This window comes from Dactylosporangium sp. NPDC049525, assembly GCF_040676755.1.
In the GTDB taxonomy this organism is placed as follows: Bacteria; Actinomycetota; Actinomycetes; order Mycobacteriales; family Micromonosporaceae; genus Dactylosporangium.
Genome location: NZ_JBFAPO010000002.1, coordinates 170,109 through 282,025, shown reverse-complemented (window position 1 = coordinate 282,025; position 111,917 = coordinate 170,109). Strand labels below are relative to the sequence as shown.

At 72.0% G+C, this 111,917-nt stretch carries 113 protein-coding genes and 3 pseudogenes (2 of these 116 cut by a window edge); 57 read left to right on the top strand and 59 right to left on the bottom strand.

Features of this window, described 5'->3' with window-relative positions:
- Positions 1-281 carry the end of a hypothetical protein gene (locus AB0K00_RS05625; RefSeq protein ID WP_363515821.1) on the top strand. It extends 796 nt beyond the left edge of the window, so only the last 281 of its 1,077 coding nucleotides appear in the window; its start codon lies off the left edge, out of view; its stop codon occupies positions 279-281.
- Between the two features lie 111 nt (positions 282-392).
- Entirely contained in the window at positions 393-1,955 is a 1,563-nt protein-coding gene (locus AB0K00_RS05620) for a DHA2 family efflux MFS transporter permease subunit (RefSeq protein ID WP_363515818.1), read from the top strand.
- 63 nt (positions 1,956-2,018) lie between these two features.
- Here the strand turns inward: AB0K00_RS05620 and AB0K00_RS05615 are convergent, their stop codons facing one another.
- On the bottom strand, positions 2,019-2,846 hold the full coding sequence (locus AB0K00_RS05615; protein WP_363515815.1) for an alpha/beta fold hydrolase: 828 nt from the start codon (positions 2,844-2,846) through the stop codon (positions 2,019-2,021).
- A gap of 127 nt (positions 2,847-2,973) precedes the next feature.
- Between AB0K00_RS05615 and AB0K00_RS05610 the strand changes: the two genes are divergently transcribed.
- Positions 2,974-3,504, top strand: coding sequence for a GNAT family protein (locus AB0K00_RS05610; RefSeq protein ID WP_363515812.1), 531 nt, complete (start codon positions 2,974-2,976; stop codon positions 3,502-3,504).
- 42 nt (positions 3,505-3,546) lie between these two features.
- Here AB0K00_RS05610 and AB0K00_RS05605 read toward each other — a convergent pair whose 3' ends face one another.
- The 4 genes from AB0K00_RS05605 to AB0K00_RS05590 form a co-directional block, all read right to left on the bottom strand.
- Positions 3,547-3,987 (bottom strand): VOC family protein, encoded by a 441-nt coding sequence (locus tag AB0K00_RS05605; RefSeq protein WP_363515809.1) that lies wholly within the window; start codon positions 3,985-3,987, stop codon positions 3,547-3,549.
- 93 nt (positions 3,988-4,080) lie between these two features.
- Positions 4,081-5,088: a TrmH family RNA methyltransferase gene (locus tag AB0K00_RS05600; RefSeq protein WP_363515806.1), complete on the bottom strand. Its 1,008-nt coding sequence runs from the start codon at positions 5,086-5,088 to the stop codon at positions 4,081-4,083.
- Positions 5,082-5,642, bottom strand: coding sequence for a hypothetical protein (locus AB0K00_RS05595; protein ID WP_363515803.1), 561 nt, complete (start codon positions 5,640-5,642; stop codon positions 5,082-5,084). The genes AB0K00_RS05600 and AB0K00_RS05595 overlap by 7 nt, the downstream gene beginning before the upstream one ends.
- Before the next feature lie 69 nt (positions 5,643-5,711).
- Positions 5,712-6,770, bottom strand: coding sequence for an LUD domain-containing protein (locus tag AB0K00_RS05590; RefSeq protein ID WP_363515800.1), 1,059 nt, complete (start codon positions 6,768-6,770; stop codon positions 5,712-5,714).
- A gap of 131 nt (positions 6,771-6,901) precedes the next feature.
- Between AB0K00_RS05590 and sigJ the strand changes: the two genes are divergently transcribed.
- Entirely contained in the window at positions 6,902-7,804 is a 903-nt protein-coding gene (sigJ, locus tag AB0K00_RS05585; RefSeq protein WP_363515797.1) for an RNA polymerase sigma factor SigJ, read from the top strand.
- Here the strand turns inward: sigJ and AB0K00_RS05580 are convergent.
- Positions 7,685-8,983, bottom strand: a complete 1,299-nt coding sequence (locus AB0K00_RS05580) for a benzoate/H(+) symporter BenE family transporter (RefSeq protein ID WP_363515794.1) — start codon at positions 8,981-8,983, stop codon at positions 7,685-7,687. The two genes, sigJ and AB0K00_RS05580, sit on opposite strands and share 120 nt — an antisense overlap.
- 50 nt (positions 8,984-9,033) lie before the next feature.
- Here AB0K00_RS05580 and AB0K00_RS05575 point away from each other — a divergent pair, with 50 nt between their 5' ends.
- Positions 9,034-9,558 carry an XRE family transcriptional regulator gene (locus AB0K00_RS05575; protein WP_363515791.1) on the top strand — a complete coding sequence of 175 codons (525 nt, stop codon included), beginning with the start codon at positions 9,034-9,036 and terminating at the stop codon, positions 9,556-9,558.
- Positions 9,559-9,562: 4 nt separating this feature from the next.
- On the opposite strand, the gene AB0K00_RS05570 is transcribed toward AB0K00_RS05575, so the two are convergent.
- Positions 9,563-9,757 carry a hypothetical protein gene (locus AB0K00_RS05570; protein ID WP_363515789.1) on the bottom strand — a complete coding sequence of 65 codons (195 nt, stop codon included), beginning with the start codon at positions 9,755-9,757 and terminating at the stop codon, positions 9,563-9,565.
- Between the two features lie 58 nt (positions 9,758-9,815).
- On the opposite strand from AB0K00_RS05570, the gene AB0K00_RS05565 reads away from it, so the two are divergent.
- On the top strand, positions 9,816-10,313 hold the full coding sequence (locus AB0K00_RS05565; RefSeq protein WP_363515786.1) for a GNAT family N-acetyltransferase: 498 nt from the start codon (positions 9,816-9,818) through the stop codon (positions 10,311-10,313).
- Here AB0K00_RS05565 and AB0K00_RS05560 read toward each other — a convergent pair.
- Entirely contained in the window at positions 10,288-11,661 is a 1,374-nt protein-coding gene (locus tag AB0K00_RS05560; protein ID WP_363515783.1) for a cytochrome P450, read from the bottom strand. The two genes, AB0K00_RS05565 and AB0K00_RS05560, sit on opposite strands and share 26 nt — an antisense overlap.
- Positions 11,662-11,822: 161 nt before the next feature.
- Positions 11,823-12,452, bottom strand: coding sequence for a maleylpyruvate isomerase family mycothiol-dependent enzyme (locus tag AB0K00_RS05555; RefSeq protein ID WP_363515780.1), 630 nt, complete (start codon positions 12,450-12,452; stop codon positions 11,823-11,825).
- A gap of 144 nt (positions 12,453-12,596) precedes the next feature.
- Between AB0K00_RS05555 and AB0K00_RS05550 the strand changes: the two genes are divergently transcribed.
- Genes AB0K00_RS05550 through AB0K00_RS05540 form a run of 3 tightly spaced genes read left to right on the top strand, consistent with a single transcriptional unit; the run spans position 12,597 to position 15,099 of the window.
- A complete protein-coding gene (locus tag AB0K00_RS05550; protein WP_363515777.1) occupies positions 12,597-12,920 on the top strand; it encodes a hypothetical protein in 324 nt (107 codons plus the stop codon).
- A 46-nt stretch (positions 12,921-12,966) separates the two neighbouring features.
- Positions 12,967-13,329: a DUF1304 domain-containing protein gene (locus AB0K00_RS05545; protein ID WP_363515774.1), complete on the top strand. Its 363-nt coding sequence runs from the start codon at positions 12,967-12,969 to the stop codon at positions 13,327-13,329.
- 39 nt (positions 13,330-13,368) lie between these two features.
- Entirely contained in the window at positions 13,369-15,099 is a 1,731-nt protein-coding gene (locus AB0K00_RS05540; protein WP_363515771.1) for an ABC transporter substrate-binding protein, read from the top strand.
- On the opposite strand, the gene AB0K00_RS05535 is transcribed toward AB0K00_RS05540, so the two are convergent.
- The 5 genes from AB0K00_RS05535 to AB0K00_RS05515 all read right to left on the bottom strand — a co-directional run bounded on the left by AB0K00_RS05535 (position 15,077) and on the right by AB0K00_RS05515 (position 19,688).
- Entirely contained in the window at positions 15,077-15,685 is a 609-nt protein-coding gene (locus AB0K00_RS05535) for a GNAT family N-acetyltransferase (protein WP_363515768.1), read from the bottom strand. The genes AB0K00_RS05540 and AB0K00_RS05535 overlap by 23 nt on opposite strands.
- On the bottom strand, positions 15,682-17,220 hold the full coding sequence (locus AB0K00_RS05530; protein ID WP_363515765.1) for an APC family permease: 1,539 nt from the start codon (positions 17,218-17,220) through the stop codon (positions 15,682-15,684). The genes AB0K00_RS05535 and AB0K00_RS05530 overlap by 4 nt, the downstream gene beginning before the upstream one ends.
- Positions 17,221-17,251: 31 nt before the next feature.
- The gene (locus AB0K00_RS05525) at positions 17,252-17,884 is read right to left on the bottom strand and encodes a GPP34 family phosphoprotein (RefSeq protein ID WP_363515762.1); all 633 of its coding nucleotides are present in this window, start codon (positions 17,882-17,884) and stop codon (positions 17,252-17,254) included.
- Positions 17,885-18,249: 365 nt separating this feature from the next.
- Positions 18,250-19,467: a phosphoglycerate dehydrogenase gene (serA, locus tag AB0K00_RS05520; protein WP_363515759.1), complete on the bottom strand. Its 1,218-nt coding sequence runs from the start codon at positions 19,465-19,467 to the stop codon at positions 18,250-18,252.
- A gap of 29 nt (positions 19,468-19,496) precedes the next feature.
- Entirely contained in the window at positions 19,497-19,688 is a 192-nt protein-coding gene (locus AB0K00_RS05515; protein ID WP_354783821.1) for a hypothetical protein, read from the bottom strand.
- A 56-nt stretch (positions 19,689-19,744) separates the two neighbouring features.
- On the opposite strand from AB0K00_RS05515, the gene AB0K00_RS05510 reads away from it, so the two are divergent.
- The 8 genes from AB0K00_RS05510 (at position 19,745) to AB0K00_RS05475 (ending at position 27,783) form a co-directional block, all read left to right on the top strand.
- On the top strand, positions 19,745-20,341 hold the full coding sequence (locus tag AB0K00_RS05510) for a hypothetical protein (protein WP_363516443.1): 597 nt from the start codon (positions 19,745-19,747) through the stop codon (positions 20,339-20,341).
- Positions 20,342-20,390: 49 nt separating this feature from the next.
- The gene (locus AB0K00_RS05505) at positions 20,391-20,924 is read left to right on the top strand and encodes a snapalysin family zinc-dependent metalloprotease (RefSeq protein ID WP_363515756.1); all 534 of its coding nucleotides are present in this window, start codon (positions 20,391-20,393) and stop codon (positions 20,922-20,924) included.
- Between the two features lie 75 nt (positions 20,925-20,999).
- The gene (locus AB0K00_RS05500) at positions 21,000-21,674 is read left to right on the top strand and encodes a GNAT family N-acetyltransferase (protein ID WP_363515753.1); all 675 of its coding nucleotides are present in this window, start codon (positions 21,000-21,002) and stop codon (positions 21,672-21,674) included.
- 103 nt (positions 21,675-21,777) lie between these two features.
- Complete coding sequence (locus tag AB0K00_RS05495) at positions 21,778-23,007, top strand: HDOD domain-containing protein (RefSeq protein ID WP_363515750.1); 1,230 nt, start codon at positions 21,778-21,780, stop codon at positions 23,005-23,007.
- 88 nt (positions 23,008-23,095) lie between these two features.
- Complete coding sequence (locus AB0K00_RS05490) at positions 23,096-23,650, top strand: GNAT family N-acetyltransferase (protein ID WP_363515747.1); 555 nt, start codon at positions 23,096-23,098, stop codon at positions 23,648-23,650.
- 6 nt (positions 23,651-23,656) lie between these two features.
- Positions 23,657-24,877 carry an HDOD domain-containing protein gene (locus AB0K00_RS05485; RefSeq protein ID WP_363515744.1) on the top strand — a complete coding sequence of 407 codons (1,221 nt, stop codon included), beginning with the start codon at positions 23,657-23,659 and terminating at the stop codon, positions 24,875-24,877.
- 250 nt (positions 24,878-25,127) lie between these two features.
- Positions 25,128-26,315: an SLC13 family permease gene (locus AB0K00_RS05480; RefSeq protein ID WP_363515741.1), complete on the top strand. Its 1,188-nt coding sequence runs from the start codon at positions 25,128-25,130 to the stop codon at positions 26,313-26,315.
- Positions 26,316-26,337: 22 nt separating this feature from the next.
- Positions 26,338-27,783 carry a diguanylate cyclase gene (locus tag AB0K00_RS05475; RefSeq protein WP_363515738.1) on the top strand — a complete coding sequence of 482 codons (1,446 nt, stop codon included), beginning with the start codon at positions 26,338-26,340 and terminating at the stop codon, positions 27,781-27,783.
- Here AB0K00_RS05475 and AB0K00_RS05470 read toward each other — a convergent pair.
- Positions 27,747-28,019 (bottom strand): hypothetical protein, encoded by a 273-nt coding sequence (locus AB0K00_RS05470; RefSeq protein ID WP_363515735.1) that lies wholly within the window; start codon positions 28,017-28,019, stop codon positions 27,747-27,749. The genes AB0K00_RS05475 and AB0K00_RS05470 overlap by 37 nt on opposite strands.
- Before the next feature lie 112 nt (positions 28,020-28,131).
- On the opposite strand from AB0K00_RS05470, the pseudogene AB0K00_RS05465 reads away from it, so the two are divergent.
- Positions 28,132-28,998 (top strand): annotated as a pseudogene (locus tag AB0K00_RS05465) (phosphatase PAP2 family protein); the annotation flags it as partial.
- A 262-nt stretch (positions 28,999-29,260) separates the two neighbouring features.
- Positions 29,261-29,710, top strand: a complete 450-nt coding sequence (locus AB0K00_RS05460; protein ID WP_363515732.1) for an SMI1/KNR4 family protein — start codon at positions 29,261-29,263, stop codon at positions 29,708-29,710.
- Between the two features lie 198 nt (positions 29,711-29,908).
- Here AB0K00_RS05460 and AB0K00_RS05455 read toward each other — a convergent pair whose 3' ends face one another.
- Positions 29,909-30,763, bottom strand: a complete 855-nt coding sequence (locus AB0K00_RS05455; protein ID WP_363515729.1) for a patatin-like phospholipase family protein — start codon at positions 30,761-30,763, stop codon at positions 29,909-29,911.
- Positions 30,764-30,785: 22 nt separating this feature from the next.
- Here AB0K00_RS05455 and AB0K00_RS05450 point away from each other — a divergent pair, with 22 nt between their 5' ends.
- A complete protein-coding gene (locus AB0K00_RS05450; RefSeq protein WP_363515726.1) occupies positions 30,786-31,697 on the top strand; it encodes a ribonuclease Z in 912 nt (303 codons plus the stop codon).
- A gap of 21 nt (positions 31,698-31,718) precedes the next feature.
- Here AB0K00_RS05450 and AB0K00_RS05445 read toward each other — a convergent pair whose 3' ends face one another.
- Both AB0K00_RS05445 and AB0K00_RS05440 read right to left on the bottom strand, forming a co-directional pair.
- The gene (locus AB0K00_RS05445; RefSeq protein ID WP_363516440.1) at positions 31,719-32,012 is read right to left on the bottom strand and encodes a DUF4193 domain-containing protein; all 294 of its coding nucleotides are present in this window, start codon (positions 32,010-32,012) and stop codon (positions 31,719-31,721) included.
- A 147-nt stretch (positions 32,013-32,159) separates the two neighbouring features.
- Positions 32,160-33,077, bottom strand: coding sequence for an FAD-dependent oxidoreductase (locus AB0K00_RS05440; RefSeq protein ID WP_363516437.1), 918 nt, complete (start codon positions 33,075-33,077; stop codon positions 32,160-32,162).
- Between the two features lie 23 nt (positions 33,078-33,100).
- On the opposite strand from AB0K00_RS05440, the gene AB0K00_RS05435 reads away from it, so the two are divergent.
- Both AB0K00_RS05435 and AB0K00_RS05430 read left to right on the top strand, forming a co-directional pair.
- Positions 33,101-35,521, top strand: coding sequence for an FAD-dependent oxidoreductase (locus AB0K00_RS05435; RefSeq protein ID WP_363515723.1), 2,421 nt, complete (start codon positions 33,101-33,103; stop codon positions 35,519-35,521).
- 98 nt (positions 35,522-35,619) lie between these two features.
- Complete coding sequence (locus AB0K00_RS05430; protein ID WP_363515720.1) at positions 35,620-36,333, top strand: VCBS repeat-containing protein; 714 nt, start codon at positions 35,620-35,622, stop codon at positions 36,331-36,333.
- 58 nt (positions 36,334-36,391) lie between these two features.
- Here AB0K00_RS05430 and AB0K00_RS05425 read toward each other — a convergent pair whose 3' ends face one another.
- Entirely contained in the window at positions 36,392-38,155 is a 1,764-nt protein-coding gene (locus AB0K00_RS05425) for a VanW family protein (RefSeq protein ID WP_363515717.1), read from the bottom strand.
- A gap of 185 nt (positions 38,156-38,340) precedes the next feature.
- Here AB0K00_RS05425 and AB0K00_RS05420 point away from each other — a divergent pair, with 185 nt between their 5' ends.
- Positions 38,341-39,144, top strand: a complete 804-nt coding sequence (locus tag AB0K00_RS05420; RefSeq protein ID WP_363515714.1) for an ATP-grasp domain-containing protein — start codon at positions 38,341-38,343, stop codon at positions 39,142-39,144.
- The gene (locus AB0K00_RS05415; RefSeq protein WP_363515711.1) at positions 39,141-40,388 is read left to right on the top strand and encodes an MFS transporter; all 1,248 of its coding nucleotides are present in this window, start codon (positions 39,141-39,143) and stop codon (positions 40,386-40,388) included. Before AB0K00_RS05420 ends, AB0K00_RS05415 begins: the two co-directional genes overlap by 4 nt.
- Before the next feature lie 3 nt (positions 40,389-40,391).
- Here AB0K00_RS05415 and AB0K00_RS05410 read toward each other — a convergent pair whose 3' ends face one another.
- Complete coding sequence (locus tag AB0K00_RS05410) at positions 40,392-41,615, bottom strand: MFS transporter (RefSeq protein WP_363515708.1); 1,224 nt, start codon at positions 41,613-41,615, stop codon at positions 40,392-40,394.
- 86 nt (positions 41,616-41,701) lie between these two features.
- Here AB0K00_RS05410 and AB0K00_RS05405 point away from each other — a divergent pair, with 86 nt between their 5' ends.
- A complete protein-coding gene (locus AB0K00_RS05405) occupies positions 41,702-42,640 on the top strand; it encodes a helix-turn-helix domain-containing protein (RefSeq protein ID WP_363515705.1) in 939 nt (312 codons plus the stop codon).
- A 4-nt stretch (positions 42,641-42,644) separates the two neighbouring features.
- Here the strand turns inward: AB0K00_RS05405 and AB0K00_RS05400 are convergent, their stop codons facing one another.
- The 10 genes from AB0K00_RS05400 to AB0K00_RS05355 all read right to left on the bottom strand — a co-directional run bounded on the left by AB0K00_RS05400 (position 42,645) and on the right by AB0K00_RS05355 (position 53,116).
- Positions 42,645-43,328, bottom strand: coding sequence for a nucleotidyltransferase domain-containing protein (locus tag AB0K00_RS05400; protein WP_363515702.1), 684 nt, complete (start codon positions 43,326-43,328; stop codon positions 42,645-42,647).
- Positions 43,329-43,359: 31 nt separating this feature from the next.
- A complete protein-coding gene (locus AB0K00_RS05395; protein WP_363515699.1) occupies positions 43,360-43,899 on the bottom strand; it encodes an adenine phosphoribosyltransferase in 540 nt (179 codons plus the stop codon).
- A gap of 233 nt (positions 43,900-44,132) precedes the next feature.
- Positions 44,133-44,804: a TMEM175 family protein gene (locus AB0K00_RS05390; protein ID WP_363515696.1), complete on the bottom strand. Its 672-nt coding sequence runs from the start codon at positions 44,802-44,804 to the stop codon at positions 44,133-44,135.
- 11 nt (positions 44,805-44,815) lie between these two features.
- The gene (locus AB0K00_RS05385) at positions 44,816-47,020 is read right to left on the bottom strand and encodes a germacradienol/geosmin synthase (RefSeq protein ID WP_363515694.1); all 2,205 of its coding nucleotides are present in this window, start codon (positions 47,018-47,020) and stop codon (positions 44,816-44,818) included.
- Positions 47,021-47,070: 50 nt separating this feature from the next.
- The gene (locus tag AB0K00_RS05380) at positions 47,071-48,009 is read right to left on the bottom strand and encodes a 4-hydroxy-3-methylbut-2-enyl diphosphate reductase (protein ID WP_363515691.1); all 939 of its coding nucleotides are present in this window, start codon (positions 48,007-48,009) and stop codon (positions 47,071-47,073) included.
- 2 nt (positions 48,010-48,011) lie between these two features.
- Positions 48,012-49,061 carry a family 2 encapsulin nanocompartment cargo protein polyprenyl transferase gene (locus tag AB0K00_RS05375; RefSeq protein WP_363515688.1) on the bottom strand — a complete coding sequence of 350 codons (1,050 nt, stop codon included), beginning with the start codon at positions 49,059-49,061 and terminating at the stop codon, positions 48,012-48,014.
- Positions 49,062-49,065: 4 nt separating this feature from the next.
- Positions 49,066-50,442, bottom strand: coding sequence for a family 2B encapsulin nanocompartment shell protein (locus AB0K00_RS05370; protein ID WP_363515685.1), 1,377 nt, complete (start codon positions 50,440-50,442; stop codon positions 49,066-49,068).
- Positions 50,432-51,871, bottom strand: coding sequence for a family 2B encapsulin nanocompartment shell protein (locus tag AB0K00_RS05365; protein WP_363515682.1), 1,440 nt, complete (start codon positions 51,869-51,871; stop codon positions 50,432-50,434). The genes AB0K00_RS05370 and AB0K00_RS05365 overlap by 11 nt, the downstream gene beginning before the upstream one ends.
- A 236-nt stretch (positions 51,872-52,107) precedes the next feature.
- On the bottom strand, positions 52,108-52,491 hold the full coding sequence (locus tag AB0K00_RS05360; protein ID WP_363515679.1) for a VOC family protein: 384 nt from the start codon (positions 52,489-52,491) through the stop codon (positions 52,108-52,110).
- Between the two features lie 7 nt (positions 52,492-52,498).
- Complete coding sequence (locus AB0K00_RS05355; RefSeq protein ID WP_363515676.1) at positions 52,499-53,116, bottom strand: L-threonylcarbamoyladenylate synthase; 618 nt, start codon at positions 53,114-53,116, stop codon at positions 52,499-52,501.
- Positions 53,117-53,211: 95 nt separating this feature from the next.
- On the opposite strand from AB0K00_RS05355, the gene AB0K00_RS05350 reads away from it, so the two are divergent.
- Positions 53,212-53,697, top strand: coding sequence for a GNAT family N-acetyltransferase (locus tag AB0K00_RS05350; RefSeq protein WP_363515673.1), 486 nt, complete (start codon positions 53,212-53,214; stop codon positions 53,695-53,697).
- Positions 53,698-53,797: 100 nt separating this feature from the next.
- On the top strand, positions 53,798-54,160 hold the full coding sequence (locus tag AB0K00_RS05345) for a nuclear transport factor 2 family protein (protein WP_363515670.1): 363 nt from the start codon (positions 53,798-53,800) through the stop codon (positions 54,158-54,160).
- Positions 54,161-54,178: 18 nt separating this feature from the next.
- Here AB0K00_RS05345 and AB0K00_RS05340 read toward each other — a convergent pair whose 3' ends face one another.
- A complete protein-coding gene (locus tag AB0K00_RS05340; RefSeq protein ID WP_363515667.1) occupies positions 54,179-54,820 on the bottom strand; it encodes a hypothetical protein in 642 nt (213 codons plus the stop codon).
- Positions 54,821-55,003: 183 nt separating this feature from the next.
- On the opposite strand from AB0K00_RS05340, the gene AB0K00_RS05335 reads away from it, so the two are divergent.
- Together AB0K00_RS05335 and AB0K00_RS05330 are read left to right on the top strand one after the other, a co-directional pair.
- Positions 55,004-56,308: a DUF2252 domain-containing protein gene (locus AB0K00_RS05335; RefSeq protein ID WP_363515664.1), complete on the top strand. Its 1,305-nt coding sequence runs from the start codon at positions 55,004-55,006 to the stop codon at positions 56,306-56,308.
- Between the two features lie 9 nt (positions 56,309-56,317).
- Positions 56,318-56,917 (top strand): MBL fold metallo-hydrolase, encoded by a 600-nt coding sequence (locus AB0K00_RS05330; RefSeq protein ID WP_363515661.1) that lies wholly within the window; start codon positions 56,318-56,320, stop codon positions 56,915-56,917.
- Between the two features lie 13 nt (positions 56,918-56,930).
- Here AB0K00_RS05330 and AB0K00_RS05325 read toward each other — a convergent pair whose 3' ends face one another.
- The gene (locus AB0K00_RS05325; RefSeq protein ID WP_363515658.1) at positions 56,931-57,452 is read right to left on the bottom strand and encodes a phosphoribosyltransferase family protein; all 522 of its coding nucleotides are present in this window, start codon (positions 57,450-57,452) and stop codon (positions 56,931-56,933) included.
- Between the two features lie 62 nt (positions 57,453-57,514).
- Here AB0K00_RS05325 and AB0K00_RS05320 point away from each other — a divergent pair, with 62 nt between their 5' ends.
- Positions 57,515-57,907, top strand: a complete 393-nt coding sequence (locus AB0K00_RS05320) for a PLD nuclease N-terminal domain-containing protein (RefSeq protein WP_363515655.1) — start codon at positions 57,515-57,517, stop codon at positions 57,905-57,907.
- On the opposite strand, the gene AB0K00_RS05315 is transcribed toward AB0K00_RS05320, so the two are convergent.
- A complete protein-coding gene (locus tag AB0K00_RS05315; protein ID WP_363515652.1) occupies positions 57,908-58,828 on the bottom strand; it encodes an aminoglycoside phosphotransferase family protein in 921 nt (306 codons plus the stop codon). It lies immediately after the preceding gene.
- Between the two features lie 101 nt (positions 58,829-58,929).
- Here AB0K00_RS05315 and AB0K00_RS05310 point away from each other — a divergent pair, with 101 nt between their 5' ends.
- The 12 genes from AB0K00_RS05310 (at position 58,930) to AB0K00_RS05255 (ending at position 67,655) form a co-directional block, all read left to right on the top strand.
- A complete protein-coding gene (locus tag AB0K00_RS05310) occupies positions 58,930-59,541 on the top strand; it encodes a CDP-alcohol phosphatidyltransferase family protein (protein ID WP_363515649.1) in 612 nt (203 codons plus the stop codon).
- Positions 59,538-60,401: a DUF881 domain-containing protein gene (locus AB0K00_RS05305; protein WP_363515647.1), complete on the top strand. Its 864-nt coding sequence runs from the start codon at positions 59,538-59,540 to the stop codon at positions 60,399-60,401. Before AB0K00_RS05310 ends, AB0K00_RS05305 begins: the two co-directional genes overlap by 4 nt.
- A complete protein-coding gene (locus AB0K00_RS05300) occupies positions 60,398-60,730 on the top strand; it encodes a small basic family protein (protein ID WP_363515644.1) in 333 nt (110 codons plus the stop codon). Before AB0K00_RS05305 ends, AB0K00_RS05300 begins: the two co-directional genes overlap by 4 nt.
- Positions 60,727-62,016, top strand: a complete 1,290-nt coding sequence (locus AB0K00_RS05295) for a DUF881 domain-containing protein (protein WP_363515641.1) — start codon at positions 60,727-60,729, stop codon at positions 62,014-62,016. Before AB0K00_RS05300 ends, AB0K00_RS05295 begins: the two co-directional genes overlap by 4 nt.
- Positions 62,017-62,044: 28 nt before the next feature.
- Complete coding sequence (gene gcvH, locus AB0K00_RS05290; RefSeq protein WP_363515638.1) at positions 62,045-62,428, top strand: glycine cleavage system protein GcvH; 384 nt, start codon at positions 62,045-62,047, stop codon at positions 62,426-62,428.
- Between the two features lie 238 nt (positions 62,429-62,666).
- Entirely contained in the window at positions 62,667-63,107 is a 441-nt protein-coding gene (locus AB0K00_RS05285; protein WP_033358822.1) for an FHA domain-containing protein, read from the top strand.
- Positions 63,108-63,255: 148 nt separating this feature from the next.
- Complete coding sequence (locus tag AB0K00_RS05280; protein ID WP_363515635.1) at positions 63,256-63,906, top strand: MerR family transcriptional regulator; 651 nt, start codon at positions 63,256-63,258, stop codon at positions 63,904-63,906.
- 136 nt (positions 63,907-64,042) lie between these two features.
- Positions 64,043-64,507 carry a bifunctional nuclease family protein gene (locus AB0K00_RS05275; protein ID WP_363515632.1) on the top strand — a complete coding sequence of 155 codons (465 nt, stop codon included), beginning with the start codon at positions 64,043-64,045 and terminating at the stop codon, positions 64,505-64,507.
- A gap of 159 nt (positions 64,508-64,666) precedes the next feature.
- Positions 64,667-65,257 carry a MerR family transcriptional regulator gene (locus AB0K00_RS05270; protein ID WP_363515629.1) on the top strand — a complete coding sequence of 197 codons (591 nt, stop codon included), beginning with the start codon at positions 64,667-64,669 and terminating at the stop codon, positions 65,255-65,257.
- 182 nt (positions 65,258-65,439) lie between these two features.
- Positions 65,440-66,399, top strand: a complete 960-nt coding sequence (locus tag AB0K00_RS05265; RefSeq protein WP_363515626.1) for a GlxA family transcriptional regulator — start codon at positions 65,440-65,442, stop codon at positions 66,397-66,399.
- A complete protein-coding gene (locus AB0K00_RS05260) occupies positions 66,390-67,028 on the top strand; it encodes a DJ-1/PfpI family protein (protein ID WP_363515623.1) in 639 nt (212 codons plus the stop codon). Before AB0K00_RS05265 ends, AB0K00_RS05260 begins: the two co-directional genes overlap by 10 nt.
- Before the next feature lie 9 nt (positions 67,029-67,037).
- A complete protein-coding gene (locus tag AB0K00_RS05255; protein ID WP_363515620.1) occupies positions 67,038-67,655 on the top strand; it encodes a DUF2461 domain-containing protein in 618 nt (205 codons plus the stop codon).
- Positions 67,656-67,667: 12 nt separating this feature from the next.
- Here the strand turns inward: AB0K00_RS05255 and AB0K00_RS05250 are convergent, their stop codons facing one another.
- Together AB0K00_RS05250 and AB0K00_RS05245 are read right to left on the bottom strand one after the other, a co-directional pair.
- Positions 67,668-69,140: a glycosyltransferase family 4 protein gene (locus AB0K00_RS05250; RefSeq protein WP_363515617.1), complete on the bottom strand. Its 1,473-nt coding sequence runs from the start codon at positions 69,138-69,140 to the stop codon at positions 67,668-67,670.
- 37 nt (positions 69,141-69,177) lie between these two features.
- Positions 69,178-71,193, bottom strand: a complete 2,016-nt coding sequence (locus tag AB0K00_RS05245) for an amylo-alpha-1,6-glucosidase (protein ID WP_363515614.1) — start codon at positions 71,191-71,193, stop codon at positions 69,178-69,180.
- Between the two features lie 260 nt (positions 71,194-71,453).
- Between AB0K00_RS05245 and glgX the strand changes: the two genes are divergently transcribed.
- From glgX to treZ, 3 genes are read left to right on the top strand one after another with little or no spacing between them, the layout of a single operon-like run.
- Positions 71,454-73,559 (top strand): glycogen debranching protein GlgX, encoded by a 2,106-nt coding sequence (gene glgX / locus AB0K00_RS05240; protein ID WP_363515612.1) that lies wholly within the window; start codon positions 71,454-71,456, stop codon positions 73,557-73,559.
- A gap of 5 nt (positions 73,560-73,564) precedes the next feature.
- Positions 73,565-75,802 carry a malto-oligosyltrehalose synthase gene (treY, locus tag AB0K00_RS05235; RefSeq protein WP_363515611.1) on the top strand — a complete coding sequence of 746 codons (2,238 nt, stop codon included), beginning with the start codon at positions 73,565-73,567 and terminating at the stop codon, positions 75,800-75,802.
- 3 nt (positions 75,803-75,805) lie between these two features.
- Entirely contained in the window at positions 75,806-77,509 is a 1,704-nt protein-coding gene (treZ, locus tag AB0K00_RS05230; protein WP_363515608.1) for a malto-oligosyltrehalose trehalohydrolase, read from the top strand.
- A 3-nt stretch (positions 77,510-77,512) separates the two neighbouring features.
- On the opposite strand, the gene AB0K00_RS05225 is transcribed toward treZ, so the two are convergent.
- From AB0K00_RS05225 to AB0K00_RS05205, 5 genes and pseudogenes are all read right to left on the bottom strand, one after another.
- The gene (locus AB0K00_RS05225; protein ID WP_363515605.1) at positions 77,513-77,860 is read right to left on the bottom strand and encodes a hypothetical protein; all 348 of its coding nucleotides are present in this window, start codon (positions 77,858-77,860) and stop codon (positions 77,513-77,515) included.
- Between the two features lie 15 nt (positions 77,861-77,875).
- Positions 77,876-78,598: pseudogene (locus AB0K00_RS05220) on the bottom strand (DUF4184 family protein).
- A 593-nt stretch (positions 78,599-79,191) separates the two neighbouring features.
- Positions 79,192-79,581: a VOC family protein gene (locus AB0K00_RS05215; protein ID WP_363516434.1), complete on the bottom strand. Its 390-nt coding sequence runs from the start codon at positions 79,579-79,581 to the stop codon at positions 79,192-79,194.
- Positions 79,582-79,623: 42 nt separating this feature from the next.
- Positions 79,624-80,085, bottom strand: a pseudogene (locus AB0K00_RS05210) (SRPBCC domain-containing protein); the annotation flags it as partial.
- Entirely contained in the window at positions 80,069-80,419 is a 351-nt protein-coding gene (locus AB0K00_RS05205) for a metalloregulator ArsR/SmtB family transcription factor (protein WP_363515602.1), read from the bottom strand. The gene AB0K00_RS05205 and the pseudogene AB0K00_RS05210, both read right to left, overlap by 17 nt.
- A gap of 162 nt (positions 80,420-80,581) precedes the next feature.
- Here AB0K00_RS05205 and AB0K00_RS05200 point away from each other — a divergent pair, with 162 nt between their 5' ends.
- A complete protein-coding gene (locus tag AB0K00_RS05200; protein ID WP_363515599.1) occupies positions 80,582-82,297 on the top strand; it encodes a family 43 glycosylhydrolase in 1,716 nt (571 codons plus the stop codon).
- Between the two features lie 38 nt (positions 82,298-82,335).
- On the opposite strand, the gene AB0K00_RS05195 is transcribed toward AB0K00_RS05200, so the two are convergent.
- Entirely contained in the window at positions 82,336-83,988 is a 1,653-nt protein-coding gene (locus AB0K00_RS05195) for a discoidin domain-containing protein (protein ID WP_363515596.1), read from the bottom strand.
- Positions 83,989-84,382: 394 nt separating this feature from the next.
- Here AB0K00_RS05195 and AB0K00_RS05190 point away from each other — a divergent pair, with 394 nt between their 5' ends.
- Positions 84,383-84,979 (top strand): GNAT family protein, encoded by a 597-nt coding sequence (locus AB0K00_RS05190; RefSeq protein WP_363515593.1) that lies wholly within the window; start codon positions 84,383-84,385, stop codon positions 84,977-84,979.
- 108 nt (positions 84,980-85,087) lie between these two features.
- Here AB0K00_RS05190 and AB0K00_RS05185 read toward each other — a convergent pair whose 3' ends face one another.
- From AB0K00_RS05185 to AB0K00_RS05160, 6 genes are all read right to left on the bottom strand, one after another.
- Complete coding sequence (locus tag AB0K00_RS05185; protein ID WP_363515590.1) at positions 85,088-86,452, bottom strand: SPFH domain-containing protein; 1,365 nt, start codon at positions 86,450-86,452, stop codon at positions 85,088-85,090.
- A gap of 62 nt (positions 86,453-86,514) precedes the next feature.
- Complete coding sequence (gene malQ / locus AB0K00_RS05180) at positions 86,515-88,212, bottom strand: 4-alpha-glucanotransferase (protein ID WP_363515587.1); 1,698 nt, start codon at positions 88,210-88,212, stop codon at positions 86,515-86,517.
- Positions 88,213-88,220: 8 nt separating this feature from the next.
- A complete protein-coding gene (locus AB0K00_RS05175; RefSeq protein ID WP_363515584.1) occupies positions 88,221-89,045 on the bottom strand; it encodes an MEDS domain-containing protein in 825 nt (274 codons plus the stop codon).
- Between the two features lie 94 nt (positions 89,046-89,139).
- Positions 89,140-90,027, bottom strand: a complete 888-nt coding sequence (ppk2, locus tag AB0K00_RS05170; protein WP_363515581.1) for a polyphosphate kinase 2 — start codon at positions 90,025-90,027, stop codon at positions 89,140-89,142.
- A gap of 74 nt (positions 90,028-90,101) precedes the next feature.
- Positions 90,102-91,718 (bottom strand): VWA domain-containing protein, encoded by a 1,617-nt coding sequence (locus tag AB0K00_RS05165; protein WP_363515578.1) that lies wholly within the window; start codon positions 91,716-91,718, stop codon positions 90,102-90,104.
- Positions 91,715-92,707, bottom strand: coding sequence for a hypothetical protein (locus AB0K00_RS05160; RefSeq protein ID WP_363515575.1), 993 nt, complete (start codon positions 92,705-92,707; stop codon positions 91,715-91,717). The genes AB0K00_RS05165 and AB0K00_RS05160 overlap by 4 nt, the downstream gene beginning before the upstream one ends.
- Before the next feature lie 145 nt (positions 92,708-92,852).
- Between AB0K00_RS05160 and AB0K00_RS05155 the strand changes: the two genes are divergently transcribed.
- Together AB0K00_RS05155 and AB0K00_RS05150 are read left to right on the top strand one after the other, a co-directional pair.
- Positions 92,853-93,890, top strand: a complete 1,038-nt coding sequence (locus tag AB0K00_RS05155; protein ID WP_363515572.1) for a phosphatidylinositol-specific phospholipase C domain-containing protein — start codon at positions 92,853-92,855, stop codon at positions 93,888-93,890.
- Between the two features lie 170 nt (positions 93,891-94,060).
- A complete protein-coding gene (locus AB0K00_RS05150; RefSeq protein ID WP_363515569.1) occupies positions 94,061-95,716 on the top strand; it encodes a substrate-binding domain-containing protein in 1,656 nt (551 codons plus the stop codon).
- A gap of 18 nt (positions 95,717-95,734) precedes the next feature.
- On the opposite strand, the gene AB0K00_RS05145 is transcribed toward AB0K00_RS05150, so the two are convergent.
- Both AB0K00_RS05145 and AB0K00_RS05140 read right to left on the bottom strand, forming a co-directional pair.
- Positions 95,735-97,213 (bottom strand): M1 family metallopeptidase, encoded by a 1,479-nt coding sequence (locus tag AB0K00_RS05145; protein ID WP_363515566.1) that lies wholly within the window; start codon positions 97,211-97,213, stop codon positions 95,735-95,737.
- 17 nt (positions 97,214-97,230) lie between these two features.
- Entirely contained in the window at positions 97,231-98,121 is an 891-nt protein-coding gene (locus tag AB0K00_RS05140) for a metal ABC transporter substrate-binding protein (RefSeq protein ID WP_363515563.1), read from the bottom strand.
- 170 nt (positions 98,122-98,291) lie between these two features.
- Between AB0K00_RS05140 and AB0K00_RS05135 the strand changes: the two genes are divergently transcribed.
- Positions 98,292-98,927, top strand: coding sequence for a dihydrofolate reductase family protein (locus AB0K00_RS05135; RefSeq protein WP_363515560.1), 636 nt, complete (start codon positions 98,292-98,294; stop codon positions 98,925-98,927).
- Here the strand turns inward: AB0K00_RS05135 and AB0K00_RS05130 are convergent.
- Positions 98,914-99,411 carry a GNAT family N-acetyltransferase gene (locus AB0K00_RS05130; protein ID WP_363515557.1) on the bottom strand — a complete coding sequence of 166 codons (498 nt, stop codon included), beginning with the start codon at positions 99,409-99,411 and terminating at the stop codon, positions 98,914-98,916. The two genes, AB0K00_RS05135 and AB0K00_RS05130, sit on opposite strands and share 14 nt — an antisense overlap.
- Positions 99,412-99,428: 17 nt before the next feature.
- Here AB0K00_RS05130 and AB0K00_RS05125 point away from each other — a divergent pair, with 17 nt between their 5' ends.
- Positions 99,429-99,806 (top strand): VOC family protein, encoded by a 378-nt coding sequence (locus AB0K00_RS05125; RefSeq protein ID WP_363515554.1) that lies wholly within the window; start codon positions 99,429-99,431, stop codon positions 99,804-99,806.
- Positions 99,807-99,893: 87 nt separating this feature from the next.
- Positions 99,894-101,249: a cytochrome P450 gene (locus AB0K00_RS05120; RefSeq protein ID WP_363515551.1), complete on the top strand. Its 1,356-nt coding sequence runs from the start codon at positions 99,894-99,896 to the stop codon at positions 101,247-101,249.
- Between the two features lie 39 nt (positions 101,250-101,288).
- Here the strand turns inward: AB0K00_RS05120 and ureG are convergent, their stop codons facing one another.
- Both ureG and ureE read right to left on the bottom strand, forming a co-directional pair.
- Positions 101,289-101,918 (bottom strand): urease accessory protein UreG, encoded by a 630-nt coding sequence (gene ureG / locus AB0K00_RS05115; protein ID WP_363515548.1) that lies wholly within the window; start codon positions 101,916-101,918, stop codon positions 101,289-101,291.
- 35 nt (positions 101,919-101,953) lie between these two features.
- Entirely contained in the window at positions 101,954-102,478 is a 525-nt protein-coding gene (gene ureE, locus AB0K00_RS05110; protein WP_363515545.1) for an urease accessory protein UreE, read from the bottom strand.
- A 184-nt stretch (positions 102,479-102,662) separates the two neighbouring features.
- Between ureE and AB0K00_RS05105 the strand changes: the two genes are divergently transcribed.
- A complete protein-coding gene (locus AB0K00_RS05105) occupies positions 102,663-104,141 on the top strand; it encodes an MFS transporter (protein WP_363515542.1) in 1,479 nt (492 codons plus the stop codon).
- Between the two features lie 45 nt (positions 104,142-104,186).
- On the opposite strand, the gene AB0K00_RS05100 is transcribed toward AB0K00_RS05105, so the two are convergent.
- Positions 104,187-104,903 (bottom strand): TetR/AcrR family transcriptional regulator, encoded by a 717-nt coding sequence (locus AB0K00_RS05100; RefSeq protein WP_363515539.1) that lies wholly within the window; start codon positions 104,901-104,903, stop codon positions 104,187-104,189.
- A 77-nt stretch (positions 104,904-104,980) separates the two neighbouring features.
- Here AB0K00_RS05100 and AB0K00_RS05095 point away from each other — a divergent pair, with 77 nt between their 5' ends.
- Entirely contained in the window at positions 104,981-105,493 is a 513-nt protein-coding gene (locus AB0K00_RS05095) for a GrpB family protein (protein ID WP_363515536.1), read from the top strand.
- A gap of 170 nt (positions 105,494-105,663) precedes the next feature.
- A complete protein-coding gene (gene serS / locus AB0K00_RS05090) occupies positions 105,664-106,956 on the top strand; it encodes a serine--tRNA ligase (protein WP_363515533.1) in 1,293 nt (430 codons plus the stop codon).
- Positions 106,957-107,177: 221 nt separating this feature from the next.
- Here serS and AB0K00_RS05085 read toward each other — a convergent pair whose 3' ends face one another.
- The 5 genes from AB0K00_RS05085 to AB0K00_RS05065 form a co-directional block, all read right to left on the bottom strand.
- The gene (locus tag AB0K00_RS05085) at positions 107,178-107,705 is read right to left on the bottom strand and encodes a hypothetical protein (RefSeq protein WP_363515530.1); all 528 of its coding nucleotides are present in this window, start codon (positions 107,703-107,705) and stop codon (positions 107,178-107,180) included.
- Positions 107,702-108,145 carry a toll/interleukin-1 receptor domain-containing protein gene (locus AB0K00_RS05080; RefSeq protein WP_363515527.1) on the bottom strand — a complete coding sequence of 148 codons (444 nt, stop codon included), beginning with the start codon at positions 108,143-108,145 and terminating at the stop codon, positions 107,702-107,704. Before AB0K00_RS05080 ends, AB0K00_RS05085 begins: the two co-directional genes overlap by 4 nt.
- A 76-nt stretch (positions 108,146-108,221) precedes the next feature.
- On the bottom strand, positions 108,222-108,692 hold the full coding sequence (locus tag AB0K00_RS05075; protein WP_363515524.1) for a hypothetical protein: 471 nt from the start codon (positions 108,690-108,692) through the stop codon (positions 108,222-108,224).
- 165 nt (positions 108,693-108,857) lie between these two features.
- Positions 108,858-109,448 (bottom strand): TMEM165/GDT1 family protein, encoded by a 591-nt coding sequence (locus AB0K00_RS05070; RefSeq protein ID WP_363515522.1) that lies wholly within the window; start codon positions 109,446-109,448, stop codon positions 108,858-108,860.
- A gap of 222 nt (positions 109,449-109,670) precedes the next feature.
- Positions 109,671-110,075, bottom strand: a complete 405-nt coding sequence (locus AB0K00_RS05065; RefSeq protein ID WP_033358852.1) for a transcriptional repressor — start codon at positions 110,073-110,075, stop codon at positions 109,671-109,673.
- A gap of 118 nt (positions 110,076-110,193) precedes the next feature.
- On the opposite strand from AB0K00_RS05065, the gene AB0K00_RS05060 reads away from it, so the two are divergent.
- Both AB0K00_RS05060 and AB0K00_RS05055 read left to right on the top strand, forming a co-directional pair.
- Complete coding sequence (locus AB0K00_RS05060) at positions 110,194-110,616, top strand: hypothetical protein (protein ID WP_363515519.1); 423 nt, start codon at positions 110,194-110,196, stop codon at positions 110,614-110,616.
- A 2-nt stretch (positions 110,617-110,618) separates the two neighbouring features.
- Complete coding sequence (locus AB0K00_RS05055) at positions 110,619-111,584, top strand: YafY family protein (RefSeq protein WP_363515516.1); 966 nt, start codon at positions 110,619-110,621, stop codon at positions 111,582-111,584.
- 69 nt (positions 111,585-111,653) lie between these two features.
- Here the strand turns inward: AB0K00_RS05055 and AB0K00_RS05050 are convergent, their stop codons facing one another.
- Positions 111,654-111,917, bottom strand: the end of a protein-coding gene (locus AB0K00_RS05050) for an SDR family oxidoreductase (RefSeq protein WP_363515513.1). Its footprint extends 651 nt past the window's final position; only the last 264 of its 915 coding nucleotides appear in the window; the start codon falls outside the window, past its right edge; the stop codon is at positions 111,654-111,656.

Sequence of the window (111,917 nt, the reverse complement as noted above, 5' to 3'; positions counted from 1 at the left end):
TGGTCGACGTCATGCACGCCGACGGCAGCGACCGGCGGCGCCTGCCGGGTGACGTCAACGCGATCGGTGTCGACGTCGGACTCCTGGACCGGTTCGAGCTGTTGACCGGCGTCGAGGGCGAGTCGCTGCGGCTGCTCGCGTATGACCTGCCGACCGGACGGACCATCGTCCTTGCGAGTGACGTCGGCGTGGTCACGGCGCGGGGGAACATGGTCTGGTGGTCCACCGGCAGCCCGGATCCGACGGACTGGCACGTGCTGGACCTGCGGCAGCTGGCGTAGGCCCTAACCCCTGTCAGCGGCCGTGATCGAACGTGTGCTCGAATTGTGATCGGCCCGCGTAGGCTGGTTCCCGGCTTCAGACCGCCGGTGACCTCGATCAGGAGGGTTTTTGTGACGAATCCAACGGCCACGGCATCGACCAAAATCGACGCCGCGGTGCTGAAGATCGCGGGGGTCGTGGTCCTCGGTGCGATCATGTCGATCCTCGACATCACGGTCGTCAGCGTGGCGCTGCCGACGTTCCAGACCGAGTTCAAATCCTCGTATGCGACGGTCGCCTGGACGATGACCGGTTACACCCTGGCGCTGGCGACGGTCATCCCGCTCACCGGGTGGGCGGCGGACCGTTTCGGCACCAAGCGGTTGTACATGGTCGCGCTGGCGCTCTTCACGATCGGCTCGGGCCTGTGCGCCCTCGCCGACAGCATCGGCATGCTCATCGGCTTCCGGGTCCTGCAGGGCCTCGGCGGCGGCATGCTCATGCCGCTGGGCATGACGATGATGACCCGGGCCGCCGGCCCGGAGCGCATCGGCCGGCTCATGGCGATCCTCGGCATCCCGATGCTCCTGGGCCCGATCACCGGCCCGATCCTCGGCGGCTGGCTCATCGACTCGTACAGCTGGCACTGGATCTTCCTCATCAACCTGCCGATCGGCGCCGTCGCGCTGGTCTACGCCGCGTTCGCGCTGCCGAAGGACGACCCGAAGCCGTCGGAGTCCTTCGACTTCCTCGGCATGGCGATGCTGTCGCCGGGTCTGGCACTGTTCCTGTTCGGCGTGTCGTCACTGCCGGGCGAGGGCACCTTCAGCGCGACCAAGGTGTGGCTGCCCATGCTCGTCGGCGGGCTGCTGGTCATCAGCTTCGTGCTCTACTCGTTCAAGCCGGAGCACCCACTGCTGGACCTGCGGCTGTTCAGGAACCGCAAGCTGACCATCGCGACGATCACGCTGTTCGTGTTCATCATCGCGTTCATGGGCGCCGGTCTGCTGTTCCCGAGCTACTTCCTGCAGGTCCGCGGTGAGTCCACGCTCAACGCCGGCCTGCTGATGGCCCCGCAGGGCATCGGCGCAATGCTGACCATGCCGATCGCCGGCGTGCTCGCCGACAAGATCCCGGTCGGGCGGACCGTGCCGTTCGCGATGGCACTCATCGCCGCCGGCTTCTTCACCTTCACCCAGGTCGGCACCGACACGTCCTACCTGCTGCTGTGCGGCTCGCTGTTCGTCATGGGCCTCGGCATGGGCGGCACGATGATGCCGATCATGACGTCGGCGCTGAAGAGCCTCAGCCACGCCGACGTCGCCCGCGGCTCCACACTGGTCAACATCCTGCAGCAGATCGGCGGCTCCGTCGGCTCCGCCGTGATGTCGGTGATCCTGACCAGCAACCTCAACGAGTCCGACCTGGTGCCGGGCTCCAACCCGCCGGTCACCGAGGCGGGCCTGGCGATCGCGGCGCAGCACTCCGACCAGATCAAGGCGCAGGTCCCGCCGGCGTTGTTCGAGAAGGGCCTGGCGTTCGTGTCGGACTCGTTCGCCAACACGTTCTGGGTCGGTTTCGCCCTCGTGCTGGCGACGTTCATCCCGATCGCCTTCCTGCCGCGCAAGAAGGAGAAGACGCCGCTCGGCGACGAAGCTCCGACCGGCGCGGCGACCCCGGTGATCGTGCACTGACGCCGGCTCCCAAGTACGACGAAACGGCCGCTCCCAGCACTCGGGGGCGGCCGTTTCCGTGGCTCAGGCGGCCTTCAGCGATCCGGCGAAGAAGTCGGCGAACGGCTTGACGAAGCCCTCCCGGGCGACATTGGCCGCGTTGTGTGACGACCTGGGGATGAGCATCGCCCGGCCGCGCGGGGTCACGTCGGCGATCGCCTGGCAGTTCTGCATGAAGTACCGCGGGCTGCCGGAACCGGCGGTCAGCAGGACCTCCGCGGTGATGCCGGCGTAGTCGCTCGCCGGCCCGCCGTGGTCGTGGATGCGACGGATCTCCGGCGGGATCGTCGGCATGGCCTCCACGAACCGGCGCCCGACCGAGGTGCGCAGGAACAGCCTGGTCATGCCCAGTGCCACCCCGAAGGGCACCTTCGCCCCGATGTCGTCGGGGTACGTCGCGCGCGCCATCACCGTCATCGCGCGGGCGTGGTCCCCGGCGCGCACGAGCCGCTCGAACTCGTCGAGGAAGTTCCCTGACGGGCGACCGTCGACCAGCAGCGCAGGGTCATACACGGCGATGCGCTCCACCGGCAGGCTCAGCCCCGCCCGCAGTGCCGTGAACCCGCCGCCGCTGTGCCCGAACAGGCTGCGCGCGCCGGTGTGCTCCAGGACCGCGCCGAGGTCGGCGAGGTCCGTCTCCACCGTCTCCGTGCCGGTCAGCGGCGCCGTGTCCGCCCGCCCGCGCCGGTTGTACAGATGCACCGTGAACCGGTCCGACAGCGCGGTCGCCAGCCGCTGGTAGTCCCGATGCGAGACTCCGCCCCCGTGCAGGATCACGATGCCCGGCCCGGCACCGGTCGAATACACCGGGATGCTCGCGCCGTCACCGGACGTGATCTCGTCGATCCGCATCAGGCCCTCCCTCGTTTATGCGAACGCTGTTTGCAGTTTACGGCGCCGCACCGCCGGGGCACAACCGGACCGGCGGGATGGTGAAACCGGCTGCGCGGATCGGCGGCCGACGATTAGCCTGCTGCGCATGACGACCGGGCAGCTCGTGCGACTGCGGCCGATCGAGCCGGACGAGTGGGAGGCACTGTGGCGGTGGAACAACGACCGTGACGTAATGCGCTGGATGTTCGACGGCTACCGCCAGACCCTCGCCCGCTACATCGCCCGCGGCGAGGAGCGCGGCCCGAACACCTACGGCGACGTGCTCTTCGGCATCGAGACCCTGGCGGAGCCGCGGCTGGTCGGGCTGGTCCGGCTCAGCGGCGCGGTGCCCGAGATCGGGCGGGCCGAGCTGGACGTCTACCTCGGCGAGAAGGACAGCTGGGGGCACGGGTATGCCACCGAGGCCACCCGCCTGATGTGCCGCTACGGCTTCGAGGAGATGCGGCTGCACTCCATCCACCTGTGGGTGGTCACCGAGAACGTCGCCGCCCGCCGGGTCTACGACAAGGTCGGCTTCGTCGAGGACGGCCGTCACCGGCAGTGCTTCCGCCGCGACGGCGAGTGGTTCGACATGTACCTGATGAGCCTGCTGTCCACGGACCCGATGCGGGCCTAGGGCCCGCTTGCGTCGCCACGCGGCGGCGGCCGTCGACGGCCCTCAGCTGAGCTGTTCGGCCAGTCCGACGATGATGCCCTCCGGGCCGCGGACGTAGCAGAGCCGGTAGCTGTCCTCGTACTGCGCCAGCTCGCCGACCAGCTCGGCGCCGTGGGTGCGCAGGCGGGCGACGACGTCGTCGATGTCGTCGACGGCGAACATGATGCGGCGGATGCCCAGGGTGTTCGCCGGCGCGTCCTCCGGCTGGGAGCGAATCACCTTCGGCGTGTGGAACATCGCCAGCTCGACCCGGCCGTGGCCGTCCGGGGTCCGCAGCATCGCGACGTCCTGCCGGACGTCGTCGACACCGATGACCCGTTCCACCCACCGTCCCTCGACCGGCCCCTTGCCCTCCAGCTCCAGGCCGAGTTCGATGAAGAACGCGATCACCGCGTCAAGGTCCTCGACGACGATGAGCACGTTGTCCATCCGCCGGATCGTCATGCTGGGCCTCCTTGCTGCCGTGCGGCCACGGTGGCCGCATCCGCCCCGGGGACGGAGCCGCCACGCCGTTCTCGACATCGTGCGCCGCCGGGTTCAGTACCGGGTGAGTTCCCACGGTTCGACCAGGTCGGCGTCCGGCGGGACGGTCAGGTCCAGGCCGCTGCCGTAGGACAGGCCGCGCCGCGGCGGGCGGGGCACCGCGGCGGTCCGGATGCCGAGCTGGCGGGCCGCCTCGGCGAGCACGATGCCGGTGAGCAGGCGGTAGCGGCCGGCGACACCCGGCAGGGCGACCCGGGCGAACCCGGTGCCCGGGCCGGGCTCCCAGCCGTCACCGTCCGGGATGACGAGGACGGTGTTCGGGCCGGTCAGCTCGGCGCGGTGCAGGGGTGGCCCGTCGACGTCCGGCCCGCAGACGACGACCCGGCCGCCGGGCGGCGGCGACCAGGCGTCGCCGGCCGGCACGACCCGCAGCGGGTTGCGGTGGCTGCGGGCGGCGGCGCGGGCCTCGGTGCGGACCGGGCGCGGCGTGCCGAACCACACCTTCTCGCGGTCGTCGACCGCGACGCTCTGCCAGCCGAACGCGGCCGCCGAGCGCAGCGAGCTGCCGGCCTCGACGTGGTCGCGGGGCGCGGCGAGCAGCAGGGCCGGGCGGTGCGACTCGGGGCGCGGGGCGCGGGCGTTGCGGCGGCCGTGCGCGTCGAGCAGGTAGTACAGGGCCACGGCCGCGGCGGTGGCCACGTTGAGGGTGTTCACGCCGCGGCCCGGCATCGGGATCTGCACCGTTTTCGCCGCCGCGCGCAGGACGTCCGGGCGGATGCCGCGGCGCTCGTTGCCGACCACGATGGACGCCGCGGTGCGCAGCGGGCCGGCCCGGTACACCGACTCCGCTCCCGGCGCGTTGTCCACGGCGATGAGCGGGCCCGGGCCGCCGAGCAGTGCGGCGGTGTCCACGGTGGACAGCTCCGGCAGGTGCCCGGCGAGGCCGCGGCTGTCGCGGAAGCTGCACGGCACCGCGAACATCCGCGCGGCCTCGGCGAGCGCCTCCGCGTTGGCGGGGTTCTCCACGCCGTCACCGACCAGGCGGGCCGACGGGTTCAGCATTGCGTCGCCCAGGCGTGCCGGGCCCGCGTGGCGTACGCGTCCGCGCGGCGCTCGTGGTCGGCGGTGCGCATCGCGCGGGTGTGCCGCTTGCGCGCGGCGTGCTGGATTACGTGGTGGCCGACCTCGTGCATGAGGCCGTCGAAGAGCATGAAGTCGCGCAGCGTGCCGGCGGGCCAGTCCACCAGGGTGCCGGCCGGCCCGGCCGTGACCCGGGCGCCGGCCCGCTCCAGGCGCGCGGTGGCCGCGTCCGTGAGCCGGCCGGGCAGCACCCACGGCGGCGCGGGCTGCTCGAACAGCACCACGACCCCGGGCACGCGCAGCGCAGCGATCGCCGGACCGGTCCCGGCCGCCGGCCGCTGCCGCAGCTCGACACCGCGCAGGCCGTACGCCGCGGCCGCCCCGAAGAAGTCCAGGACCCGCCCGACGTCGGCCGGACCGGCCGGATGGACGAACCCGGGTCGTGGCCGGCAGACCCGCACCGGCACGGATGCGCCGGCCCGGCGGGTGGCGCGCATCGGATACGGGTCGGTGTGCAGGCTACGGCTCAACGGCATTCACCGGACCTTGATAGCAGCCCGGCCACCCGGCACACCACCGGTTTCCGCGCCCCGCGCCGCCGCGGGTCAGTATCCGATGGCCTCCCGCAGCAGCAGGACGGTGCCGCGGCCCGGGTGGTGATCCGCGTTGAGGATGAGCAGGCGGTTGACGGCGCTGGGCACGCCGTACACCGCCTGGGCGCGGGCGCTCTCCAGCGGCAGGGCGTGCTCCTCGAGCCGGCGCAGCGCCGTGCTCAGGTCGGGCACCACCTTCTGCGCGCCGGCGATCCAGACCGCGTGGGCGGCGCCGCCGGCGTTGGCGGGCAGCTGGCTGCCGCTGGCCGAGGCGAGGACGAGCGAGCCGGTCTCGGTGACCGCGGCGACGCTGTTGACGACGTAGTCGGGGCTGGCGACGAGCCTGCGGATCTCGTCAGCGCCGGTGGCCCGGTCGATGGCCAGGACGCGCGGCCTGATGGCGTCGTACCGGTCGCCGGTGTTGATGTCCTCGTCGATGCCGGACAGCCGGAGGGTCTCGCTGGCGCCGGTGAACACGCTGGCGCCCGCGGGGACCAGGTCCTTGACGCGGGCCCGCGCGGCCGCGGCGTCGTCGAGGACCTCGGCGGCGAAGCCGTTGGCGCGCAGCGCGGCGGCCGCCCGCTCCAGCCGTTCGGCCGGCGCCGGGTCGGCGAACGACGGGGCGGCAGACGGCAGGGCGGGTGCCGAGCCCGCCAGCGGGGACGTGTCGAGGTACCTGACCTCGTACACCCGTTCGGCGAACCGCCAGCCGTCGCCGGTGCGCTGGTACCGGTCGTGGTACACGGCGAAGTTCAGACCCTCGCGCCCGTCGAGGGTGCGGGCGAGCTCCTGGATGTAGGCGCGGCCGGTCGCGGTGTCGCCGTCCAGCACGATCGTGCCGGGATGGGTGGTCTGCACGAAGAAGTCCCACTGGCGCTGCAGCCGCTCGCCCCCGGCCAGGATCGCCTCCCGCCCGACCAGCTCGACGGGAATGTTGGGCATGCGCAGGGCACCGTCCGGGGTGAACAGCGCCGCCAGGCGGGGCCGGTCGCGCATCATCGCCGCGTCGGTGAACTCGCCGCGCAGCGCCTCGATCTCGACGCGGTCCGCGACGGCCTGGAAGTCGTTCATGGGAGTCTCCTTGGTGTCGTCCTCGCCGGGTACGACAACGCAGCCCACCGAAATGCAAGGCCTCACATTCCGCGGCGCTGTCCTGTCGTATGTGTGGCGGCGACACGGCGAGCGAGGGAGACGGCCAGACCATGACCACCGGAGCCGAGCCCGGCCTCAGCGCGATCATGAGCGAGCGGCGCCGGCTGATCAACCTCGCCTACCGGCTCCTCGGGTCCCTTGCCGACGCCGAGGACGTCGTGCAGGAGACCTACGCCCGCTGGTACGCCATGACCGCGCAGGAGCAGCAGGCCATCGAGTCGCCCGGCGCCTGGCTGATGACGGTGGCCAGCCGCATCTGCCTGAACCTGCTCGGCTCGGCGCGGGCCAGGCGGGAGACGTACGTGGGCGACTGGATCCCGGAGCCGCTGCCCGGGCCCACCGAGTGGGACGCCGGTGGGGTCGACCCGGCCGAGCAGGTCACCCTGGACGAGTCGGTGACGATGGCCTTTCTGGTCGTGCTCGACGCGATGACCCCGGCCGAGCGGGTCGCGTTCGTCCTGCACGACGTCTTCCGCTACCCGTTCGGCGAGGTCGCCGAGATCGTCGGCCGCACCCCGGCGGCGTGCCGGCAGCTGGCCTCGTCCGCCCGCCGTCGCATCCGCACCGAGCGGAGCCCGGCGGGCCCGAGCGCCGCGCAGGCCGGCGTCGTCCGGCAGTTCAAGGCGGCGTGGGAGGCCAAGGACATCGCCGCCCTGGTCGGCCTGCTCGACCCCGACGCCACCGCGACCGCCGACGGCGGCGGGCTGGCCGTCACCCACCTGCACCCGATCGTGGGCGGTGAGCGGATCGCCCGCGCCTACGCCGAGATCGCGCGGGTGGCGGGCGAGCGCACGACGTTCCTGGAGTGCACGGTCAACGGCCTGCCCGGCCTGTCAGCGTGGCAGGACGGCGTCGTCACGACCGTGTTCGCGTTCGAGATCGCCGGGACGCGGATCCGGCGCATCTGGGCCGTCCGCAACCCCGAGAAGCTCCGGCCCTGGCGGATCGGCTGAAGCCGGGGCCGGGGCCGGGGAGGGCGCGGCGCGGCGGTGCAGCAGCAGGGCGGTCAGGCCGCCCGCCACCAGGCCCCAGAACGCGGAGCCGATGTTCAGGATCGTCGTCCCCGACGCCGTGACCACGAACGTCACCACGGCGGCCTCGCGGCCCGAGGGTTCGGTGACGGCGCTGGCCAGCGAGGCGCCGAGGGCCGACAGCAGGGCCAGCCCGGCGACGGCGACGACGAGGACCGGCGGGGACAGCAGGACCAGCGCCATCGCCAGGCCGGCGCCGAGGCCGAGGGTGAGCTGCCCGGCGCCGAGGGCGGCGGTGGCCACCCAGCGGCGGCGCGGGTCGGGGTGGGTGTCGGGGCCGGCGGTGAGGGCGGCGGTGATCGCGGCCAGGTTCAGCGCGTGCCCGCCGAACGGAGCGGCGAACGCGCTGGCCAGGCCGGTGGTGACCAGGACGCCGCGCAGCGGCGGGGTGTAGCCGTAGGTGGCCATGACGGCCATGCCGGGGACGTTCTGCGCGGCCATCGTGACGAGGAAGAGCGGCACGGCGATGCTGACCAGCGCCGGCAGGTTGAAGGTCGGGACCGTGAACACGGCGGCCGGGGCGACGGAGACGCCGGTGAGATGGACGCCGCGCACGACGATCGCGGCGACGGCGGCGAGCAGCGCGCCGGGGACGGCCCACTGGCGGGCGAAGCGGGTGAGCAGCGCCCAGGTGAGCACAACCGGCACGGCCAGCTCCGGCACGTCGACGACGGCGCGGACCGGGGCGGTGCACAGGCTGAGGATGACGCCGGCGAGCATGGCGCCGGCAATGGGGCGGGGGATGGCGGCGATCGCGCGGGCGAGCCACGGTGACAGGCCCGCGACCACGATGAGCGCGGCGGAGACGAGGAACGCGCCGACGGCGGCGGGCCAGCCGCCCTGGACGTGGCCGGTGGCGACGAGCAGCGCCGCGCCCGGGGTCGACCAGGCGATGCTGATCGGCATGCGGTGCCGCAGGGCGAGGAACACCGCGCTGGCGCAGATGCCGGTGCACAGCGCGAGCAGCCCGGACGCGGCCTGGGCCGGGGTGGCGCCGACGGCGCGGAGGCCGGCGAGCACCACGGTGAACGAGCTGGCGTAGCCGACGACCGCGCTGACGAGCCCGGCCAGGATCGGCTGGGCCGTGTCGAACCGCCGCATCGGACCCCCTCCACACACTGTTCCGTTTACGGAACAGTCACCATAGCGAGGTGGAGGAGCGCGGGACAAGTCTCGGGGACCGGCTGCGGGAGCTGCGCGCCGCCCGCGGGATGTCGCTGTCGGAGCTGGCGCGGGCGGCCGGGATCGGCAAGGCCACCCTGTCAGGGCTGGAGCACGGCACCCGGAACCCGACGCTCGAGACGTTGTATGCGGTGGCCGGCGCGCTGGGGGTACCGCTGACGGCGCTGGTGCGGGAGCAGCACGGCGAACCCGTCCGCGGGTCGGCGGTCACCGCGACGCTGCTGGAGGTGTTCGACGAGCCGGGGGTGACGTTCGAGCTGCTGCGCATGCGGGTGCGCGCCGGCGTGGTGCAGCATTCGCCGGCGCACGCGCCGGGCGTGACCGAGCACGTCACGGTGTCCGAGGGGGTGCTGCGGGCCGGCCCCGACGGCGCGCCGCTGGTCGCCGGGCCGGGTGAGCACATCGCGTGGGCGGCCGACGTGCCGCACGTCTACGGCACCGTCGGCCCGGACGAGGTCGTCGCCACCCTGCTGATCAGGACCCCCCGCGGGTAGGTCGTCAGTCGACGGTGGTCTCCTCGCTGTCCTCGTCCTCATCGTGGCTGTGCCCGGTGAGCCCGTCCACGACCGCGTCGACGGGCTGCCCGATGTAGTCGAAGTCGGGCACCGCGATCCGTTCCGCCTCGTCGCGGATGGTCTCGTCATCCACGGTGTCGTCGACCCGTGGGACGCCGTATTTGTCGGTGTTGGCCATACCGGACAGGTTTCCGGGCGGGGCAGCCGCCAAACCCCGGGTGTGGCAGGGTCGCCGGATGGACCTCCGCCGGGCCCGGGCAGCCGACGTCGACGCGCTCGTCGCGATCCACCAGGTGGCCCGCCGCACGTACTACGGCGACCTGCCGTTCTTTTACGACACGGAACTGTTGCGGGAGGCGTACACCGTCAGCGTCGACGCGCCCGACCGCACCGTGCTGTGCATTGACGGCGCCGAGGGACACCCCGTCGGGTTCCTGGCGCTCGGGCCGCCGATCCCGCCGGCACCGGCCACGACGGCGCGGCTCGTCGGGCTGTATGTCGACCCGGCGCACTGGCAGCGCGGCGTCGGTGGCGCGCTGCACGACGCGGGGGTCGACGTCTGGCAGGCCGCCGGGGTCGCCGAGGGGCACCTGGAGGTGTGGGACGGCAACGAGCGGGCCAAGGCGTTCTACCTGCGGCGCGGCTGGCAGCCGTTCGGCGAGCCCCGGGAAGGCCCCCTCGGCCGCGACTTCGTCCACCTGCGGCTGGTCATGCCGGCTTCCACACTTCAGTGACGGAGCCGGTCAGGACCGTCCACTTCGGACCGTGCACGCGGACCGGGACGGGGCGTTGCGGGCCGGCGGTGACACCGTTGACCATGCCGTAGTCGACGCGGGACGCGACCAGCCCCGGCAGGCCGCGCTCCAGCATCAGCGACAGCGTCGTGCGGACCTGCCGGTCGGCGAACTCCGCACCCAGGCAGCGGCGGGGACCGAGGCCGAACGGGATGAACTCGTACTGCTTCGGCGCCGGCTCACCCGGCTGCCAGCGGTGCGGGCGGAACACCTGCGGCGACGGGTACACGGCCGGGTTGCGGTGCTCCAGCAGCGGTGCCATGAACAGCAGCGCCCCCTTCGGTACCGGCGGCGAGCCCGCGATCTCCACCGTCGTGGTGACCCGGCGGGGCAGGGTGATCGGCACCGCCGGCAGCAGCCGCTGGGACTCCTTCAGCGCCGCCTCCAGATCCTCCGCGCCCGCCGGGTCGGGTGGCGTGGCGTCCGGGTCGGGACTGCCGAGCAGCGTGATGAGGGCGAGGCTCATCGTCATCGCGGTCGTCTCGAACCCGGCCGCGAAGAACCCGTGCAGCTCCCCCGCGATCTCCTCGGTGGTGAGCCGGTCGCCGTCCTCGTCGACGGCGTGGCACAGGATCGACAGCGCGTCCGGGCGCGGGTCGGTGGCCCGCCGCTGCGCGATCAGGTCGGCGAGCCGGTCGTAGGCGCCGGCGACCCGGCGCAGCCACCGCCCGTACGGCGACCACGGCAGGTCCCGCTTGAACAGCAGCACCCGGGGGTCGGCGGCGTCGGCGCCGAGGGTGACGATCTGGTCGGCGAACGCGCTGAGCCCGTCGGCGTCGTCGAGGCCGAGCAGGCAGCGCATCAGGTTGGCCTTGGAGATGCGCAGGCATTCCTGCTTGAGGTCGAACGGGTCGGCGTGCGCCGCGGATCCCGGGGCGGCGAACCGGGACCGCTCGAACGTGTCGGCGAACACCGCCTCGTAGTGCGTCATCGCGGTGCGGTGCACGGCCGGCATGAGCAGCTTCCGGCGGCGGGTGTGCTCGGCGCCGTTGGCGGTGATGACCGCGTCGAACATGCCCGACCACGGCCGGCCGGGCGGCAGGTCGAACAGCCCGTCGGCGCGGTGGAACGCGACGTTGTCGGTGAACACCTGCTTCACGCCCTCGCGGCCGCGGACCACGACGACGGATCCGTTGCCGGCGGTGACCGGCACGACGGGCTGCTCGAACGGCCCGACCTTGCCCAGCAGGAAGCGGGCCGAGTCGCGGAGCAGCTTGAGGTTGTTGACGATCGGCAGCCCGGAAGGGCCCGGCGCGTCGATGCGCAGTGCGGTGTCGAAGAGTTCCACGGGCCCACACTCCCTTTCACCGGAGTCTATGAATCACCCGCTTCGGTCACCATCCGGCGAACGGTCGACGACAGTATGTAAGGATCGAGCGCTGTGCCCCGTCTCATCCTCATCTGAGCCTGCCCGGCACCGACGAGCCGGCACCGGTCAGCCGGCACCGGTCAGCCGGCGGTGAACCTGGACGCCGGGCCGCCCGCCAGGTGACCGGCCGGCAGCCGCCGGCCGCAGACGACGAGCAGCAGGTCCTGGGCGAGGCCCCGCAGCGGGGCGCCGGTCCCCCGGGTCCAGTCCACGTCGGTCGCGGACAGCTGGACGCCGGTGAGGTCGACACCGAAATACCCGGCGTTGCGCGGCCGCATCGCGTCCAGGACGAGCAGCAGCCGGTCGGTGGGCACCCGCCGGTCCAGGCCGAGCGCGACCGTGCTGTCCAGGCCGTGGATGACCTCGTGCGACAGCGCCCCGACCGCGCCGCCGCCCGGCGGTGACCACGGGTGCGCGACGTTGTCCCGCAGCGACCGCACCAGGGCCTCGGCCGGCATCCGGGCGGCGTCGCGGCGGGCGACCCGGTCCGCCATCCGGTTGAACCGGCCGCCGGAGCGCAGCATCTCCCAGACGAACCCGCCGGCGCCCATCCGGAACGGCATCGTCGTGTGCGCGAGCACCTCGCGCACCCGCCACCCCGCGCACAGCGACGGCGTGTCCCACTGCTCGGGGCGCAGCCCCGCGAAGACCTCCGCCAGTTCGGCGCGCTCCGCCGTCACCGCGGCCCGCGCGGCGTCATCCTGCGACATCTCGTCCAACCTCCGTCGTGAAGCGTTTCCACCGGGGTGTACGAGCGGCGGGCCCCGAACTCATCGGTCCGCGGCTCATCGGCACGCGACTCATCGGCACGCGCGAAGATCGGGGCGGGCGCGGGCCGGTTAGACTGCCGTGTCATGACGACCTTGACCCGCCGCCTTGCCACGGTCGCCGCCGCCCTGGTCATCGGGATGGGCGCGCTGACCGCGTGCAGCTCCGACAACGTGGACTGCACCACCAACGCGTGCACCGTCACGTTCGACCGCGGAGTGGAGGCGGAGTCCAGCGTGCTGGGCGTCGATGTCAAGCTCGTCGGCGTCGACAACGGCGTGGTGAAGGTCGAGGTGGGCGGCACCACCGTGAGCGTGCCGGTCGACGGCACCGCGCAGGCCCAGGGCTTCGACATCACCGTGCAGAAGGTGACCGACTCGCAGGTCGTGATCCGGGTGCAGACCAGCTGACCGCCACCCGGCAACCCCCGGGATACCGACCGGTAGGGTGTCCGGCGTGAACATCGTCGCGCTGGTTCTGGTCGGCCTCGTCGCCGCGCTGCACGCGTATTTCCTGGTGCTGGAGATGTTCCTGTGGACCGCGCCGCGGACCCGGGCCGCGTTCGGCACGACCGCCGAGTTCGCCGAGGCCAGCAAGGCCCTCGCCGCCAATCAGGGCCTCTACAACGGTTTCCTGGCCGCCGGGCTGGTCTTCGGCATGATCGCCGACGACCCGGTGGGCTTCGCGGTGCGCGTGTTCTTCCTGGTGTGCGTGATCGTCGCCGGGCTGTACGGCGCCGCCACCGCGAGCCGCCGGATCCTGCTCGTGCAGGCGCTCCCCGGCGCGCTCGCCCTGGTCGCGGTCCTGATCGCGCACTAAGCGCCTGCAGCGCAACCCCGGAGGGTTACGCTGCGTTAAGTGAAGATCACTCCCTGTCTGCTGGCCCTGAGTCTGACCCTTGCCGTCGGCGCGTGCGCCAAGAAGGACGAACCGGGTGGCGAGGGCGCCACCGGCGGCGGGTTCAACGCCGGCCTCACCGAGGTCGTCAACCCCTCGACGGCGGCCGGCGGGACGCTGCGGCTCGCCAGCGCGCACGACGTCGACTCGTGGGACCCGACCCGCTCGTACGTGACGGCGGTGTACAACCTGCAGCGGCTCTACACGCGGACGCTGCTCACGCCGGACGCGAAACCCGGCGCGGACGGGCTGAAGCTGGTCCCGGACCTCGCCGCCGCCGCGCCCGTGATCGCCGCCGACGGGCTGACGTACACGTTCACGCTGCGCGACGGGATCCGCTTCGAGGACGGCTCGCCGATCACGTCGAAGGACGTGCGGCACGGCATCGAGCGGCTCTTCGCGCAGGAGGAGCTCAGCGGCGGGCCGACGTACCTCATCGACCAGCTCGACCAGGGGCAGCACTACCCCGGCCCCTGGGCGGACAGCACCGGCCTGAAGAGCGTCTCGACGCCGGACGACAAGACGATCACGTTCCGGCTGGCCGAGCCGTTCGCGGACTTCCCGTACCTGCTGGCGATGGGCGTCGCCGCGCCCGTGCCGGCGGCCAAGGACACCGGCGCGAAGTACGGCGACAAGCCGGTCTCCTCCGGCCCGTACCGGTTCGAGTCGATCGAGCCGGGCAAGAAGGCCGTCCTCGTCCGCAACGACGCATGGGACCGCGCGACCGACACGGTGCGCCGGGCGCTGCCGGACCGCGTCGAGGTGGTCATCGGCACCGACCCGAACGAGATCGACCAGCAGCTGCTGGACGGGGACCTCGACGCCGACGCCGGGCAGGGCGGCGTGCAGGCCGCGACCCAGCCGAAGGTCCTGCTCGACGCCGCGCTCAAGGCCCGCGCCGACGAGCCGACGACCGGGTTCGTGCAGTACGCGGCGATGAGCACGGCCGTGCCGCCGTTCAACGACGTGCACTGCCGGCGGGCGGTGCAGTACGCGGTGGACAAGACCACCGTGCAGACCGCCCGCGGCGGGCCGGACGCGGGCGGCGACATCGCCGGCGCGATGCTGCCGCCGGGCATCCCCGGCTACGACCCGGCGCTCGACCCGTTCCAGACGAAGAGCGGCAAGCCGCAGCCGGCGAAGGCCAAGGAGGAGCTGGCCGCGTGCGGCAAGCCCGACGGGTTCGAGACCGTCATCGCGGCCACCGACAGCCCCAAGGCGGGCAAGACCGCCGAGGCGATCCAGGCGGCCCTGGCGACCGTCGGCATCAAGGCCCGCATCGAGGCGTCCGACCCGTCGCTCTACGCCCGCTCGGTCGTCGGCTCCCCGTCGAACGTGCACGCCAAGGGCTACGGGCTGATCCTGAGCGCCTGGTCGGCGGACTTCCCCACCGGCTACGGCTTCTTCCCGACCCTCGTCGACGGCCGCCTCATCCTGCCCAGCGGCAACAACAACTACGCCGAGCTGTCCGACGCGGCCGTCAACGCCCTCATCGACCGGGCCCGCATCACCACGGACCCGGCCGCCGCCGCGAAGCTGTGGTCCCAGGTCGACGCGGCGGTCATGGACTCCGCGACAATGCTGCCGCTGACGTACGACAAGGTCCTCAACTACCGCAACCCGAGACTCACCAACGTGTTCGTGAACCAGTACTACGGGATGTGGGACGTCACCGCGTTCGGGGTTGCCTGAGCATGGCGAACAGGGGTGGGCCGGCACCGATGGGCACCTCGCCGGTGTCCACGTAACCGTGCCGGGCGTACAGCGCGGCGTTGCGCCGGCCGGTCGCCTCCAGGTACGCCGGCACACCGTCGCCGTCGGTGACCCGGTGGTGCTCCCGCAGCAGCCGGCTGCCCAGGCCCTGGTTCTGCGCGGCCGGGGCGACACCGAGGAACGCCAGGTAGTCGTGGGTCAGCCCGTCCGGATGCGCGGCCAGCATGTCCACGTCGAGCCGCACGAACCGGTCGGTCGCGGCGCCGCACGCACGGGCCAGCCGCCGGTCGTAGTCGTCGATGTCCGGCTCGAACTTGCCGTCGAGGCGCACCCACGCCGCCGCGGCCGAACCGTCGGCGGCCAGGTACACCGTGCCGTGCTCGACGAACCACGGGGTGACGAGGTCGAAGTAGCGCCGGTACACCTCGGCCCGCGCGGCGTCCTGCGGCACCAGCCAGTGGGCGATGTCGGTGTCGTCGAGCGCGGCGGCGAGCACCCCCGCCACGGTTGCGGCGTCGCCCGCCCCGGCGCGCCGCAGCGCCGGGGCGGTGGAGGTCGACGTCATCGGGGACCGGCGCGGTGCGCGGCGGCGTCGTCGGCGGGCTGGGCCGGCAGCAGCGCCGCGTTGACGCCCTGGCCGATGCCGCGGAACGTGGCCGGGTTGCCGGTGCGCAGGAACGCCGCCCACGCCGCGCCGATCAGGGCGACGACGAGGAACAGGCCGGGGAACAGGAAGCGCGCCAGGTCGGTGGACGTGACACCGAGCAGCGTGTCGAACTCCAGGACGGTCACGATCAGCACCGCCGCCAGCAGCACCGCGCCGATCGCGGGGGCGATGAACCGCCGCCACTGCGAGACCTCGGCCAGCTCGCCCTCGCGGTTGCGCAGGAAGAACATCAGCACCGCCACCGACGTGACCGTCATCAGGATCAGCACGCCGAAGCCGCCGGTCACGGTCCACCAGAAGAACAGGTGGACGAACGGGTCCAGCCCGTCGCTCAGCGCGAAAATGGCGAGGACGACGACGGCGAGCACCGACTGCGTGATCGAACCCCAGATCGGGGCGCGGAAGCGGCGGCCGGTCGCGCCGAACCAGCTGAACAGGACCCGCTCCCGGCCGAGCGCGAACGTGTAGCGGGCCGCGGTGTTGTGGAACGCGAGCAGCGCGGCGAACAGGCTCGTCACGAACAGCACGTGGCCCAGCGTCAGCCAGATCTCCGCCAGGTGCGGGCTCACCAGCACGAACATCGTCTCGCTGGAGTTCTCCGTGGACAGCGCGACGATCTTGTCCGGGCCGGCGGCGACCGACATGGCCCACGAGCAGAACGCGTACAGCAGGCCGATGATGATCAGCGACAGGTACGTGGCGCGGGGAATGTTCCGCTTCGCGTTGCGGGTCTCCTCGCTGTAGACGGCGGTCGACTCGAAGCCGACGAACCCGGCCACGGCCGTGGCGAACGCCGCGCCGATGCCGGCGCTGAACAGCTGCGACGGGTTGACCGTGTCGAACGTGACGGTGCCGCCGGCCGGGTGCGCGAGCTCCACGACGGAGAAGATCAGCGCGATGATGACCTCGGCGCCGAGCAGCACGCCGAGCACGATGCCGCTGAACTCGATGCTCAGCACGCCCAGGATCCCGATCACGGCCCAGGCGATGAGGGCGCAGGCCCACCAGTCCAGCTTGATGTCCCACTGGGTCTTGAGCAGGCCGCTGAGCACCGGGCCGAACCCGCCGTACAGGCCGATCTGCATGAAGTTGTACGCGAGCACCGCGACACCGGCGGCGCCGAGGCCGGTCACGCGGCCCAGTCCCTGCGCGACGTAGGCGTAGAACGCGCCGGAGTTGACGATGTGCCGGGACATCTCGGTGTACCCGACGCTGAAGACGCCCAGCACGACGGCCATGGCGACGTAGGCGACGGGGATGCCGAGGACGCCGGTGACGGCCCAGCCCGCGGTCGCACCGCCGGCGATGACGGTGAACGGCGCCGCGGCGGCGATCACCATCAGGATGACAGTGAAGACCGTCAGCTTGTTCTGATCCAGTGCTGAATCGATCTTGCTGACATAGCCGCCCGACGGCGGCGCGGTGACAGGCATGACGTCCTCCGGGGAAGTGAGGGGGTGCTGCTTAACGTCCGTTCATCACCTTGTTGCCGATCACGACCCTGGTCTCCTGGATCAGGGCCTGCACGTCGGCGTGGGACTGCTGCATGAGGTGCTCGAAGTAGGCGTGCGCCGCCTGACCCCCGCCGTCGAGAATGTTCGGCAGCAGGCCGGTGGCATCGGCGATACCCAACAGATGCACGTCGATCTGATCAATCGGCCTGCGCTGCGCCAACGCCGTGCCGAGCCGGACGCGCGGCCACACGTACTCGTTGGTGTCGGTCGGCAGATAGAAGGTGAACCGGCGCAGCAGCCGCCGGCCCTCCTGGGGGATGACGTGATTGGCGGCGACCATGCGGCGGGCGACCCGTTCATAGGCCTCCATCGACAGGTAGGCCAGCCAGGTCCGCACGTCGCGGGGATTACGCTCGCCGCGGATGTCGTCCAGAACCGCGTGCGCGACCGAGTCGCCGGGCGTCGCCGCGCCGCGCACCAGCAGCAGGCCGTCCTCGACGGTGAGGATGCCCGCCCAGCCCAGCTCGCCGATCAGCGCCGAGGCCAGGCCGGTCCTGGTGGCGTCGTCGGAGAGCCGGAGGGTGCCACTGCGGTCGTCGTGGCAGAGGCGGAAGAAGTCGTCGGCGAGCGGCTCCCGGCGCATGCGGTCAGCCAGCAACCGCGTGCCTTTCCGCTCGCTGCCGCACAGTCGTCCCCCGTGAATGCAATCCGGCGCTCCAAGTCCGGAATGCACCGTAGCGGTTGTCCGCGACGCACTTCAATCCCGAACGTTGTTTTAACAGCCCGGAAACGGTGCCGGCCGCCGCCGTTGCACGACAATTGCGAGGTCAGCCACGCTATGACGACCTTCAATTAGGAAAGTTTTTCACTTCGGCGTCCGCGGGGCTTCCGCGGTGCAAATGCGCCGCAGCCGGGCAACGCCGGCGGACGCAGAACGGCGCCGTCGCGGGGATCACCCGGGACGGCGCCGCCGTGGTTTCTTACGACAGGACGCGCTGCTGGACGGCCTTACGACAGGACGCGCAGCTGGACGGTCGTGGTCATGTTGGACAGCTGGGCGAGGATCTCCGCCGGGTAGTCGATGGCGATATCGGTGAGCAGGTAGCCGAGCTCGCCGCGGGTCGCCAGGATCTGGCCCTCGACGTTGACCTTGTGGCTGGCGAAGATGCTGTTGACGTCGGCGAGGACGCCCGGCACGTTGTGGTGCAGCAGGGCGATGCGGTGCGTGTCGGGAGCCTGCTGCAGGTTGAGCGACGGCAGGTTGACGCTGAGCGTGGTCGAGCCCTCCTGCACATACTTGTGCAGCTTCTCCGCCACGAACGAGCCGATGTCGGACTGCGCCTCCTCGGTGGACCCGCCGATGTGCGGGGTGAGGATGACGTTGGGCAGGCCGCGCAGGGCGGACTGGAACTCGTCGCCCTTCGCCTTCGGCTCCTTCGGGAACACGTCCACCGCGGCGCCGGCCAGGTGACCGTTGTCCAGGTGGTGGCGCAGCGCCTCGTGGTCGATGACGAAGCCGCGGCTGAGGTTCAGGAAGATGCTGCGCGGCCGCATCCGGCCGAACTGCTCCGCGCCGAAGAACCCGCTGTTGCCCGGCCGGCCGTCGACGTGCAGGGTGACGATGTCGGACTTCTCCAGCAGCTCGTCGAGGGAGTCGCAGCGCTGGGCGTTGCCCAGGGCGAGCTTGTCGGCGGTGTCGTAGAAATACACCTTGAGCCCGAGGTTCTCGGCGAGGACCGACAGCTGGGTGCCGATGTTGCCGTAGCCGACGATGCCGATCGAACGGCCCCGGACCTCGTGGCTGCCCTCGGCGTCCTTGTCCCACACGCCGGCGTGCATGCCGGTGTTCTTCTCGGTGAGCCGCCGGGTCAGCGCGATGATCTCCGCGACGGCGAGCTCGACGACGCTGCGCGTGTTGGAGAACGGCGCGTTGAACACCGCGATCCCGGACTCCGCCGCGGCACGCAGGTCGATCTGGTCGGTGCCGATGCAGAACGCGCCGATCGCCCGCAGGTGTGGCGCCGCGGCGAGGGCCGCCGCGCTCACCTGCGTCTTGGACCGGATGCCCAGCAGGTGGACCCCGTCGAGCTTGGCGATCAGCTCGTCCTCGTCGAGCGCACGCCCGAGGGTCTCGACCACGTATCCCTCGGACCGCATCCGCTCGACCGCGACAGGGTGGATGTTTTCGAGGAACAGAACCCGCACCGGGTCGCTCTGGGAAGTCATTGACTGCACCCCACCTACCCTAAGTGACCTTACGTGTCACTGGTACGTGACCCGCGACTCGTCCCGCCCTGTGCGACCGCGTGCCGCTCCTGCAGTTTCGCCCTGATCTCCTCGGGCGTGTACGCCCGGCGCCGGCGCTCCGCCCGCGCGACCACCACCCCGGTCGCCGCGACACCCACGACACCGGCCAGGCCGAGGACCTTCCACCACTTCGCCTTCATGGGCCTTTAGGGTACTGGTCGTGCAGGGAGCTATCGATCTCGACGACGCCGTCACCATGACCCGGACGGGCGACCTCTGGGTGTTCCGCGGCCGGTCCAAGGCCGACCGGGCGATCCAGACGCTGACCAACAGCCCCGTCAACCACGTCGGCATGGCCGTCGTCCTGGACGATCTGCCGCCGCTGATGTGGCACGCGGAGCTGGGCAGGTCGCTGCCCGACCTGTGGACCGGCGGCCACCAGCGCGGGGTACAGCTGCACAACCTGCGCGACGCCGTCCTCGTCTGGGGTCGCCGCTACGGTCAGCGCCCGTGGCTGCGCCAGCTGCACCACGAGGTCTCCCCCGCGATGGAGGAGGCGGTGCTGCGCACCATCGCCCGCCTCGACGGCACCCCGTTCCCGTCCACGGCCCGCCTGGCCGGCCGCTGGTTCCAGGGCCGGGTGCCGAACATCCGCAAGCGCAACGAGTCGTCTCTGGAGACGGCGTACTGCGCGGAGGTGGTCGCCGTCACCTACGAGGAGATGGGCCTGCTGCCTAAGGGCCGCCGCGCCAACTGGTACGACCCCGGCAAGTTCTGGAGCGGCGACGACCTGGACCTGCAGCACGGCGCCACCCTCGGCGACGAGATCGCGGTGACGCTCCCGCCGGTATGAGCCGACTGATATATATCGACTGACGCCAATACCAGTCTAGCCTCTGGGCATGGTCAGACGCAGATTCGCCACCGTGCTGCTCGCCCTTGCGGCGCTGGTCGGCGTGCAGTTGGTCGGCGCGGCACCCGCGCACGCGGCCACCCGTACCCTCTACTACGACGCGAGCCAGGCACAGGAGTTCGTGGCGGTGGTCAACCAGGCCGCCACCGTGTGGAACGGCCGGGTCAGCAATGTCAGGCTGGTGCCCGTCACCGCCGGCCGGACACCCAACATCAGGGTCTACGCCGACAACGGCTGGCCCAGGACGTACACCACCAGCCTCGGCAACGGACGCTGGTACATGGGACGCGAGGCCGTGGTGGACGGCTACTACCCACTGCGGATCGCGACGCACGAGTTCGGGCACATTCTCGGCCTGCCGGACCGCCGCACCGGCCTGTGCTCGGACCTCATGTCGGGCAGCAGCGCGCCGGTGTCGTGCACGAACGCCAACCCCAGCGCGGCCGAGGCGGCCCAGGTCCAGCGGAACTTCGCGTCCGGGGTGACGGCGGCGCCGCAGGACGAGCTCCTCACCGTGGGCTGACGGGGCTTCCGCGGAAAGATCGAGAGCCTAGGATGTGGTACTGGCTGGGCTCTCGATCTCTCCGCGGAGGCTTTCGTGCTGACGAGGTTCCTGCAGGTCTGGCTCGGCGCGTGGCCTCCACCCGGTGCGGGGATCGCGGTCGTCGGGCACCCGGCCCGGGACAAGCCCCGCTGGGACGGCGCCGAGCAGCTGGCGCTCGGGGTCACCGACGCCGACGGGCGCGGGGTGCTGTCCGTGCCGCCCGCGCACCGTGACGCGGTCGCCGGCCTGATCGCGGGGCTGGACGCCGGCGCCGCGGCCGAGGTCCTGGCGGCCCGGCTGCCGGTCCTGCTGCGGCGGCCCGAGCAGGTCTTCTTCACCGGCGTGTTCCGGTGGTCGCAGGCACCGGCCGCGCTGCCGGATGCCGGGGCCTGGGAGCCGTCGGACGGGCCGGGCATCCCGGACTGGCTGCGGCCCTTTCCCGGCGAGGTCCTCATCGCGCGGGACGAGGACGGCGCCTACCTGGCCGGCGTCGGACTGAAGCCGCACGACGTGTCGGGGATCGAGATCTCCGTCGGGACGGACGAACGGGCCCGCGGGCAAGGGCTGGCCCGGCGGCTGGTCGCGCGGGCGGCCCGGCGGATCGTGGCCGGCGGCGCGGTCGCCGTCTACCTGCACGACCCGGCCAACATCGCCAGCGGCCGGGTCGCCGACGCGGCCGGCTTCCCGGACCTGGGCTGGAAGATCCACGCGATGGCCGGCGCGGCCTGACCGTTCGCCGTGGCGGCGCGACGCGGCCGGGGCCGTGACGGCCACGGGCAACTTTTCCGCGGCAAAGGGTCATTGTCGCGCCGCCGGAGTCGATGTGTGCGGTATGTTCCCCCCTTCCGGCGCGGTGCACGTCGGACGTCAGCCGATCTTCGACCGGCACGGCGACGTCCACGGCTATGAACTGCTCTTCCGAGGCGACGCCGGGGCGGTGGAGGCCGACGAGCGCGGCGCATATGCCACCAGCCGCGTGCTCATCACCGCCTTCACCGAGATCGGCATCGAGCCGCTGTGCGGGCGCGGGCTGTGCTTCGTCAACCTGACCCGCGAGTTCCTGGTCGGCGACCTGCCGCTGCCGTTCGACCACGAGCAGGTCGTCCTGGAGGTCCTCGAGACCGTCACGATCGACGACGTGGTGGTGGCGTCGGTCGCGGGGCTGGTCGCGCAGGGGTACCGCATCGCGCTGGACGACTACGTGTTCGGCCTGGGTCACGAGCCGCTGCTCGACCTGGCCACCTACGTGAAGATCGACGTGCTGGAGACGCCACCCGACGAGCTCATTGCGACCGTGGAACGCTGCCGCAAGTACCCCAACCTCACCCTGATCGCGGAGCGGCTGGAGACCCCCGAGCAACTGGAACACACCAGGGCGCTCGGATTCGACCTGTTCCAGGGGTACGTGCTGGGCCGCCCGCAGGTCGTCTCCGCGACCGCGCTGTCACCGTCCCGCCTGGCCCGGGTCGAGCTGCTCAGCCTCCTCGTCGGCCCGGGCATCCCGCTGAACCGGGTCGTCGGCCTCGTCACCAGCGACCCGGCGCTGAGCCTGCGGCTCATGGCGGCCGCGAACGCCGACGCGCTCGGGCTGCCGGTGAAGGTGTCCTCGGTCCACGAGGCGATCCTGCTGCTCGGCGTCGATCGGCTCCGCGACTGGGCCACGCTGATGCTCGTCAGCGACCTCGACGACCCGGGCGCTTCGCAGCTGTCCGGCGCGATCACCCGGGCCCGCATGTGCCAGAACATCGCCGAGCGGATGGCGGTGCCGCCGGAGCCGGCGTTCACCGTCGGGCTGATCTCCGCCGTCGCGGAGCTGCTCGGCCAGGGCGCCGCGGAGCTGGCGACGCGCCTGTCGCTGAGCCACGAGGTGACCGAGGCCCTCGTCGAGGGCGCCGGGCCGCTCGGCGAGCTGCTGTCTCTCGTCGCCGCGTACGAGGCCTCCGACCTGCCGATGCTCCTCGCCGCGCCGCTGCCGGTGGAGGAGACCACCCGGGCGTACCTGGACGCGGTGGCCTACACCGGCCACATCATCCCCCCACGTTCGCGTCCCGCGACGTCGTGACTTGTCCCTGCGACGTCGTGACGGGCGGCACGTAACGGCTAGCCGACACCGGCCGCCGGGGGCGGGCCCGCGGCGCGTGTGCACCGGCATGAACTGGCGTATCCGAGAGCTGCGTCCCGGCGAGCTGTCCGTCATCGACCGGATCTTCGCCGGGCTGTCCGACCACAGCCGCTACCTGCGGTTCCACGCGCCCGTGCCGCGGCTCACCGGCACGTACCGGCAGGCCCTCGCGCACGTCGACAGCACTCATGTCGCACTCGTCGCCGAGCTCGGGCCCGGAGTCGGAGCCGGAGCCGGAGCCGGCGTCGGCGTCGGCGTCGGCGTCGGCGTGGACCGTCAGCCGGTCGGTATGGTGCGGATGGTCCAGGTCCGGCCCGGCCACGCCGAACTGTCCGTCGAGGTCGTCGACGCCATGCACCGGCGCGGTGTCGGCGCGTCGCTGCTGCGGGCCGCGGCACGGCAGGCGGCCGCGGCCGGCGTACGCACCGCCGAGGCCTCCGTCCTGGCCGGCAACCGCCCCGTCCTGCGCCTCGTCCGCGCCGTCTTCGACGATGCGGCGTTCACCTTCGACGGCCCGCTGGTGCGGGTCGAGCTGCAACTCGGTGGCAACCGATCCTTCACCGGAGGCGCTGTCTGCCGATAGGCCAACGTGGACAGCACGCGACCCGTACACATCGGCCGGCAGGCGCTCTACGACAAGCACGGCCACGTCGCCGCGTACGAGCTGCTGTTCCGGGACGGCCCTGAGGCCATGCACGCCACCGTCCGGGACAGCGCCGCGACGAGCCGGGTCATCGTGGAGGCGTTCACGGCGTTCGGGATCACCGAGCTCGTCGGCGACCGGCGCTGCTTCATCAACCTGACCCGCGAGTTCGTCGTCGGGCAGCTGCCGCTGCCGTTCCCGCCGGGATCGGTCGGTCTGGAACTGATGGCCGACGTAGCGGTCGACGACGAGGTCCTCGACGGTGTCGCCCGGCTCGTCGAACAGGGCCACCGCGTCGCCGTGGACGACTTCGCCGGCGACGCGTCACGGGCCAGGCTGCTGCCGTACGCCCACTACGTCAAGGTCAACATGCTCGCCGGCGACCGCGCGGCGATCAGCGCGATCGCCGGGCAGTGCCGCCGGTACCCTCGGATCCGGCTCGTCGCCCAGCGGGTCGAGACCCACGAGCTGCTGGAGCTGGCCCGCCAGCTGCAGTTCCAGCTGTTCCAGGGCCACGTGCTGAGCCGCCCGCACCTCATCACCACACACACCCTGAGCCCGACGCGGCTGGCCCGCATGCGGCTGCTCGCCGAACTCGCCGCCGACGAGGTGGACCTCGAACGCGCCGTGGACACCATCGAACGCGACCCAGCACTCGCGGTCCGCGTCCTGCGCGGCGTCAACGCCGCCTCCAACGGCCTGCCGCAGCCGGTATCGTCGATCTTCCAGGCCGTGGTGATGCTGGGCATCCCGCAGGTGCGGCAATGGGCAACGCTGATGATGGTCGCGGACCTCGCCGACGGCGACGAGGCGCAGCTCACCGACGCGGTCGTGCGGGCCCGCATGTGCCAGACGGTCGCGGAGCGACGCGGCGAGTCCGGGCCGGCGGCGTTCACCGTCGGCCTGCTGTCGGCGATCGGCGACCTGCTCGGCCGGCCCGCCAGCGAGCTCACCGACCAGCTGCCGCTCACCGAGGACGTCACCGAGGCCGTCGTGCACGGCCGGGGGCAGCTCGGCGCGGTGCTGACCGAGGTCCGCACCTACCAGCGCGACGCCCCGGTCGCGGTGGTGCCGGACCTGGCCGACCACATGCTGGCCGCGCTGCGCTGGACGAACGCGTCGCTCGCCGAACCCGACACCGAGGACTCCACCGCCCGCCGGAGCTGACCTCACCCCCGCCGTCGAGCCACCTCGGCCGCAGCAGTCAAACGGCGGCCTACGTCGAACACGTCTCGCCGTCGAATGCGAGCGGACGTCGGCCCTGCGTGGCCGGCTGCTTTCCCAAGCACGGTACACCTGCCGGCCTAATTGATCTCCGAACTGTATTCGGCGCCGACACGGTCGGTAGTCTACGCCGGCGCAGTGGGGCCTCCGTCTGAGGTGCGGGGTGGTGGCAACAGTGCGAAGATCAACCGCGATGAGGCGGCTGCACGCGTTGGACTGGGTCGGGATCGGGTTGTTCGTCGCCGGTGGGGTCGCGGTCGCGGCGGGGCTGCTGCCGGTGGCTGAGGCGGAGGGCACGGTGCGGCGCATCGCGCCGCTGCTGGCGTTCCTCGGCGCGGTGATCGTCCTGGCGGAGCTGACCGCGCGGGCCGAGGTGTTCGACGTGCTCGCCGACCGGCTGGCGGTGCTCGCCCGGGGGCGGACCGTGGCGCTGTTCGGGGTCTGCGTCGCGTTCGCGGCGGTGACCACCATGATCCTCAACCTTGACACGACCGCGGTGCTGCTCACCCCGGTCATGCTGGCCCTGGCCCGGCGGCTGGGCCTGCCGCCGCTGCCCCTCGCGGTGACGACGGTGTGGCTGGCGAACACGGCGAGCCTGCTGCTGCCCGTGTCCAACCTGACGAACCTCCTCGCCGCGGGGCACGTCGGGCTGGGGCCGGTCGCGTTCGCGGGACAGATGTGGCTGCCGCAACTGGCCGCGATCAGTGTCACGGCGGTCGCGTTATGGGTGGTGTACTGGCGGCGCACCGCCCGACGGTTCACCCCGGCTGCGCCACATCGACCGCGGGACCTGGCGCTGTTCCGGGTGGCCCTGGGCGCGTGCCTGGTCTTCGTGGCCGGGGTGCTGTTCGAGGTGCCGCTGTGGCTGGCGTCGGGGGTGGCCGCGGTCGCCCTCATCGGCGCGTTCACGGTGCGGGACCGCGGGGCGCTGCGCCCAGGGCTGCTGCCGTGGCGGCTGCTGGTGTTCGTGACCGGGATGTTCCTGGTCGTCGAGACGCTCGGCGCGCACGGCCTCGACCGGTTCGCGGGCACGCTGATCGGCGCAGGCGAAAGCACAGGCACAAGTGCAGGCGCCGGTGCCGCCGGGGCGTTCCGGGCCGCGGCGACCGGCCTGGGACTCGCGAACGTCGTCAACAACCTGCCGGCGTACATCGCGGGCGAGGGCGGCATCGGGGAAGGGCACCGCACCCAGCTGCTCGCGCTGCTCATCGGGGTCAACGTCGGGCCCCTCGCGGCGCCGTGGGCGTCCCTGGCGACGCTGCTGTGGTGGGAGCGGTGCCGGGCCGGCGACGTGCAGGTACCGCCGGTGCGGTTCCTGCTCGGCGGGGCCGTGGTCGCGATCGCCGGAACGGCACTCGCCACCGCAGCCCTACTACTGTAATCGGAGGGTTACGCTAAGTGGCATGATGCTCCGGGGGTACCTGGTGGCCGCAGGGACCTGTGTCGCGCTGTCCTTCCTGGTGCCCGACGGCAGCTCGTGGCAGGTCGCGGTGCAGGTGCTGACCGGATATCTGGCCGTGGCGGCCGTCGTCACGGGTGCGCTGCGGCACCGCGGCGCCGGACGGGCCGCCTGGCTGGCATTCGCGGCCGGGATCGGCGGCAACGTGACCGGCATCCTCGTCGAGGCGTACAACCTGCACGTCAACAACGAATACGAGGCTCCCGGCTGGGCGGACCTGGGCTACCTGTCGCTCTACCCGGCCCTGGCCGCCGGCCTGGTCCTGCTCATCCGCCGCCGGTCCGAGGGCCACGACTGGGGTGCCCTCGTCGACGCCACCACCGTCACCACCGGCCTCGGGCTGCTCGCCTGGGTGTTCATGATCCGCCCGGCGATCACCGAGGCCGGCCTGTCGCCCTTGGCGCACCTGGCCGGCGTGGCGTACCCGGTCGGCGACGTGCTGCTCCTGGCGATGCTGGCGCGGCTCCTGCTCGGCGGCGGCACCCGCAGCACCGCGTACCGGCTGATCGGCGCCTCCGCCTGCCTGTTCCTGGTCGGCGACGTCACCTGGGCCGTGTACAACACCGTCGGCGTGGAGCCCGGCCCCGCTGCGCACCGCCTCCTCGGGGCGGTGTACCTCCTCGCGTACGTGCTGTTCGGGTACGCCGGACTGCACCGCTCCGCCGCCCAGATCGGCGAGTCCGCGGGTGCGCCGCCGAAGCTCGGGCCCGGCCTGCTCGTCCTGCTGACGCTCGCCTCGCTGATGGCGCCGCTGCTGCTGCTCGGCCAGATCGCCGCCGGCGAGGTCACCGACGCGCTGCCGATCGCGATCTGCTCGATCGTGCTGTTCCTGCTGGTGGTGATCCGCATGGCGCAGCTGCTGCGGCAGCTGGAGGCGCAGACCGCCCGGGTCCGCGAGCTGTCCCGCACCGACGAGCTCACCGGCCTGCCCAACCGCCGCGCCTGGGGCTCCGAGCTGCCCGCCGCCGTCGAGCGGGCCCGCCGCGACGGCGCCGGGCTGGCGGTCGCCATGCTCGACCTCGACCATTTCAAGCGCTTCAACGACGAATACGGCCACCCGGCCGGCGACCGGCTGCTGAAGTCCGCCGCCGCGGCCTGGTCGGAGCAGCTGCGCGGCACCGACCACCTGGCCCGCTACGGCGGCGAGGAGTTCATCGCGCTGCTGCCCGGCGCCGACACCGGCGAGTCGCTGCAGGTGCTGCGGCGGCTGATGGCGGCGACCCCGCTCGGGCAGACGTTCTCCGCCGGCCTCGCCCAGTGGAACGGCGTGGAGACCTCCGACGAGCTGGTGGCCCGCGCGGACGCGGCGCTGTACACGGCGAAACGCGCCGGCCGGGACAGGGTCGAGGTCGCTCAGCCAGCCACGGACGCCCGGCTCACCCCGAGGTAGACGGTCCGCCGCCGGTGGTCGATGCGCTGCACGGCGTCGACCGGCACCGTCACCTGCACCCCGTCACCAAGACCGGCGCCGTCCCCGGCACCGTCAATGGAGCCGGAGCCGGAGCCGGACGTCACGACCAGGCGGCCGGTGTCATACGTGCCACGGTGAATCGTGCCCACCGGACCGTCGACGGCCTCGACCGCGTAGCCGACCAGCACCCCGACCGGTCGCACCCTGGTGATCATCCCGCCTCCTCCTCGTGGACAGCAACGACCATCTACCCCGATCGGTGCGCCCCCACGCATACCGGTCACTGGCGAGGTTTGCTGGAAACGCGGATCGGCTATGTTGCTCGCCATGCGTGGATGGCCGTTCGGGCTGGTGCTGTGGCTGCTGGTGCTCGGTGCCGCGGAGGCCTACGGCTTCAACGAGGTGTGGCGGTTCTTCGTGCAGACCGAGCACGGGCAGCTGCTCGACTACGTCGCCCTCACCGGCAACAGCATCGGCCGGGCCCGCGTCGAGACGATCGTCGACCGCGTCCTCAACGGCATCTCGATCCTGTCGCTCACCGTCGCCACGGTCGCGGTCGGCTTCATCGCCCTCATCCGGCGCCGGGTCGCCCTGGCCGTCGGCGCGGTCCTGCTCATCGCCGGAGCCAACGTGACGACCCAGGTCGTCAAGGCCCTGATCGGCCGCCCCGAGCTCGGCATCGACCCGGAGCGCGCGGGCGTCGGCAACAGCCTGCCGAGCGGCCACACCACGATCGCCGCGTCCGTGGCGGTCGCGTTCGTGCTGGTGCTGCCGGCGAAGGCGCGCGCCACCGGGGCCATGATCGCCGCGGCCTTCGCCGCCTTCGCCGGGGTCGCGACGCTGTCCGCCGGCTGGCACCGCCCCAGCGACGCCGTCGCGGCGCTGCTCATCGTCGGCGGGTGGGCCGCCGCCGCCAGCCTCTTCATCGTCGTCGTCCAGCGCCGCCACGGCGGCGTCGAATACGGCCCGCCCAGCACGTACGCCACCATCTTTCTCGCCCTGATCTCGCTGGGCCTCCTCGCCGGCGCCGGGCTCGCCCTCTACCTGACCAACCAGGCGCTCGACGTCGCCGTCGACGACCTGAGCCGCAAGCGCCTCTTCGCCGCCTACGCGGGCGGCGCCCTCGGCATCGCCGGCACGGCGGGCCTGATGATCGCCTCGGTCCTGGCCACCGCGCACCGCGTCGTGCCCCAGGTCGTCCCGCCGCCCGTCGACGAGGACGACCTCGAGCGCGACGCGGGCGACTTCGGCGGCGAACCACCCACCGTGCCCCTGGCCATCCCCACCACCCAGCCCACCACCCATCCTTCCGGACCACCCGCCGGCGGTCCGCCGGCCGGCGATCCGATCGGCGAGCAGGTCACCATCCGCCTCACCACCGAGGAGCTGACCACGCGACGGCTCGGCCCTCCCCCGGAAGACCCGACCGTCAAACTGCCCGGATAAGGTTCGACGCATGTGGATCGAGCTGATCACCGAGCTGTTCCCGGAGGCCGAGTTCGCGCCGCCCGCCGACCGGGCCGCCCTCGACGACCTCGAGCAGGCGCTCGGGCAGCGGCTGCCGGTGGGGCTGCGGGAGCTGCTGGCCGAGGCCGACGGCGTGCTCGGTGACCTGAACCTGGACGTGGTCTGGAGCGCCGAACGGATCCTGGCCGACAACCAGGCGTTCCGGACCAGCGAGGACTTCGCCGAGCTGTACGCGCCGTTCGACGGCCTGCTGTTCTTCGGCGACAACGGCGGCGGCGACCAGTTCGCCTTCCTCACCGACGCCCACGGCGAGGGTGTCTTCGTGTGGGAGCACGAGACCGACACCCGCCGCAAGGTCGCCGACGACCTCGCCGACTACCTGCGGCGCATCCTGACCGCCGACGGCGACGACTGGTACACCGACGGGAGCGGGCACTGATGGGCGCGTTGAAGCCGTGGCACCTGCTCGTCACCTGCGGCCTGTGCACCGTGGTCGTCGTCGGGGTGATCGTGCTGACCGTCGTGCTGGTCAGGCGCCGCTAGGACCAGCCGGAGCACGCCCTGCGTCTGGCTCCTCGACGTCGACTGCGTCGTCAACGGCCGCCGCGAAGCTGTCCGCCCGGTTATTGCAGCGCTGCTACGCCTTGCCGGCAAGGGTGTCGGTGACGGCCTGCACGACGGTGGTGGACTGGCGGCGGCCGGTTTCGGCGGCGGCGGCGCGCTTCGCCGGGTCGAGGACGTTGCGGCCGATGGCCGTCTTCGCCTCGGTGTCGGGGGTGACGACGACGGAGCGCACGGCGGGGCCGAGCGCGGCCAGTTCGGTGGCGACCCGGCCGGAGCGGCGCAGCGACGTGATCGTCGGGGCCAGGACGACGACCCGGTCGTAGCCGCGGGCGAGGTGGGCGTTGGCGGAGGAGCGGATCCCGCCGTCCATGTACTGGCGGCCGCCGATCGTCACGGTCGGCCAGACGATCGGCACGGCGCAGCTGGCGGCGACGGCGGAGACGAGGTCGACGCCACCGTCCCGGTCGAAGACGACCTCCTCACCCGTCTCGGCGTCGGTGGCGGTGATGAGCACGCGCCGGGCCGCCGGCCAGTCGTGGCTGGGGAGCCGCCCGGCGATGACGTCGCGGCGGGACTGTTCGGGCAGGGTGTCCGCGGTACGAGCGGCGTGCCCCAACTGCCGCAGCGCATGCCGGTCGTCTCCCGGGCGCAGGCCGGCGGCCGCATAGCGGAGCATGGTCCCGACCCCGAAGTGCGCGGCGATCTCCCCCGTGGCCGGCTTCAGCTGGCGCTGGTACAGCTCCTCGACCGGCACGCCGCTGGTGATCTGTGCCGCGACGACGGCGCCGGCCGATGTTCCGACGATCAGCTCGGCGCGGGTCAGATCGACACCCGCGGAGAAGAGGCCGGCAATGACACCGGTCTCCCACGCGACACCGGTGACGCCACCGCCGCCGAGGACGAGCGCAAATGAGGAGTCAGCAGCCATGTCGCAACTGTAGAGTCCGCCAATGCGTGAGCTCGTGGTGCTCGGCACCAGCAGCCAGGTGCCGACCCGGACCCGGAACCACAACGGGTATTTCCTCAGCTGGGACGGCGAGGGGATCCTGTTCGACCCGGGCGACGGGACCCAGCGGCAGATGTCCCTGGCGGGCGTCTCGGCGACCGACATCACCCGGATCTGTGTGACGCACTTCCACGGGGATCATTGTCTGGGGTTGCCGGGGGTGATTCAGCGGATCTCGCTCGACAGCGCCCCGCACCCGGTGACCGCGCATTTCCCGGCGAGCGGGCAGGTGTTCTTCGACCGGCTCCGGCACGCGTCGGTCTTCTACGACGCGGCGGACATCCGTCCCGATCCGGTCACCAACGACGGATTTATAGCGACAAGTCCGAAATGGTCGCTCGAAGCGCGGCGCCTGGACCACGGGATCGACACGTACGGCTACCGCCTGGTCGAGGCAGACGGCCGGCGGATGGTCCCGGAGCTGCTCGGACAGCATGGCGTGAGCGGTCCGGCGGTCGGAATCCTGCAGCGCGACGGCGCCGTGACGGTCGACGGCCGGACGGTGACCGTCGAGGCGGTCAGCGTGCCACGTCCCGGCCAGCGGTTCGCGTTCGTCATGGACACCCGGCTGTGCGAGGGCGTGTTCGCCCTGGCCGCCGGCGCCGACCTGCTCGTGATCGAGTCCACCTACCTGGACGTCGACGCCGGTCTGGCCGCGGCGCACGGGCACCTGACGGCAGGTCAGGCGGCCCGGGTCGCGGCCGAGTCTGGGGTGCGCACGCTCGTGCTCACCCACTTCTCGCAGCGGTACGACGACCCGACGCGCTTCGCCGAGGAGGCGGCGAAGGCGTTCGATGGTGAGGTCGTGGTGGCGGAGGACCTGACCCGAATCCGGGTGCCGGCCCGCCGCCCCTGAACGGTCAGGGACCCCACCGGGTCAGTCGCACTCTCGGCAGACCGGAGCGCCGTTCTTCTCGCGGGAGAACTGGCTGCGGTGGTGCACGAGGAAGCAGCTGGAGCAGCGGAACTCGTCCAGCCGCATCGGCACGACCGGAACGGTGAGCTCCTCGTCGGGAAGCTCCGCTCCGGGCAGCTCGAAACCGGCTTCGCTGTCGTCGACGTCAACGGACGGCGACTGGGCGTTTGCCCGCCTGGCGGTGAGCTCTTCGAGGCTGTCCTCGGCGAGGTCGGTGCCGACGGGGTGGCGTGGCGCGTCGTAGTCGGTGCTGATGGCCATGGCGTTCACCCTCTCTTGGTGACTGTGGTTGTGTAACGAACGCCGCCGGCCTCGGATGTGTTCCCCGACCGACATGAATGAATACCGCCGGGACCGAATCGGTCCACTGTGGACATATCAACAGCGTTGGCGCCCACGAGGCTACCTCGCCCGGCTGGCCGTTCGCGGGGTTTTGGGATTCTGGTTTCCGACTATGGCGGCGGCAACCGCGCGGCCGGACAGCCAGGCCGCCTCCACCCTGGGCCGCCCGAATCCGTCGCCGGCCAGATACACGCCCTCCACCTGCGCAAACGTGGAATCTGAGGGCTGGGTGGGGCGGGCCGCCGGCCAGCGCCTCGCGGCCACGGTGACCGCGGCTTCGGGCAGGTCCAGCAGTTCCCTCACGGCCGCCTCAACGTCGGCGGCGGCCGATTCGATCGCAAATCGGGGTGTGGTGTGCGCCACCAGGACCGGAGCGCCGTCGCCGCGCCGCGACCCGTCGTCGCACAGCGTGGTGAGCACGGGGTGATCGTTGACGAATGCGCCGGTCAGCGGCTTCCAGCAGCGGCGGCGGTAGCGCAGCGCGACGGCCAGGGAAGGCTGCCAGTCCTGGGCGGCGGCGAGGTCCGCCGCGGCCGGAAACACCGACGCCGCCTGCGGGGCGGGCATCGCCAGGACCACGGTCCCATCCAGAACTGTCAGGTCTTTGACAGCTACCCCACAGGTGACATCAAGGCCCTCGGCGAGCTCCACGGCGAGGGACGCCAACCCGCCGGAGGCGGCCCACCGCACCGGGGCGCCGGCACCGGCAGGGTGCGGGCTTTCGCCGTACACCTGGAAATCGCCGACCCACGGGTGCACCAGGCCGGCGTCCTGCCAGCGCGACACCACGGCCTCGAACCCGGGGTCGCTGACGGTGAAGTAGGCGGCGCCGAGGTCGACCGGCCGGCCGTCCAGAACGTCGCCGCCGAGCCTGCCGCCGGGCGCCGCGGACCGCTCCAGGACCCTGACCGGCACGCCCGCGTCGTGCAGCGCCCCAGCGCAGGCCAGCCCGGCCACGCCCGCGCCGATCACGACCACCGTCATCCGAATAGTCTCTCAGGATGGAAATTCCGCAGCGGGCCCGCGTCGTGGTGATCGGCGGTGGGGTGATCGGCACGTCGGTGGCCTACCACCTGGCGAAGCAGGGCGTCACCGACGTGTTGCTGCTGGAGCGGGACCGGCTCACCGCCGGGACGACCTGGCACGCGGCCGGGCTGATGGTGACGTTCGGCTCGTTGTCGGAGACCTCGACGCGGATGCGGCAGTACACCCGCGACCTGTATGCGTCGCTCGAGGCGGAGACCGGCCTGTCCACCGGGCTGCGGCAGTGCGGGTTCATCGAGGTCGCCGCCGACACCGGCCGCCTGGAGGAGTACCGGCGGGTTGCCGCGTTCAACCGGCACCTCGGCGTCGACGTGCACGAGATCTCCCCGAAGGAGGTCCTCGACCTGTTCCCCCTCGCCCGGGTCGACGACGTCCTCGCCGGGTTCTACGTCGCCGAGGACGGCCGGGCCAACCCGGTCGACGTGACCATGTCCCTGGCGAAGGGCGCCCGGCAGCGCGGCGTGCGGATCCTCGAGGGCGTCGCGGTGACCGGGGTGCTCCGCTCGCGCGGGACGGTGACCGGCGTGCGGACCCCGTTCGGGGACATCGAGGCGGAGACCGTGGTCAACTGCGCCGGGATGTGGGCCCGGCAGCTCGGCGAGGAGGCCGGCGTCAGCATCCCGCTGCAGGCCGCCGAGCACTACTACCTGATCACCGAGCCGATCGACGGGGTGCACGCCGGCCTGCCGGTGCTGGAGGACCCCGGCTCCTACGGGTACTTCCGCGAGGAGGGCGGCGGGCTCATGGTCGGCCTGTTCGAGGGGCAGGCGGCGCCGTGGTCGGTCGACCGGGTGCCGGAGGACTTCTCGTTCGGGACGCTGCCGCCGGACTGGGACCGGATGGCGCCGTACCTGGAGGCGGCGATGGGTCGCATCCCGGTCACCGCGAACGCCGGCGTGCGGACGTTCTTCTGCGGACCGGAGAGCTTCACCCCCGACCTGGCGCCGATCTTCGGTGAGTCCCCGGAGCTGCGCGGGTACTTCGTCGCCGCCGGCCTCAACTCGATCGGCATCCTCACCGGCGGCGGGATCGGCCGCGCCCTGGCGCACTGGATCGCCGACGGGGAGCCGGATGTCGATGTGACCGGGATGCACATCGACCGGTTGCAGCCGTACCAGCGCAACCTGCGGTACCGCTCGGAGCGCACCGTCGAGGCGCTCGGCATGGTCTACCAGACCCACTACCCACACCGGGCGATGCAGTCCGCGCGGGACGCCCGCCGCTCACCGCTGCACGAGCGTCTGGCCGGGCTGAAACCGCACCTGCGCGACGTGTCCGGGTGGGAGATGCCGGACGTGTACCAGTTCCCGGGGGTACCGGAGGCGTCCTGGTCCCGGCCGGAGTGGTTCCCGCAGTGGGAGTCCGAGCACCGGGCGGTGCGCGAGGGCGTCGCGGTCATGGACATGTCGTTCATGGCCAAGTTCCTCGTCCAGGGCCGCGACGCGGGTGCCGTGCTGGAGCGGCTGTCGGCGAACCGGATCTCCGGCGGGCTGGTCACCTACACGCAGTGGCTCAACGAGCGCGGCACCATCGAGGCCGACCTGACCGTCACCGAGCTGGGTGAGGACCGGTTCTGGGTGGTGGCCTCCGACACCGCGCACCGGCACGTCCTGGCCCGGCTGCAGCGGCACACCGCGGACCACCACGCGTTCGTCACCGACGTCACGTCGGCGTGGGCGCAGCTCAACGTGCAGGGCCCGCTGTCGCGCGAGCTGTTGTCCGCCGTCAGCGACTCCGACGTGACGATGCCGTTCCGCGGCGCCCGGGAGCTCGAGATCGGCTACGCGCGGGTGCTGTGCCTGCGCATCACGTACGTCGGCGAGCTGGGCTACGAGCTCTACGTGCCGGTCGAGCAGGCGGTGCACGTCTACGACCGCCTCGTGGCCGTCGGCGCCGCCGTCGGGCTGCGCCACGCCGGGCTGAAGGCCCTCGCCAGCCTGCGGCTGGAGAAGGGGTACCGCGACTACGGCCACGACATCGACAACACCGACGACCCGCTGTCGGCCGGGCTGGGGTTCGCGGTCGCGTTCGACAAGCCGTCGTTCATCGGCCGCGACGCGGTCCTCGCCCGGCGCGACGCGGGACCCCTGTCGAAGCGGCTGGTGCAGATCCTGGTCACGGACCCGTCGGCGCTGCTGTTCCACGGCGAGGTCGTCCGCCGCGACGGCCGCGACGTCGGCTACGTCCGCGCGGCCTCCTACGGTCACACCCTCGGCGGCGCGGTCGGCCTGGCGTTCCTCGACGCGGGCGCAGATGTGCTGGACCAGGGCTGGCTGGACGGCGGCGCCCTGTCGGTGGTGGTCGCCGACCGCGAATACCCGATCAGGGCATCGCTGCGGCCGCTGTACGACCCGACGAGCGCCCGGGTCCGCGTCTGACAGCTACCCGACGACAGGGTTACATTCCGTAGTTGTGTTCCTACTCTCAGTTGATGTCGGGCCGCGACGGGCGGCCCCAGGCAACGGGGGCAAGGACCATGCGCATCACCACTTCGAAGTTCCACCGGGTCGCGATCACCGCCGTGGTGCTCGGCGTCGGGCTCGCCATGACGGCTGCGGCACCGGCGCAGGCGGCGGGCACGTTCACCTTCGCCGGCCTGCGCGACTGGGACCACGACGGCCACCAGGACGTCGTGGCCGAGGGCGCCGGCGGGAAGCTGTGGCTGTACCCGGGCCAGTCGAAACGCGGCTACTCCACCGCGACCCCGGTGCAGATCGGCAACGGCTGGACCCCGTTCACCTACGCCGGCGTGGCCGACTGGGACCGCGACGGCCACCAGGACATCGTCGCCCGCGACGGCGGCGGCCTGCTGTGGCTCTACCCCGGCCAGTCGAAACGCGGCTACTCCACCACGACGCCGGTGCAGATCGGCAACGGCTGGAGCGGCTTCACCTTCGCCGGGATCGCCGACTGGGACCGCGACGGCCACCAGGACATCGTGGCGGAAGGCCCCGGCGGGAAGCTGTGGCTCTACCCGGGTCAGTCGAAGCGCGGGTACTCCACGGCGACGCCGGTGCAGATCGGCAACGGCTGGACCCCGTTCACCTACGCCGGCGTGGCCGACTGGGACCGCGACGGCCACCAGGACATCGTCGCCCGCGACGCCGGCGGCCTCCTGTGGCTCTACCCCGGCCAGTCCAAGCGCGGCTACTCCACCGCGACGCCGGTGCAGATCGGCAACGGCTGGTAGACCCGCACCGCTGCGCACAGGGCGTCCCGCTTTCCCGGCGGGGCGCCCTCCGCGCCGCTCAGCCGCCGGCGGGCGCGGCCGGCGCGGGGCCGCAGATGAAGTGGGGCTCCGGGTCGTAGCGCCAGGCGAAGCGCTCGCGGCGGATCTCCTTGCCGTCCTGCTTGAAGACGCGGAACGCTTCCTGGGTGAAGCCGGGCAGGCCGTCGGTCGGGTTGCAGTCCGGTTCGCGCAGGTACGTGGTCGCCGGCTGGACGGTCTTCGTGCGCGGGCCGTACTCGGCGGTGACGTCCCAGCGCTTCGTGCCGTACAGGGTCACGGTGACCGACGTGTCGGTGGTGGCGGTGTCGATGAGGACGCCGTTCGGGGAGTCGTTGCGGAACCGCAGGTCGAGCGACGGGTACACCACGGTCGCCTCGATGACCGAGGGGTAGCGGTCGAACCAGTACGTGTGCGGGCGGTGCTCGACGTCCTGCAGGCCGGCGTAGAAGACGGCGTTGAACAGCGTCGTGGCGACCTGCGACACGCCGCCGCCGGGCGAGTTCTTGATCTTTCCGTCCTCGATGCCGGGGGCGTCGACGTAGCCCTTGGCGTGGGTGCGCTGGCCGACGTGGCCGTTGAGGGAGAACGTCTGGTCTGGCCGGACCACGGCGCCGCGCAGGGCCTCGGCCATCGTGCGGATGTTGACGACGCGGGACTGGCCGGCGACGAACTTCGTGGTGAAGGTCGACAGCTTCTCCCGGATGCCGAGGGCGCCGAGCTGGGTCGAGGACACGGCGGCCGGTTTCGCGGTGAGGCCGACCTCGACGCGGCGCGGGGTGGCCGAGGTCCGCAGCGCGGCCAGGATCGCCGGGGTGCCGGCCACCAGGTCGGCCTGCTGGCCGTCGACCTGGGGCTTGACGACCGGGCGGTCCTGTTCGACGGTGAACGTCGCGTCGGTCGCGTCGAGCTCGACCTTGGCCAGGGACGGCACCGCCTTGCGCAGGGCGGCCGCGTCGAGGGACGGCTGGACGAGGCCGTCGGCGTCGGACTCCAGTTTCAACGCCGCCGCGATGGCGGGAACGGGGACGGTCACCTCACCGCGCGGGGTGACGAGGACCAGCGGCGCCGCGACGGCGGGCGTGGCAAGCCCGGTCAGCAGGCGGTCGACGTCGGCCTTGGTGCTGCGCGGCACCAGGTCCACGACGGGGAAGTCGACGGTGCCGCGCCGCAGCCAGCCCGACTCCATGATCGCGCCGACCGTGCGGCGGTCGAGGCCGCGGCCGCTGACCGGGTACACGGCGACCGGATGCTGCTTGTCGAAGCGGACCGCGGGCAGGACCGGGGCGTCGCCCTGGGTGCCGAGGTGGGTCATCAGCGCCTCGTACAGGCGGGTCGGGTCGGCGTGCACGACCGGCTCGACGGTGATCCCGCCGTGCAGCCACGCGAACGGTCCCGGCGTGGCGGCGACGGCCCGCTCGACGGTCGCCTCGACGTCCAGGGTCAGGCCCGCGGCGGCCGGGTCGACGCTGGCCGTGGCCGTGCCGACGCGGACCGGCACCGGGGTGGTGATCCGCTGCCGCAGGTTGTCGCGCAGCAGCCGCACCGCGTCGGCGCGGGAGTGCCCGCCGAGGTCGACGCCGAGGACGTGCACGCCACGGTCGACGTCCTTGGCGTACGTGCTGACCGCCGTGACGAGGGGTACCACGACCAGCAGGGTCACGGTCGCGGTGAGCCGTCGCCGGCGGCGGGCCCGGGCGCGCCGCACGATGGGCGGCACGACGGGACGCTCCTGCGGCGCGGTGGGAGCCAACCGGCGCAGTCGGGACAGCAGGTCCGTTGCCATACAACAAACCATGCCCGATTTGTACCGTCTGTCTGGCTCGATCGGCCCCGATGTCCCCCTACGTGTCACAGTGATGGCGCCGCGTACTGCGGTTATGCCGTTCTGGGCCGTGACCAGCCACCGGCAGCGACACTGATGGGCCTCGCTGGCAGGATGTACGGGTGCGGCAGTTCCGGATGTTGGCCATGCGTGTGCGCTCGCCCGAGGCGAGTGCCGCCCTGACGCATGCCGCCCGCCGCATCGACCTGCCCGTCGCCCAGCTCCCGGGTGACCCGGCCGAGGTGACCGGGCTGCGCTCGGCCGACGGCGTCGCCTGGCGCGCGGCCGGCGGCTACCTGACCACCCTCATCGCCGGCGGCGTCGACATCAGCCTGCACGGCGCCAGCCCCAGCTGGTTCGCCGGGCTCCCCCGCGACGTCACCGGCCGCGACATCCGCCTCGTCAGCGTCGGCGAGGCCCCGGATCTCGTCGGCTCCCGCCCCGCGGTGGCGAAGCTCGCCGACGAGAAGCACCCGGCGTTCTCCGCCGCCTGGGTGCGCAACGCAGACGACCTGCGCAACCGGCTGCGCACCGCCCGGCTGCCTGCCGACAGCACGCTGATCATCATGGATCACTGGCTGGACCTCGCCTCGGAGTACCGGGTCTTCACCATCGGCCGGGAGCCGGTCGCGTGGTCGCCGTATGTGGTGGAGGGCGAGGAGTGGAGCCCGACACTGCGCCACCACCGCGCGTCCTGGCACGACGAGGCCGCCACGTTCGTCGCGCTGATGCTCGCCGACCTGCCCGCCGAGGACGTCCCGCCGACCGCCGTCATCGACGTCGGCCGCACCGAGTCCGGCGACTTCGCCGTGCTCGAGGTCAACAACGTGTGGAGCTCCGGGCTGTACAGCTGCGACCCCGACGGGGTGCTGCGCGCCGTGCTCGCCGCCAACGACCCCGACTGCGCCCCACGCTGGCGCTGGCAACCGGCACCGGCCCTGGGCGCGTGACCGGCCGGCCGGACCGCCGGCTGACCCGCCCCGCGTGGTGGTTCGTGGCCGGATACGGCGTGTCGGCGATCGGCACCGGCCTGTGCTACCCGTTCCTGGCCATCTACCTGCATCAGGTCCGGGGACTGCCGGCCGGTGAGACGGCGGTGCTGCTGCTCGTGCTGGCGGGCGCCGCGGTGCCGATGTCGGTCTACGGCGGCGCGCTCGCCGACCGCCACTCCCCCCGCGTGGTCGCCGCCGGCGCCCTGGTGGTGCAGACCGCGGGGTGGCTGGTGCTGGCTGCGGGGCGGGGGTACGCGGCCGAGCTGGCGGCGCTGCTCGTGATCGGCGTCGGCACGGGACTGTTCCTGCCCGCTGTGATCCCGGTCATCGCCCGGCTCAGCCGCAACGACGAGGTCAAGGTCCGCACCATGTCGCTGCGGTACCTGCTGCTCAACGTGGGGCTGGGGGTCGGCGGCGGGCTCGGCGGCCTGGTGCTCGGCGCGGCGACCGACAGCACCTACCGGTGGCTGTTCGCGGCCGACGCCGTGAGCTGCGCGCTGTACGCCGCGGTGATCGCCGCGCTCGTCCCGCTGCCGGCCGGCGACGCCGCGCCCGGACGGCGGCGGGCGGCCCGGGTCCCGTTCCGGCCGGGCCTCAGCTACGCGCTGCTGCTGGTCGCGCAGCTGCTGCTCGTCACGTTCGGCATGGCGCAGCAGGACAGCGGCGTACCCCTCGCGGTCCGCACCGACTTCGCCGGCTCCACCGCACTCGTCGGCGGCCTCTACGCCGTCGCCACCTTCGTCGTGCTGGCCGGGCAGCTGCTGGTCTCCCGCTGGGTGGAGCGCGTGCACAAGACCCGCGCCCTGATCACCATGAGCATGACGTGGGCGGGAGCCTGGCTGCTGGGCCACGCCGCCGGCACCGTCGCCGGCGACGCCCAGGTGGCGCTGCTGGTCGCCATGATGGTCACCTTCGCGCTCGGCGAGTGCGCCTACAGCCCCGCCTTCTACACGCTCGTGGAGCAGCTGGCGCCGCCCGGGACGCTGGGCCGCTCCACCGGCGCCGCCTGGGCGACCTTCCAGGTGGGCAACACCACTGGCCCGCCGGTCGCCGTCTACCTGCTCAGCACGTCCGTCCCGTTCTGGCTGGTCCTCGCCGCCGCGGCGGTCCTCGCCGCCGGGCTGGTACTGGTGATCGACCGCCGGATGCACGCCACACCACCCCCGGTCCCGGCACCTGCGATGAGCGGCGCCCCGTCGTAGCCCTCACAGCGACGCCCGGCGCAGCCGGCGGACCGGGCGGATGAGCAGCACCGCCGCGCACACCCCGACGGTGACCGCGGTGGACAGCAGCAGCAGGTCCCGCGGCGCGACCACGGAGGCGACCGGGCCGACGAGGGCCTGACCGATCGCGACGCCGGAGACCGAGCCGGCCACCTCGTATGCGGTGACCCGGTTGAGCACCTCCGGCGGCACGAGCGTCTGCACGCTGGTGGACCACATCACCGACCAGAACGCCCACGAGAACCCGCCGAGCACGTGCCCCGCGATCAGGACGCCGAGCGGCGGCTCCAGGGCCACGGACAGCGGGATGGCGGCGAACCCGATCAGGACGATCCCGCCCGCGGCGAGGGGACGCGCCGGGCGGAAGCGGATCGCGACCAGGCCGCCGAGGACGGTACCGCAGCCGAGGCCAGCCATCGTCCAGCCGTAGGCGGCGTCGCCGAGCCGCTCGCCGATCAGGCGGGAGCCGAGCGGGATGTACGGGCCGAAGACGAACAGGCCGAAGAACACCCACACCACGATCACCGACCACATCCAGCTGCGGGACCGGAACTCGGTCCAGCCGCGCCGCAGGTCCGCCAGGACGCCGCTGCTCGCGGCCACCACGGGCGTCCGCGCGATCAGGGTCAGGCACAGGCCGCTGAGGAGGAAGGTGCCGGCGTCGAACGCGTACACCGCGCCCGCGCCGGTCAGCGACATCAGCACGCCCGCCAGGACGGGGCCGCCGAGCTGCGTCGCCGCGTCGGCGATCTTGAGGGTGCCGTTGGCGCGCTGCGGGTCCTTCGCGACGAGCGGGACCATGCCGTTGACGCCCGGCTGGAACATCGCGGCCGCGCCGCCAGCGACGGCGGAGGCCACCAGCAGCAGCCACAGCGGCGGGGTCCCGGCGAAGAAGGCGACGGCGACCGCACCCTGCGTGACGGTCCGCACCACGTCGGCGCCGATCATCATGGCCCGCGCGCCGACCCGGTCGGAGAAAACGCCACCGAACACGATGAACAGCACGAACGGTGCGGTCCAGACGGCAAGAACGTACCCCACGCCGGACACGCCGTAGATCGCCCCGACGGCGAGGGCCGCGGCGACCGGCATCATGGCGTCGCCCAGCAGCGACACCACCCGGGCCGCGAAGTAGAACGAGAAATCCCTGGTCCAGAGCCGTGGCGTGACGTCGCCGACCGGCTCGCTGACGATGACCGCGGTCATCGGTTGCACTCCATGATCAATGATTCTGGAGGTGGCGATGGCCACGCACAGGCGCCGCAGGCGACATCCTTGGGTACATTCCTGCCATGCCCAACCGAGTCGTCGCCCTGCTCGGCCCGGTCCAGGAGATGTATCCGGTGACCTGCGCCTCAGCCGTCTTCGGCGACCACGGGCCCGACATCCCGCGGCACTACGACTTCCGGCTCTGCGCCGAGCGGCCCGGCCCGATCCGCACCACGATGGGCGTCGACATCATCGTCTCCGACGGCCTCGGGGCCCTCGCCGACGCCGACACGATCCTCGTCGCCGGCTGGTGCCCCGGCCCGGACCTGTCCGCCGAGCTCGGCGACGCGATCCTGGCCGCGCACGCCCGCGGCGCCCGGATCGTCGCGGTCTGCTCCGGCATCCACGTCCCGGCCCGGCTGGGCCTGCTGGACGGGCGCACCGCCGCCGCGCACTGGGAGGCCACCGGTGAGCTGAGCCGGCACTACCCGAAGGTCCGCGCCGACGCGACCGTCCTCTACGTCGACCACGGCGACGTGGCGACCGCCGGCGCCACGGCCACCACGATCGACCTGTGCCTCAACCAGGTCCGGCGGGAGCACGGCGCGGCCCTCGCCATGCGGATCGGCCGGCAGCTGGCGGCGGCACCGCACCGGGAGGGCTGCCAGCGGCAGTATCCGGCGCTGCCGACCGCGGGTCCCGTGCCCGACTCGCTCGCCCCGCTGCTGGACTGGATCGCCGCGAACCTCAGCCGGCCACTCACCCTGGCGGACCTGGCGACCAGGTCGGGGATGTCACCGCGTACCCTCAACCGCCACTTCCACGAACAGCTCGGCATCTCACCCGGTCGATGGCTGCTGGACCGCCGCATCGCGAGCACCCGGGCGCTGCTGGAGGAGACGGACCTGCCGGTCGAGACGATCGCCGAACGCGTCGGGCTGTCCTCCGCGGTCAACCTGCGCCGCCGCTTCCGCAGCGCCGTCGACACGACCCCGGCCGCCTACCGCCGCTCGTTCCGCTGAAACGCTAGAAAAAAGCGGCGCGGACCCGCAGCAGCCAGTCCTCCGCGACCCGCTCGTCCGGCTCGGCCGGCAGCACACCGGCGGTGGCGTCGAACGCCTCCTCGTACTCCACCAGCATCCGGCGCGCGGCCTCGATGTCGCCGCCGGCGACCTGCTCACCGAAGTCGAGGAAACGCTGCGGGTCGTCGAGCCGGATCCGGATCACGCCGGTGGTGTACGCGGTGTACCCCTGCCAGCACAGCCGCAGCAGGTGCCGGGCGTGCTTCGCGGTGCGGTGGCGGGTCTCGGAGGAGAACGAGCCGTCGCCACGCGACTCCAGCTTGCGGAACTGCTGCGTGGCGTAGCCGAGATACGCGTCGCGGATGCGCTTCGCCGACAGGAACGACGAGCGGATCGCGATCAGCTCGTCGCCGAGCGGGGTGCGTGCCTCGTACAGCTCCGCGGGCAGCCACATGAGCTCCGACACCGTCGGGTTGCCGCCGAGCGCGAGCCCGCAGTACTTGCGCGCCTCGTGGAACGTCACGTCCGGGTGCGTGGACACCACCGACTCGGTCGGCTGCCGCAGGCCGTGGAACGCGACCGTCGGTGCCGCGAACACGCCGAGGCGGTCGATGTCGGAACCGGGGCCGGCGAGCCCGTAGGCGGTCGAACCGACGATCCCGGCGAGCAGCACGTTGTCCGGCGTCATGATCCCAGTGTCGCCGACCTGTCATCGGGTTTTACAACTCGTCCGCCCGCAGCAGGGCCCGGACACCCAGCACCTCCCGCAGTGGGTCGCCGTCGTCCATGTCGTCCACCACGCACACGGTGCCGAGGAACTGCGCGCCGAGCTCCAGGACCATCTCGCGGGCCGCGCCGGCCTGGGCACCGCTCTCGATCCAGTCGTCGACGCACACCACCCGGTCGCCGGGCCGGACGAGCCCACGACGGAAACTCATGAGGGCGCCGCCGCCATGGTACGAACCGGGCAGGGCTCTGCGGATGAACGCCGGATCCGAGCCGAACGCGATCCGGTCGTTCTTGCGCACCTCGACGAACCCGACGCCCAGCTGCGCCGCGACCAGGGCACCGACGAGGCTGCCCCGCGACACCGGCCCCGCGACCAGCGTCGGCGCGCCCGGGACGAGGGCGGCGAGCGCCGCCGGCAGGTCCCGCAGCACCACCGGGTCCCGCCACCACTCGGTCACGTCCGCGTAGGCCACGTCCGGCCCACCCCGCCAGTGGAACCCGACCTTCAGCCGCCCCGCGAGATCGACCACGCCGCAGACGCTAACAGCCAGGGGCTGGACGCCGCGCCCGGCTCACCGGGCAATCGCAGCCTTCGCGGCCTGAGCGGCTTCGCGCACCGCGGGAGGACCTGCTCGCGCCGCTGCTGCCACAGGCCCGCGGGGACCATGATTGGGAACGGGACCCCGCGCTGGACGCCGCGTTCGGCGCGGCGGGCGACGCCGCGTTCCTGCTCAACGTCGGCGCGCAGCTCGTCTACTTCACCTCAACCGCCGACCACGGCTGACGCGTCGGCGTCGGCGGCGGCGGCACGGCGGCCGGCGCGGCGCGTGTAGACGCGGCGGGCGACGCCGGAGAGGACTGGGACGAGGACCCACCAGGCGTACGCGTAGTGGGTCACGAACGACGCCGGGATCGACACCAGGAACGCCGTGGCGAGGGCACCGGACGCGATCAGCGCGCCGGTGGTCGCACCCGCCGGGGTGCCCTCGCGGAACAGGCCGTGCCGGCGGATGGTGAGGACCATCGCCATGAACAGCAGCGCCGCTGTCACCTGGACGGCCGCGTAGAAGGTGAACCGGGCCTGGAAGGCGCCGTCGCCGTTGAGGACCTTCGTCGCGAACGGGGTGATGACCTGCATGAGCAGCCACAGCAGGGTCAGGATGCTCAGCTTGCCGCCCATCGTCTCCACGTACCGGAAGACGCGGTGGTGGCCGGACCAGTGCGCGCCGATCACGATGAAGCTGATCAGGAAGGCCAGGTATTCGCCGCGGTCCTCGGCCACGCTGTGCAGCAGCTCGTGGTTGGTCGCGCCCTCCGGCACGGGCAGTTCCAACGCGAGCAGCGTGATGGCGATCGCGATGACGGCGTCGGAGAAGAACGTGAGCCGCTCCGCCGCCACCGCCTTCGCGACCGTCACCGTGTCCTGATCAGTCATGGCGCCACACACTACTGGGTGCGGACGAAACCCTTCGGGGCCGTGGGGATCCTGATCGTGGCCGCCGGCGGCGGAGCCTCCGCGCGGCGCAGGGTGGCCTCGTCGTAGCGGTCGGTGTCCTCGTGCCAGCGCACGATGCCCGACATCCAGTCCTGCAGCTGCACCACGTAGGCGTCGATGCCGTCGCGGGCCGTCGCGGGCAGGCGCAGGTGCTCGTACAGGGCCGGCAGGTCGACCGCGACGATGCGTTCGAACTGCCGCATGCGCGACGTCATCAGGTCCCGGACGATCTCGGCCGCCTGCGCGCGGGACACGTCGAGGAAGTTCTCCACGACCAGGACGATGTTGTGCAGCTCGCCCTCGAACTCGATCTCCTTCTGGTACGAGTACAGGTCGTTGACGAAGCACGCGTAGTCGCTGGCGGCCGCCTCCAGGTGCTGCAGCGGGCGGGTCTCGTACACCTCGGGCGGGACCTGGCGGCCGTTCCTGAACCGGGACAGGCTCATGGTCAGGTCGGAGCCGAACGTGCGGCGGCGCATCTCGATGTAGTCGACGGGGTCGGGGATGCGCCGTTCGTGCTGGTTGCGCAGCTCCCACACCCAGCTGTCGAGCATGACGTCGACGGCGGCGCGGAACTGCGCGCGATGCGCGTCGCCCATCGGTGCCGCCGTGCGCGGCCACAGGTCCGCGAGGCCCTTTTCGAGGGGGTTCACCGGCAGGTCCACAGTGGACAGGTCGAGGGGCATGAAGGACTTGAGCCGGGCGACCATGGCGCGGGCGCCGTTCAGGTCGCCGGTCGGGCCGTACACCTGCGGGAACCAGTCGTCGCCGTAGGTGCCCCAGCTCAGCCAGTGGGTGCCGAGGTCGAGTTCCTCGGCGGACCCGTCGGGGTTGAGGGCGCCGGCGCAGACCGCGAAGTCGTAGCCGGTGAGCATCCGCTCCGTCCACACCGACGGCGCCTTGACGGCGGGGGCCGCGGGGCGGGGCACGGCGTCGAAGAACCCCATGTCGCGGGACCAGTCCACGACGCTGCGGCGGGCCCGCTCCAGGTGCGGGTTCTGCCGCGACCGGAACGGCAGGTACAGCTCGGGGATCGGCAGCGGGCCGACCTTCCGGAAGGGGCTCAGGTCGTAGCGCTTCGTCCTGGACACACCGACAAGGGACCCGAGCCGCGCCGCCGACGTGCCGATCCCCATCGGGCCGCCGAGCGTGAACTGGCCCGTGGGCCGCACGGCGGTGTTCATGTACCGGCTGGAACGCAGGTGCCACTCGTGCCCGCCGGCCTGCCAGTCCTGCAGCCCGGCGGCGTACTTGAGCACGCGCAGCCGTTCCACCGGGTCGAGCGCGTGTTCGGCGAACAACGGTTCGAGCTCCGTCAGTACCGTGTGCTCGAACTGCTGCAGGCGTGAGGTCAGGATCTCGTTGACGGCGTCGGCGGCCTCCTGCGGGCCGTAGCCGAGGAAGTGTTCCAGGACCAGGACGCAGTTGGCGAGCTCACCCTCCCGCTGGGTCTCCCGTTCGTAGGAGAACAGGTCGTTGCGCAGGTGGACGCCGTCGGCGAAGGTGTCCTTGAGCACGCGCAGCGGCCGGCTGTGCGCGACGCGGGCCGGGATCTCCGCGGCGGTGGCGTATTCGACGAGGTTCGCCGACCAGGGCGCGCCGCCGACCTTGCGGCGCATCTCGATGTACTCGATGGGGTTGGAGACGCGGCCGGCGTTGATGTTCGCCAGCTCCCACAGCGACTCGTCGAGGAGGTTGCGGGTGCTGTGCACGAAGCGGGCCCGCCAGTCGGCGGACATCGCCGGCACCGTGCGCTGCCACAGTTCGGCCAGCCCGCGCTCGACCGGGTTCGTGGGCTCCTCGGTGATCGTGCCGTGCAACGGCATGAACATGCGCAGCCGTTCCAGGTAGCGGGAAGCGCCGTCCATGTCCTGGGTGCGCTTGAACACGTCGAGGAAGTGGTCGTCGAAGAAGAACACCCACACGTACCAGTCGGTGACCAGGTCGAGCGCAGCCGCCGGCGCCTCCGGGTGTGTGTAGGCGCACAGCAGCGCGTAGTCGTGGTCGTCCAGGTCGCGCTCGTCCCAGATGCCGGAGCCCTCCAGCATGCCCATCTCGCGGGCCCACGCCCTGGTGTGCGTGCGGGCGCCCTCCAGGTTCGGGTTCAGGCGGGCTGGGTATGGCTGGTAGAAGTCGGGAAGCGTAAAGGGAGTCACAGGACCTCCAGCTCGTGGACGGCGGACAGCATCAGCGCCGGCATGGTGGTTCATGACCTGACCGTGGACGGCAGCGAGAACTGCTGGTGCTCCGCGGCGACTTGGCGCTCCCGCACGGTCAGCGGGCCGAGGTCGCGCAGCGCGGCGATGACCTCCTCGACCAGGCGCGGCGGCGCCGACGCCCCCGCGGACAGGCCGATCACCCGCGCGCCGGCCAGCCACGCCGGGTCGATCTCCGACGCGTCGTCGATGAGGTGCGCGGGCGTGCCGAGCCGGCGGGCGACCTCGACCAGCCGGACCGAGTTGGACGAGTTCGCGGACCCGACGACGAGGACCAGGTCCGCGTCGCGGGCGACCGCGGCGACCGCCTCCTGCCGGTTGGTGGTGGCGTAGCAGATGTCGTCGGAGCCGGGTCCCCGCAGCGCCGGGAACCGTTCCCGCAGCGCGTCGACGACCTCGGCGACCTCGTCGACGGCCAGGGTCGTCTGCGTCAGGTACGACACCCGAGCCGGGTCCTCGACCCGCAGCGCCGCGACACCGGCGGCGGACTCGACCAGCACCGTGCGGTCCGGTGCCTCGCCGAGCGTCCCGTCGACCTCCTCGTGCCCGGCGTGCCCGACGAGCACGACGGTGTCGCCGCGGCCGGCGAACCGACGCGCCTCGGCGTGCACCTTCGTGACCAGGGGGCAGGTCGCGTCGACGACCCGCAGGTCCCGTGCCGCGGCGTCGGCCCGGACCTGCGGCGCGACGCCGTGCGCGGAGAACACGACGGTCGCGCCGTCGGGCACCTCGTCGAGCTCCTCGACGAACACCGCGCCCCGGGCCTCCAGGTCGGCGACCACGTGCCGGTTGTGGACGATCTGTTTGCGCACGTACACCGGCCGGCCGGCGGTGGCGAGCATCCGCTCCACGACCTCGATCGCCCGCTCGACCCCCGCGCAGAACGACCTCGGCGCGGCGAGCAGGACGGTGCGTTCGACCACCGTCACCGCTACCGGTCCCGTCGGGTGGCGAACCGGGCGAGCTCGGCCAGCTCCGCCTCGGCCCGCGGGTCGGCGTCGGCGGCGGCCAGGGCGTCAAGGGCCCGGGTCAGCAGCGCGTCGGCCTGCGCCTGGCTCCACAGCCGGGCGCCGGCCGCCTCGACGAGGACCGCGGCCCGGGCGACCTGCGCCTCCGGCAGCGCGTCCCCGGCGCCGGCGCCCGTGTAGAACGTGGCGAGCTCCAGGGCGGCCGGGGTGGCGGAGGTCAGGGCCGCGACCACCGGCAGGGACTTCTTGCGGCTGCGCAGGTCCGAGTGGACCGGCTTGCCGGTCGTGGCCGGGTCGCCCCAGATGCCGAGCAGGTCGTCGGCGAACTGGAACGCCAGGCCGAGGTCCTCGCCGAACTGGGCGAGGCGCAGCACCTGCGCCGGCCGGCCACCGCCGAGCAGCGCGCCGATCGCGCACGCCGAGCCCAGCAGCGCGCCGGTCTTCGCCTGCGCCATGCTCAGGCACTCCTCGACGCCGACGTCGGTGCGGCGCTCGAAGTCGAGGTCGGCGCTCTGCCCTTCCAGGAGCCGCTGCACCGCGGCGCCGAGCATGCCGGTCGCCCGGGTCGCCGCCGGGTGCCCGCTGCCCACGAGGGTGTCCATCGCCAGCGCGAGCAGCGCGTCCCCGGCGAGGATCGCGGCGCTGGTGCCGAACACGCTCCACGCCGTGGGCCGGTGCCGCCGGGTCGCGTCGCCGTCCATGACGTCGTCGTGCAGGAGCGAGAAGTTGTGCACCAGTTCAACGGCGACGGCACCAGGGAGCGCGTCCGCCGCCGTACCCCCGACCGCCGAAGCTCCCAGCAGCACCAGCGCGGGGCGCAGCGCCTTGCCGGGGTCCGCGGCCACGGCCAGGCCGTGCTCGTCCCACCAGCCGAAGTGGTACCCCGCGATGTGCCGCATCGACGTCGGCAGCGTGTCGACGGCGGTCCGCAGCGCCGGCGTGAGGAGGTCCCGGCTGTCGGCGAGGACCGCGCCCGAGGACCTTGGCTTGGTGACGACCTGAGCGGCGACCATCCGGTCAGCCTCCGATCTCGACGTGTTCGAGGACGCCGAGCGCGTCGGGGACGAGCACAGCAGCGGAGTAGTACGTGCTGACCAGGTACGAGCTCACGGCGTGCTCGTCGATGCCCATGAACCGCACGTTGAGCCCCGGTTCGACCTCGTCGGGGATGCCGGTGCGGCGCAACCCGATCACGCCCTGCTCGTCGGCGCCGGTGCGCAGGACCAGGATCGAGCTGGTTCCGTGCTCGCTGATCGGGATCTTGTCGCAGGGCAGCAGCGGTACACCCCGCCACGACTGCACCTGCCGGCCGTCGACGGCAACGGTCGGGGCGTACAGGCCGCGGCGGTTGCATTCCCGGCCGAACGCGGCGATGGCCTTCGGGTGGGCGAGCAGCAGCCGCGACTTGCGCCGGCGGGACAGCAGCTCGTCGAGGTCGTCCGGGGTCGGCGGGCCGGTGCGGGTGGAGATCCGCTGCCGTGGGTCGGCGTTGTGCAGCAGGCCGAACTCGCGGTTGTTGACCAGCTCGTGCTCCTGCCGTTCGCGCAGCGCCTCGACGGTGAGCCGCAGCTGCTGCTCGAACTGGTTCATGGGCTGGTTGTAGAGGTCCGCGACGCGGGTGTGCAGGCGCAGGATCGTCTGGGCGACGCTGAGCTCGTATTCCCGGGGCGTGGTCTCGTAGTCGACGTAGGTGCCGGGCAGGACGGGCTCGCCGGTGTGGCCGGAAGCCAGCTCGATAGCGGCCTCTCCGTGCTTGTTCTGCTTCCTGCTTGTTTTCTCCACATTTTTCGCGATGTACGGGTTGAGCCGGTCCCGGAACCGGTCGATCTCCTGGCGGCGCAGCGCGAGCAGCGTCGTCGGGGTCGTCGTGCGGACCGTGCAGCCCCAGGCGTTCAGGGTTCCTTCGAAGACGCCGTCGCCGAAGAAGTCGCCGTCGGTGAGCACGCCCAGGAGGGTCTCGTCGCCGTACTCGCCGACGCCGAGCTGCCGGACCTTGCCCCGCACGAGCAAGTAGACCCGGTCGGCGGGCTGCCCCGCGGTCACCACTGTCTCGTCGGGGCCGAGCTCCAGCTGCTCGAACCGCTCCGCCAGCTGGTGCAGCACCGAGTCGTCCGGGAACTCCCGCAGCGCCGGCAGCTCCCGCAGCTCCTGCGGGATCACCTTCACGTCCGCGCCGGTGCTGGTGAACGTGACCCGGCCGTCGCCGACGGTGTAGGTGAGCCGCCGGTTGACCCGGTAGGTGCCGCCCTCCGCCTCGACCCACGGCAGCATCCGCAGCAACCAGCGCGGCGTGACGCCCTGCATCTGCGGAACGGATTTCGTGGTGGTCGCGATCGTCCTCGCGGCCCGGGTACTGAGACTGCGCAGCTGCTCGGACTCCGCTTCAGTTCTCACGGCCGATTTCCACATTCTCAAGAATGCCGAGCGCGTCCGGAACCAACACCGCGGCGGAATAGTAGGCACTCACCAGATACGAAATGATGGCCTGTTCGCTGATGCCCATGAAACGCACGGAGAGGCCGGGCTGGTATTCGTCGGGAATGCCGGTCTGGTGCAGCCCGATGACACCCTGCTGCTGTTCGCCGACGCGCATCAGCATGATGGACGTGGTCCGGGTGTCGCTCACCCCGATCTTATTGCTCGGGAAGATCGGCACGCCGCGCCACGCCGGGACCTGGTGCCCGCCGAAGTCGATGTTGCCGGGGTAGACGCCCCGCCGGCTGCACTCCCGGCCGAACGCGGCGATGGCCCGCGGGTGGGCGAGGAAGAACGTCGGCTCCTTCCACACCAGCGACAGCAGCTCGTCCATGTCGTCCGGGGTCGGCGGGCCGGTGCGGGTGTAGACGCGCTGGTCGTAGGCGGCGTTGTGGAGCAGGCCGAAGTCGCGGTTGTTGACGAGTTCGTGCTCCTGCCGCTCGCGCAGCGCCTCGATGGTCAGCCGCAGCTGCTGCTCGACCTGGTCCATCGGCTTGTTGTAGAGGTCCGCGACCCGGGTGTGCACCCGCAGCACGGTCTGCGCGACGCTGAGCTCGTACTCCCGCGGTTCGCTTTCGTAGTCGACGTACGTGCCGGGAAGGACCGGCTCGCCCTGGTGTCCCGAGGCCATGTCGATGGCGGCCTCGCCGTGCTTGTTCTGCGGCTTCTGCGGCTGGCTCTGCATCCGCCGGATGTGCTCGCGCAGCGCGTCGGCCTGCCCGTTGAGCTGCTGCATCGCCTGCCACGACAGGGCGAGGACGGTGCAGCCGGTCAGCGCCTTGGCGGTGAACTCCCAGTTGGCGGCGCCGCCGGTGAGGATCTCGGAGCCGAAGTGGTCACCGTCGGCGAGGACCCCGAGGACGGTCTCGTCGCCGTACTCGCCCGCGCCGATCTTGTTGATCTTGCCGTGCGCGATGAGGAACACCCGGTCCGCCGGCTGCCCCTTGGTGACGATGACGTCGCCGGGCGCGAACTCCTGCTGCACGAACCGGTCGGCCAGGGAGCGCAGCGCGGTGACGTCCTCGAACCCGCGCAGCGCCGGCAGCTCGGCCAGCTCCTGCGGGATGACCTGGACCTGCGAGCCGGTGGAGATGAACGAGACCCGGCCGTCGCCGACCGCGTAGCTGAGCCGCCGGTTGACCCGGTACGCGCCACCGCCGGCCTGCACCCACGGCAGCATCTTCAGCAGCCACCGCGAGGTGATCTCCTGCATCTGCGGGACCGACTTGGTCGTCGTGGCCAGATTCCGGGCCGCGCCGGTGCTGAGGCTGAGCCGCCGCTGCTCCTCACCGTCGCCCGCCCCGCCATTGGCTTGCGCATTCGATCCGATGGATTCCAGCACGGTCATTTCATTGCTTCCAATCACGCATTCGGCAGGTGTTGGACACGGCTGAACCACCGCACGGGTCAGCGGCGGTGCAAAAGAATGGGATTGCCGTGCGAACGGTTCAAGTATGCCGTCGGACCTGGCCGATCGGGCGGTAAACCAAAAATGGTCGGCCAATTTCGCGCGATACCCCTAGCGCCGCCGATCGGCGCGTGCACGGCATTCCCGGCACCAGCAACTGTCGGGTCCACGACAGTTCACCCGCTGTTGACGAGCTCCGCCTCGAACCCGTCGGTGTCTTCCAGATATGCCGCGTAATGGTCGGGCCCGCCGGCGTACGGATGCCGCTCGGCGAACAGCAGCGACCACCCGTGCCCGGGCGCCGCATCGACGATCTCGTCGACCCGGTCCCGCCCGGCGACGTGGAACGCGAGATGGTTCAACCCCGGCCGACGCCGCTCGTGCCGGTCCGCCGTCAACGCCGGCGACTGCTCCACGACGATGTACGTCCCGCCGAGCCGCCAGCTGCGGCCCGCCGGCCAGTCCTGGAACTGCGTCCAGCCGAGCTCGCCGAGCAGCCATCCCCAGCTGCGCGTGGCCCGTCCCAGGTCCGGCACCCACAGCTCGACGTGGTGCAGCACCGCCTGGCTACTCGAAGCGGGTGGGGTCGCCGGCGCCGACGCGCAGGATCTCGGGCTCGTCGCCGGACAGGTCCACGACGGTGGTGGGCTCGACGCCGCACTCGCCGTCGATCACGACGTCGACCTGGTTGTCGAGCTCTTCCTTGATCTCCCAGCCCTGCGTCATCGGCTCGTCCTGGCCCGGCAGCAGCAGGGTGCTGGACAGCAGCGGCTCGCCGAGCTCGGCGAGGATGGCCTGGGTGACCGTGTGCTCGGGGATCCGCACGCCCACGGTGCGCTTCTTCGGGTGCAGCAGCCGCCGCGGCACCTCGGGGCTCGCCGGCAGGATGAACGTGTAGCTGCCCGGCGTCACCGCCTTCACGAGACGGAACACCGAGTTGCTGATCTGCACGAACTGGCCCAGCTGGGCGAAGTCGCGGCACATCAGCGTGAAATGGTGCCGGTCGTCGAGCTTGCGGATGTCGCGGATCCGCTCCAGGCCGGGCCGGCTGCCCAGCTGGCACCCCAGCGCGTAGCAGGAGTCCGTCGGGTAGGCGATCAGCCCGTCGTCCCGCAGCACGGTGACGAGCTGCTGCAGCAGCCGGGGCTGCGGGTTGTCGGGGTGCACGTCGAGGAACCTGGCCACCCGCTGAGCGTACGCGCCCCGTGTGGGTCGGCTCCCCGGCCGCGGCCGACCCAATTCGGTCGCCGTCCCGGCCCCGTGGCGGCAGACTGCGTCCGATGACGACGGTGCACATCCGGGTGGCCGGGCGGGAACACCTCGACGAGGCCGCCACGATCTGGGCCGAGGCCACCGCGGCCCGCGACGGCGGCACCGAGGTCGCCCCGCTGAGCCTCGCCCGTCCGGTCATCGAGCTGGTGATCGAGCGTTCGCCGAGGTCGCTGCTGGTCGTCGCGCTCGACGCGGATGATCGGGTCGCCGGCTTCGCGGCGGTCGAGCCCACGTCCGCGGACGAGTCCACGGCCGGGATCCGCTACCTGGCGGTGCGGCCCGACAGCTGGGGTGCCGGCGTCGGCCGGCAGCTGATGCTGGCCCTGCCGGACCTCCTCGCCGCCGCCGGATACACCCGCGGCGAGCTGGACGTCTACCTCGACAACACCCGGGCGGTCACCCTGTACGAAGGGTTCGGCTGGACCCCGTCCGGCGATGCCGCACCGCACCCGCGCACCGGCCGCCTCGAGCAGCGGTACCGGCTCGACCTCTGATCCTGCCCCTGACCTCGGCGCCGGCCATGCATCGCACGGCGCATCTGGGTATTCAATCGGCGGCGACGCAGCGGAAACGTGGGAGGAGTAGGAAGGTGCCATGACGGATCTGGAGGCTGTGACCGACTGGGTTTCGGGCTACGTGCGGGCGTGGAACAGCAACGATCCCGCCGACATCAGGGACCTGTTCGCGGAGGACGCGGCGTATTACACGGCGCCGTTCGAGGACCCGTGGCGGGGGCGGGAGACGATCGTGAAGCAGTGGCTGGCGCGGCGGGACAAGCCGGGCGAGGCGACGTTCACCTGGCATCCGGTGACGGTCGGGCCGGAGCTCAGCATCGTGCAGGGCGTGACGACCTATCCGGCCCGGGTGTTCAGCAACCTGTGGCTGATCCGGCTCGACATCGTGGGGCAGTGCCGGGAGTTCACCGAGTGGTGGATGCGGCAGCCCGCTCCCGCATGATCACGCCGGCGACCGGGTTCACAGCAGCTCGGGCAGCGGCGCCGGCCGCAGGCGACGCCAGACGATGGTCGTGTAGGCCACCAGCAGCGCCGTGGTCAGGATGTGGGCGGCGGAGAAGGCGACCGCGTTCTGGTTGACCGCCCGGGCGGCGTCCCAGTCGGTGGGGTCGAGGTGGCCGGCCAGGACCGAGAACACGAGCGTCGGCACGAGGGCGACGCGCCACACGAGGATCGTCCAGTGGCGCAGGACGGTGTGCCTGTCGAAGCCGAGGCGGGTGGCGACCGCGCCGATCATCAGGAACCAGAGCACGAAGAGCAGCAGATAGGCCCAGAGCCCGTCGCGCGCGAGCGATCCGGCCGCCGAGGCGACGCGGAAGGTGTCCGCGACCTCGGTGCGGGGCAGCGTGCTCACGTCGTCGATGACCGCGTCGGCGCGTTGCAGCGCCCAGATGTTGACGGCCTGCAGGCAGGCCTGCACGGCGCCGAGGGCGGCGAAGCCGGCGGTGAGGACCTGCCACAGCGGCGACGGGCCGCCGGCGGCGACGATCGCCTCGACCGCGGCGGCGTCCGGGATCCCGCCGTGGGTGGCGCACAGCAGATCCGCGCCGGAGGCGTAGCCGGGCTGGCCGCAGCGGACGCACGGCATCGACACGACGGTCACAAGATCGGCAGCGTAGAGCAGGCGGACCCGACCGGCTGACCGCCGAACGGACCGAATGCGGCGACCCTGACAGCCCTTTCCCGTAGTGGACGGCGGCACGGAGGTCCCGCCGGTCCCCGCCGCGCCTGTCGTGATTGCGCCAATGTGGAGCCGCGCCGGTCCGCGGGTGCCTACGGTTGATCAATGGTTGACTCCCAGCAGCGGGCTGATCAGCTGGTCGACGTGCTCGTCACCGAGTTCGGCGAGCTGATGGCTCAGGACCCCGCCGCGTTCCGCCGCAAGTTCCGCAAGATGGCCGCCACTCCGTTCGCGTTCTACCGCGGCAGCGCCTGCGTCTACTACGCCGACCTCAACGGCGTCGCCGACCCGTTCCTCGACGAGCGGACCTCCGGCGTGTGGATCCACGGTGACCTGCACGCCGAGAACTTCGGCACGTACCTCAACTCCGAGGGCGTCCTCGTCTTCAACGTCAACGACTTCGACGAGGCGTACGTCGGGCCGTTCATCTGGGACCTGAAGCGGTTCGCCGCGAGCGTCGCGCTCATCGGCTACGCGAAGGCGCTGTCCGACACCGTGATCGGTGACCTGGTCGCCGGTTACGCCCGCACGTACGTGTCGGAGCTGCGCGCGATCGCCGCCGGCGGTGAGGAGGCGATCGGGTCGCTGACCCTCGACACCACCGACGGCGTGCTCCGCGACGTGCTGCAGCAGGCCCGGCTCAACACCCGGGTCGGCCTGCTCGACGAGCAGACCGTGATCGAGGACTACGACCGCCGCTTCGCGATGAGCGACGGCGTGTACCTCGTCGACGCGCCGACCCGCGCCGAGGTGGAGGCGGCGTTCGACGCGTACCTGCCGACGCTGCCGTCGTGGGACGGCACGCGCACCGAGCGGTACACCATCAAGGACGTGGTGATGCGCAAGGGCGTCGGCATCGGCTCGGCCGGGCTGCCGTCGTACAACGTGCTGCTGGAAGGCCACACCCAGGCTCTGGAGAACGACGTCATCATCTACATGAAGCAGGGCCAGACGCCGGCGGTGTCCCGCTGGATCACCGACCCGAAGGTGAAGGCGTACTTCAAGCACCAGGGCCACCGCACCAGCGAGTCGCAGCGGGCCCTCCAGGCGCACGCCGACGCGTGGGCGGGCTACACGGAGCTGCGCGGCGTCGGCCAGGTCGTCGCGGAGGTGTCACCGTACGCGGCGGACCTGGACTGGAGCGACGTCAACGAGCTCGCCGACCTCGCCGGTGTCGTGAACTACCTCGGCCGCGCGACCGCCCGCATGCACTCGGTCGCCGACGACGAGTCCAGTCACGACCTCGTCGACTTCTCCACCGAGGAGGCGATCGTCGCCGCGATCTCCCGCGACGAGGAGGGGTTCACCGCCTCGCTCGTCGACTTCGCCCACTCCTACGGCGCCCGCGCCCGCGCCGACCACCAGATCTTCGTCGACCTGTTCCGCAACGGGAAGTTCCCGGGTCTCTAAGGTGGGCGTATGGCGCGCATCGAACGACTGGTGACCTCGGGGACGTTCTCGCTGGACGGCGAGACGTTCGACGTCGACAACAACGTCTGGATCGTCGGCGACGACACCGAGGCCGTCGTCATCGACGCCGCCCACGACGCCGCCGCGATCCTGCACGCCCTCGGCTCCCGGCACCTGCTCGCGATCGTCTGCACCCACGGCCACGACGACCACATCGACGCCGCCCCGGAGGTGGCGCTGCGCACCGGCGCGCCGATCCTGCTGCACCCGGAGGATCTGCCGCTGTGGCACATGCGCCACCCCGACCTCGAGCCGTCGGCGAGCCTCGTCGACGGTCAGGTCATCACCGTGGCCGGCACCGACCTGACCGTCCTGCACACCCCCGGCCACAGCCCGGGCGCCGTCTGCCTGTCCGCCCCGTCCCTCGGTGTCGTCTTCACCGGCGACACCCTCTTCCAGGGCGGCCCCGGCGCCACCGGCCGGTCGTTCTCGGACAAGCCGACGATCCTCGAGTCGATCCGCACCCGCCTGCTGACCCTCCCCCGCGACACCGTCGTGCACACCGGCCACGGCACCGACACCACCATCGCCGCCGAGTCCTCCATCTAGGCCACCCGGGGCGTCACGCGGCGTCGAGCTGCTCGCGGGTCAGCAGCGCGTGCAGGGTGATGCCTTCGGCGGCGAGGGCCGCCGAGCCGCCCTCCTGCCGGTCGATGACGCACACCGCGTGCTCGACGAGCGCACCCGCCGACCGCAGCTCGCCGGCGGAGATCGCGATCTGGCCGCCGGAGGTGACGACGTCCTCGACCAGCAGGACGCGGCGGCCGGTGAGGTCGGCGCCTTCGGCGAGGCGGCGGGTGCCGTACGGCTTCGCGGCCTTCCGGACGAACGCGCACGGCAGGCCCGTGTGCCGGGCGAGCGCGACGACGACGGCGATGCCGCCCATCTCGAGGCCGGCGAGGACCTCGGTGCCGGGCGGGACGAGCGGGGCGAGGCCGGCGCCGACCGCGTCGAGCAGGACGGGGTCGGCCTCGAACTGATACTTGTCGAAGTACTCGGTCGCGGTGCGGCCGGAACGCAGGACGAACGTGCCGCTCAGGCGGCAGCGGGCAGCGACGGACGCGGCAAGGCTCACGGGATCCACGGACGAGGATCGTCCCATCGACGGGGACAGACAACGGCGGCGGGGGCTGCCAGAATACCGGCGTGATTCGCCTCTATGGACTGCTCTTCCTCGTCGACCTGGTGATGCTGGTCGTCGCGCTGATCGACTGCCTGTCCTCCGACGAGGACCGGGTGCGCAACCTGCCGAAGGTTGCCTGGGTGTTCATCATCCTGCTGTTCTCCCCGATCGGGTGGATCGCCTGGTACGTCGCCGGGCGCCCGCAGGCGGTGCCGGCGGGCGGGACGTGGCGGCCCGGCAGCGGCTTCCCGGAGCGGGAGCGGCCGCGCGCCGCGGCACCGGACGACGACCCCGCGTTCCTGCGCGAGATCGCCCGGACCCGGCGCGACGACGAGGAGATGTTCAGCAAGTGGGAGGCCGACCTGCGCCGCCGCGAAGAGGAGCTGCGGCGCCGCGACGAGGACCGCCCGCAGTAGCTACGCCAGGCCGGCGTCCAGGCGGGTGCGCAGCCACGGCAGCATCACGTCGGCCTGGTCCTGCTGGAAGCGGCGCAGCGTCGGCAGGCCCGGCGGGTCGGGCTCGCGGGCCCGGTCGGTGAAGAACGCCGCCAGCCCGGCGACCACTGCCGTCACGTCCGCGGGGTCCGGCTCGAACACGTCGAGGGCCGCGTCGGCGATCTCACCGCCGTACAGCCGGATGTTGAGCAGCAACGAGAGCGTGTCGAACCACGGTGCGCCGACGGCCGCGCTCGGCCAGTCGACGACCATGACCGAACCGTCCGGGCGGATCAGCAGGTTGTCGGCGCGGACGTCGACGTGGACGAGGCGATCCCCCGTGAGGGCCTCCGTGCCGCGGTCGGCGAGCTCGACGAGCAGGTCCAGGTTGGACGCCGCCCACGGGTCGAGGGACACCGGCGGGTCCGCCGCCAGCCGCCGCCACCCGGCGAAGTTGTCGGCCAGCAACGACGGCAGCGTCGGCAGCCCGGACACGGGGACCGCGAGGCGTTGCAGCGCGTCGAGGACGGCCGCCACCTCGTCGTCGTGCCACGGTACATGCGGCTGCCGGCCCTCCACGTCGGCGAAGACCAGTGCCACCCAGGTGCCGTCGTCGTGGAACCCGAGCAGCCGCGGCGCGGGCACGTCCGCCGGCAGCGCCGCGGTGATTCGGGCCTCGGTGCGGTGCAGCTCCACGCTCTGCTCGTTCTGCGCGGCGCTGACCGCCTTCACGAACGCCCGCGAGCCGTCGGCCAGCCGGACCCTGTCCGCGGTGCCGGGTGAGAACCCGCCGACCTGCGACACCGCCTCCACCACCGGCCCGCCGAGGATGGCGGCGACCGCCGCGTGAACCGTCTGCGGCAGGTCGTCCCAGCCGATGCGTACCCCGGAAGCCTGCACCATCGCACGATCCTCGCACTGTCCGCCGTGCCTGCGCGAGAACACGATCGTGAGCTGCTAGCATTCCGGGCGTCGTACAGGTGATCGGGGAAAGCGGGCGGACGGTGGACCGCGACGAAGGCACGCAGCGTCAGGGCCTCGGCCCGGTGCTCACCGTGCCGAACCTGATCAGTTTCACCCGCCTGCTGGGCGTGCCGCTCTTCCTGTACCTCTTCCTCGCCACCGACGCCACCGGCTGGGCGGTCGTCGTGCTCGTCGTCGGCGGGCTCAGCGACTGGGTCGACGGCTTCGCGGCCCGCCGCCTCAAGCAGGTCAGCCGCCTCGGCGAGCTCCTCGACCCCCTGGCCGACCGGCTGTACATCCTGGCGACTCTGTTCGCGCTGACGTTCAAGGACGTCGTGCCGTGGTGGTTCACCATCGCGCTGCTGGCCCGCGAAGCGGTCATGGTCCTGTGCCTGGTCGTCCTGCGGATCCTCGGCCACGGCCCGCCGCCGGTGCACTACGTCGGCAAGACCGCCACCGCGGTGCTGCTCATGGGCTTCCCGATGATGCTCCTCGCGAAGGTCAGCGACGCCGCCCGCTCGTGGGCGCTGCCGAGCGGATGGGCCCTGCTGTGGTGGGGCATCGTCCTGTACTGGGTCGCCGCGGTCTTCTACTTCATCCAGGCCGCGATCCACGTACGGGCCGGCCGGCTGCAAGCCTCCGACGCCTCGTGACGTTCGCTCGCCGCGACGACCTGCTCGGCGACCTGTTCCGCACGCCGCTCGACCCCGGCTACGCGCAGGCCGCCGCCCGCCGCGCTGCCAGCGGTGCGCCTGCGCCGCGGTGGGGGCGGCCCGCCCGCGCGGTGACGCTCGCCGCCGTCGGCTTCCTCCTGGCCGTGGCGTACCACCAGGCGGTGGCCGAGGCGCCTTCGGCGAGCCGGGCCCGCGACGACCTGGTGGCGGACGTCCGGTCCCGCCAGCGCACCGCCGAGGACCTGCAACGCCAGGTCGACGTGCTGCGGGCCCAGGTGGACCAGGCCCGCGACAACGCCCTCGCCGACGCGTCCGGCGCCGCGATGCTGCGCGGGCTGGCCGCCGGCACCGGCACCGGCAAGGTCACCGGCGACGGCGTCGTGGTCCGCGTCGTCGACGCCCCGCCGCAGGTCGACCCGGTCACGGGCAAGACCGAGGAGGAGAACCTCGGCATCGTGCTGGACCGCGACCTGCAGGACGTCGCCAACGGCCTGTGGCAGCAAGGCGCCGAGGCCATCGCGGTCAACGGCCAGCGCCTCACCGCCACCAGCACGATCCGCGCCGCCGGCGGGGTGATCCTCGTCGACTTCAAGCCCGTGACCAGCCCCTACGAGGTGGCCGCCATCGGGCCGCCCGGCCTCGCCGACAGCTTCTCCTCCTCCGCCACCGCGAAGCGTTTCCGCCGGTACGTGGAGAACTACCGCATGCAGTTCGGCGTGAAGGCGCGCAAGGCCCTGGTCCTGGCCGCCGCCCCCGAACCGCCACTGCGCTACGCCCACCCGCCGGCGCCGTCACCCTCGGTCCCGGCGTCACCATCACCCTCTGGAGGTCGCCGATGATCGCGGTGATCGCGCTCGCCATCGGGATCGCGGCGGGGATCTTCCTCGAGCCGACCGTGCCGCTGGGCCTGCAGCCGTACCTGCCGATCGCCGTCGTCGCCGCCCTGGACGCCGTGTTCGGCGGGGTCCGGGCCAAGCTCGACGGCATCTTCGACGACAAGCAGTTCGTCATCTCGTTCGTGTCGAACGTGCTGGTCGCCGCGCTCATCGTGTACCTGGGCGACCAGCTCGGCGTCGGCGGCCAGCTCTCCACGGGCGTCGTGGTCGTCCTGGGCGTGCGCATCTTCGGCAACGCCGCCGCCATCCGCCGGCACCTCTTCCGAGCATGACCGCCACCCCTCCCCCGGACGACCCCACCGCCCCGAACGGCGCGGACGTCTCGGGTGCGGACGGCGCGGGCGCGGACGTCTCGGACGCGGGCGCGGACGTCTCGGACGCGGGCGCGGACGTCTCGGACGCGGGCGCGGACGTCTCGGACGCGGGCGCGGACGTCTCGGGCGCGGATCTCTCGGGCGCGGACGGCGCGGACGCGGACGCGGACGGCCCGGATGTCTCGGACGTCGGCACTTCCGCGAACGTCGTCGCGACGGACAGCGCTGCCACCCACGTCGGCGAGCGCCGCTCCTCCGAGGCGACGTCTCCCCGTCGGCGCCCTCCCTCCCCGCGCCCCCTCCCTCGTTCGGGCGACATTTCCGAAATGTCGGGAATGACGAAAGGAGTGAAAGAGGCGGCGGAGCGAGGCCGGACCGAGGCAGGCCGGACCGAGGATGCCGAGGCAGGCCGGACCGAAGGGCGCGCCGAGCCGACCTCCCCCGAGCTGACCTCCCCCGAGCCGGCGGGCCGCGACACGGCGGACGACGCGGCGGACGACTCGGGCGGGGACGCGGGCGCCGGCGACGCGGCTCCCCCTGCACGCGGCGGGAAGCAGCGGGGTGGGACGGGGCTGGTCATCGCGCTGCTCGTGGCGTTGCTCGGGTTTGCGATCTCGGTGCAGTTCAAGGCGAGCAACTCCGACGCCGAGCTGGCCGCCGCGCGGCCGGAGGACCTGGTGCGCATCCTGTCGGATCTCGACGCGCAGCAGGATCGGCTGCGGCGGGAGATCAGCGACCTGGAGGACACCCGCCGGCAGCTCGACTCCGGGGCGCAGGGGCGCGACGCCGCGCTCGCCGAGGCCCGCAAGAGGGCCGATGAGCTGGGCATTCTGGCCGGTACGCTGCCGGCGGAGGGGCCGGGGCTGTCCATCGAGATCACGCCGGGCACGGAGAAGGTGAAGGCGGAGGTGATCCTCGACGCGGTCGAGGAACTGCGGGGCGCCGGGGCCGAGGCGATGCAGATCAACGGGCACGACGGCGGCACGGTACGCGTCGTCGCGGCCACGTATTTCGTCGATGGCGACAACGACCGGTTGGTGGTCGCGGGACTCAGTCTCGCCGCGCCGTATACGATCATGGTCATCGGCGGACCCGACACCATGCGCACCGCGCTGAACATCCCTGGAGGGGTGGTGGACAGCGTGCGGCAGCACGGCGGTACGGTCTTGGTGCGCGAAGCGGATCCCGTGCGCGTGACCGCGTTGCACACTGCCGGTGAGTTGAAGTACGCCAAGCCCGCTTAGACCGTCCGCCTGACTACTAAGGACCGACGTGATTCCCGAGGATCTGCGCTACACGGCGGAGCACGAGTGGCTCGCACCGGCGGACGCCGGCGCCTTCAAGGTCGGCATCACTGACTTTGCCCAGGAGGCACTGGGCGACATCGTGTTCGTGCAGCTGCCCGAGGTCGGCGCGACCGTGCAGGCGGGCGACTCGTTCGGTGAGGTCGAGTCCACCAAGAGCGTGTCGGAGATCTACGCGCCGGTGTCGGGTGAGGTCGTCGCGGTCAACTCGGCGCTCGACGCGACGCCCGAGGTGCTCAACTCCGACCCGTATGGCGCGGGCTGGCTCGTCGAGCTCAAGGCCGACGACCCGGCGGCGGTCGAGGCGCTGCTCGACGCCGACGCCTACCGGGAGCTGACCGAAAACAGCTGACCGACAACAGCTGATTGCGAAACAGCTGACCGCGAAACAGCTGACTGAGCACGGCACGCGGCAACGCGACGAGCACCAGAAGACAGAGTCCGACGACCCTCGACAGGAATTCCGGCGGTAGGCTGCCGCGCGTCTGGTTGACCCATGATTTCGGGCGTGACTAGGCTCGCTCAGTCAACCGTATGCATCGGCCTGTCGCATCGGAGGACACCGCAGAAGTCGACCGTGAGGTGGTTCCATGACGCGCCCAGACGACGAGTTCCCCCCGCTCGACGTCACGTCCACGCTCAACCTTGGCGCCATTGAGGATGCCATCGCCGGGCCGGACGACGACGTGGTTCCCACCCGCGTGTCGGGATCACTCCCGCCCGGCACGGCACTGCTGGCGGTGCGCCGCGGTCCCAACGCCGGCGCGCGCTTCCTGCTCGACCACGACGTGACGACCAGTGGCCGGCACCCCGACAGCGATATTTTCCTGGATGACGTCACCGTGTCCCGCCGCCACGCCGAGTTCCATCGCGAGGGTGGGACGTTCACGGTCCGCGACGTCGGCAGCCTCAACGGCACGTATGTCAACCGCGAGCGGGTCGAGGCCGCGACCCTCAGCAATGGCGACGAGGTCCAGATCGGCAAGTTCCGCCTCGTGTTCGTGGCAGGACCGCGCCCCGACGAGAGCTGAGGCGATGACGGGGGCGTCGGCAGCCGCCTGGGACACACCGCAGGACCGCGACGGCACGGACCGTGGCGGTCCTCAAAGCGCTGCCCGTGGCGGGCCGCAGAACGCCGCTCGGGGCGGCGCTCAGGGTGCCGCGCGGGGCGAGCGGCTGATGAGCATCGGCGAGGTGCTCGCGCAGCTGCGCGCCGACTTCCCCGACGTGACCATCTCGAAGCTGCGGTTCCTGGAGACCGAGGGGCTCGTGGAGCCGAAGCGGACGCCGGCCGGGTATCGCAAGTACACCTGGACCGACATCTCCCGGCTGCGCTACGTGCTGACCGCCCAGCGCGACCAGTATCTGCCGCTGCGGGTGATCCGCGAGCATCTCGCCACGATGGGCGATCCGCTGACCGACGTGTCGCAGTCCTCGGTGCCCGTGGAGGCGGCGGCCGAGGTGCGGCTCAACCGCGACGAGCTGCTGGACAAGGCCGGCCTGAAAGACGCCACGCTGCGCGCGCTGGAGGAGCACGGGCTGCTGCGCCCCCGTCCGGGCGGGGGCTACGACGCCGACGCCCTGGAGGTCGCCACGGCGGCCGCGCGGCTGGCCGAGTTCGGCGTCGAGCCGCGCCACCTGCGGGCCTACCGGGCCGCCGCGGACCGCGAGATCGGCCTGTTCAGCCAGCTGGTGACGCCGATGACCCGGCAGAGCGGCCCGGCGTCGCGGGCCCGGGCCGCCGACACGGTCCAGGAGCTGGCCGCGCTGACCCAGCGGGTGCACGCGGCACTGGTACGCGCGGGGTTGCGCGAGATACTAGGGAAATGAGCACAGAACCCTCCCTGACACCCTCGACCGGAGCGATCTTCGCCACTGAGCGCATTTGAGCGGTGGCGCGAGTGGCACGACCGCCCCTTCGTCCGTGTACCGTGCAGGGAGTGGCAAGTCGACACGGAGGCGGGCAGTGCGAGAGCTGAATGTGGTCGGTGTTCGCGTGGAGCTGCCTACCAATCAGCCCATCGTGTTGCTGAAGGAGGTCGACGGCGACCGCTACCTGCCGATCTGGATCGGTGCGGTGGAGGCGACCGCGATCGCCTATGAGCAGCAGGGGGTCAAGCCGGCCCGCCCGCTCACCCATGACCTGATGCGCGACATGCTGGCGGCGCTCAAGGCCCCGCTGAAGGCGGTCGAGATCGTCGAGATGCGGGACAACATCTTCTACGCCGAGCTCGTCATCGGCGACAACGTGCGGGTCTCCGCCCGTCCGAGTGACTCGATCGCCCTGGCGTTGCGCGTCGGCGCGCCGATCCGCTGCGCGGACAAGGTGCTCACCGAGGCCGCCATCGTCATCCCGGACGAGCAGGAGGACGAAGTGGAGAAGTTCCGCGAGTTCCTCGAGCAGGTCCGCCCGGAGGATTTCGCCGGGTAGGTCGGCGCCGTGACCACACCCCATATCGGGACAAACGGTCACAGTGGCGACGCGCGGAAAATTCGGCGCACCGACACGCGGCGTGTCGCGGCGTTACCTCCCCGCTGACCCTCAAGGTGCGCTATAGGGTTTCGGGTGTTGACGCTGGAGGTGGGTGCAATGCAACAGCCGCCCGATCCCGGGATACCCGGTCATGCTGCTGACACCGTTTCGGTGAGTGCTTTCGTCAATTCCGACGATGTGGGTTACCGCGGTCCGACCGCCTGCCACGCCGCCGGGATCAGCTACCGGCAGCTCGACTACTGGGCCCGCACCGCCCTGGTCGTGCCGAGCGTGCGCGACGCGGCGGGCTCCGGTAGCCAGCGGCTCTACTCGTTCCGCGACATCGTCGTGCTCAAGGTGGTCAAGCGCCTCCTGGACGCCGGGGTCTCCCTGCAGAACATCCGCAAGGCGATCGAGACCCTGCGCTCCCGCGGCGTCGCGGACCTGGCCGGCATCACCCTGATCTCCGACGGCACCACCGTCTACGAGTGCCGCTCCCCCGAAGAGGTCGTCGACCTGCTCCAGGGCGGCCAGGGCGTGTTCGGCATCGCGATCTCCGGGGCGTTCAAGGAGATCGAGGGCACGCTGTCGCACCTGCCCGCGGAGGCGGCCACCCCGGCCGAGGAGGTCCCGGCGTCCGCCGACGACTTCGCCGCGGCCGGCGGCGACGAGCTCGCCATGCGCAGGGCCCGCCGCCGCGCCGGCTGACCCCGCCACCACCCCAGCGCACCACAAACACCACAGCGCACCACAAACCGCACGCCGGTCGACCACCCCCGGTCGACCGGCGTTTCCGTGCCCGGCCCCAGACCCGTGCCCCGGCCCCATGGCAGGAAAGGTGGGATCCGCGTCGTTGCGGACACCGGCGGGCCGCGGCAAGGATCGGACGCATGGCAGCGCAGCGGGTCCTGGTCGTCCTCTTCGACGGGGTGCAGAGCCTCGACGTCACAGGACCCGTCGAGGTGCTCGCCGGGGGTGAACTGGCCAGGCCCGGGTCGTACACCATCCACACCGGCAGCATCGGTGGCGTCCCGGTCCGCACGTCCAGCGGGCTGCGCCTGCTCCCCGACGTCGACCTGACCGGTGCGGGCCCGTCCGACCTGCTGATCGTCCCGGGCGGCACCGGCACCCGCACCAGCGACCCGCGCCTCGTCGGCTGGCTGCGCGACGCCGCGCCGGCCGCCCGCCGCGTCGCGTCGGTGTGCACCGGCGCGTTCCTGCTCGCCGAGGCCGGTCTCCTCGACGGGCGGCGCGCCACCACCCACTGGCGGCACGCGCACACCCTCGCCCGCCGCTTCCCGCGGGTCACCGTCGACACCGAGCCGATCTTCGTCCGGGACGGCACAGCCGCGTCAACGGTGTGGACGTCCGCGGGCGTCACCGCCGGCATCGACCTCGCGCTCGCCGTCGTCGAGGAGGACCACGGCCGCGACGTCGCCCTCGAGATCGCCCGGCACCTCGTCATGTTCGTCCGCCGGCCGGGCGGGCAGCGGCAGTTCAGCGCGCAGCTGGCGGCGCAGGTCGCGAGCCGGGACCCGCTGCGGGAGGTGCAGCGCCACATCGCCGAGCATCCGTCCGGCGACCTCACCGTCGACGCCCTCGCCAGGCTTGCCAACCTGTCACCGCGGCAGTTCAGCCGGGCCTTCGCCGCCGAGGTCGGCACCCCGCCCGGCCGTTACGTCGACCGGGTCCGCCTGGAGACCGCCCGGCGGCACCTCGAGGAGGGCGCGTTCGTCGAGGAGGCGGCCCGCGCCTGCGGCTACGGCACCAGCGAGGCCATGCGCCGCGCGTTCGTCCGCACCCTCGGTGTCACACCGACCGACTACAAGGAGCGCTTCTCATGCAGATGATCTTCGTGGTGTACGAGGGGATGACCGCGCTCGACGCGATCGGGCCCTACGAGATCCTGTCCCGCCTCCCCGGCGCCCAGGTCACGTTCGCCGGCGTGACGGCGGGCCCGGTCCGCGCCGACACCGGCGCGCTGACGCTCGTCGCCGACCGGGCGCTGGCCGACTGCGGCAGCCCGGACCTGGTCCTCGTCCCCGGCGGCCCCGACGTCCGCGCCCAGACCACCGACACCGCCCTGCACGACTGGCTGCGCGCCGTCGACCCCGGCACCACCTGGATGACATCGGTGTGCACCGGGTCGCTCATCCTCGCCGCCGCCGGCCTGCTGCGGGGGCGGACCGCCACGTCACACTGGCTCGCCCTGGACCGGCTCCCCGCCTACGGCGTCACCCCGGTCGCCGAACGCGTCGTGCGCGACGGCAAGTACGTCACCGGCGCCGGCGTCTCCGCCGGCATCGACCTGGCACTCACTCTCGCCGGCACCGTCGCCGGCCCCGCGGTCGCGCAGAGCATCCAGCTCGCCACCGAGTACGACCCGCGGCCCCCGTTCACGGCCGGCTCCCCCGGTTCGGCGCCGCCGGCCCTGGTGTCGCACCTGCGCGCGAACGCTCACCTGGTCATGTCCACGTAGACTGCGGGCGTGGCGTTCCGTGGCTGGCCCGCCGAGGCCCTCGACTTCTACGACGGCCTCGAGGCGGACAACTCCAAGACGTACTGGACAGCGCACAAGGCCGTCTACGACGACAAGGTCCGCGCCCCGATGGCGGAGCTGCTCGCCGAGCTGGAACCCGAGTTCGGCCCGGCGAAGATCTTCCGCCCGTATCGCGACGTGCGGTTCAGCGCCGACAAGTCGCCGTACAAGACCTCGTGCGCGGCCTCCTTCGAGCGCGGCGGCTACCTCCAGCTGACCGCCGCGGGTCTGGCCGCGGGCGCCGGCGCGTACATGATGGACCCGCCGCGCCTGGCGAAGTTCCGGCAGGCGGTCGCGGACGACTCCAGCGGCGTGCCACTGGAGGCGATCGTCACCGACCTGCAGGCGCGCGGCACCTCGGTGACGTCACACGAGCAGCTGAAGTCCGTGCCGCGGGGGTTCCCTCGCGAGCATCCGCGGGCGGACCTGCTGCGGCACAAGGGTTTGATCGCCTGGCACCAGTTCGAGCTGCGGCCGTGGCTGGGCACCGCGAAGGCGAAGACGCACGTGGTGACGTTCCTGCGCTCGTGCGCGCCGCTGCAGGAGTGGCTGGCGATCCACACCTGAGCGGCGCTGGGGTCAGCGGCGTTCCACGGCGGCCATGACGACGTCGAACGGGGCGGCGGCGGCCCGGGCAGCCTCCGCGCGGTCGGCGGCCTCGCGCTCGGCGGCGTCCAGCCAGAGTGCGCCCTCGGTGCGGATCGCCTCGCGGGCCGCGGACGCGCCGGCCTGCCACGCGGCCTCTTCGGCGGCGGCGCGGACCAGCAGGGCCGGGCGTTCGCCGACGGGGACGGTGGGCGGGTCGGCGAGCAGGTTGCCGGGCGGGACGAAGACGACCGGCAGGCCGCTGCCGAGCAGCACCGCCTGGCGCCGGGCCTCGAACGCTGGCGCGGTGGCGACCGCGTCGGCGTAGACGGCGGCGGTGCGCTCCGCGGTGGCCTGCCACGAGTGGCGGTCGCGGACCATCTGCCGGGCCTTGGTCGCGAGGTTCTGCGCGAACATCGGGTCCTGCAGCAGCGCGTTGACGGCGTCGGCGAGGCCGTCGGGTTCGCCGACCGGGAAGCGAACGCCGGTGACGCCGTGCTCCACGATGGAGGCGAGCCCGCCGGTGGAAGCGACGACCAGGGCGGCGCCGGACGCGGCGGCCTCGAGGGCCACGGTGCCGGTCGCCTCATAGCGGCTGGGCATGACGAACGCGTCAGCGGCGGCGAGGACCGCGGCGAGGGTGCGCTGGTCGAGGTGGCCGGGGAAGCTCACGGCGCGGTGCAGCTTGCGCTTGCGGGCCTCCTCGATGAGGGCGGCCCGGTAGTCGCCGTCACCGGCGACGACGGCGCGGGTGCCGGGGTGCCGGTCGCGGATCGCGGGCAGGGCCTCGAGGAGGTCCTGGACGCCCTTCTCGGCGATGAGCCGGCCGGCGTAGACGAGCAGCGGGCCTTCGCCGGCGAAGCGGAGCCGGGCTGCGAGGACCTCGCGGGCCGTGGCCGTCCACATGTCGGGGTCGATGCCGTTGGGCACAACGTCGACGCGCTCGGCGGCGACGTCGAAGAGGTGCTGGACCTCCCAGCCCAGGTAGGCGGTCGGCACGATCACGCGGCAGGCCTCGGAGCCGAGCCACCACTCGACGGAGTGCACGGAGCGGCTGACCTCGCCGGAGAGGTAGCCCTGGTGCCGGCCCGCCTCGGTGGCCTGCATCGAGGCGACGAACGGCAGGCCGAGCGCCTCCTTGAGGGTGACCGCGGCGTGGGTGACGAGCCAGTCGTGGGCGTGGATGACGTCGTAGCCCTCGGCGGGCAGGGTGCGCTTCGCGGCCTCCGCCAGGAGGTGGTTGACGGCCATGGTCTGGCCGAGGGCGCCGCCGGCGACCGCACCGGTCAGCGCCGCGGCACGCACGACGCGGACGCCGTCGATCATCGCAACGGCAGGAGCGTCCGCGGCGTGGCGGGTCACCACGGTCACCGAGTGGCCCGCGGCGACCAGCGCGGCGGACAGTGCGGCGATGCGCCCGCGGGGCGCATCATCGGTCGACGGACGTTGGAATTCCCAGGCGATCATCAATACGCGCATAGCGGATACCTCTCGTCGCCGACTGTCACCGTAGCGCGTTCCGGCGCTTGCGCGGAGCAGCATCGCGGGTCAATTTCATCTTTCCGCTCTTCCCAGAAGATGCGGTTTGCAACTTGCGGTTCTCCCTGATCACGGCCCTCGCGTGCAACACCGCGGCGACCGAGCGGGCAGAGAACGGAGCGCCCGTGGGCCGGTGCGGAGCGTCACCCTCCGCGATCTCGCTGACCGAGCCGAGACCGCACTCCCCCAGGTGCGCCTCGACGGCGGTGAGCACGCCGTCGACCGGCAGGCCCGCGGCGAGGCGGGCCTCGACGTACGGGGCGAGCCACCACACCCACACGGTCCCCTGGTGGTACGCGGTGTCCCGGGGGATCACCCCGCCCCGGTGACCGCCGTGGTAGCCGTACTCGGTCGGGGCGAGGCTGCGCAGCCCCAGCGAGGTGACCAGGGTCGAGCCGACCGCCTGCAGCACCCGCGAGCCCAGGTGCGCCTCGTCGGCGCCGGGTGCGTACGGCAGGCTGAAGGCGAGGATCTGGTTGGGCCGCAGCACCGCGTCGTCGTGGATGCTGCCGCCGCCCTTCGGGTAGGCGGCGGGCCTGGCGTCCACCACGTCGAAGAGCCAGCCGTCGGGGGCCCGGAAGCGCTTGAGGACCTGCGCCTTCACCGCGTCGCGGCGGGCGTGCACGACGGAGGCGTCGCGGCCGCAGCGTTCCCGCAGCGCGCCGACGGCGCCGAGGGCGTTCGCCCACAGGGCGTTGAGCTCGACGGGCTTGCCGTCGCGGGGCGTCACGGGTCCGCGCGGCAGCCGGGCGTTCATCCAGGTCATGCCGGACTCGTCGGCGTCGATGAGGAGCAGGCCGTCGGCGGGGTCGACGCGCACTCCGTCGCTGGTGCCCTTGGTGTACGCGGTGATCACCCCCTCCAGCACCGGCAGCAGCTCGGCGGCGAGGGCGTCGTCGCCGGTGCGGGCGATGTGCCGCTCGGCCGCGTGCACGAACCACAACGGCCCGTCGGCGTCGCCCAGGGACCCGGCCCGCATCCGGTCGGGCAGGTCGCTGTGCGCCCGCAGCAGCCGCGCGCCCTCTTCGACCCGCCCGGTGGCCAGGAACAGCCCCTCGTACGCGGTCATGGTGTCGCGCAGGTAGCTGCCGAACCACGGGTAGCCGGCGACGACCGCCGGGGTCCCGTCCGGCGCGGTGATGATGAACGCGTCGGCGGCCAGGGCCAGGGCCTTGTCGACGGCGTCGCGGGCGCCGGCGGTGGCCGCGGTCCGCAGCAGCTTCCGGGCCCGGCGGCGGGCGTCGGCGACCACGGTCTGCGCCGCCGGCGGGGTTGGATCGGCGACGCCGGACCAGGCGGACACCGACAGGGTCTCGCCGGCGGTCAGGGTGGCCTGGAACGTCCCGGCGGCCCACAGGTCCTCGACCGGGTTGAGCCCCCGGGCGGCCTCCTCGCGGGCGTACGCGTCGAAATACCACTCCCCGACCGGCCGGAAGTCCGGCCCGGCGACCCGGTACGCGTCGTCGACGGTGAACCCGCCGTCGGCGAGCGAGACGACCGGCTCCGGGAACGTCCGGTCGCGTTCGGCGTCGGCGTGCCGCCACGTGCACAGCGCGGTCAGCGAGAGCTCGACCGACGCCCCGGCGGGCGCGGCGACGAGCCGGTGCACGACGGCGACGCTGTTGCGGCCGTGGGTCATCGCGATCTCACGCTCGAGGACGATCTCGCCGATCCGCCAGCGCCACCGGGGTACCCCGTCCGCCAGCTCGAAGTGCTCAAGATGGTGGTGGCCCGACGGGTCGATCGCACCGGACGCCCACTCGTGCACGGCGAGGCGCACGACGGCACCGCCGGGCAGGGTGAGGACGGGGTCGAGGGCGGCGAGCGCGAGGTGCCGCTGCGGCGTGACGAGCAGGCCGTGGTAGCGGCGCGTGCGCAGACCCGCGACCGTGCCGGTCGCGTATCCGCCGGTCCCGTCGGTGACAAGCCATTCGTGTTCGAACCCGGCTGCCGAGCCGCAGACATGGGGGCCGAAGGTCATGACCGATCCCGGGGGCATGTGCCCAACTATGATCCGAACCCCCTTGTTTGAAACGTGCGCCACGGCGAAAACACGGTGTGATTCATCCCGGACCGCTGTCGGAAAGCCGACCCGCCCACCGGCACGATTCATTATTGATGGCAGCGGGCATATGGCAGCCAGCTTCACGCGTACCCGCGCGTGAACTTTCGACGCACGTAACACTGTGGCAACGCGGTGCCGGTTGAACACCGGTGCCAGCCGATAGAGCAGGAGCTGAGATGCAGGTTTGGCCGGGCAACCGGTACCCGTTGGGTGCTACGTACGACGGGCAGGGCACGAACTTCGCGATCTTCTCCGAAGTGGCTTCCGGTGTCGACCTGTGCCTCTTCGACGACAACGACGTCGAGGAGCGCATCAAGCTCGTCGAGGTCGACGCGTTCGTGTGGCACGCCTACCTGCCGGGGGTCGACCCGGGGCAGCGGTACGGCTTCCGCGTGCACGGCCGCTACGAGCCGAAGGAAGGGCTGCGCTGCAACCCGCACAAGCTGCTGCTCGACCCGTACGCGAAGGCGATCGACGGTGACATCGCCTGGGACCCGGCCGTCTACGGGTACGACTTCAACGACCCCGAGAAGATGTCCACCGCCGACTCGGCGCCGTTCATGCCGAAGGCCGTGGTGGTGAACCCGTACTTCGACTGGGCCAACGACGCCGCGCCGCGGGTGCCCTACCACCACACCGTGGTCTACGAGGCGCATGTGAAGGGCCTGACGATGCGGCACCCGGAGGTGCCCGAGGAACTGCGCGGCACCTACGCCGGCATCGCCCACCCGGCGATCATCGAGCACCTGCGCCGGCTCGGCGTCACCGCCCTGGAGCTGCTGCCGGTGCACCACTTCGTGCACGACCAGCGCCTGGTGGAGCTCGGCCTGTCCAACTACTGGGGCTACAACACGATCGGGTTCTTCGCCCCGTACCACGGCTACGCCCGCCGGCACCGGGGCCAGCAGGTCCAGGAGTTCCGCGGCATGGTCAAGGCGCTGCACGCGGCCGGCATCGAGGTGATCCTCGACGTGGTCTACAACCACACCGCCGAGGGCAACCACCTGGGCCCCACGCTCGGGTTCAAGGGCCTGGACAACGGGCACTATTACAAGCTCGAGGACGACGACAACCGCTACTACACCGACTACACCGGCACCGGCAACAGCCTCAACGTGCGCAACCCGCACACCCTGCAGCTGATCATGGACTCGCTGCGGTACTGGGTGACGGAGATGCGCGTCGACGGGTTCCGCTTCGACCTCGCCTCGACCCTCGCCCGCGAGTTCTACGAGGTCGACCGCCTGTCGACGTTCTTCGAAGTCGTGCAGCAGGACCCGGTGGTCAACCAGGTGAAGCTGATCGCCGAGCCGTGGGACGTCGGCCCCGGCGGTTACCAGGTCGGCAACTTCCCGCCGCTGTGGACGGAGTGGAACGGCAAGTTCCGCGACACGGTCCGCGACTTCTGGCGCGGCGAGCCGGCCACGCTGAGCGAGTTCGCCAGCCGGATCTGCGGCTCGGCGGACCTGTACCAGGACGACGGGCGCCGCCCCTTCGCCAGCATCAACTTCGTCACCTGCCACGACGGGTTCACGCTGAACGACCTGGTGTCCTACAACGAGAAGCACAACGAGGACAACACCGAGGACAACCGCGACGGCGAGAGCCACAACCGGTCCTGGAACTGCGGCGTGGAGGGCCCGACCGACGACCCGGAGATCAACGCGTTGCGGGCCAAGCAGCGGCGCAACTTCCTCACCACGCTGATGCTGTCCCAAGGCGTGCCGATGCTGGGCGCCGGCGACGAGCTGGGCCGCACCCAGGGCGGCAACAACAACGCGTACTGCCAGGACAACGACATCAGCTGGATCGACTGGGACAGCGTCGACGAGCAGCTGCTCGCGTTCACCCGCGGGCTGGCCGCGTTCCGGGAGCGGCACCGGGTGTTCCGCCGGCGGCGGTTCTTCACCGGCCGGCCAGTCGCCCGGCAGGAGGGCACGCCGATCCCGGACGTGGCGTGGTTCGCCACCGACGGCCGGCAGATGACCGAGGAGGACTGGGACAACCACTTCGGCAAGGCCCTGATGCTGTTCGTCAACGGCGAGTCGATCACGGAGCGCGGCTCGCACGGCGAGCGGCACGTCGACGACTCGTTCCTGCTGTGCTTCAACGCGCACTACGAGCCGGTCGACTTCGTCATCCCGCAGCAGGACTACGGCAAGGAGTGGGAGCTGGTGATCGCGACCGCGCCGGGTTCGGCCCGCGGCGGCGTGTCCTACTCGGCCGACGGCACGCTCGTCGTGCCGGACCGGTCCCTCGTCGTGCTCGACCGGACGGTGTGACCGCCGTGGTCGCGAACTTCCCGACCGGCACCTACCGGGTGCAGGTCCGGCCCGGCTTCGACCTCGACGCGACGGCCGGGCTCGCCGGCTACCTGCACGACCTCGGGGTCAGCCACCTGTACTCGGCGCCGCTGCTCACCGCGACGCCCGGCTCCCCGCACGGCTACGACGTCGTCGACCCGACCAGGATCAACCCGCAGCTCGGCGGCGAGGAGGCCCTCAAGCGCCTGGTCGACGCGCTGCGGCTGCAGGGCCTCGGCCTGATCGTCGACATCGTGCCCAACCACATGGGGCTGTTCCAGCCGGCCGCGAACCCGGCCTGGTGGGACGTCCTCACCCACGGCCGCGGCTCCGCCTACGCGGACTGGTTCGACATCGACTGGGACGCCGGCCCGATCGTCGTGCCGGTGCTGGGCGCCGAGTCCGACCTCGCCGAGCTGTCGATCGACGGCGACGAGCTGCGGTACTACGAGCACCGCTTCCCCATTGCCCCGGGCACCGGGGAAGGCAGCCCGCAGGAGGTCCACGACCGGCAGCACTACCGGCTCGTGGACTGGCGGCGCGGCAACGAGCTGCTCAACTACCGCAGGTTCTTCGCGGTGACCGAGTTGGCAGGGGTACGGGTGGAGGACGCCGCCGTCTTCGACGCCACCCACGCCGAGATACTGCGGTGGGTCACGGCGGGCGACGTCGACGGCATCCGGGTCGACCACCCGGATGGCCTGCGCGACCCCGACGGCTACCTGACCACGCTGCGCGAACGCGCGCCCGAAGCGTGGCTGGTGGTGGAGAAGATCCTGGAGCGCGGCGAGCCGCTGCCGCCGCACTGGCCGGTCGACGGCACCACCGGCTACGACGCCCTCGGCGACGTCTGCGGCTTGTTCGTCGACCCCGCCGGCGCACCCGCGGTCGACGGCCCGGACTGGCAGGAGGAGGCGCACGAGCAGAAGCTGGATGTGACCCGGCGGCTGTTCCCGGCCGAGCTGCGCCGCCTCGACGCCCTCGCACCCGGCTCGAAGGAGGTCCTGGCCGAGCTCGCCGCGAACTTCCACGTGTACCGCACGTACCTGCCGTACGGCCGGGCCGACTTCGACGCGGCGGTGACGGAGACGAAACGCCGCCGCCCCGACCTCGCCGCCGCCCTCGACGGCCTGGTGCCCCGGCTGACCGACCCCGCCGACGACCTGTGCGCCCGGTTCCAGCAGCTCACCGGCGCCGTCATGGCCAAGGGCGTCGAGGACACCGCGATGTACCGCTGGAACCGGTTCATCGCCCTCAACGAGGTCGGCGGCGACCCGTCCCGCTTCGGGGTGGCACCGGAGGAGTTCCACGCCGCGGCGGCCCGCCGCCTCGAGGAGTGGCCGGCCGGGATGACGACCCTGTCGACCCACGACACGAAACGCGGCGAGGACGTCCGGGCCCGCCTCGCCGTGCTGTCGGAGGCGCCGGACCTGCTCACGCCGCTGCTCGGCCGGGCCGGCATCCCCGACCCGTCGTTCGAGACGCTGTTCTGGCAGACCGTGATCGGTGCCTGGCCGTTGAGCGCCGACCGGCTCCAGGCATACCTGACGAAGGCGGCCAGGGAGGCGAACCGCTCCACGTCCTGGGACGCGCCAGACGAGGCGTTCGAGGCGACCTTCGCCGCCGCCGTGCACCTGCTCGACGGCGACGCCCGGCTGCGCGCCGACGTCGAGGCGGTGGTGGCCCGCATCCGGCCGTACGGCTGGTCCAACGCCCTCGGCCAGAAACTGGTGCAGCTCACCATGCCCGGCGTCCCCGACGTCTACCAGGGCACCGAGCTGTGGGAGGACTCCCTCGTCGACCCCGACAACCGCCGCCCGGTCGACTTCGCCGAACGCCGCGACCTCCTGGCCGCCCTGGACTCCACGGCCCTCGCCGGGCAGCCCGCCCCGCCGGTCGACGACTCCGGGGTCGCGAAGCTGCTCGTGGTGAGCCGGGCGCTGCGGCTGCGGCGGGACCGCCCGGAGCTGTTCCAGCGGTACCATCCGGTGCCCGTCACCGGTGACGCCGCCGGGCACGCGGTCGCCTTCGACCGGGGCGGCGCCCTGACCGTCGCCACCCGGCTGCCGCTGCGGCTGGCCGCCGCCGGCGGCTGGGACGCCGAGGACCTCAAGCTCCCCGGCGGCGCCTGGACAGACGTCCTGACCGGCCGCGCCGTCGACTCGACCCGGGTCGGCGACGTCCTCTCGTCCTATCCCGTCGCGCTCTTGGTGAGGGAGTAGCCCGTGCACGAGTTCCGCGTCTGGGCCCCGGCGGCCCGCAGCGTGGCACTGTCGACCGGCGGCACGGCACTGCCGATGGCGCCCGACGGCGGCGGCTGGTGGACGCTGACGCTGCCGGACGCCGGCCACGGCACCGACTACGGGTTCGTGCTCGACGACGGGCAGGTGCTGCCCGACCCGCGCTCGCGCCGGCAGCCCACCGGCGTGCACGGCCTCAGCCAGGTGTACGAGCACGACACGTACACCTGGAACGACGGCAACTGGACCGGCCGGCAGCTGCCCGGCAGCGTGATCTACGAGCTGCACGTCGGCACGTTCACCCCCGAGGGCACCTTCGACGCCGCCATCGGGAAGCTGCCCTACCTGCGCGACCTCGGCGTCGACCTGGTCGAGCTGCTGCCCGTCAACACGTTCAACGGCGAGTGGAACTGGGGCTACGACGGCGTCGGCTGGCACGCCGTGCAGGAGAGCTACGGCGGCCCCGACGGCCTCAAACGGTTCGTCGACGCCGCGCACCAGGCCGGGCTCGGGGTCGTCATCGACGCCGTTTACAACCACTTCGGCCCGTCCGGCGCGTACACCCCGATGTTCGGCCCCTACCTGTCGGCCGGCGCGAACACATGGGGCCGGTCGCTGAACCTCGACGAGGCCGACTCCGGCGAGGTCCGCGCGTTCATCATCGACAGCGCCCTGCAATGGCTGCGCGACTACCACGCCGACGGCCTGCGCCTGGACGCCGTGCACGCCCTCGTCGACCGCGGCGCCACGCACCTGCTCGAGGAGCTCGCCGTCGCGGTGGACGCGCTCTCCACGGCCGTCGGGCGGCCCCTGTCGCTGATCGCCGAGTCCGACCTCAACGACGCGAAGCTCGTCACCGCCCGCGAGGCCGGCGGCTACGGCCTGCACGCCCAGTGGGACGACGACGTCCACCACGCGCTGCACGCCATGCTCACCGGCGAACGGCAGGGGTACTACGGCGACTTCGGCTCCCCCGCCTGCTTCGCCACCGTGTGGACGGAGGCGTTCTTCCACGCCGGCACCTGGTCGTCGTTCCGCAGGCGGGTGCACGGCCGGCCGGTCGACACCCACCGCATCCCCGGCCACCGGTTCGTGGTCTGCCTGCAGAACCACGACCAGATCGGCAACCGCGCCACCGGCGACCGCCTGACCGCGGTGCTGTCACCCGGCCTGCTCAAGGTCGGCGCGACGCTGCTGCTCACGTCGCCGTTCACGCCGATGCTCTTCATGGGCGAGGAGTTCGGCGCCCGCACCCCGTGGCAGTTCTTCACCAGCCACCCCGAGCCCGAACTGGCGTCGGCGGTGCGGGAGGGGCGGCGGGCCGAGTTCGCCGAGCACGGCTGGCCGCCCGGCGACGTCCCCGACCCCCAGGACCCGGCGACGTTCCAGCGCTCACACCTGGACTGGTCCGCCCAGGACCCGGCGACGGCGGCGGTGTACCGGTCGCTGCTCGCCCTGCGCAAGCGTCACCCGGCCCTGTCCGACCCGCGGCTGGACCTGGTCGAGGTCACCCACGACGACGGTGTCCTGCTGATCCGCCGCGGCCCGCACGTGGTCGTGGCGAACCTGACCGCCGACCCGCGCACCGTCCCGCTGTCCGCGGACTGCCTGCTCTTCACCACCGACGACACGGCCGTCCTGCAGGCCGACACCTTGACCCTGCCCCCGGAGTCCGCTGCGGTCCTCTGATGGCTAGCGCCGGTGCATTGCGGCCGTGCGCCAGCCCGGGGTGTTTGCCGACCAGCGGCGGGCCCGGGCCCGGACGCGGTCCGAGCGCCAGCTCTGGTGCGGGCGGACGTCGACGCGGGGGGCGGACCAGCCGGCGGTTGCCGTGTAGGACTGCCGCCGGGGCGGGTTGGGGCAGGCCGCCGAGCGGCGGGGGCGGGTGCGGGGCCGGGGGGCGGTCGGGCCCCGGTCCCAGGCGGCCAGGGCGGTGTGCAGCTCGGCGAAGCGGTCGGGGGTGAACGCGGCGTCGAACTCGCCCGCGTACGCCCGGTGCGACGTCAGCCCCTCGTAACCGAACAGGTGTCGATGCGACATGCCTCGGACGGTAGATCAGCCGGGCCGCCTGCGGCGACTGGTTATCCAGGCCGCGGCGAGCAGGGCGAAGCAGCCGAGCTCCAGAAGCCGGACGATGAGCGCCTGGGGTTCGGTGAACCAGGTGAGAAACGGCTGCACGGCGGCACCCGGCACGCAGACGACCGCGACGACGGTCCAGAACCGGCGCGGGTCCGCCGGGCCGGGGACGGCCGGGCCGTCGGTGAGCAGCCAGCCGGTGCGGTGGATGTGCCGGGCGGCGGCGAGGACGAGCAGCGCGCCGAGCACGGTCGAGCCGTAGTGCAGCACCCGCCACCAGGGCTGGCCGGCGAACGCCTCGGCGTTGAGGAACGACCAGTCCTGGGTGCCGCGGGCCGGGACGCCCTTGTGGGTGACGAGGTCCCACATCCGGTGCGACCAGGCGCCGATCCAGGCGGACAGGCACGTCACGTACAGCGGGAAGCGGTGCTGCCGCAGCGCGGCGTAGTCCCTCGTCCAGCGCGGCAGGTGCGCGACGACGGCCGGTGCGGCGCGGCGGGTCAGCCAGGTCAGCAGCACCGTCACCGGCACACAGAACACCAGCAGACCCAGCCACGTGTGCGCGTTGTACTACACGTACGGCGCCACCGAATACGGGAAGTCCGGCGCGGCGGAGCCGATGACCAGTGCCACCCCGTCGAACCAGCGCCGCCTTGTGAACTTGAACGGCAGCACGGCCGCGGCGTGGGACGGGAACGTCATCGGCACCCGGCGAGCCTAGATCAGCACGCCCAGCCCGTCCTGCACCACCGACTGCTCCCAGCGCCTCGCGCATTACTTCCCGCCGCGCCCCGGTCGCGTCCGCGCCTCGCGCCCTCGCCCCGGCCTTCTCGCCTCGCCCCCGCGCCTCCTGCCCCGCGCCCTGCCCCCTCCGCCTCGCGCCCCCGCGGCCTGCGGTGGGGGCCGGCCTTTGTCGCCTCGCCCCGCCTTCCCGCCTCGCCCCCCGCGCCTTGCCCTCTCCACCTCGCGCCCCCGCGGCCTGCGATGGGGGCCGGCCTTCGTCGCCTCGCCCCCGCCTTCCCGCCTCGCCCCGCGCCTCCTGCCCCGCACCTTGCCCCCTCCGCCTCGCGCCCCCGCGGCCTGCGGTGGGGCCGGCCTTTGTCGCCTCGCCCTCCGCCTTCTCGCCTTGCCCTCGCGCCTCGCGCCTTGCCCCGCGTCTCCCACCCTGCGCCTTGCCCCCCGCCCCTACACCCCTCCACCCCTCGCTCCCGGCCTCCTCGCCTCGCGGCCCGCGCGGTCCGGCGTGTCGCGAGGCGGCGGGCGGGCAGGCAGGCAGCGGGCGGGCCAGCGGGTGGTCAGGTGCCTTCGGGGCGGTGGGCGCCGGCGGGGATCTCCTGCAGGAGCCAGGTGTTGCCGTCGGGGTCGGCGAAGGCGACGAACAGGATACCGCCCATGTCGTCGACGCCGCCGACCTCGACGCCGCGGGCGAGCAGGATCTCGCGGGACTTGTGGATGTCGGCGACGACCAGGTGCAGGCCGCGCAGCGTGCCGTTGGGCAGGTCGAGGCCCGGCAGGTCCTTGTACAGCACGATCGAGCACGCCGAGCCGGGCGGGGTGAGCTGGGTGACGCGGGCGCCGTTTCCGGGCTGGACGTCGTGGTCGAGGTGGAAGCCGAGCAGGTCGACGTAGAACGCGAGGGCGCGGTCGACGTCGGCGACGGGGACCGGCACGAGCTCGAGGCGCATGTCGGGCACCGGCGGCAGGTCGATGCCGGCGACGTAGGACTCCAGGCTGGCGAAGCCGGCCTCCATGCCTTCCTTCATCCCGGACTGCAGGGCGGCGTCGCGCGCCTCCTGGGAGGGGTAGCGGACCAGGGTGGTGATCGTGGTGTGGCTGCCGAACGCGGTGAAGGTCAGCGTGTTGAGGGTCTCGGGCCACTCGGGGCCCCACGTCTCGGTGCTGACGACCCGCAGCGGGCGCTCGACCTCCTGGAACGTGCCGCTGAGGGTCAGCTGGGCGTCGCCCTCGCCGCGCAGCACGTAGCGGAACGCGCCGCCGGGGCGCAGGTCGATCTCGCAGACCTGCATGCTCCACCCGGGCGGGCCGGCCATCCAGTTGGGCAGGTGCTCGGGCTTGGTGTAGCAGTCGAAGACGAGGGCGCGCGGCGCGGCGACGGTGCGCCGGATCTGGATGTCGGTGTCGCTGGGCAGCTCGAACGTGGTGACGCCGGGCTCATTCGTCGTGATCATGGGTGCCGTCCTTCTGTTGCAGGGTCTTGAGATAGCTGTCGAGTCGTGCGTAGTTCTCGTCCCAGAACCGCCGGTATTCCTCGGCGAACTCCGTCACCTCGCGCATCGGTGCGGCCTCCAGCCGGCAGGGGCGCCACTGCGCCTCGCGGCCGCGGCTGATCAGGCCGGCGTGCTCCAGGACCCGCAGGTGCTTGGAGATCGCCGGGCCGCTCATGGCGAAGGGGGCGGACAGCTCCTTGACGGTGGCCTCGCCGCGCGTCAGCCGGGCGAGGATCGCCCGCCGCGTCGGGTCGGCGAGTGCCGCGAAGGTGGCGCTGAGCTGATCCGTGACCATCGGTTACCTCACCATTTGGTTATCTAACCTCTCGGTTATTTAAGACCGCCGGGGTACGCCACGTCAAGCGGAACATTTTCCAACAGGATCTTTCAGAAGCCGCCGCAGGTGCGCATAATCGTGCATCGACACACCGCCATGTGTCGCGTCAGGAGAGTTGCCATGAAACGTGCCCTCGCCCTGCTGGTGGCCGTTGCCGCGGTGCTGATGACGGCCGCCGCGCCCGCCCACGCCGCCACGTCAGGGAATCCGATCCTGCCCGGGGACCACCCGGACCCGACGATCGAACTGTTCAACGACGCTTACTACGTGTACACCACCGCCAGCGGCGGCACGACCGACGCGCCGGGCCGGTACTTCCACGCGTGGCGCTCCACCGACCTGACCAACTGGGTCGACGCCGGCGTCGTGCTGGACCGCGCCACGGTCGGCTGGGCGTCCACCGACAACCGCACGTGGGCGCCGGACATGGTGTACCGCAACGGGAAGTACTACTTCTACACGGCGATCGCCACGTCGGTCGCGGTCGCCGTGTGCGACTCGCCCGTCGGCCCGTGCCGCGACAAGGGCTCCCCGCTCGTGCAGGGCCAGCTGTTCAACGGCATCGAGGCGATCGACCCGATGGTCTTCGTCGACGACGACGGCCAGGCGTACCTGTACTTCGGCGGCTCCGCCGGCGGCGGCAACCTGGGCATCTTCCGGCTCGGCGCCGACATGGTCTCCGTCAGCGGCGCGGTGACCGTCCAGCGGCCGCAGAACTTCACCGAGGCGCCGTTCGTGTTCAAACGGGCCGGCCGCTACTACCTGCAGTACTCCAACGGCGCGTACAACAACAACAGCTACAACGTGCAGTACTCGACCGGACCGGGTCCGCTCGGCCCGTGGACCTACGGCGGGCAGATCCTGTCCGCGACCGGCGCGTACAACGGCCCGGGCCACAACGGCATGCTGCAGTACCCGGGCACCGACGACTGGTACATGGTCTACCACCGGTATCAGAACGCCGACTACAGCAAGCGGTACGCGGCACTGGACCGCATGTACTTCAACGGGGACGGCTCGATCCAGCGCGTCACGATGACCGCGACCGGCGTCGAGGCCCGGCCCGCCCCGGCCGCCGGCGGTCTCCTCACCGGGCCCGGCGGCAAGTGCGTCGACGTGTCCGGCGACGACTCCGGCGGCAACGGCGCCGCGATCCAGCTGTGGGACTGCCTCGCCTCGGCCGCCGACCAGCACTGGACCGCGTCGGGTGGGACCCTGCGCACCCTGGGCCGGTGCCTGGACGTCACCGGCGGGTCCACCGCCAACGGCGCGCCCGTCCAGCTCTGGGACTGCAACGGCGGCGGCGCGCAACAGTGGGTACCACAGGCAAACGGAACCCTGCGCAACCCGGCGTCCGGCCGCTGCCTCGACTCCCCCAACGGCGCGACCGCCAACGGGACCCGGCTGCGCATCTGGGACTGCAACGCCTCCGCCGCACAGGTGTTCCGGCTGTCGACCGGCACGATCACCGGCCCCGGCGGCAAGTGCGTCGACGTGTCCGGCGACGACATCGGCGTCAACGGCGCCCGCGTCCAGCTGTGGGACTGCCTCGCCGCCGCCGCCGACCAGCACTGGACCCCGTCGGCCGGGACCCTGCGCACCCTGGGCCGGTGCCTGGACGTCACCGGCGGGTCCACCGCCAACGGCGCGCCCGTCCAGCTCTGGGACTGCAACGGCGGCGGCGCGCAACAGTGGGTACCACAGGCGAACGGAACCCTGCGCAACCCGGCGTCCGGCCGCTGCCTGGACTCCCCGAACGGCGCGACCGCCAACGGCACCGCGCTGCGCATCTGGGACTGCAACACCTCCGCCGCCCAGGTGTTCCGCCTGACGTGACGGGTGCGGGGGTCTCCGGGCCGGAGACCCCCGCTTCGCTAGACCGACAGCACGTAGGTGCCGGTGTTGTTGCCCTGCCTCGGCGGCGTCTCGTTCGCGTCCGGCACGAGGGTGATCCGGACGAGGTACTCGCCGCTCGCCGCGGTCCAGGTCCCCGCGCTGACCGGGCCGGCGGTGCCGCCGGGCGGGATCGCGCCGGCATACGTGCCGCCGGTCGTGTGGACCACCGCGCCGGTGCTGCTGAGGACGGTCACCGCGATGCTGTGCGGGTCGGCGCTCGTGGCGATGGTGCCCTGGTTGCGGATGCTGACCGAGAAGGCGACCGTGGTGCCGGCCGCCGGGGTGGTGGGTGTCCAGCTCACCTGGGCCAGGACGATGTCCGAGGCGGGCAGTGCGCTGACGAGCATGTTGGCCGGGTTGGTGTAGCTGTTGTTTAGCTCGTTCTGCTCGACGACCGCGTTGGCCTCGTCGACCCTGGCGGTGATGACGTGGGCTCCGGCGGCGCGGGCGCCGATGGTGGCGGTCACGGTGACGGAGGTGCCGGGCGCCAGGGCTCCGACCGGCGCGGTGGCGGCGACCGGCGGCAGGACGGCGGGCCCGGGGTTGGGGACCACGTAGAAGTTGACGTTCGTCGGTGCCGACGCCGCGGCGCCGGTGTTGGCGACGGTCGCCGCCAGGGTGATCGGGGTCGACTCCGTCGGGGCGGCGGGGCTCCAGCCGGCCGCGGCGACGGTGAGGTCCGGCTTGCCGTCACCGGTGCCGGGTCCGTAGACCTCGAACTCGGCGACCTGCCCGCCGGGCTGCGCGGTGTTGGCGGTGATCAGCAGCCGCACGTACCTGGTCGCGGTCGCCGGGAACGCGATGGTGACGGTGTTGGCGTCGGCCGGGTTGAACACGTACCCGCTGGAGGTCACCAGGTCGGTGAACGCGGTGCCGGTGGTGCTGCCCTGCACCGCGAGGGTCTGGGTCCGGGTGCCCCAGTGCGCGGGCAGCCGCAGCACGACCCGGCTGACGGTCACCGCCGCGCCGAGATCCACCTGGAGCCACTGCGGCCAGGCGTTGTTGGTGCTCTCCCAGTACGTGCCGCGGTTGCCGTCGTGGGCGTTGCCGGCGGCGTACCCGGGCAGCGCGCTGCTGGCCGTCAGGGGCTTGCCGGCCGCCAGGTCGGGGGTCGCGCCGGCCGCGCCGGAGACCTCGAGCTCGGCGAGCTGCGCGGCCGGCCAGCCGGTGTTGGCGCTGAAGGTGACCCGCACGTAGCGGACGCCGGCCGGCGCCAGCCCGATAGTGACGGTGTTGGCGGTGGCCGGGTTGAACACCCGCCCGGCCGACGGTGCCAGCACGGTGAAATTCGACCCGTCGGCGCTGCCGGACACGCTGAGCGTCTGGGTGCGGGTGCCCCACGCGGGCGGCAGTTTCAGCACCACCTGGTCGATGCTGGCGGCGGCGCCCAGGTCGACCTGAACCCATTGCGGGAATGCGTTGACCGGGCCTTCCCAGTACGTGTTCGGGTTGCCGTCGGTGATGTTGTTCGGCCCGTATCCGGCGTTGGCTCCGCCGGCCGAGGCGGGCCTGCCGATCGCGAGGTTGGGGCCACCCGCGGCGAGGGCTGGGACGCCGGGGGTGGCGGCGGCGAGCAGGCCGGTGACGAGGGCGGCACAGAGCAACCGCCATCTCGCTCTGCTGGTGTTCATGACGCCTCTCCTGGTGCGGATGTCGGCGGCGGCGAGCGGCCTCCGCCGAGGGCGAGGCGCCCGGCCGCGGGCACGCGCGCACGCCGCGGAAGCGGCGCGGCGCACAGTCGCGGCGCCGACGGCCGCGGTCCGTCGCTGCACGGATGCGCACCTCGACCGCTCGGGTGACCGGTCAGATGCTGCGGGCGGGCGTTCGGGGGGTGAAGCCGAGCACGGTGCAGGAGCACGGGCCGGGACGATGCGCGGGCGGCGATGCGCGGTTGGCGGTGCGCGACTCTCGCCTGTTCAGAACTTGCGGCTCGTGCGCTAAATTTTGCAGCAGCTCGGACGCTTCGTCAACGATGAATGTCCGGTCGGCGGCCGGGTGCCGGCGGCGTCGGGTAGCGTCTCACGGATGTTCGGCAACGTGGCGGTGTCGTCCCTCAAGTGCGGGTTCGGCGGGGCGCACAGCGTGACGTCGGCGCGGCTGGAGCTCAGCATCCCGCGCCGGCAGGAGCTGATCGACGTGTGGGCGCAGCTCGCCGACGCCGAGGCAAGGTTCCGGCTCGGCTGGGGCGAGGACGGCCCGTATGTCGAGCGGGACGAGACCGACCCGATGGTGATCGCCGACGAGGGCGCCGAGTTCCTGGCCCGGGATCCGCAGACCGGGGTGGCCGTCGCCAGTGTCGGGTTCGGCCGCGCCGAGGACGGGTTCATGGAAGTCGGCGGTCTGGTCCACCCGGCGTTCCGGCGGTTCGGGTTCGGCCGGGAGGCCCTCGACCTGGTCTGTGCCTTCGCCCATCAGCATTTCGGCATCGTGGAGCTGCGGGCCCGGTGCGAGACCGACAACGAGGCGAGCCGCCGCTGGCTCGCGGCGGCCGGGTTCCTGCCGGTCGAGGGCGTGGTGCCGCACACGCTGCCCGACGGCCGGGTCATGTCGTCGGTCAGGTGGCGACGCCTGGACCCGACGGCTCGCCGCCGCTGCAAGCGTCCCTTCACCCCGATCGGCTGACCGGTCCACCGGACCGCCCACCGGCCCACCGACCCACCGAACCGGCGACGGCACCGGCGCCGGCCGCGGGCTCGCCGGTGCCGACCGGGGGTCGACGCCGGCGGGCGCTCATGGCTTCTTCAGGGTCGCCTGGAGGGCACCGACGACGCCGGCCAGCTCGGCGAGCAGGCCGCCGACCGTGGTGGTGTCGTTGCCGCCGATGGTGACGGCGCGCAGCTCGGCGGGCTTCGGCAGCTTCGACACGATCTCCGGCAGGGCGTCGACGAGCTTCGCCTGGATGCTCTCCGCGGACTGGGCGTTGTCGATGTCGGCCCGCAGCCGGGTCCGCTCCAGCTCCAGCAGCGCCTGCTCGTGTGCCGCCTGGGCGCGCACGGTGCCGAGGGCCAGCTCGCCGTCGACGGTGAGGCGGCGCAGCTCGGTCTCGCGTTCGATGCGCAGCCGCCCGATCTCGGCCTCCTCCGCGGCGCGTTCGCGTTCCAGGGCCATCGCGTGCCGGGTCGTCGCGTCCTGCAGGTCGGCGAGGGCGCGGCTGTCCTCCTCCTGCCGCTGCGAGCGGCGCAGCTGCTCCCCGGCCTCCTGGTCGAACTGCAGCGCGGCGTTGCGGGCCCGCAGGTCGGCGAGCTCCCGGTCGCTCTCGATCTGCGCGGACTGCCGCAGCCGGGACGCGGCGAGCTCCCGCGCGCCGATCGCCTCCTCGGCGGCGAGCTCGGCGAGACGGGCGATGCGTCCCTGCTCGGAGCGGTACGGCTTCTGCAGGTTCTCCCACAGCCGCGACGAGCTGACCACGGCCTCCTTGATCTGCACGGTGACGATGCGCAGGCCGAGCCCCTCGTCGGCGCGGTCGGCGCCCTCGGCGACGGCGCGCAGCCGGGCGGTCAGCTCCTCGATGATCGGCTGCTTGTCGGACAGGACGTCGCTGACGCCGAGCGTCGCGACCTTGTCCTTGATCGCCGCCTCGGCCTGCTCCTTGAGCTGCAGGTTGACCAGCCGCATCGGGTCCTCGACGTCGCCGAAGTCGAGCTTGCGGTAGGCGGTGGAGAAGTCCTGGATGATCCACTGCACGTACGCTTGGACGAGGACGCCCTGCAGTTCCCGGCAGATGCAGAACGCGTTGATCAGGATGGTCTGCATGGCGCCGGGCACGACGAGGTAGGAGTCGGTCGCCGGGTTGTACCGGAACGACACGCCGAGCCCCACGTGCAGCGGCTCGCCGCGGCCGCGGCGGGTGTGCACGACGAACGCGTTCGGCGGGACGATGACGGTCTTCCACCGGCCGAACCCGGTGACCCGCACCTCGACCGCGTTCGGCGCGGGCTGGCTGGCCTGCTGCCGGCCGCCGCCGCGGGTCGGGCCGCCGGGGGCGACGTTCTGCGCCGGCGCCGCCGGGGCGACGCTGCGCTTGGAGCGCAGGTCCGCCTCGAGGCGTTCCTGTTGTGCGACAACCTGCTCGAGGTAGGTGTTCCCGCTCGACATCCGCCCGCTCCCTGATCGTGGGATTCCGGGCACCCATCTTGGCCAACCCCGTCAAGGGCGCGCTACTGGGTATTGAACAGGTCCGCGATCTGCTTCATCCGCGCGTCGGTGGTCAGCTCCTCCAGCGTCAGCGGCAGCGGGATGCGCCAGTTCGGGTACTGCGAGGTCGTGCCCGGCAGGTTCGGCTGGCGGGCCTCGCCGAGCACGTCGTACGGGGAGGCGAGCACGACCCGGCACGGGGTGCGCAGCAGCAGCTGGTGCATGGCCAGGACGATCTCCTCGTCGGTGCTGTCGGGGCCGGTGAGCCCCTCGGCGTCGAGCAGGTCGAGCAGCGCGGTGCGGTCGGCGGTCGCGGCGGCCCACTCGAGCTTGACGTCGCGGGTGAGGACGCCGGCCTCGGCCCGGGCCAGCACGTGCTCGCCGGACAGGAATCCGGCGGCGGTCGGCAGGTCGTGAGTGGAGACGCTGGCCAGGGCGTTGTCGGGCCAGTCGCCGGGCGGCAGGAACCGGCCCTCGTCGTCGCGGGCGAACCACAGCACCGCGGAGCCGAGGATGTTGCGGTCCTGCAGGGTCGTGGTGACGACGTCCTCGACGGTGCCGAGGTCCTCGCCGACGACGACGGCGCCGGCCAGCTTCGCCTCCTCGACGAGGATGCCGAGCATCGCCGCGTCGTCGTAGTACACGTAGGTGCCGTGCACCGGGGACTGGCCCGGCGGGACCCACCACAGCCGCCACAGCCCGGCGACGTGGTCGACGCGCAGCCCGCCGGCGTGGCGGAAGATCTCCCGCAGCAGGGTCCGCCAGGCGGCGTATCCGGTGTCGGCGAGCCGGTCCGGGCTCCACGTGGCCAGGCCCCAGTCCTGCCCCTGCTGGTTGAACGCGTCCGGTGGGGCGCCGACCTTCGCGCCGGCAGCGATGACGTCCTGCAGCGTCCACGCGTCGGCGCCGCCGGGGTCGATGCCGACGGCAAGGTCGTGGATGATGCCGACCGCCATCCCCTCGGCGGCGGCGTTGGCGTTGGCGAGCTGCTCGGCGCAGCGCCGCTGCAGCCACGTGTGGAACGCGACGGCGGCCGGGTCGGCGGCGGCGTACGCGGCGGGTCCGGGGCGGCGCAGCTCGTCGGGCCAGGTCCGCCAGTCGGGGCCGTGGTCGGCGACGAGCGCGCAGTACACGGCGAAGTCCGTCAGGTCGGAGCGCTCCGCCGGGGTGGTCCCGGCGGTCGGGCACAGCAGCGTCAGGGCCTGCCGTTTCGCCCGCCACACGCCGTCGTAGTCGATCAGCCCGTCCGGCGGCGACCCCGCGGGGCGCAGCGCGTCGACCGCGGCGCGCAGCTCGGCCGGCGCGTCGCGGTACTCCGGCAGGTCGGTGACGCGCAGGTACAGCGGGTTCACGAACCGCCGCGACGACGGCGAGTACGGCGAGGCCGGCAACGGGTCGACGGGCGCCACCGCGTGCAGCGGGTTGACCAGGATCGCGCCCGCGCCGGTGGACTTCGCCCAGCGGGTGAACTCGGCCAGGTCGGCGAGGTCGCCCACGCCCCACGAGGCGGCGGAGCGCACCCCGTACAGCTGCAGCATCCACCCCCAGGTGCGCGGGACCTCCGGCAACGGCCCGGCCGGCGTGACCGGCGCGGTGGCGGACGGGACGGCGGGCGGTCCGAGCAGCGACAGCACCGTCTCCACCACGGTGGGGTCGATGTCGACGCGTCGGCCGTCGGAGGTTTCGTAAAAGGTCGCGACACCGCGGTGGAAGCCTGGCACGCGAAAGGTCATACCCCGGTGACCTGGTCGCGAAGCACCAGGCTCGGCACGGTGTCGGCGCCGACGAGGCTCAGCGCCTGCCGGACGCCGCGGGTGCAGCGCACCACGGTGTGCCGGGTGGGCCGGGACGCGGCGAACCGCACGATGGTGCCGGCCCCGGCGGCGTCGAGGAACCGCAGCTCGCTGGCGTCGAGCAGGACGGTGCTGTCGGCCTCGGCGACCATGGAGAGGATGGACGGCAGGGAGGCGGCGTTGGAGGCGTCGAGCTCGCCGGACAGCCGCAGGTGGGCGCCCCAGCCGCCGAGGGTGAAGCGCAGCAGCGGCCCGGGATGCACCGAGCCGATGGCGGCGAGGGCCGCCTTGTCGAAGCGGCGCCGGTCATACAGGCACAGTGCGGCGATCCGGCCGTCGCCGAAGAACCGGTTCACCGCCGACTCGTAGGCGACCAGGTCGGCGGTGTCCAGGCCGGCCCGCAGCGTCCAGGTCATCTTCCCGGCGACGAACAGCCCGTGCTGGCCGTCGGTGGCGGCCCTGGCCAGCGCGGCGGCGAGCCCGTCGAGCATCTGCTGGACCTTGGTCGGACCGGACACGTCGAACCCGGCGCCGAGCATGAGGATGACGAGCTGCCCGGGTGTGGCGTCAGGTGCCGCGGCGATGAGCTGCCGGGCCAGGTCCGCGTCGTCGGTGTCCAGGAAGATCACCACCCGTTGACCCGGGCGGAGGCCGGCCCGCAGGTAGCTGGTCAGCAGCTCGCGGCACTCGTCGTCGGCCGCGTAGGTGACGCTGACGTGGTCACCCAGCCGCCACGACCGATCTTCGCGCCCCTCCGACACCTCACCAGCCTATGGATGAATCCGATTTCGCACTAGAGCGTGTCCCGTGCGCCGGAGGCCCGTCGCGGGCCGCGCCGATCCACGGGACACGATCTCAGAGCCGTGGCGCGTCGTCCGCGGCGTCGTCGGCGAGGGCGGCGGCGCCGATGATCAGCGGGTCGGGGGTGCCGACGAGACCGACGTCCTTGTTCTCGTAGTTGAAGCGGTTGAGCACGTGCCGCATCGCCTCGATCCGGGCGCGCTTCTTGTCGTTGGACTTGACCACCGTCCAGGGCGCGTCGGCGGTGTCGGTGTAGAAGAACATCGCCTCCTTCGCCTCGGTGTAGTCGTCCCACTTGTCCAGCGAGGCGAGGTCCATCGGCGACAGCTTCCACTGCCGGACCGGGTCGACCTGCCGGATCAGGAACCGGGTCTTCTGCTCGTTGCGCGACACCGAGAACCAGAACTTCACCAGGTTGATCCCGGACCGCACGAGCATCCGCTCCAGCTCCGGCGCCTCCCGCATGAACTCGAGGTACTCCGCGCGGGTGCAGAAGCCCATGACCCGCTCGACCCCGGCCCGGTTGTACCAGGACCGGTCGAACAGCACGAACTCCCCGGCCGCCGGCAGGTACTGGACGTAGCGCTGGAAGTACCACTGCGTCGACTCGCGCTCGCTGGGCTTCTCCAGCGCGACGACCCGGGCGCCGCGCGGGTTCAGGTGCTCCATGAACCGTTTGATGGTGCCGCCCTTGCCCGCGGCGTCGCGGCCCTCGAACAGGATGACGAGGCGCTCACCGCGGGACTTCAGCGTGTTCTGCAGCTTCAGCAGCTCTATCTGCAGCAGGCGTTTGGTCTTGTCGTACTCGTCGCGGGTCAGCCGCTCCTCGTACGGGTAGTCCTCCCGCCAGGTGTCGACCGGCTGCCCGTCCTTGCGCAGCAGCACGGGGTCGTCATCGTCGTCGTCCTCGACCACGTAGTCGTCGAGCGAGAGGTCAGCCATCCCACTGATGTACCCTCTCGCCCGCCGTTTCACCACTGCCGGGGTTTGAACATCGCATTACCGGGACCGCAAGGTCACTGGTAGCCGCGGATCTCCTTGAACGCGGCGGGCAGCGCGCCGGCCGCCCGGGCGTCGAAGGTGCGGCCGCCGGTGAGCGTGGCGACCTCGGTCATCTCGCCGGTGTTCCCCTCGCCGAACAGCACGGTGAAGACCGGCACCTTGGGCAGTTGCGGCAGCTTCGCCCGGAACGCGGCGAGGTCCGCGCCGGCGGTGCGTTCGCCGTCGGTGAGCAGCACGATCGAGGTGAACCGGTCGCCGCCGGACCCGGCCAGGCCGTAGGCGGCCAGCAGCGCGTCGTAGATCGCCGTGTCACCTTCGGCCTTGAGCTTGTCCACCTGGCCGCGGATCTGCGCCAGCACCGGGGTGAAGTCGGCCTCCGGCAGCTCGAACGTGCTCGGCGTGCCGGGCTTGGTGCTGAACGGCAGCAGCACCACCTGCTCCCGGCCGTTGAACCGGCTGAACTGCCCGGACAGGCTCGCGTCTGCGCCGGTGAGCCCGGTCAGCGCGGTCTTGAGCCCCTGCAGCCGCTCGCCCTTCATCGACCCGGACAGGTCCAGCACGTAGATCGTGCGGGCGGGGCGGCGCAGCGAGTCGCCGAACGCGCCGATCAGCGCGTCGGCGGCGTCGAGCTTGCCGGGGAACGGCAGCTCCGGCAGGTTGCCGGACTTCGGCCCGAACTCCGGCGCCAGGGTGAGCGACGGGTCCGGCACCGCCGGGCGCCGCCACGTCTTCGCCATGATCTGCCGCTGGACGGAGGGCCGGCGCAGGTAGTCGGCGACCGCGGCGTAGTTGGTACGGGCCTGCTCGGACGCGCCCGCCAGCAGCGTCAGCGGGTAGTCGGCGGTGACGACCCCGTCGGCCGGGTAGATCACGGTGAGCGGCTCGGCGAGCTTGCCGGACGCGTTCAGCGACAGCAGCACCGACTCGTAGTTGACCAGGCCGTCCACGGGCCGGCCCTCGGCGGCGGCGCGCAGGTAGGCGTCCATCAGCCAGCCGGACGAGCCGGCGGTGAGGCTCTGCCCGGCGAAGAACGCCCGCAGCCGCGGGGTGATCGGCCCGATCTGGTCGGCGGTCAGCGCCGCGCCGGTCCCGGCGATCGCGGCCGCGACCCCGACGAGGGCCGAGAACCCGGAGTTGGAGGCGGCCGGGTTGGTCATCCCGTAGGTGAAGCGGTGCTCGCCGGCGGCGACCGCGATCTCGCTCCACGTCGGGCGGGTCTCCAGCCACCCGAGCTGCTGCGCGACGGACCTGCGCAGGCCGAGCACGACGGGTGAGGCGGCGACCTTGGTGGCGGTGCCGATGCGGGTCGTGGCGTCGGGGTGCAGCTGCAGGTAGCGGTTGCTGGCGAACCAGGTCGCGTCGTACTGCTTCGCGGCGTTGCCCTGCACGACGGACTCGACGCCGTCGAGGGTGCCGGTCGCGGTGAGCTTGACGGTGACGCCGGTGGCGCGGGCCGCGTCGTCCAGGATCGGCTGCAGGTCGGCCAGCTCGCTGCCGGCCAGGACCCGCAGGGTGCCGTTGCCCTTGAGGAACGGCGCCTCCCCCTTCTCGGCCTGGGGTTTCTCCGTGCAGGCGGTCAGGCCGACGGTGAGGGCGAGGGCCACGGCGATCAGCGCGGCGGGCTTCCTCATGCGAGTCTCTCTTCCAGCGCGACGAGCAGCGCGTGCAGGGTGGGTTCGTCCGGGGACGGGATGGTGTCGGCGGCGCCGAGGGCGACCGCGCCGGGCGAGCCGGCGGTGCGGAACCCGTGCGCGGCGGCGAGGCGCTGCAGCTGCGGGTCCGTGGCCAGGAGCTTCGCCAGTTCGGCGCCGGCGGCGGTGAACGGCACGACGGTGTGGTCGCTGACGATGGTCGGCAACGGGTAGAGCAGCACGTGGTCGGCGCCGGTGCCACGGTCGATGAACTGGGCCTCGTAGACCAGCACCAGCGGCGCGAAGTCCTTGCCGCGGCTCAGCCAGCTCTCGAACGGCTCCTCGGTGGTGGTGTCCACGGCGCCCTGGTCGGCGAAGACCTTCGTGACCTTGCCCAGGTCACCGCCGGTGACGGTGTTGAGGATGGCGGCGAGCAGCGCCGCGGAGTTGGAGTCGGCGGGCCGGGTCGTGGAGATCAGCACCGCCCGCTGGACCGGGAAGGTCGCGTTGCCCTGGATCTGGTCCCAGCGCAGCCCGCGCTGGTTGGCCGCGACGAACGCCTTCAGGTCCAGGGTGCGGTGGCCGTCAGCGGCGCGGCCGGCCAGCCCGGCGGTCTGCAGCAGGTCGGCGATCGGGCTGGTGCTCGCGACGGCGAGCGGCGAGCTGAACACCTTCACCGGCGGTCCGGCCGGGGCACGGCGGTGGGTGATCTCGACGGCGGCGGGTGCGCTGCCGGGGAACGCGAAGTCGTAGCCGCCGAGGTCCATGTCCGCCATGCGGCGGGAGCCGGCCGGGTCCAGGCGCAGCCGGAAGCCGTGCCCGGCCAGGGCCTCCTTGACGGCCGTGTCGGCGAAGAACCCGGCCTTCTCCGACCCGATCACGCCGGTCAGCTCGCGGGTGTCGGCGCGGCGGCCGAGCACATGGCCGATGGCGGCGCCGGCGACGACCAGCAGCACCACCACGACGAGCAGCAATCCGGTCCTTCTCACGGCCCTGATTGTGCCCCTTTCGCGCAACTCCCGGGCGTCAATGCCCTGTTCAGCCGCCGTTCACCTGGTCCACAGTGGATGATCGTTCGGCCGTTGTTCACATCGCCGGTCCCACCCGGACCACATCGATGGATATCGTCCCCGCATGCGCTGGAAGCCATTGACCGCCGTCACCCTCTCGACGGTCGTCGCAGCCGCCCTCCTCACCCCTGCCACCGCCCACGCCGCCGGGCCCACCGACGCCCTCAAGCTCTCCCACAGCACCGCCGTGGGCGTCCACAACACCTACGACAAGGCGAAGTTCGCCTACCTCGCCGACGCCCTGGACACCGGCGCGTCCCTGCTCGAGTTCGACATCTGGGTCGACACCGTCACCCGCCGATGGCGGGTCAACCACGAGCTGTTCGGCACCAGCAACAACTGCACCGCCGCGAGCACCCCCGCCCAGCTGCGCACCGGCGCCCGCGACCAGCAGTTCGGCGTCTGCCTCGACGACATCCGCATCTGGAGCGACGCCCACCCCGGCCACGCCCCGCTGCACCTCAAGATCGAGCTCAAGGCCGGCTTCGACAGCCGCTACGGCCTGGGCCCCGCCGACTTCGACACCCTCGTCGCCGCCAAGCTCGGCACCAAGGTGTTCAAGCCCGCCGACCTCAAGGGCTCCTACGCCACCCTCGACGCCGCCGCGAAGGCCGACAACTGGCCGACCCGCGCCGCCCTCGCCGGCAAGGTCATGCTCGAGATCATCCCCGGGACGTTCGAACGCGGCAACCCGTTCGACAACCTCGACACCGACGTCGAATACGGCCGCCACCTGCGCGACCTCGCCGCCGCTGGCACGCTTGCCCGGGCCCAGGCCTTCCCGTCGGTCCTCGACGCCGCCGCCGGCGACCCCCGCACCCGCTACAGCGAGACCACCATCCGGCCCTGGTTCGTCATCTTCGACGGCAGCGCGAGCACCTACGTCAACGGCTCGATCGACACCACCTGGTACACCACCAACCGCTACCTGCTCGTCATGACCGACGCCTCCGCGGTCCCCCCGCCGATCGACCCCACATCACCCACCAACGCCCAGGCCCTGGCCCGGATCAACCTGCTCGCCGGCCGCGGCGCCACCGTCGTGTCCGCCGACTGGTCCCCCGGCACCGGCGTCCTCGGCACCGTCGTGCCGCGCGGCTGACGACCACGACGCCGCACGTCTGATCGACCATCCGGCCGGTACCCCCAGGCTGAACGGCTCAGGGTGCCGGCCGGACGGTCGAGCGGGACCGGAATCATCCTTGCTCAATGGCATACTTTCCGCGGTCACACCCCTCACAACCCCTCTGACCTCGCGGATGGTCCCAAACGATGGGCAAGCACAAGGCCGGCACCCGCCTCATCGGCCCACTGCTGCGCGGGCTCGCCCTGCTCCTCGCCGTCGGTCTCGTCGGCAGCGCCGGCTGGTATGTCCTGCGCAACAACGCGGCCAAGGGCGCCGAGGGCAGCTGCCCGACCACCCTGCACGTGGTCACCGCGTCCTCGTTCGCGACCGTGGTCTCCGCCGCCGGCCGCACCCTGCGCAGCGGCAACGACTGCATCCTCGTCGACACGACCAGCACCGACGGCCGCCCCGCCGGCGGCCAGCTCAGCCAGAGCCGCGCCGACCTGTGGATCCCCGACGACGCCGCCTGGGACGTGATCGCACCGCCGCAGTTCCTGGCCAAGAAGGACACCCTCGACGCCTACGCCACCCTGGCGACCAGCCCCATCTACATGGTCACCGACCCGGCGACCGGCGACCGGATCAACGCCGGCGGCGGCAGCTGGCTCGCCCTGTCCGGCCTGCTCAACACCAAGGGCTCCGGCGTCAAGATGGTCGTGCGCAACCCCGCGATGTCCGGCGACGGCATGGTCGCGGCCGGCGCCGTCGGCGAGGCCGTCTGGCTCGAGAAGGGCATGGACGCGTCCTCGCTCGTGCTCACCAACGTCCTGGGCGTCACCCGCACCGTCAACCACGACCTCGCCGCCATCCCCGACGCCCCCGGCGAGGTCGGGCTCATCCCCGAATACGCGCTGCTGGCCACGCTGCGGCTGGCGAAGGCCGACCGCCGGTACATCGTCGGCAGCGACCACACCGCGCTGCTGCGCTACACCTGGCTGCCGGCCGCGGCCGCCGCCGCCGACCCGAAGAAGGCCGCCGCGCTGCGCCGCCTCTACGCCGCGTTCACCAGCGCCGAGGGCAGCCGCGCCATCGCCGAGGCCGGACTGCGCGGACCCGACAACCTCCGGCCGATCTTCGACGGCGCCAACGTGCTGCCCGAGCCGACCGCGAAGCCCTTCGAGGTGCTCCAGCCGCACCACGTGCAGCACATCTTCGCCACCTGGGACCCCGAGGACCGGCGCAGCAACCTGCTGATCATCGTCGACCTCGCCACCAACGGCACCGGCAGCAGCGCCCCCACCGGCGGCTCCTCACCGCCACCCGGCAACAAGGCCCCGCCGATCGAGGTGCTCCGCGACGGCTGCAACGTCCTGGCCGGCCTCATGCCCGTCGGCTCCCGCCTCGGCCTGTGGGAGGTCAACCCGGGCAGCCCCGGCTACCGCAAGCTCATGCCGACCGACCGCCTCGACGACGCCAGCCGCGCCGCGTTCGGCAAGCAGGTCGGCAAGCTCGCCGCCCACAAGACCGGCCCCGGCCTGTTCGACGCCATCGTCGCCGGCTACCAGTCGGTCCGCGACGACTTCCAGGACGACATGTTCAACCAGGTGCTGGTCTTCACCGACGACCAGAACAAGGACAGCGCCAACGCCCAGGCCGTCAACGACCTGGTGCAGAAGCTCACCGGCCTGCAGGACCCGAACAAACCCGTCAAGGTCAGCGTCGTCGTGCTCGGCAAGAAGGAATCCGCCGACCGGCTCAAGGACGCGCTCAAACCGGTCGACGCCTACGTCGACAACGCCCTGCAGACCAGCGACGTGCAGGCCGCCTTCATCCACGTCGTCGCCGGCGGCCTGCACGAATGACCGCGGCGCCGCCGACCGCTACGCCGGGGTCGTCGGCGAGTCCAGCCACGCGTCGATGAGCTTCGTGAAGTCCTTGCCGGTCTGCCGGTTCACGAACGCGGTGAACGCCGCCCGGTCCTGCGCCGTGCCCGCGTGCTGCGACACCCACGCCCTGGCCAGGGCGAAGAACGCCTCGTCACCGAGCGCCTTGTGCAGTTCGTGCAGCATCAGCGCCGGGCACACGTACACGTTGCTCTCCGCGAAACTGTCCGCCCGCGGGTTCGCGGGCGGCCCCAGCCGCTGCCGCGCGTCCGCGTCGCTCTTGCGGGCCCGCTGCGCCCAGTCCTCGATGTCGTAGCCGTCGCGCTCCGCGGTGTACAGCGCCTCCGCGTAGGTCGCCCAGCCCTCGTTGAGCCACACGTCCTTCCACGCCGCCGGGCTGACCGCGTCACCGAACCACTGGTGCGCGTACTCGTGCAGCATGATCCCGTCCAGCGGCGTCACGCTCTTGGAGTCGCCGAGCACGTCACCGCCGATCGTCACCATCTGCTGCGTCTCCATCGCCGAGCGCGACGGCACGATCACGGCGCCCGCGCTCGGGAACGGGTACTGCCCGAACCGTGCCTCCAGCCAGCGCAGCTGCTCCGGCGCCTTGCGCAGCACCGGCAGCAGCCGGTCGTCGGTGCCGGTCCGGGTCCACAGCGTGATCGGCAGGTCACGGGGCCCGGTCAGCCGCTCCTGCCGGTACTGCTCCCCGACCGCCAGGGTGGTCAGGTAGGTCGCGACCGGCTGCGCCGAGGAGTAGCTGAAGGTGCTGCCCCGCACCGGCCCGGGGGTGCCGCCGGCGATCGCCTCCCAGCCCTCCGGCACGGTGACCGAGATGTCGTAGAGCGCCTTGTCCGACGGCTGGTCGTTGGCCGGATACCAGGTCGACGCGCCGAACGGCTCCTGCATCGTCCACAGCCCGCCGTCGGGGGTGACCGTCAGCCCGAGCGGCTCGGCGTCGCCGCGGTGCGACGGCATCGGCACGGGCGCCGGCGTCCCCGAATACCCCACGACGAGGGTGACGGTGGTGCCGGCGGTCATCGCCCGCTGCACGGTCAGCTTGCCGCCGGCAACGCTCCCGGCCGCCGCGGCGCCGTCGACCGTCGTGGTCGTCACGGTGAACGGGCTGGTCAGGTCCAGCCGCAGCGACGGCTCCGCGCGCAGGACCCGCAGCTTCAGCGTCGCCGTGCCGGTGAGCGTCCTGCTCTGCGGCGCCCAGGTGAGCGCCAGCCCGTAGTGCAGCACGTCGATCGCCGGGTTGCCGTACGCCGGATACAGCGTGTCGGCGACGGGGGTGGACGTGCCGTCGAGGTTGCCGGGATCCAGCGGCTGCGGCGACGGCGCCGTGAGGATCCGGCCCTGGCCCGTCGTGGTGCAGCCGGTCAGGGTCGCCGACGCCACGGCGAGCGCGGTCAGGGCGGCGACGAATCTCGGGGTTCTGGGGGGTCTCGGGGTTCCAGTGGGCCTACGCACCGGGCCAAGCATATGACTCAGGTGCACCCGAGCGCGTCACGCAGCGCTACGAGGTTGCGCACCATGACGGAGATGTAGTCGCTGCCGTCCTCGACGCCCTCGATCGGGTCGAGCACGGCCGCCTTCGCGCCGATCTCCTTCGCGACCGTCTCCGACAGCTTCGGGCTGACCAGGGCCTCGAAGAAGATCGTGGTCACGCCCTTCGCCTTGGCCAGGGCGGCGACCTCCGACACCCGCTGCGGGCTCGGCTCCTCCTCCGGGTCCAGGCCGGTGATCGGCACCTGCGTCAGGTGATACCGGGCGGCGAGGTAGCCGAAGGCCGCATGGCTCGTCACGACCTCCCGCCGCGCGCACGTCTGCAGCCCGGCGGTGTACTCCTCGTCGAGCCGGCGCAGCTCGTCCTGCAGCTGCCCGGCCCGCACCTTGATCGCGTCGGCGTTGGCCGGATCGATCGCGGCCAACCGCTCCGCGAGCCTGCCGGCGATCGCGGCGAACCGGATCGGGTCGAGCCAGACGTGCGGGTCGTCGCCGTGCTCCGGCCCGGCCTGCAGCGACTCCACCGTGGCGACGTCGAACGCCGTGTTCTTCGCCTGCAGCTTGACCGCCTCGTCGACCGACGGCTGGAACCCTGACAGGTACACCACCAGGGCCGCGTCGGTGATCTGCGCCAGCTGGCTCGGCTTGAGCTCCAGGTCGTGCGGCTCGGCGCCGGCCTGCGTCAGGTTGGTGACCGCGGCGTTCTCCTCGCCGATCCGCTCGCTCAGGTACTGCAACGGGTAGAACCCCGCGACGATCCGCAGCCGGCCGTCGTCCTGCCGCTGGGCGGCCGGCTCGTCACCACCGCAGCCGGCGGCGCTCAGCAGAAGAGACCCGGCGGTGAGGCCGGCGAGGACGGCGCGACGCAGCATGATCCCCATCCTCGCGACTGTTGACAATGATTGTCAAAAACGCATGGTTGTGCGGGTCACCTCGCGTAGGGTGTCCTAGGAAACTAGTTCGAAAAACCTCGCGGCGGCATGTCGATCGCGCCCGCCCCGCCACGACCAGTGGGTGACAACCACCGGAAAGGACATCGATCATGCTGCGCGTACACAACTTCTCCATCTCCGTCGACGGCTTCGGCGCCGGCCCCGACCAGAGCCTCGGCGACCCGCTCGGCACCGGCGGCGAGCGGCTGCACGAGTGGATGTTCCAGACCCGCGGCTGGAAGCGCATGGTCGGCGGGGACGGCGGCAGCGAGGGCCTCGACAACGACATGGTCGTGGCCGGCGACACCGGCATCGGCGCCACGATCATGGGCCGCAACATGTTCGGCCCGGTCCGCGGGCCGTGGGCGCCGGACGAGACCTGGGACGGCTGGTGGGGCGCCGACCCGCCCTACCACCACCCGGTCTTCGTCCTGACCCGGCACGCCCGGCCGAGTGTGACCATGCAGGGCGGCACCGTCTTCCACTTCGTCACCGGCGGCATCGAGGCGGCCCTGGAGGCGGCCGTCGACGCCGCCGGCGGGCTCGACGTGCGGCTGGGCGGCGGGGTCTCCACGATCCAGCAGTACATGCGCGCCGGCCTCGTCGACCAGCTGCACCTGACGATCTCCCCGATCGTGCTCGGCCGGGGCGAGCGGCTCTTCGCCGACGGGCTCGCCGACGGCTACACCTGCACCCGGATGGTCGCCTCCGACGCGGCGACGCACGTGATCCTCAGTCGAGCGTGATGGCGAACTGGCGGGCGGTGATGCCGTACCAGCGGTCGGTCAGCCCCTCGTCGGTCATGCCGAGCCGGGTCGCGACCGCCTGCGACGCGAGGTTGTCCTGGTCCGTGAGGGCCAGGACCCGCCCGCTGGTCCGCGACAGCAGCTCCCGCGCCGCCGCCGTGGCGAGGCCCTTGCCCTGATGCCCGGGGTGCAGGTGCCAGCCGATCTCCACCTCGCCGGAGTCGCCGGCGGAGTCTTCGAGGGCGAGCAACAGGACCGTGCCCACCGGTACACCATCCACCTCGATCGCCCAGTAGCCTCTCGGGCCGTCCTCCCGCCCCCGCATCCGGGCCAGCCTGGCGAGGGCCTCCTCGCGGTCCGGGACCACCCGCCGCGGGTGCGCACCCAGGTGCCGCATCACCTCCCAGCGGGAGTAGATGTCGTAGAACGCCTCGACGTCGTCTTCCGTCCACCGCCGCAACCGCATGCCGACATGATCCCTCATCGTGCGAAAGTGTCAGCATGCTCGGATCCGCGGCCGCGATCGCCTTCCTGCCCTCCACCGACCTGGACCGGTCCCGGGCGTTCTTCGCCGGGACGCTCGGGCTGACCTTCGTCGAGCAGACCCCGTACGCGTGCGTGCTGCGGGCCGGCGGCACGATGCTGCGGGTCACGCTCGTCGAGTCGCTGCGCCCGCACCCGTTCACCGTGTTCGGCTGGGAGGTCCCCGACGTGCGCGGCACGGTCGCCGCGCTCACCGCCGCGGGGGTGCCCGTGCTGCGCTACGACGGCCTCGGCCAGGACGCCGACGGGGTGTGGACGACCCCGGGCGGCGACGAGATCGCCTGGTTCGCCGACCCGGACGGCAACACGCTGTCGCTGACCCGGTTCGTGCCGTAGGCGCCCGGCGCGTCGACCGACGGCGTTCGATATGATCCGCGACGTTTGCCGTGATCATGTTGCCGATCCCCGGAAGGTCGACGCCCCATGACGGTCACCGACACAGCCCGGCCGATCCCACTCGCGAAGGGGCGCCCGGTCGTCGGCAACGTCCTGGAGATGGCCAGGGACCCGGCGCGGTTCTTCGCCAAGGCGTACCGCGACAACGGCCCCGTATTCAAGATCAAGATCTTCAACAAGACCTACACGGTCCTCGCCGGCGCCGACGCGGCCAACTTCATGGGCTCCCGGGAAGGCCGGGAATGCCTGCGGTCCAAGGAGTTCTGGCAGGGCTTCCTCGACGAGTACGGCGGCAGCCGCACCATCCTCGGCGAGGACGGCGACAGCCACAAGGAGCTGCGCGAGATCATGCGCCGCGGCTACTCCCGCGACGCCATCAAGGGCCGCGGCAACGAGCTCGTCGCCATCACCGACCGCGTCATCGAACGCGACTGGAAGGCCGGCGGGTCTGTCCCCGTCGTGCACGCCCTGCAGTACATGGTGACCGACCAGCTCGGCACGATCCTCACCGGCAACGCGCCGCTGGAGTACGTCCCGGACATCCGCACCATGACCCTCTACGTGCTCAACGTCCTGGTCACCAAGCAGCGGCCGAAGATCCTGCTGCAGAACCCCCGCTACAAGAAGGCGCGCGCCCGCGTGTTCGAGCTCAGCGACCAGATGGTCGCCGCGCTGCGCGCGAGCGCCGGCAGCAAGCCCGAGGCCGAGCGCAACCTCGTCGAGGACCTCATGGACGTGCACCTCAACCGCGAGGGCGTCCTGCCGGCCAACGACCTCGTCCTCGCCCTGACCGGCCCGTACGTGGCCGGCCTGGACACCGTGGCGAACACGACCGCGGCATTCATCTACTCCGTCCTCAAGCATCCCGAGGTCCTCGCCAAGGTCCAGGCCGAGGCCGACGCCCTGTTCGCCGGCGGCGACATCACCGACGACGACCTGCGCAAGATCCCGTCGATCCGGTACGCGCTCATGGAGACGATGCGCCTCTATCCGATCGCGGTCGCGCTGAACCGGACCGCCACGAAGGACTTCGAGTTCGCCGGGCACACCGTCAAGGCGGGCGAGATGGTGTACCTCGGCACCACCGTCCCGCACTTCATGGAGGAGTACTTCCCGGACCCGGACAGGTTCGACATCGACCGCTACGCCAAGCCCCGGTCGGAGCACCTGCAGCCGGGCGCGTACTCGCCGTACGGGCGCGGGCCGCACACGTGCCTGGGCAAGAGCTTCGCCGACGTGCAGATGGCGCTGTCGATGGCGCGCCTGTTCCACCGCCTCGACCTGGCGCTCGATCCGCCCGGCTACACCCTCGTGACGAAGACCGCGCCGACCCCGGGCCCGTCCATGACCTTCAAGGTGAAGGTGAAGGGCTACCGGCACTAGCCCGCTCTGGCGCCGGTTTCGGGCCGGTGCCGGGGCTGGTCACACGCGGACGCCCAGGTCGAACAGCGCGCCGTCGAAGATGCGGTCCACCAGTTCCGGGACGCCGAATCCGGTCCGGCAGTTGGTGAACACGACCGGCTTGCCGCCGCGCTGCGCGACCGCGTCGGCGGCCATGACCCCGAGGTCGGCGTCGACGTACGGGGCGAGGTCGATCTTGTTCACCACGAGGATGTCGGACCGGCTGATGCCGGGCCCGTTCTTCCGGGGGATCTGGTCGCCGGCGGCGACGTCGATGACGTAGATGAAGAAGTCGACGAGCGCCGGGCTGAACGTGAGCGTGAGGTTGTCCCCGCCGCTCTCGATGAGCACGACGTCGGTGTCCGGGAACCGTGACTCCATGTCCTCGACGGCGGCGAGGTTCATCGACGGGTCCTCGCGCACGGCGGTGTGCGGGCAGGCGCCGGTCTCCACGCCGATGATCCGGTCCTCCATGAGGACCCCTTTCAGCGCCCGCCGGACGTGTTCGGCGTCCTCGGTGGTGACGACGTCGTTCGTCACCACCAGGACCTTGAGGCCGCACTCGACGAGCCGGGGCACGACCGCCTCGATGACGGCGGTCTTGCCACTGCCGACCGGACCGCCGACGCCGATGCGACTGGTCTTCTTCACTGGTACCCCATTCTCACCGGACCGCGCCGGTCAGGTCAGGCGTGCGGGTGCCCTGGCTCGGCGCCGCCGAACAGGGAGCGGGCCTCGTGCGGCGCCAGGTACGGGATGACGTCGGCGCCCGGCACGAACCGGTGGCTGATCCCGGTGAACGCGTGGGTGCGCATCACCGAGTCCATCACCGTCCGGTCCAGGGTGACGGGCACGAAGACCTGCTCCCCCTTCACCACGGCGGGCCAGTGCTGGTTGCCGATGGCGTGGCCGAGCTCGACGGCGACCCGCACCGCGCCGTCGACGTCGCGGCGCGGCAGGTTCACGAGCATGACCTCACCGACCTCCAGGCGGGCCACGATGATCGACTCGCCGGCCTCGTCGGCCCACAGCACGTCGCCGTCGCGCAGCCGGATGCCGCGGTCCAGGGACAGCGCGATGTCGACGCCGCCGTCGGTAGCCTTGCGGAGCCGGTTCTTCTGCGCCTCCCACTGGTCCAGGTGCAGGACGTCGGTGTTCGCCGGGCGCCACCCGCCGTCGGCGAGGTTGCCGCGGATCTGTTCGACGAGCACGATTCTCCTAGGTGAAGCAGTGCCGTTGCCGGGGCTTCCACCCCGACTCTGCCGCCGCGCCGGGCCGCCGCGCTCACTCGACCGGGGCTATCCGGCTGTCCGGCTGTCCGGCTTCGCGGTGGCTGGCTGGCTTCGCAGTCAGGTGACGGATGGTTTTGTCACACCCGGGGGCTAGTTTCACTGCATGGCGACACTCTCGTACGGCACCGCGTCCGGCCGCTGGGTCCTCACCGCGACGATCCTCGGCTCCGGCATCGCGGCGATCGACGCGACGGTCGTCGGCATCGCGCTGCCGGCGATCGGCCGCTCGTTCGACGCCGACCTCGAGACCTTGCAGTGGGTGGTCACCTCCTACACCCTCGCCCTCGCGGGGTTGCTGCTCATCGCGGGTGCCCTCGGCGACCGCTATGGCCGAAGGAGGGTCTTCCTCATCGGTGTCATCTGGTTCGCGCTGGCGTCGATCCTGTGCGGCGCCGCCCCGGACGCGCCGACCCTCATCGCCGCCCGCGCCCTGCAAGGCGTCGGCGCCGCCCTGCTCACCCCCGGCAGCCTCGCCATCCTGCAGGCGTCGTTCCGCCCCGAGGACCGCAGCCGCGCCATCGGCGCCTGGTCGGGCCTCGGCGGCGTCGCCACCGCGATCGGCCCGTTCGTCGGCGGCTGGCTCGTCGGCGCCGCCTCCTGGCGGCTGATCTTCGCGATCAACGTCCCCATCGCCGTCGCCGTCGTCCTGATCGCCTGGCGGCACGTGCCGGAGTCCCGCGACGCCACCGCCACCGGCCGCGTCGACGTCCTCGGCGGCACCCTCGTGACGCTCGGCCTAGTCGGCCTCACCTACGGCCTCATCGAGATCCTGCCGGCGTTCCTGGTGGTCGGGGCGCTGTTCCTGGCTGCGTTCGTGTGGTGGGAGCGGCGCACCGCCCACCCGATGCTGCCGCTGGACCTGTTCGCCTCACCCCAGTTCAGCGCCACCAACGTCGTCACGTTCGTCATCTACGGCGCCATCGGCGGCGCCCTGTTCCTCCTGCCGATCCAGCTGCAGCAGGTCGCCGGCTACAGCCCGCTGGAGGCAGGCGTCTCCCTGCTGCCGATCACCGTCATCATGCTGCTGCTGTCCGCCCGCTCCGGTGCTCTGGCCGCCCGCATCGGCCCCCGCCTGCAGATGAGCGCCGGCCCCGTCCTCGTCGGCGTCGGGATGGCCCTGTTCACCCGCGTCACCGCGTCGGGCTCCTATCTGACCGAGGTCCTGCCCGCCGTCACGGTCCTCGGCCTGGGCCTCGCCACGACCGTCGCCCCGCTGACCGCCACCGCGCTGTCCTCCGCCCGCTCCAGCCATGCCGGCATGGCCTCCGCCGTCAACAACGACGTCGCCCGCGCCGCCGGCCTCATCGCCGTCGCCGTCCTGCCGGCCGCCGCGGGCATCACCGGCGCCGCGTATCTGGACCCGGGCGAGTTCTCCGCCGGCTTCCACACGGCCGTGCTGATCTGCGCCGGCCTCTGCCTGGTCGCCGGCGCGCTCGCGGCCGTGATGATCCGCAACCCACCGACGCCGCCGGCCGCCCTTCCCGCCGCGCCGGAGAAGCCGTGGCTGCACTGCGCCGTCGACGCTCCCCCGCCGGCCCTCACCCCGCACACTGCCGGCACCCCGCACGTTGCCGGGAAATGATCACGGCGGGGCGTCGACCGGCGCGCCCCGCGGCATGGACGGCCGTCATCCAGCCGGCGCGTCCGAGGTGAGCAGGCCGCGCAGGACGCTGCGGACGGTGCGTTCGAAGAGGTCGGGTGCGTCGCCGGCCGGGGGCGCGGGGTTGGTGAAGGCCGCGGTCAGGTGGGGGTGCGCCGCCGGGTCGACCAGGGCGAAGAGCTGCATGGCCACGGCCTGCTTCTGCGCCATGGCCTGCGGGTCGTCCACCGGCGAGTTCATCGGGGTCGGCGTGGAGAACAGGGACACGACCCCGGTCAGCACGGCGACCGCCTCCATCTTCGCGCTCGCCGCACTCGGCAGCGGCGCCATGATGGCCAGGCAACGTTCGAAGTAGTTGATGGTCTGCGGGCCGAATGCGCCCGCGCGGCGGGTGGCCTCGGTGAGCCACGGGTGGCGGCGATACAGGGCCAGCTGCTCCCGGGCGACGCCGACCAGGCCGTCGAGCCAGTCGCCGGTGAGCGGGCCGTCGAGGGACAGCTCGCCCAGGGCCGCGTCGACCATGAGGTCGAGCAGGTCGTCGCGGGAGGACAGGTACCGGTACAGCGAGCCGGCGCCGGTGTCCAGCGCCGCCGCGACGGCGCGCATCGAGACGGCGGGAAGGCCGCCCTGATCGGCCAGTGCCGTCGCGGCGGCCACGATCTCGGCTCGGCTGTGCTGTGGGACCGGACCCCGGGACCGGCGGTCGGGCCGGGTCCAGATCGATTCCCGGGCTGCTCCGGACATGCCGCCAAGCATAAATCGCAAACGCCGTTCGCAGTTAGGGACTCGCGCGGCCGGCCGGGTGCGATACGTTTCGACCTGTGGAGATCCGACTCGTTGCGCACGACCCGGCCTGGGGCGGCCGGTTCACCGAGGAGGCCGCAGCGATCCGCGCGGCCATCGGGCCGTGGCTCACCGGCGGCGTCGAGCACGTGGGCAGCACCGCCGTGCCCGGGCTGGCCGCGAAACCGGTCATCGACATCATGGCCGGCGTCGCCGACCTCGACGCGTCGCGGGACTGCATCGAGGCGCTGGCCGGGCTCGGCTACCTGTACGCGCCCTACCGCACCGACGTCATGCACTGGTTCTGCAAGCCCGACCCCGCCGCCCGCACCCATCACCTCCACCTGGTCCCGACCGGCTCGCCCCGCTGGCACCAGGTCCTGTCCTTCCGCGACCTGTTGCGCCGCGACCCGGCGGCGGCCGCCGAGTACGCGACGCTGAAGCGCACCCTGGCGGCCCGCTTCCCCGACGACCGCGAGGCGTACACCGACGGCAAGGCGGAGCTGATCACCCGCCTGCTCGCCGGCGGCGGGAGCCCGCAGACGCCATGACCGTCCGGTCGGGATGCCGCACATGAGCCGGACCTGGAGCGGCGGTGCCGGCCCGGCGTCGGCCGCGTCATCGCAGGGGTGGAGGCGCTGGCGGTCGGAAAATCTGTCGGAGCCACCCGGTAACATCGCTGGCGTCGGTCGAAAATCCTAGCCAAAGGTGCGCGGCAACCATGCTCGACATCGAGTTGATTCGCAAGGACCGGGCCTCTGTCGAGGCCGCCCTGTCCAAGAGGCTCGAGCCGTCCGAGGTGTCCCGCGCGCTGAGTGCCATCGCCGACCTGGACAAGGCTCGCCGTGAGCTCATCGGCGACATCGACGCGGAGCGGGCCCGCCGCAAGGAGGAGGCCCGCGCCTTCGGCGCCGCGAAGGCGGCCGGCCAGGCCGTCGAGCCGACCACCCGCGACGCGAAGGCCGCGCTGCAGGAGCTCGAGGAGCGCCTCGCCGCCGTGCAGGAGCAGCTCAACACCGTGATGAGCGAGCTGCCAAACCTGCCCGCCGACGACGTCGTGGGCGGCGGCAAGGAAGCCAACGTCGTCGTGAAGGTCTTCGGCGAAGCACCGAAGATCGACAACGTCCGCGACCACGTGACCCTCGCCAACGAGCTGGGCCTCGTGGACTTCGAGCGCGGCGTCAAGCTCGGCGGTTCCGGCTTCTGGATCTACACGGGCTGGGGCGCCCGCCTCGAGTGGGCCCTGGTCAACTGGTTCATCGACCGGCACTTCGCCGCCGGCTACCAGTTCATGCTGCCGCCGCACCTGCTGCTCGACTCGGCCGGCTATGCCGCGGGCCAGTTCCCGAAGTTCTACGACGACGTGTTCCACATCGCCACCGACGGCGACGAGCGCGGCCGGTTCCTGCTGCCGACGTCGGAGACCGCGATCCTCGGCGCTTACCAGAACGAGATCTTCGAGACCGGCGACCTGCCGCACAAGGCGTATGCCTACACACCCTGCTACCGCAGCGAGAAGGCCGGCTCGCACTCCGACGAGCGCGGGACCGTGCGCGGCCACCAGTTCAACAAGGTCGAGATCTTCCAGTTCACCACCCCCGAGGACGGCGAGAAGACCCTCGAGGAGATGGTCGACTACGCCGAGGACCTGGTGAGCTCGCTCGGCCTGCACTTCCGGCGGTCCCTGCTGGCCGCCGGCGACTCCAGCGCCTCGATGCGCAAGACCATCGACATCGAGGTGTGGATGCCGAGCACCGGCAAATACAAGGAGGTGTCGTCGGTGTCCTGGGCCGGCGACTACCAGGCCCGCCGCGCCGGCATCCGCTACCGGGTGCCGGGCTCGAAGAACAACCGCTTCGTGCACACGCTCAACGGCTCGGCCCTGGCGACCAGCCGCATCTTCCCGGCCATCCTCGAGCAGTTCCAGCAGGAGGACGGCTCGGTGCTCGTGCCCGAGGTGCTGCGGGACAAGGTCGGCACCGACCGGATCGTGAAGCCCACCAAGCGCAAGTGACCCACACCCGGTCGTAGGTCAGTCCGGCCAGCCACTCACCTGGCCGGACTGCCATTCCCGCGGACCGGAGCCGGGCATCGCGGCAGGCGCTGCCGGGTGCGGGCACGATTCCACGCTCGAACACGGTCCCGAATGCTCTACCTCGACGAACCACGGGAGCGGCGAGCATTGCCTGCTGCGTGAGGGTGAAGTCCGCAGTTGCTCGTCAAGTGATGCGAGCGTCAATTACCGAACATCTGAAGCAAGTGCTGTTCGATTTTCGTCTCCAACGTCTTGCAGCCGCGAGGCGTATAGTCGTAAATAAGGACCCGGCGGTGTCGAAGATCGAACGGAATGTCGTCGAGGGACTGTGATATCAACAGGACCGGCACATCCAGGGCATGAGCGATTCCCACCTCATAAAATACGTTTGGGTTTCGCTCCGTCAGATCAGCTATCACCACTCTTGCCTTCTGGATTGCCGCCAGAACGTCGGCCATGACGACATTGGAGCCGAACATGTCGTCGCCCCGGACGCATTCGAAGCCGCACTTGGACTCGACGACCGGTTTGATGAAGTCTTCGTAGACAATTTGTAGATCATCCGGACCGAACGGCATGATCATGAATGCAGTCGGCCTCGCTTCCGGTCCGGAGCGGGGTCCGGGGTCGACCGCCTCGATCTTGGCCCGAAGGAGGTCGATCTCAGCACGAAGTGCAGCGAGATCTGCGCCAGGATTGAGTTCGCCTGGCGCCCCCAGGTCCGTCACTTCGGGCCTCCGAGCAACTCCGCAACCCTCTGTGGAAGGTCGGATTCTGCGACTCTCAGGTATTGAAGATGACGGAGAGGGCCTTGCGGCTCTCCCTCGAGAAGGACCGGCAATATTCGCTTGTTGCTCTCAAATGCGAGGAGGAGCTCCTGCTGGCACCAGCGAGAAGCGAAGTAGCTCGGTGACATCATCGCGATTACCGCGTGGGAGTTCTCGATCGCGGCGCGGAGCAGATCCGAGAAGTTTTCGCCCGGTACGATAACGGAGTCGAACCAGACGTGGAACCCGAGTTCTTGCAGGCGTTGCACCAGACGCATCACTATGGCGGAATCCGCCGAAGAATAGCTGACGAACACGGCTCGGCCGGCAGGAGCACCTGGCTGTGATGCCGCTGCCGAACCAGGTCGCTCGCTGCCTGCGGGCGAAGCGTCTGTTCCCATTGTGCAACCCTACATTCATCATAGTCTTCTCGGCACGAGAGCGCGGCGGGTCCGCAGCATCACGAGCCGGCGCGGATCAGTAGTGAGCGAGGATCTGTGTGACTGAGTGGCCGAGGAGATCAGCAACTCGGGCGAGCTCGACGGCGTCGAGTTCTTCCTGGGGTCGAGTGGGGTTCATGGCACTGAGTTCGAACCGCGCGAAGCCAATCGGCTCCTCGTAGTGCAAACTGTCCAGTTCGATAGCTGCCCTGCAACAGGGAACTGTCACGTCCAGGTGATCGAAGCTCAAACTGCCGTTCTGCCTGACCAGGTCGCCCAGCCAGTCCATCGCGATGTCCCCGTCGCAATGCGGGCAGGTGATCCGCGTGGTGTACATGCCGGCATCGATCAGGGTCACCCGGTCATAGAACGTGCCCTCCACGCGCTCGACAGCGTCGCCTGGACCTGAGAGCACGCTTGTCACATATGCCGCGACGGATGCGGCGGCGGTAGGCGTAGGCTGCCAGTCCCGATCGGTCGGTATCAGACGGATGTAGGTGTCGCTCACAGCCTCAGCCTGCCTGGCGCCGCAGACCCGCGGTGTGCCGGGCCCGGTCGACGCACTCAGCCGCCGGCGTGACACAACCCGGTGGACCGCTGTTCGACCGCGACCAGTAATCCACCGGGTTGATTGCTCTGCCTCTTCTGCAGGCGAACGAAATCAGCGGGTGGGCTAGAGCAGTTCGCGGAGGGCTTCGACCAGGAGCCAGGCGCCGAACAGGGCGAACAGCGCCGCCGCGCCGTACTTGATGGTGCGTTCCGGGAGGCGCTTGCCGAGCATGCGGCCGAGCAGGATGGCGAGGGCGTCGGCGGCGACCATGCCGATCGTGGAGCCGAGCCAGGTGCCGAACCAGCCGTGCTGGGTGGCGAGGGTGATCGTGGCGAGCATCGTCTTGTCGCCGAGTTCGGCCAGGAAGAAGGCCACGCCGACGGCGAGGATCGCGGAGCGGGTGGTGGGCTGGGAGGCCTTGTCGCGTTCGGCGTCGGTGAGGGAGTCGCCGCGCAGGGTCCAGGCGCCGAAGGCGAAGAACGCAACGGCCGCGACGAGGGAGATCCAGGCGGTGGGGAGAGCCGCGCCGAGACCGTACCCGACGGCGACCGACACGAGGTGCACGAGGGCGGTGGCGACGGTGATGCCGATGAGGACCGGCACGGGCTTGAACCTGGTGGCGAACGTCAGCGCCATCAGCTGGGACTTGTCGCCAAGCTCGGCGACGAAGATGACGCCGAAGCTGATCGCGAGGGCAGCGAGGAAACCGCTCATGTGCAGTGAGGAACCTTCCCGGTGGACCGGGAGGAGGGCACGGACGACCTCGACCCGGCTTGTTCAGCCTGAGTCGAAGGTCTCGTCCGCCCCGGAACCCCGACCGCGGACGGCCGGAAGAACAGAGGCCGCGTGGCCGGGGACGCGAGCGCCCCAGTATGTCGACCACGCAGTTGGAGGACTACTCCCCTTCGCGCACCGCCAGCGTACCCGAGAACCCGCTCAACGAGCGCAACGCCCGCACGTGCCGAAGATCTCAAGGGTGTGGCTGACGTCGGTGAAGCCGTGCTCCTCGCCGATCCGGTCGGCCCAGCGCTCGACCGCCGGGCCGAGGACCTCGACGGTGCGGCCGCAGCCGCGGCACACCAGGTGATGGTGGTGACGGTCGCTGCAGCGGCGGTACCGGGTGTCGCTGCCGGGGACCTGCATGACGTCGATCTCGTTGGTCTCGGCGAGCAGCTGCAGCGTCCGGTAGACCGTGGTGAGGCCGACGTTGGCGCCGCGTTCGCGCAGCATGACGTGCAGCTCCTGCGCGCTGTGGAACCCGTCGACGTTGCTGAGCAGCGTCATCACGGCGTCGCGCTGCCGGGTGTTGCGCCGGGCGGGGTGCTGCTCCACGTCGTTCACGAGTCGAAGCCTAAGTCGTTCACCCGGAAAAGCTTAGCGTGACCTCACCAAACCAGCGCCGGTAGCGCCGCGCCGGCGCCTCCGTACGTCATACGGAGGTAGGCGGTACGGTGCGGTCGTGGACATCAGCCTTGAGGTCGACGACGAGGAATCCCTGCGGATGCTGTACCGCTGGCTCCGCGACGACGAGATCCGCCGGACCGTGCCGGTGACCCTGGCCCCGACGCCGCCGCGCCCGGGCGAGATGGGCGCGGCGTTCGAGGTGATCAGCGCCGTGGTCAGCAACGGGATCGCGCTCGGCGGCCTGCTGGTCGCGGTGGCGTCGTGGCGCGGCTCGCGGCCCCGGGCGCCGCGGGTCCGCATCCGGCACGGCGGCACGGTGGTGGAGCTGGACGGCTCCCCCGACGAGATCCGCCGCGTCGTCGACGCCCTCGACCCGCCGCGCCCCGCAACCGAGCCAGCGCCCGACACCGACCCTGTGGCCGGGCCCGACGCGGAGCCGCGACCCGACCCGGCGCCGGATCCCACGCCGGGCGCGTAGGCGTGCGTGCCTCGCGGCTCATCTCGCTCGTGCTGCTGCTGCAGGCCGGCGGCACCGTCACCGCCGGTGAGCTGGCCGAGGCCCTGGAAGTGTCCGAGCGCACCATCTACCGCGACGTCCTCGCCCTGTCCGCCGCCGGCGTGCCCGTCTACGCCGAACAGGGCCGCGCCGGCGGGTACCGGCTGCTGGACGGCTACCGCACGAAGCTCAACGGTCTCAGCCGCGCCGAGGCGGAGGCGCTGTTCCTGTCGGGGCTGCCCGGCCCGGCCCGCGACATGGGCCTCGGCGACGTGCTCGCCGTCGCGGAGCTGAAGGTCGCCGCGGCGCTGCCGGCGCCGATCCGGGACGCGGCAGGCCGGGCCCGGCAACGCTTCCACCTCGACGTGCCTGGCTGGTTCGAGGACCCGGCGCTGCCGCCGCCGTGGCTGGCCGAGCTGGCCCGCGCCGTCTGGGACGACCGGGTGGTGCGGCTGCGGTACGAGCGGCGCGAGGTCGTCACCCGGACCGTCGAACCGTACGGCCTGGTGCTCAAGAACGGCGCCTGGTACCTCGTCGGGCGGATCAGCAAGAGCGACGACCTGCGCGTGTACCGGGTCGACCGGATCACCGACCTGGCCGTGGAGGCGGCGGCGTTCACCCGCGACCCGGCGTTCGACCTGGCGGCGTTCTGGGCGGTCCGCGCCGACGAGTTCGTCCGGCGGGTTCTCGACGAACAGGTCACGATCCGGGTCACGCCGACCGGCCTGCGGCAGCTGCGGTACGCGGTCGAGTCCCTCGCCGTGCGCGAGGCGGTGCACCACCCGGCCGACGAGCAGGGCCGGGTGGTGCTGCAACTGCCGGTCGAGTCAGTAGAGGTTGCCTATACCCAGTTGCTGCGGCTCGGCCCGGAGGTCGAGGTGCTCGCCCCAGCGCCGCTGCGCGACCTCATGCGCGCGGCGGCGCAGCGAATGCGCGACCTCTACCGATAGTGCGCGTACCGATAGTGCGCGCTGATGCGCGACCTCTACCCGTAGCCGGTCGCGTCGGCCACGCGACCTCTACCGGTAGCCGGTGGCGTCGGCCGGCTTCCCCGGCTCGTGGACCTCGCGGAAGTACCGCCACCAGTCGGGCCGGCTGCCGTCGACGTCGGTGAACCCGTACACCCCCGACAGCTGCCCGCTGGACAGCGACTGCCCGTTCCACCGGGCGACGTCCGGGTCGGCGGCGAGCGCGGCGACGGCCCGCCCCAGGTACGCCGGGGTCTCGGAGATCACGAAGTGCGGCTCCTTCGCGGTGGCGTCGAGCCAGTTCTCCTCGGTCAC

Bases quoted from the DNA above. Each gene is read 5' to 3' on its own strand.
- AB0K00_RS05615 (WP_363515815.1), bottom strand. From the start codon at position 2,846: ATGCGGATCGACGAGATCACGTCCGGTGACGGCGCGAGCATCCCGGTG.
- AB0K00_RS05610 (WP_363515812.1), top strand. From the start codon at position 2,974: ATGACGACCGGGCAGCTCGTGCGACTGCGGCCGATCGAGCCGGACGAG.
- AB0K00_RS05605 (WP_363515809.1), bottom strand. From the start codon at position 3,987: ATGACGATCCGGCGGATGGACAACGTGCTCATCGTCGTCGAGGACCTT.
- AB0K00_RS05600 (WP_363515806.1), bottom strand. From the start codon at position 5,088: ATGCTGAACCCGTCGGCCCGCCTGGTCGGTGACGGCGTGGAGAACCCC.
- AB0K00_RS05595 (WP_363515803.1), bottom strand. From the start codon at position 5,642: ATGCCGTTGAGCCGTAGCCTGCACACCGACCCGTATCCGATGCGCGCC.
- AB0K00_RS05590 (WP_363515800.1), bottom strand. From the start codon at position 6,770: ATGAACGACTTCCAGGCCGTCGCGGACCGCGTCGAGATCGAGGCGCTG.
- sigJ (WP_363515797.1), top strand. From the start codon at position 6,902: ATGACCACCGGAGCCGAGCCCGGCCTCAGCGCGATCATGAGCGAGCGG.
- AB0K00_RS05580 (WP_363515794.1), bottom strand. From the start codon at position 8,983: ATGCGGCGGTTCGACACGGCCCAGCCGATCCTGGCCGGGCTCGTCAGC.
- AB0K00_RS05570 (WP_363515789.1), bottom strand. From the start codon at position 9,757: ATGGCCAACACCGACAAATACGGCGTCCCACGGGTCGACGACACCGTG.
- AB0K00_RS05565 (WP_363515786.1), top strand. From the start codon at position 9,816: ATGGACCTCCGCCGGGCCCGGGCAGCCGACGTCGACGCGCTCGTCGCG.
- AB0K00_RS05555 (WP_363515780.1), bottom strand. From the start codon at position 12,452: ATGTCGCAGGATGACGCCGCGCGGGCCGCGGTGACGGCGGAGCGCGCC.
- AB0K00_RS05550 (WP_363515777.1), top strand. From the start codon at position 12,597: ATGACGACCTTGACCCGCCGCCTTGCCACGGTCGCCGCCGCCCTGGTC.
- AB0K00_RS05535 (WP_363515768.1), bottom strand. From the start codon at position 15,685: ATGACGTCGACCTCCACCGCCCCGGCGCTGCGGCGCGCCGGGGCGGGC.
- AB0K00_RS05530 (WP_363515765.1), bottom strand. From the start codon at position 17,220: ATGCCTGTCACCGCGCCGCCGTCGGGCGGCTATGTCAGCAAGATCGAT.
- AB0K00_RS05525 (WP_363515762.1), bottom strand. From the start codon at position 17,884: ATGCGCCGGGAGCCGCTCGCCGACGACTTCTTCCGCCTCTGCCACGAC.
- serA (WP_363515759.1), bottom strand. From the start codon at position 19,467: ATGACTTCCCAGAGCGACCCGGTGCGGGTTCTGTTCCTCGAAAACATC.
- AB0K00_RS05515 (WP_354783821.1), bottom strand. From the start codon at position 19,688: ATGAAGGCGAAGTGGTGGAAGGTCCTCGGCCTGGCCGGTGTCGTGGGT.
- AB0K00_RS05510 (WP_363516443.1), top strand. From the start codon at position 19,745: ATGACCCGGACGGGCGACCTCTGGGTGTTCCGCGGCCGGTCCAAGGCC.
- AB0K00_RS05505 (WP_363515756.1), top strand. From the start codon at position 20,391: ATGGTCAGACGCAGATTCGCCACCGTGCTGCTCGCCCTTGCGGCGCTG.
- AB0K00_RS05495 (WP_363515750.1), top strand. From the start codon at position 21,778: ATGTTCCCCCCTTCCGGCGCGGTGCACGTCGGACGTCAGCCGATCTTC.
- AB0K00_RS05490 (WP_363515747.1), top strand. From the start codon at position 23,096: ATGAACTGGCGTATCCGAGAGCTGCGTCCCGGCGAGCTGTCCGTCATC.
- AB0K00_RS05480 (WP_363515741.1), top strand. From the start codon at position 25,128: ATGAGGCGGCTGCACGCGTTGGACTGGGTCGGGATCGGGTTGTTCGTC.
- AB0K00_RS05475 (WP_363515738.1), top strand. From the start codon at position 26,338: ATGATGCTCCGGGGGTACCTGGTGGCCGCAGGGACCTGTGTCGCGCTG.
- AB0K00_RS05470 (WP_363515735.1), bottom strand. From the start codon at position 28,019: ATGATCACCAGGGTGCGACCGGTCGGGGTGCTGGTCGGCTACGCGGTC.
- AB0K00_RS05460 (WP_363515732.1), top strand. From the start codon at position 29,261: ATGTGGATCGAGCTGATCACCGAGCTGTTCCCGGAGGCCGAGTTCGCG.
- AB0K00_RS05455 (WP_363515729.1), bottom strand. From the start codon at position 30,763: ATGGCTGCTGACTCCTCATTTGCGCTCGTCCTCGGCGGCGGTGGCGTC.
- AB0K00_RS05450 (WP_363515726.1), top strand. From the start codon at position 30,786: ATGCGTGAGCTCGTGGTGCTCGGCACCAGCAGCCAGGTGCCGACCCGG.
- AB0K00_RS05435 (WP_363515723.1), top strand. From the start codon at position 33,101: ATGGAAATTCCGCAGCGGGCCCGCGTCGTGGTGATCGGCGGTGGGGTG.
- AB0K00_RS05430 (WP_363515720.1), top strand. From the start codon at position 35,620: ATGCGCATCACCACTTCGAAGTTCCACCGGGTCGCGATCACCGCCGTG.
- AB0K00_RS05425 (WP_363515717.1), bottom strand. From the start codon at position 38,155: ATGGCAACGGACCTGCTGTCCCGACTGCGCCGGTTGGCTCCCACCGCG.
- AB0K00_RS05420 (WP_363515714.1), top strand. From the start codon at position 38,341: ATGCGTGTGCGCTCGCCCGAGGCGAGTGCCGCCCTGACGCATGCCGCC.
- AB0K00_RS05410 (WP_363515708.1), bottom strand. From the start codon at position 41,615: ATGACCGCGGTCATCGTCAGCGAGCCGGTCGGCGACGTCACGCCACGG.
- AB0K00_RS05405 (WP_363515705.1), top strand. From the start codon at position 41,702: ATGCCCAACCGAGTCGTCGCCCTGCTCGGCCCGGTCCAGGAGATGTAT.
- AB0K00_RS05400 (WP_363515702.1), bottom strand. From the start codon at position 43,328: ATGACGCCGGACAACGTGCTGCTCGCCGGGATCGTCGGTTCGACCGCC.
- AB0K00_RS05390 (WP_363515696.1), bottom strand. From the start codon at position 44,804: ATGACTGATCAGGACACGGTGACGGTCGCGAAGGCGGTGGCGGCGGAG.
- AB0K00_RS05375 (WP_363515688.1), bottom strand. From the start codon at position 49,061: ATGGTCGCCGCTCAGGTCGTCACCAAGCCAAGGTCCTCGGGCGCGGTC.
- AB0K00_RS05365 (WP_363515682.1), bottom strand. From the start codon at position 51,871: ATGACCGTGCTGGAATCCATCGGATCGAATGCGCAAGCCAATGGCGGG.
- AB0K00_RS05350 (WP_363515673.1), top strand. From the start codon at position 53,212: ATGACGACGGTGCACATCCGGGTGGCCGGGCGGGAACACCTCGACGAG.
- AB0K00_RS05345 (WP_363515670.1), top strand. From the start codon at position 53,798: ATGACGGATCTGGAGGCTGTGACCGACTGGGTTTCGGGCTACGTGCGG.
- AB0K00_RS05335 (WP_363515664.1), top strand. From the start codon at position 55,004: ATGGTTGACTCCCAGCAGCGGGCTGATCAGCTGGTCGACGTGCTCGTC.
- AB0K00_RS05330 (WP_363515661.1), top strand. From the start codon at position 56,318: ATGGCGCGCATCGAACGACTGGTGACCTCGGGGACGTTCTCGCTGGAC.
- AB0K00_RS05315 (WP_363515652.1), bottom strand. From the start codon at position 58,828: ATGGTGCAGGCTTCCGGGGTACGCATCGGCTGGGACGACCTGCCGCAG.
- AB0K00_RS05300 (WP_363515644.1), top strand. From the start codon at position 60,398: ATGATCGCGGTGATCGCGCTCGCCATCGGGATCGCGGCGGGGATCTTC.
- AB0K00_RS05295 (WP_363515641.1), top strand. From the start codon at position 60,727: ATGACCGCCACCCCTCCCCCGGACGACCCCACCGCCCCGAACGGCGCG.
- AB0K00_RS05285 (WP_033358822.1), top strand. From the start codon at position 62,667: ATGACGCGCCCAGACGACGAGTTCCCCCCGCTCGACGTCACGTCCACG.
- AB0K00_RS05280 (WP_363515635.1), top strand. From the start codon at position 63,256: ATGAGCATCGGCGAGGTGCTCGCGCAGCTGCGCGCCGACTTCCCCGAC.
- AB0K00_RS05270 (WP_363515629.1), top strand. From the start codon at position 64,667: ATGCAACAGCCGCCCGATCCCGGGATACCCGGTCATGCTGCTGACACC.
- AB0K00_RS05265 (WP_363515626.1), top strand. From the start codon at position 65,440: ATGGCAGCGCAGCGGGTCCTGGTCGTCCTCTTCGACGGGGTGCAGAGC.
- AB0K00_RS05260 (WP_363515623.1), top strand. From the start codon at position 66,390: ATGCAGATGATCTTCGTGGTGTACGAGGGGATGACCGCGCTCGACGCG.
- AB0K00_RS05250 (WP_363515617.1), bottom strand. From the start codon at position 69,140: ATGATCGCCTGGGAATTCCAACGTCCGTCGACCGATGATGCGCCCCGC.
- AB0K00_RS05245 (WP_363515614.1), bottom strand. From the start codon at position 71,193: ATGACCTTCGGCCCCCATGTCTGCGGCTCGGCAGCCGGGTTCGAACAC.
- glgX (WP_363515612.1), top strand. From the start codon at position 71,454: ATGCAGGTTTGGCCGGGCAACCGGTACCCGTTGGGTGCTACGTACGAC.
- AB0K00_RS05225 (WP_363515605.1), bottom strand. From the start codon at position 77,860: ATGTCGCATCGACACCTGTTCGGTTACGAGGGGCTGACGTCGCACCGG.
- AB0K00_RS05215 (WP_363516434.1), bottom strand. From the start codon at position 79,581: ATGCGCCTCGAGCTCGTGCCGGTCCCCGTCGCCGACGTCGACCGCGCC.
- AB0K00_RS05205 (WP_363515602.1), bottom strand. From the start codon at position 80,419: ATGGTCACGGATCAGCTCAGCGCCACCTTCGCGGCACTCGCCGACCCG.
- AB0K00_RS05200 (WP_363515599.1), top strand. From the start codon at position 80,582: ATGAAACGTGCCCTCGCCCTGCTGGTGGCCGTTGCCGCGGTGCTGATG.
- AB0K00_RS05195 (WP_363515596.1), bottom strand. From the start codon at position 83,988: ATGAACACCAGCAGAGCGAGATGGCGGTTGCTCTGTGCCGCCCTCGTC.
- AB0K00_RS05190 (WP_363515593.1), top strand. From the start codon at position 84,383: ATGTTCGGCAACGTGGCGGTGTCGTCCCTCAAGTGCGGGTTCGGCGGG.
- AB0K00_RS05185 (WP_363515590.1), bottom strand. From the start codon at position 86,452: ATGTCGAGCGGGAACACCTACCTCGAGCAGGTTGTCGCACAACAGGAA.
- ppk2 (WP_363515581.1), bottom strand. From the start codon at position 90,027: ATGGCTGACCTCTCGCTCGACGACTACGTGGTCGAGGACGACGACGAT.
- AB0K00_RS05165 (WP_363515578.1), bottom strand. From the start codon at position 91,718: ATGAGGAAGCCCGCCGCGCTGATCGCCGTGGCCCTCGCCCTCACCGTC.
- AB0K00_RS05155 (WP_363515572.1), top strand. From the start codon at position 92,853: ATGCGCTGGAAGCCATTGACCGCCGTCACCCTCTCGACGGTCGTCGCA.
- AB0K00_RS05150 (WP_363515569.1), top strand. From the start codon at position 94,061: ATGGGCAAGCACAAGGCCGGCACCCGCCTCATCGGCCCACTGCTGCGC.
- AB0K00_RS05140 (WP_363515563.1), bottom strand. From the start codon at position 98,121: ATGCTGCGTCGCGCCGTCCTCGCCGGCCTCACCGCCGGGTCTCTTCTG.
- AB0K00_RS05135 (WP_363515560.1), top strand. From the start codon at position 98,292: ATGCTGCGCGTACACAACTTCTCCATCTCCGTCGACGGCTTCGGCGCC.
- AB0K00_RS05130 (WP_363515557.1), bottom strand. From the start codon at position 99,411: ATGAGGGATCATGTCGGCATGCGGTTGCGGCGGTGGACGGAAGACGAC.
- AB0K00_RS05125 (WP_363515554.1), top strand. From the start codon at position 99,429: ATGCTCGGATCCGCGGCCGCGATCGCCTTCCTGCCCTCCACCGACCTG.
- AB0K00_RS05120 (WP_363515551.1), top strand. From the start codon at position 99,894: ATGACGGTCACCGACACAGCCCGGCCGATCCCACTCGCGAAGGGGCGC.
- AB0K00_RS05105 (WP_363515542.1), top strand. From the start codon at position 102,663: ATGGCGACACTCTCGTACGGCACCGCGTCCGGCCGCTGGGTCCTCACC.
- AB0K00_RS05100 (WP_363515539.1), bottom strand. From the start codon at position 104,903: ATGTCCGGAGCAGCCCGGGAATCGATCTGGACCCGGCCCGACCGCCGG.
- serS (WP_363515533.1), top strand. From the start codon at position 105,664: ATGCTCGACATCGAGTTGATTCGCAAGGACCGGGCCTCTGTCGAGGCC.
- AB0K00_RS05080 (WP_363515527.1), bottom strand. From the start codon at position 108,145: ATGGGAACAGACGCTTCGCCCGCAGGCAGCGAGCGACCTGGTTCGGCA.
- AB0K00_RS05070 (WP_363515522.1), bottom strand. From the start codon at position 109,448: ATGAGCGGTTTCCTCGCTGCCCTCGCGATCAGCTTCGGCGTCATCTTC.